This window comes from Actinoplanes subglobosus (genome assembly GCF_042650585.1).
Lineage (GTDB): Bacteria > Actinomycetota > Actinomycetes > Mycobacteriales > Micromonosporaceae > Actinoplanes > Actinoplanes subglobosus.
In genome coordinates this window covers 164,322-257,188 of record NZ_JBHSBL010000007.1, presented here as the reverse complement: position 1 = coordinate 257,188, position 92,867 = coordinate 164,322, and the positions used below count along the sequence as shown (strand labels likewise).

The window sequence follows — 92,867 nt, the reverse complement described above, 5'->3', positions numbered from 1 at the left end:
CGTGCCGGCAGCGCGGAGGGCGACGTGCCGGCAGCGCGGAGGGCGACGTGCCGGCGTAGCGGAAGCGGCGGAGGCGGCGGAGGCGGCGGCGCGGAGGGCGACGTGCCGGCGGCGCGGACGTATTGGAAGCGGCGGAAGCGGCGGAGGCGGCGGAGGCGGCGGCGGCGGCGGCGGCGGACGTTACGAAAAGGTCGGGCGTCACGGAAGGGGTCGTACGTGGCGAAAGGGCGAAAGGTCAGAAAGGGCGGAACGGGCGACGCGTCAGACTACGGAGAAGGGGGTGGGGAGTGGGGCGCGGCCCGTCAGGGCGCGGATCGCCGGCAGGCCCTGGCCGAGGGCGGCGGCGGTGCGGGCGGCGAGGGCCGCTGTCGAGGCGACCGTCTCCAGGTCGAAGTCGATCGGGAGGCCGGCCGCCACGGCGGCGTCGGAACCGTGCACGACCAGTTCGAACGTTCGGGTGGGCAGCCAGTCCTGCACCCGCATCCCGCCGGCCGGGGTGGCGACCACGTCGTCGTCGGACGCCCCGGCGAGGGCCGCGGTGGCCTGGCCGATGTAGCCGCTGACGACACCGGCCGGGTCGCCGCCGAGGGCGGCCCCGGTGGCGCGGGCGTCGTCGGTCGATGCCGCCCGGGCGGCCGCTACCAGGTCGGCGGGGGCGACGCGGGCGAGCGCGAAGTAGGCCTCGGGCGCCGGGACGAGCAGGGTGGGCGCGGGCTCGGCGAGGACCGCGGGCACCTGGCGCAGCGCCGAGCTGACGGTGTGCCCGAGCAGGTCGCGCAGGGTCCATTCGCCGAGGCCGGGGCCGTCGAGGGCGTCCGACGGGATGCGGGCGACGAGGTCGGCGAAGGCGATGGCGGCCGAGCGGTAGGTGCGGCGGTAGTCCATCTCACCAAACTGCCACGCCACCGGTGTCCCCGTGGGGGCGGGCCGTAACCTCGCGGGGTGCTGCTACCTCTGCCGGACGGCGAGTTCAAGGCGTATCTGTTCGACTGCGACGGGACCATCACCGACTCGATGCCGGCCCATCACCGGGCCTGGCTGGCGGCGCTCGGCGAGTGGGGTGGCGACTTCCCGCGGGATCTCTTCTACGCGTGGGGCGGGCGGACCGTCGTCGACGTGATCACCGATCTGAACGCGTTGCAGGGCCTGACGATGCCGGTGGCCGAGGTCGCGGCGAGGCGTGAGGAGCTGTTCCAGGCGATGCTCCCGGAGATCGGGGCGGTGCCCGGTGTGCTCGAACACATCGATGCGGCGTACCGGAGGATTCCCTTCGCTGTCGTCTCGGGCAGCACCCGGGAGTCGGTCACGGCGTCGCTGTCCGCTCTTGATCTGCTGGACCGGTTCGAGGCGCTGGTCTGTGCGGAGGATTACGCCCGGCCGAAACCGGATCCGGAGGGCTACCTGCTGGCCGCCCGGCTGCTCGGCGCAGACCCCGCCGATTGTCTGGTCTTCGAGGACACCGAGCTGGGTGTGGCGGCGGCCGAGGCGGCCGGCATGAGATATGTGCGTGTGCCCCCGCCCTGGGAGCGATAAGAATCCATCCATGATTCATCAGCGGGCGTTGGAGTATCTTCTCGGGCTGGAGGGCGCCGCGCTGCTGCGCTCGTTCGTGGAGGAGTCGGGGCCGGAGTTCGGGGCGGCGCGGGTGGCCGAGATGCGGCGCCTGTTGTCGATGGCCGAGTGGGATGTGCCACCGGTGGCGGCGGAGCGGGTGCCGGCCACCGACGGCTACCGGGTGTGGTCGCGGACCTATGACGAGCCGGGCAACGGGCTGTTCCCGCCGGAGGAGGAGGCGGTCCACGGCATCCTGGCCGGGGTCGCGGCCGGGGTGGTGGTGGACGCGGCTTGCGGCACGGGCCGGCACAGCGAGTGGCTGGCCGGGCGGGGGCACCGGGTGATCGGGGTGGACGGTTCGCCGGAGATGCTGGCCCGGGCCCGTGTGCGGGTGCCGTCGGCCGAGTTCCGGGAGGGCCGGCTGGAGGCGCTGCCGGTGCCGGACGGGCACGCCGACGCGGTGGTGTGCGCGCTCGCCCTGACTCATGTGGCCGATCTGAAACCGGTGTTCGCCGAGTTCGCTCGGGTGCTGCGACCGGGCGGCCACCTGGTGGTCTCGGATGTCCATCAGGAGTGGATCGCGATGGGTTCGGTGCCGCGGGTGCGGCTCGACGACGGGCGGCCGGCGCTGATGGCGGGGCACCGGCACCGGACCTCCGACTATCTGGGTGCGGCGCTGCCGGCCGGTTTCCGGGTGGAGTCGTGTGCCGAGCCCCGGGCGGTCCCGGCCGTGCCGCTGGACGCCGGCCCTGATCTGCCCGGCGGGGAGGCCGGCCCGTGGGACGCGTGGCCGTGGTCGCTGGCCGGCCTGCTCCCGCACGTGTGGCAGGCGGTCACCGGTGGCCTCCCGACGATGATCATCTGGCACTTCCGGCGGGATCCAGCGGATCGATGACCCGGTTGCGGTGGTGCTGGTAGATGACCGAGCTGCGGAAACCGACGATCTCCCGGCGGCCGGAGAAGCGGTCCATCAGGAAGGTGTGCAGGCCTTCGACGCTGGGCACGGCGACGTGCACGAGGAAGTCGTCGCCGCCGGCGAGCACGAACACCGACAGCACCTCGGGCAGCCCGGACGCGTACGACTTGAAGCCCTCGATGACCTCCCGGTTGAGCGGGCGGACCTGGACGTGCAGCAGCGCCTGCACCTCGCGCCCGAGCGCGGTGAGGCTGACATCCGCGTGATACCCGGTGATCACCCCCCGGTCACGCAGCAGACGCACCCGCTCCAGGCAGGTCGACGGCGCGACGCCGACGGCCCGGGCCAGCTCGCGGTTGGTCTGCCGGGCGTTCGCCTGCAATTCCCGCACGATCGCCGAATCAATGTCATCCACGACCATCATTCTGAACTATTTGCCGAACGTTGTTCGGCACGATCACTCCCGGCCGGTCGCGCCTCCTAGTTTCAAGACGACAAACCCTTCAGATGTACGGGAGACGCGCATGCTGATCCACCAGCGGGTCGTGGTCGAACGCGGCACCCGGTCCGGCTTCCCGATCGTCGTCGCGGTGCACTCCACCGCACTCGGGCAGGCGATCGGCGGGTGCCGCCTGGCCGTCTACCACGACTGGCGCGCCGGACTCGACGACGCGTTACGCCTGTCCGCGGCGATGACCGCGAAGACCGCGCTGGCCGGGCTGCCGAACGGCGGCGGCAAGACCGTGGTGGTGCTGCCCGGCGGCCCGGCCGTGGACCGGCAGGCGGTCCTGTACGACGTCGCCGACGTGATCGGGACGCTCGGCGGGATCTACGTGACCGGCCCCGACATGGGCACCGGACCGGACGACATGAGGATCATCAGCGAGCGTACGAGCCACGTGCTCGGCCTCGACGGCGGCGCTTCCCCGGCCACCGCCGCGGGCGTGCTCGCCGCGATCCAGGCAGTCCTCGCTGACCGTTTCGGATCACCGTCGCTGTCGGGCCGGACCTTCGCCGTCCTCGGAGTCGGCCGGGTCGGTGCCGCCGTGGTGGACCTGCTGGCGGCGGGCGGTGCGACCGTGCTCGCCTCGGATGTGGACGGCTCACGGCGTACCGTCGCTGAATCTCTGGGAGCGACCTGGACCGATCCGCGAAGCTGTCTCACCGCGGAGGTGGACGTGCTCGTGCCGGCCGCCCGCGGCGGCCTTCTCACCGCCGCCACCGTGCCCACGCTGCGCTGCGCGGCGATCGCCGGACCGGCGAACAATCAGCTCGACGAACCGGCGACCGCCGACCTGCTGCACGCGCGCGGCATCCTGTGGGCACCCGACGTGGTCGTCAGCTCGGGCGGGATCATCCACTCGGTCGCCACCGACCTGCACCGGGAACCGCCCGCGCAGGTCGCGACCCGGATCGCCGCCATCGGCGACACGCTCACCGGCATCCTCGACGCCGCCCGCGAGACGTCGTCGACCCCGGCGGCCGCCGCGTCCCGGCTGGCCGGCTTCCTGATCGGCGAACCCACCGTCTCGACCCTGGCGGCCTGCTGACGGCCGGCGGGGTTCTGCTCCCTACACGGTGACCGTCGCGTAGAGGAACAGGGCGTAGGCGGGCAGGGCCAGCAAGGCGATACGCTGCGCGGCCACCGGTGCCCCGAGGGCCGCGGTGGCCGCGGCCACTCCGAGGAGCAGCCAGGTCAGTGAGTGGCCCCAGCGCAACGCGTACCACAGGAGGCCGGTCGCCTGCCCGGACGGCCAGACGAAGACCCACACGACGGAGAGCACCAGGCAGAGGCCGGCCCAGACGAACGCCGGAACCCCGAGCAGCTTGACCACACCGGCAGGGTAGTGAGCCACCGCCAGCCGGTCAGAAGGCGTAGGTGCGGGGGTCCTGGCGGGCGCTCACCCACTGGACCTCGGTGAACTCCTCGGCCGCGAACCCGATGCCGAAACGGCCGGCGCCGCTGTCCTTGACGCCGCCGAACGGCATCTGGGGCTCGTCGTTGACCGGCTGGTCGTTGACGTGGACGATGCCGGCGCGGAGGCGGCGGGCCAGGTCGAGGCCGCGATAGGGGTCCCCGGTGATGATGCCCGCGGTGAGCCCGAAGTCGGTGCCGTTGGCCCGCCGCAACGCGTCCTCGGCGCCGTCGGCCGCCTCCAGCAGCACGACCGGCCCGAACGTCTCGTCGAAGGCGAGCTCCGACGCCGCGGGCACGTCGGCGAGCACTGTCGGCGGGAAGCACCGTCCCACCGGGACCCCACCGGTGAGCAGCCGTGCCCCGAGGCCGACGGCTTCCCGGACCCGGCGTTCGAGCAGCGAGAGCGCCCACTCGTTGATCACCGGGCCGATGACGGTCGCCGGATCCGAGGGGTCGCCGACGGGCAGTGCCGCGGCCCGGGCCACGAACCTGACCGCGAAGTCGTCGTAGAGCGAGGAGTCGACGATGATCCGGCGCGCGCACATGCAGGTCTGCCCGCTGTGCACGAACGCCCCGTACACGGCGGCGTCGACGGCCTGATCGAGCGGCGCGTCGGCCAGCACGAGCAGCGGGTTGTGGCCGCCGAGCTGGAGGACGGCCCGTTTGAGGTGCCGTCCGGCGGTCTCGGCGATGCGCCTCCCGGTGACGGTGGACCCGGTGAAGCTGATCCGCCGGACCCGCGGGTCGGCGATGAGGGTCTCCGCGACGGCCCCCGCCTCACCGGGGGCGTGCGTGACGACGTTGATCACCCCGGCGGGCAGCCCGGCCTCGGTGAGCAGTGACGCCCAGAACGCCCCACCGGTGAAGGGAGCCTCCTCGGAGGGTTTGAGGACCACGGTGTTGCCGGTGGCGATGGGCGCGACGACGGCACGGCCGGCGAGCACGAGCGACGCGTTCCACGGGGCGATCGCGGCGACCACGCCGACCGGGCGGCGCATGGCCAGCGCCCGGGTGCCGGCCAGGTCCGACGGGAGGATCTGGCCGGACGGGGCGTACGCGAGAGCGGCCGCCTGCCGGAGCAGGTTCACGCAGAAGTCCAGCTGGACGCCGGCGAAGTGGACGCCGCAGCCGGTCTCGGCGGCGAGCAGCCCGCGGACCTCGTCGCGCCCCCGGTCGAGGTCGTCGGCGGCGCGCAGCAGGATCCGCTGCCGGTCGATCGGCGGGGACGCCGCCCAGCCTCCGAAGGCGGCGTCGGCCGCGGCGACCGCGGCGAGCGCGTCGTCCGCGTCGCCGGCGGCCACCTCGGCGAACGTCTCGCCGGTCCACGGGTTGTTCTTCGGATACGTACGCCCGCTCGCGGACTCCACCCAGCCGCCGCCGATGTGGTGCCGCACGTCAATCGCCTGGTCCATCGCGTCGCAGATGGTATCCGACGGGGAGCAGCCGCACCTGGACAAGACTCCACAGTCCCCGCGGCAGGAACAGGGCGAACGCTCCGGCGGTGAGTCCGAGACCGATCAGGTACCAGGCGTCGTAGTCGGCGAAGAAGTACTGCACCCCGAAGAAGAGCAGCGCACCGAGCAGCGGTCCCTCGAAGGTGCCGAGCCCGCCGACCAGGACCATGAACAGCATGTACGCCGTCCACTGCACCCCGAAGATCGAGCGCGGTTCGATGAACAGGGTGTTGGCCAGGATCAGCGCCCCGGCCGCCCCGCCGCCGAACCCGGCGAGCACGTAGAGCCCGGCCTTCATCCGCCACACCCGCACGCCGAGGGAGGCGGCGGCCTCCTCGTCGTCCCGGATCGCCTGCAGTCCGGCCCCGGTCCGGCTCCGGAGCAGCACGAACACGGCGGCGAGCAGCAGTACGAGGAACGCCAGCGCCAGCCAGTAGGTGTAGGCGCGCCGCTCGTCGGGGGTGAACACGTTCAGCCCTCGCAGCGAGATGCCGGTGCCGCCGCCGAGGCTGTGGTCGAGGACCACGAGCAGGGCGAGGGTCTCGGCGACGACCCAGGTGCCGACCGCGAACTGCCCACCGCGCAGCCGCAGCACCAGCGGCGCGAGGACCGCGGCGAGCACGGCCGAGGCGACGGCGGCGAGCAGCACCGCGAGGTAGGGCGGCACGTCGCGCTGGGCCAGGAACACCGTCCCGTAGGCGCCGAACCCGATGAACGCCTGCTGCCCGACCGAGACCAGCCCGCCGTACCCGGCGAGGGCGTTCCACATGACCGCCAGGATCACGAAGATGAACAGGCTGGTCAGCTGCTGCACGACGGTCGCGACGAAGAACTGCGGCACGGTCGCGAGGATCAGCCCCAGCACGATGAGTACGGCCGACCCGATCCGTGACGACCGGTCGGATCTGACGACCCTCATGTGGTCACCGTCCTTCTGAGGAGCACCGCCAGGAACACCAGGTGGCCGGCGAGGATCGAGTACTGCGGGTCGATCTGCGCGCCGATGGTCTGCGCCATCCCGAGGACGAGGCCGCCGATCAGGGTGCCCCGCAGCGATCCGAGCCCGCCGATGACGACCGCCTCGAACGCGAAGATCAGCTGGGTGGGCCCGCTGGCCGGGTCGATCGTGGAGTGGATCGCCAGGAACGTACCGGCCAGGGTGGCGGTGGCTACGGCGATCGCGGTGGCCCGGGCGTAGACGGCCCCGGCCGGTATCCCGACGAGTGCCGCGGTGTCCGGGTCCTGGGCGGCGGCCCGCATCTCCCGGCCGAATCCGGTCCGTTCCAGCATCAGCTGGAGGCCGCCGAGGACACCGATCGCGACGGTCAGGATCAGCAGGCCGAGGTACGGCACGGTCAGCCCGAGCAGCGAGAAGCCGCCGGTGGTGAGGGACCCGGTGACCGAGCCGAGCGACCGTACGTCCGGGGAGAAGACCAGCAGCAGCGCGTTCTGGATGACGATGGCCAGCCCGAACGTGGTGAGCAGCGGTGTCAGCTCACCCGATCGCAGGCTGCGGGTCAGCACCACCTTCTGCAGCACGTAGCCCAGGCCGAGCGCCACCGGCAGGGCGGCGGCGAGCGCGAGCCACGGTGACACGCCGGCCTCGGTCGCGATCCACCAGACCACGAAGGCGCCGAGGACGGCCAGGTCGCCGTGGGCCAGGTTGATGATCCGCATGACGCCGAACATCAGCGACAGCCCGCAGGCGAACAGCGCGTAGAGCCCGCCCAGGAACACGCCCTGGAGGACGGCGTTGGCCCAGCTCATGCGCCCGCCTTCGGGGAGCGCAAGCCGAAGTAGGCCTCGGTGACCTGCTCGCGGGTGACGTCCGCGGTTCCGGCGGCGAGCACGATCCGGCCCTCCAGCAGGCAGATCACCCGGCCGGCGACGGTCAGGGCCCGGTTCAGGTCCTGTTCGACCAGCACCAGCGTCGGCCTGCTCGCCAGACCGGTGAGGGTGTCGTAGACGGTGTCGACGGCGGCCGGTGACAGCCCGAGCGACACCTCGTCGATGAGCAGCAGGCGCGGATTGGTGAGCAGTGCCCGGGCGATCGCGGTGAGCTGCTGCTGCCCGCCGGACAGTGCCGACGCGCGCCGGTCACGGAGTGGTCCCAGCGCCGGGAACGCGTCGTAGACGCTGCTCAGCGTCCACTCCCCGGGGCGGGCGCGGCGGGCGGCGACGGCCAGGTTCTCCGCGACGGTCATCGCGGGGAACAGCCGCCGGCCCTCCGGGACCAGCGCGAGGCCGAGCCCGACCCGCTGGTGGGCGGGCCCGCCGGTGATGTCCGTTCCGGCGAACGCGATGCGGCCTCCGGCCGGTGGGTGGGCGCCGGCGATCGTACGCAGAAGGGTTGATTTTCCGGCGCCGTTGGCCCCGACGAGGGCGAGCGTCTCGCCTTCGGCAACTTCAAGATCAATATTTTGTACGGCTGTCAGCAGGCCGTGACGAGCGGACAACGACTCGAGCCGGAGGAGGGACATCAGCGTCCCTTCCCCAGGTAGGCGTCGACGACCACCGCGTCGCGCAGCACCGCCGTGGGTTCCCCGTCGGCGATGACCTTCCCGGCGTCCATGCAGATCAGCCGGTCCACGACCTGGAGCAGGACGTGCACGATGTGCTCGATCCAGACCACCGTGATCCCGGCGGCGACCAGGTCGCGGATGGTGGTGACCAGTTCGGCGGCCTCGGCGTCGGTGAGCCCGGCGCCGATCTCGTCGAGGAGCAGCACGCGCGGTCCGGTGGCGACCGCGCGGGCCATCTCCAGTCGTTTGCGGTGCAGCAGCCCGAGGGTCTCGGCCCGCCGGTCGGCCAGGTCGAGCAGCTCGCACCGGCGCAGCACCTCGATACCGTGCCGGTGTGCCGCCCGGCCACGCAGGCCGGCACCGTAGGTGGCGCCGACCAGCACGTTCTCCAGGACGGTCATACCGCCGAAGGGACGCGGGATCTGATGTGCCCGCCCGATCCCCCTACGGCAGCGGATCTGCGGCCCGGACCGGGTGACGTCGTCGCCGCCGAGCCGGACCGTGCCCGAGTCCGGGGTGACCGACCCGGCGAGCACGTTGAGCAGGGTGGTCTTGCCGGCCCCGTTCGGCCCGACGATGCCGATCGCCTCGCCGGCGGCCGCGGTGAAACCGACGTCGTCGAGCACGTGCAGGTTGCCGTACCGCTTGTGCAGACCGGTCCCCGTCAGGACCGTCACGTGAGCGTCCCGTACTGCTTGAGCTGCCCGGCGACCGGGACGTTGGGGTCGGAGGAGTTCTCGCAGAGCACGAAATCCAGCGGGTAGGCGCCGGTGCCGGGCACCCACTGGCCGCCGAGGATCGGGGTGGCGACCACGTTCCTGTTCGGCCCACTCCCCCACTTCAGCTTGCCGACCGGTGTCTCGACCTCACACGCGCCGATCGCCGCGGCCACCGCGTTGCGGTCCTTCGGGTTCGCCGCCGCGGTCAGGGCCGCCGCCGCCACGTCGAAGAGCGCCAGGCTGGGCCCGAGCTGCTGGCTCCACTGCTTGCCGGCGGCCTGCTGGTAGCCGTCGCCGAGAGCCTGCGAGCCGATCCCGGTCAGCGACGAGGTGTAGCCGTAGGTCGGCGTCCAGTAGGCGGCACTGGCCACCCCGACACCGATGTCACCGAGTGCCTCCACCTGCGACGGGAACAGCCCGGTCTTGGCGGCCTGCGCGATCTTCGGCCGGAAGCCCTGCTGGGCGGCCTGCCGCCAGAACGTCGCGAAGTCCGACGGGATCGGGAACGTCGAGAAGATCTCGCAGCCCTCGGCCTTGAACCTGGCGATCTGCGCCGAGTAGTCGTTGCTGCCGTTGGTGTAGGCGCCCGGGTCGACGATCGTGTAGCCGGACTTCTCCAGCATCGGGCCGAGCGACGCACGGATGGCGTTGCCGTCGCTGTCGTTCGGCCACATCACGGCGACCTTCCTGTTGGTCTCCACCTGCGGCCACAGATGCGTGTAGGCGCTGTGGAACTGCTCGACACCGAAACAGAAGTGGAACGTGTACTTGTAGGCGTCGGTCTGGCCGGGTTTCGCGCCGCGGCCGAAGTACCACGCCTGCCAGGGGACGACGGTGGAGACGCAGGGGACGCCGGCCGCCTCGCACGCGTCGGAGACCGGGTTGACGGTCTCCGGTGTGGAGGTGGTGAGCATCAGGTCGACGCCCTCGCTGTTGATCAGGTCGTTGGCGACCTGGGCGGAGCGCTGCGGGTTGGACTGGCTGTCCTTGTCGACGACCACGACCTGGTACTTCGTGCCGCCGATGGTGAGTCCCTCGGCCAGTTTCTTGCGGGCGAGTTCGAGGACGTACGAGTCGGGCTCGCCGAAACCGGCGGCCGGCCCGGTGCGCGGGCTGACGAAACCGATCTTCAAAGTGTCCGTGCCGCCGCTGGTCTCGGCTCCCTTGCAGGCACCGAGCGCGAGGCTGACAGCCCCGAGCCCGGCACCCTGGAGCAGCCGGCGGCGAGAAAAATGAGCGAAAGATGACGGGGGCGTTTCCATGTTGACCTCCCGCGGAGAGTGGTGGCGAGAAACTAAGGCGGACCGTCCCGCCGGTCAACACAGCGTTTCAACAGTTCGAACGAGGGGTTAGGCTGCGCCATGCCTGTCGACGAAGAAGCCGGTAGCGGCACCGCGTTCTCCCAGTCCCTGGAACGGGGGCTGATGATCCTGTCGTCGTTCAGCGAGACCCACCCGGTGCTCGGCATCGCCGACATCTCCCGCGCGGTGGCGCTGAACAAGAGCACCACCCACCGGTACGTGTCGACCCTGGCCCGGCTCGGCTACCTGCAACAGGATCCGGAGACGAAGAAGTACTCGCTCGGGCCGAAGGTGGTCGACCTGGGCTTCGCCGCGCTCAACTCGCTCGAGATCAACCGGGTGGCGGCGCCCTGCCTGCAGAGCCTGGCCGACGAGACCGGGTACACGGTGAGCATGGCGGTGCTCGACGGTGCCGACATCGTCTACGTGGAACGGCGCCGCAGCGGGCGGGCCACCAGCGCGTACGCCATGGGCCTGAACCTGCACGTGGGTTCCCGGCTGCCGGCGTACTGCACGTCGATGGGGAAGGTGCTGCTCGCCCACCAGGAGCCCGCCGTGCTGCGCCAGCTGCTGGACCGGACCGATTTCGCCCGCCGCGGGCCGAAGACGCTGACCAACCGGGAGCAGCTGATGGCGGCGCTCGCGAAGATCCGGCAGACCGGGGTGTCGGTGAACGACGAGGAGCTCGCGTCGGGGCTGCGGTCGGTGGCGGCGCCGGTGCGCGACCGGACCGGCCGGGTGGTCGCGGCGGTCAACATCGCGGTGCACCTGACGGTGTGGTCGACCAGCGCGGACGCCGTGGTGGCCCGCCTGGAACGCCCGCTGCGCCAGTGCACCGCCGAGATCAGCACCCGCCTCGGCTACCGCTGACCCCCGGTCGCCAGCCGTCGCCCAGACACCCCCAACCCGCCCCCGAAGCCGCCTGAACGACGCCCGCGCCCCCGGCCGTCGCCCAGACACCCCGAACCCACCCCCCAAAGCGGTCTGGGCTACGGCTGGCGGTGGTGTTCCGGTTTTGGGGATGGCGTTCGAGTGGGTGGAACGGGTCGTTGATCTGCTGGAAACACGGGCATAGCGTCGGCGCACCCCTGCGCTTGGAGGCGACCCGATGCTTCTCGACGACAAACTCTGGACCGGCAACATCTTTCTCGGCGGCGAGTGGCGGCCGGGGCGGGGCGGCACGTATGACGTGACCGAACCCGCCACCGGCGCCGTGCTCGGCCGGATCGGGCGGGCCACGCCCGAGGACGTGACCGAGGCCGCCCGGATCGCGGCCGAGGCCCAGCGCGCCTGGGCGGACACCCCGCACCCGCGGCGGGCGGCGATCCTGCGCCGCGCCGCGCAACTGTGGACCGAGCATGCCGACGAGATCTCCGGCTGGAACGTGCGGGAGGTCGGCGCGATCCCGCCGATGGCCGGGTTCGCCCTGCACGTGGCCGAGCAGGAGTGCTACGAGGCGGCCGGGCTGCCCGCCCGCCCCTACGGCGAGCTGCTGCCCAGCGAGGAGCCGCGGCTGTCGATGGCCCGCCGGGTGCCGGCCGGTGTGGTGGCGGTGATCGCGCCGTTCAACGTCCCGATCATCCTGGCGATCCGCTCGGTGGCACCGGCCCTGGCCCTGGGCAACGCGGTCCTGCTCAAGCCGGACCCGCGCACCGCGGTCACCGGCGGCGTCACCCTGGCCCGGATCTTCGAGGAGGCCGGGCTGCCGCCGGGCGTGCTGCAGATGCTGCCGGGCGCGGCCGACGTCGGCGAGGCCCTGGTCACCGACCCGCATGTGCGGGTCATCTCGTTCACCGGCTCGACCGCGGCCGGCCGCCGGGTGGGCGCGCTCGCCGGCGAGCACCTGAAGCGGGCCCACCTGGAACTGGGCGGCAACTCGGCACTCGTGGTCCTGGCGGACGCCGACGTCGAGGGCGCGGTCGCGGCGGCTTCGTTCGGGTCCTGGTTCCACCAGGGGCAGATCTGCATGACCACCGGCCGGCACCTGGTGCACGCGAGCGTCTACGACCGGTTCGTCGAGGCCCTCGCGGCGAAGGCGGCGAACCTTCCGGTCGGCGACCCGTCCCGGGAGCAGGTGGTGCTCGGCCCGATCATCGACGCCGGCCAGCGCGACAAGATCCACTCGGTGGTGACCCGGTCGGCGGACTCCGGCGCTCGGATCGCGGCCGGCGGCACGTTCCGGGACCTGTTCTACTCCCCCACCGTGCTGGCCGACGTCTCCGGCGACACGCCCGCATTCCGGGAAGAGATCTTCGGTCCGGTGGCACCGGTCATCCGGTTCGGCGACGACGACGAGGCGGTACGGCTGGCCACCGCGAGTGAGTACGGCCTGTCGCTCGGCATCATCACCCGGGACGTGATGCGCGGCCTCGCACTGGCCGACCGGATCCCCACCGGCATCGTGCACATCAACGACCAGACCGTAGGGGACGAGGCGAACAGCCCGTTCGGTGGTGTCGCGGCGTCCGGGACCGGCTCCCGGTTCGGTGGCGCGGCGGCCAACGTGGAGGCGTTCACCGAGACACGCTGGGTCACTCTGCGTGACAAGCCGCCCGCGTACCCGTTCTGACGAAAGTTGTTTCCGTGCCGTTACAGGCACTCCGGGAGGCTTGCGCGAAATGCACGTTCATCAATAATGAGCGCCATGAATCGAGCCGAGGCGATACCGGTTGACGGGTCCCGGAGCACGACCGAGCCCCCCAGCGGCCACGAGCCGGCGGCACCCCCGCCGGCTCCCGGCCGAGCTCATCCACAGGTCACCACGCCGGCCCGGCCGGCAGGTGGCGGCAACACCGTCGCGGTCCGCCCGCCGGCCCCCGCGATCTCCCCCTATCGAGGCCACCGCCGCGCGGACGGCATGCCGGACAGGCTCCCGGTCCGGCACGCCGAGACACCCGCACCGGAGCCGTGGACCGGCCCACCGGCCGACACCCGAGCCGCGAGCAAGGCGGTGACCCGTCGGATCGCCCGGCGGGGCGCCGTCGCCGCCCGCCGCGTGGTCGGCCTGTGAACGCCACGACACGGCCGGCGGCACGACCGGCCGGCCGGCCACGACGACGCGAGCGGGGACGCTCCGAGCCCGCGGACAATCACCCACGTGCGGTGACGGGGGAAGACGGATCCTGCCGGCCACGACGCGGCCGGCGCGGACCGCTACGGACGAGTGAACGACTGCTGACCGCCATGGCCCACGGCGTCCGGCGGCCACCGGGCGGCGCGACGTCCCCGGAGGCCTACCGGCCACCAGGCAGCACGAACCCGCCTGGTGCCTCGCGGCCACCAGGCGGCGGGACGACAGCGATCACCCACGGCCCGCCGCCGGACCGCGGGGCGGCAGGGAGACGGGCACGACTGGAGCCTGCCGCCGGGCCTACGAGAGCGGCCGGGAGGACACCTGCCGGGCCGGGAACGCGTGGCCGTATCGGAGAAGGTTCTTCCGGGGAATCGCGGACCGTGACCAATCTCGCAAACCGGGCGCCGATCGGACCCGGTGGTGACGCTGCGCCACCACCGGTGGCCCATCCGGGCCGGCCACCACCAAGCGCCGGAACCGTCCGGCTTTTAACCGCAATGTCACAGCTTGTCACGAGATTCTCACCGAAGTCGGGTGATCCCGTGCCCGCCTGGTGGGCAGCGGCGTCGTGATGGTTGGGCCGACCCCTTCTTCGGGGTACAAGTGAGGCACATCGCTCGCCTCGCCGGTCACCGTCGGCGAGCCGGGCGGCCGCACCCGCTGAAGAGGGAGAGCAGTCTCCATGGGCGACACGCCTGTCATCACGCTCAACAACGGCGTCACGATTCCGCAGATCGGATTCGGCGTCTTCCAGATTCCCGAGGCGCAGACCGCGGCCGCGGTCACCACCGCGCTGGAAGCGGGTTACCGCAGCATCGACACCGCGGCCATCTACCACAACGAGGCGGGTGTCGGCGCCGCCCTGAAGGCGGCCGGGGTGCCGCGCGACGAGCTGTTCATCACGACCAAGGTCTGGAACACCGATCAGGGGTACGACGAGACGCTGCGCGCGTTCGACGCCAGCACCGCACGCCTCGGACTGGATCGGCTCGACCTCTACCTGATCCACTGGCCCACGCCGAAACGGGCGAAGTACCTGGACACCTGGCGGGCGCTGGAGAAGCTCCTGGCCGACGGCCGGGTCCGGGCCATCGGTGTCTCCAACTTCCTGCCCGAGCAGCTGCACGCCGTCGCCGACCTCGGCGGCACCGTGCCCGCGGTCAACCAGATCGAGGTGCACCCGGCCCTCCAGCAGCGTGACGCCCAGGAGGCGAACGCCGAACTGGGCGTCATCACCGAGGCGTGGAGCCCGCTCGCCCAGGCCGGCGTGCTCGGCGACCCGGCCGTGCTGCGGATCGCCACCGCCCACGACCGCACCCCGGCCCAGGTCGTGCTCCGCTGGCACGTGCAGCAGGGCCGGATCGTGATCCCCAAGTCGGTCACCCCGTCCCGGATCGCCGAGAACCTGCGGATCTTCGACTTCGAGCTGACCGCGGACGAGCTGGCCGCGATCGACGCGCTGGAGTCCGACGGCCGGACCGGGCCGCATCCGGACCACTTCAACTGATCCTCGCGAATGTGACGGTCACGTCATGACGTGACCGTCACAGAGATCGTTAAGCGGCTTCACAGGAACCCGCCGCACACTGGGGTCACGTCCCCCTCACAGGAGGTTCCGATGGGTCTTCTCGGCCTGATCAGCTTCGCGTTGCTGCTGGTCCAGCTGGTGCTGCTGGTTCGTGTCGCGCTCGACTGGAGCGTCATGCTGGCCGGTCCCGCCATGCCCGGGTCGGCCCGGGCCAAGGCCCTCGACGTCGCCTACCGTCTCACCGAGCCGATCCTGGCGCCGGTCCGCAAGGTGCTGCCCCCGCTACGGGCCGGCGGCATCTCGATCGACCTGGCGTTCATCGTCGTCTTCATCGTGATCGGCATCATCCGCGCGCTTCTCTGACCGGCTCTCTGACCGGCTGCTCCCTGACCGACTCCCTGTCCGGCTGCTCCCTGACCGACTCCCTGTCCCGGCCGCTCCCTGACCGACTCCCTGTCCCGGCTGCTCCCTGACCGACTCCCTGTCCCGGCCGCTCTCTGACCGGCTGCTCTCTGACCGGCTGCTATCTGACCGGCGCGAGCGGTGCTCCGGCTGCCGGCGCGGGGCCGTCGGGCAGTGGGCCGGGGGCGGGCGGCGTCAGCGGGTTGGGGGCGCCGCCGGACCGGGCGGCCAGCATGATCGCGGCCGGCAGCAGGATCAGCGTGGCGCCCGGCAGTACCGAGACGCCGTCGGCCGGATAGCCGGTGCCGTCGACCACGAAGAGCAGGTTGGCGGCGAACGACAGCGGCATGATCGCGGCGAGGAAGAGGGCCAGGGCGCCCGGCAGCCCGGCAACGGCCAGCAGCGTCCAGATCGCCGCGGTCCGGCCCCGCCGCCGCGCCCGGTGCCGGCGGAGCACGGCTGCCACCGTCACGGCGAACGGCAGTGACAGGAACACCCCGAAGATCGATACCTGATCGCCGGCGCCGTTACCCAGGAAGACCCCGAAACCCGCGGTCACTGCCGGTGGCACCGTGACGAGCAGGGCCGTCACCGCCGGGCGCAGGCGGTGCACGCTGGTCGCGGCGGCCGTCACCACGCCGAGCAGCACCGTCCCGGCGGCCACCAGGATCGTGGTGAGCGGCAGGCCCAGCGGCATGAACGGGTGGTTCTCCGCCGGTGTGCCCTGCGCCAGCAGCAGTGGTCCGAGCCCGGCCGCGGCGATCGCCGCCGTCATCGTGCGGGTGCGGATGCGGGCGGCCGCGGTGGTTCCGGTGATGTCGGCGGCCGCACCGGCCCCGGCGGCGGTCCCGCCGTGCCCGGCCGCACCGAACCCGGCGGCGGTCCCGGCATGCCCGGCCGCACCGAACCCGGCGGCGGTCCCGGCATGCCCGGCCGCACCGAACCCGGCGGCGGTCCCGGCATGCCCGGCCGCACCGAACCCGGCGGCGGTTCCGGCACGGCCCGCCGCACCGGACCCGGCTGGAGTCTCGACGATCCGGCCGGCCAGGGTCCAGGCCAGGGTGATCGTCGCGGCGGCGGCCAGCAGTGCGATCCGCAGGCCGGGCAGGCCGGTGACCTCGTTGATCAGCAGGGCCGACTCGGTGGCGAGCAGACCGGCGGCGAGCGCGGCGGCGGCCCGGGATGCGTGCCGGCGGTTGGCCGTGGCGACCAGCAGACCCAGAGCGGCGAACAGGATCGCGGCCCACCGTAACTCGGCCACCCACAGGTAGAGTTCGCCGTCTCCGCCGGGCATCGGGGCGGCCGCCGACATCACCGGCATCGCCGCGGTCAGGTAGGTCACCGTGTAGGCCCACGAGAGCACCCCGGCAAGCGTCGCGACCACCCCGGCGACCAGGACGACGGGCGGGAATGCCGGGGGCGCAGTGGCGGCCGAGTCGGTGGTGGCGGTTCCGGACGCGGCGCTGGACGCCGGGGGCGCGGCGCTGGACGCCGGGGGCGCGGCGCTGGACGCCGGGGGCGCGGCGGTGTGTGGGATCAGCGTGGCGGCGGCCCGGTCGGTCAGGCGGGCCGGGCGTTCGGGGGCCGTCGCCGCCCGGCGGCCGTAGAGGACCGCCAGCCAGCCGTAGGCGAGGAACGTGCCGGCCAGGGCTCCGGTGTGCACGATCAGGCCTGATTCGTCCGGTTTCAGGATCCCGGTGTCGAAGGACAGCAGCAACGAGGCCGCGGCGGCGTCCGGTCCCTGGGTGATCAGCACGGGGACGGTGGCCAGCGCGGTCGCCAGCGCCGCCACCGCGGGGACCCCGGCCAGCACCCACCTGGTCGCGCCCTCGCGGGTGGACCGGGCGGCGGCCGCACCGGCCAGCGCGGTCAGCACCGTCCACGCGACGATCCCGATCACGGTGGTCGGGTGCGGGACGAGCGGGCCCTCGCCGACCTCGCCGATCAGCAGGGCCGGCAGCACGGCCAGGGGCGCGAGCACCGCCGGGCCCGCCGCGCCCAGCCGGCCGTCACGGGACATCGGCAGGCGACGGCCCAGCCACCAGGCGACCGGCACGCACCACAGGGTGAGGACCACCGCGCCGGTGACGACCCAGCCCTCGAAGTGGAGCCACATCGGCGACTCCACGCCGGCGGCGTCGAAGGCCAGCTGCACCAGCGACCGGACCGTCTGGACCACGCCGATGCCGAGGACCGCGGCCAGCATCAGCGCGGCGGCCGGGCTCATCCCGGAGCGGGCCTCGGCCCAGCCGCGCGGGACACCGGTGGCGTCCCGCGCGGGCGGGGAGGTGAGCAGGCTGACCGCGAAGCCGAGGCGCTCGGCGACCCGGCCCGGCTGCCGCTCGAGGTGGGCGAGTTCGGCGAGCCACTCCCGGTGCAGGTCCTCGCGCAGGTCGGCGGGCCAGCGCCGGGCCGCCGTGCGCAGCGCCCACCGGGTGAGCCGGGTCAGGATCATGCCGGACACCGTAACCCACCCTTTGCTGTTTCTCTACATAGGGGTTCAGCTCAAGCGATCGTCGACGAACTCCAGGGCCGTGGTGTCGAAGAAGCTGCGGCCCCCGGCGTGGTCGTCCCACGGGTAGACCTCGATCTCCTTCTGTGCCTCGATCGCGTTGTAGGCCGCGAACACTCCGGACGGCGGGCACACGTCGTCCATCAGCGCCGCCGACAGGATCGCCGGCGCGGTGATCCGCCGGGCGAAGTGGACCGCGTCCACGTGGTCGAGGGTGTCCAGGGTCCGCTGGGCTGCCTGCGGGTTGGCGCGGAGGAAGCGGACCACCTCGGCGTACGGGAAACTGTCGGTGATCGTGATCGCCCGCTGGATGTCGCAGAGGAACGGCACCCCGGCGACCACCGCCGACACCAGGTCCGGGACGAGTCCGGCCGAGGCCAGCGCGAGCGCGCCGCCCTGGCTCTTGCCGGTGACCACGAGCCGGGAGGCGTCGATGCCCGGCAGCTCGGTGGCGGTCTCCACGGCACGGGCCGCGTCGGTGATCAGCCGGCGGTAGTAGAACGTCTCCGGGGCGAGCACCCCGCGGGTCAGGAAGCCGGGGGTGGACGGGCCGGCCCCGTGGTCGTCCGGGTCGGGGGTGTCGCCGCCACGCCAGCCGCCGCCCTGGCCCCGGGTGTCCATGACCAGGTGGGCGTACCCGGCACTGGTCCAGGTCAGCCAGTCGATCGGCAGGCCGCGGCCACCGCCGTACCCGATGAACTCGACGGCGACCGGCAGCGGGCCGTCAGCGGTGGACGGACGGTTGAGCCAGGCCCGGACGGGCTGGCCGGCGTAGCCGGTGAAGGTGACGTCGTAGGTGGTGACGCCCTTGAGCGGGGTCGCGACCTCGGCCAGTCTCGGTGGCAGGGCCGCCCGGCGCGCCGAGGCGAGCGTGCCGGACCAGAAGTCGTCGAAGCCGGCCGGCTCCGGGCGGGAGAGATGGTACGTGCGCAATTCGTGGAGTGGGAAGTCAAACAGCGCCATGGTGATCACGCTAGGCGCTGGGCTTGGCTGACGACAGCCCCTGCGGGCACGATGGGCGCGTGCCACCGGAAGCCGCCACCCGACCCCCGCACGTCCTCGAGGCCGTCCTGGAGCGGCTGACCTATGTGAACGAGGAGACCGGCTACACGGTGGCCCGGGTCGCGCACAAGAGCAGCACCGATCTGCTGACCGTGGTCGGGGCGCTGCTCGGCGCGCAGCCCGGGGAGAGTCTGCGGCTGAGCGGGTGGTGGTCGTCGCACCCGCAGTACGGCCGTCAGTTCGAGGTCGTCTCCTACACCACCGTGCTGCCGGCCACCATCCAGGGGATCCGCCGCTATCTGGGATCGGGGCTGGTCAAGGGTATCGGGCCGGTGTTCGCCGAGCGGATCGTGGACCACTTCGGACTCGACACCCTGGAGATCATCGAGACCGCGCCGGAGCGGCTGATCGAGGTGGCCGGGCTGGGGCCGAAACGCACGAAGAAGATCACCGCGGCGTGGGCCGAGCAGAAGGCGATCAAGGAGGTGATGGTCTTCCTCCAGGGCGTCGGGGTGTCCACGTCGATCGCGGTGCGGATCTACAAGAAGTACGGGGACTCGTCCATCTCGGTCGTCAAGAACTCGCCGTACAAGCTCGCGGCCGACGTCTGGGGCATCGGGTTCAAGACCGCGGACACGATCGCCCAGGCGGTCGGGATCCCGCACGACAGTCCCGAACGGGTGAAGGCGGGCCTGCAGTACACGCTGTCGCAGGCCACCGACAACGGTCACTGTTTCCTGCCGGCGGACAGTCTCGTGGCGGACGCCGCCAAGATCCTCGACGTACCGGACGCGCTGGTCCCGGTCTGCCTCGACGAACTCGTCGCGGAGGAGGGTGTGGTGCGGGAGCAGGACGAGATCTACCTGGTCCCGTTCCATCGCGCGGAGATGTCGCTGTCATCATCGCTGATCTCCCTGCTGCGCGACAAAGCGGACAGGATGCCGCACTTCCGGGACGTGGACTGGGGCAAGGCTCTCGCCTGGCTGCACCAGCGCACCGGCTCGACCCTCGCCACCGAGCAGGAGCAGGCCGTCAAGCTGGCGCTCACGTCGAAAGTGGCCGTCCTCACCGGCGGGCCCGGGTGCGGGAAGAGCTTCACCGTACGCTCGATCGTCGAACTCGCCGCCGCGAAGAAGGCGAAGATCCAGCTCGTCGCACCGACCGGCCGGGCCGCGAAGCGGCTCGCCGAGCTGACCGGCCACCCGGCCGCCACCGTGCACCGCCTGCTCAAACTGCAGCCCGGCGGGGACGCCACCTTCGACCGCGACAACCCGCTCGACGCCGACCTGATCGTCGTCGACGAGGCCTCGATGCTCGACCTGATCCTGGCGAACAAGCTGGTCAAGGCGATCCCGCCGGGTGCGCACCTGCTGCTGGTCGGTGACGTCGACCAGCTGCCGTCGGTCGGTGCCGGCGAGGTGCTGCGCGATCTGCTGGCCGCGGACGTGATCCCCCGGGTACGGCTCACCCAGATCTTCCGGCAGGCGGCGGAGAGCGGCGTGGTCACCAACGCGCACCGGGTCAACCAGGGCCGGCCGCCGCGTTTCGAGGGCCTGACCGACTTCTTCCTGTTCCCGTGCGACGACACCGAGGCCACCGCGGCGCTCACCGTCGACGTCGCGTGCCGCCGGATCCCGAGGAAGTTCGGGCTGGACCCGCGCCGCGACATCCAGATCCTCACCCCGATGCACCGCGGTCCGGCCGGCGCCGGCGCCCTCAACGTCCTGCTCCAGCAGGAGCTCACCCCGCACCGTGAGGGCCTGCCGGAGCGGCGGCTGGGCGGGCGGGTGTTCCGGGTCGGCGACAAGGTCACCCAGATCCGGAACAACTACGAGAAGGGCGCGGCCGGCGTCTTCAACGGCACCGTCGGCGTGGTCACCGGGCTGTCGCCCGAGGAGCAGACCTTGACGGTACGGACGGACGAGGACGAACAGATCGAGTACGACTTCGACGAGCTGGACGAGCTGGCACACGCCTACGCCATCACGATCCACCGGTCGCAGGGCTCGGAGTACCCGGCCGTGGTCATCCCGCTGACCACCAGCGCCTGGATGATGCTGCAGCGCAATCTGCTCTACACGGCGATCACCCGGGCGAAGAGGCTGGTCGTGTTGGTCGGCTCCCGCCGGGCGCTGGCCGCCGCGGTCCGCACGGTCGGCGCGGGCCGCCGGCACACCGCGCTGACCCGGCGCCTGGGCTAGCCGCTAGCACAGTCCGGCGGGCCGTGGGCCGCGAACGCGGAAATCCGGGCGGAATGGCCGTGTTGTCCGGACGCGGGTACGGCTGTTCCACGCACCGCTCCCGACAGTTCCCGATCTGACTAGTGTGAGGTTGGTAAACAATTCTTCAGTCCTTTTCCGGGCCATTTCTCGCTGCCCGGAAAAGGAATCCGAAAACGACGGGGGAATTCTCATGTTGCGTTCGACGACGGTCAGCACGGCGCTTCTCGGTGTCCTCGCGATGGCCGCCGCACCGGCCCAGGCACAGCCGCAGCCGCCCAAGCCCGACAAGATGATGGTGATCGACGTGGTCTCGGCGAACGGGTCGGGCTGCCCGGCCGGCACCGCGGACATCCAGGTCTCACCCGACAACACCGCCTTCACGGTCACGTACTCGCAGTACACCGCTTCGGTCGGGCCGCAGGCGACGCCGCTGGACTTCCGGAAGAACTGCCAGCTGGCACTGAACGTGAAGGTGCCGTCCGGATTCACGTTCGCCATCGCGAGCGCCGACTACCGCGGATACGCCAGCCTGCGGGCCGGGGCGTATGCCCTGCAATCGGCCGGCTACTACTTCCAGGGCCACTCACAGACGGCGCGCAGCCAGCACAATTTCAAGGGCCCGATGGAGGACAACTGGCAGCGCACCGACCAGGTGGCGATCGCGTCGTACAGCTACCTGCCCTGTGGTGAGCAGCGCTACCTGAACATCAACACCGAACTGCGGGTCAACCGCGGATCGTCGGACACGAAGAAGTTCACCAACTTCATCTCGATGGACTCGACCGACGCCGCGATCAACACCCTTTACCGGATCGCCTGGAAGAAGTGCGGCAAGTAATCCCGGCCGTCACCGGTCACGGTCGACGAACGCCGCCCACGGATCCCCGGCCGGTCGATGCTCCGCCGATGGCGGGGCCACCACCGGCCGGGCCCGGCGGGCGGCCAGCAGCGCCGCCAGCGCGGTGGTGATCGGCACCGCGGCGACCAGGCCGATCGTGCCGACCGCGCTGCGCACCAGCTCCTGCGCGATCATCTGCGAGGTGAGGACCTCGTCGAGCGGGGTGTCGCCGGCCGCGAACAGCAGCATCAGCGGCAGCGACGCCCCCGCGTAGGCCAGCACGATCGTGTTGATCACCGAGGCGATGTGGGCCCGCCCGATCCGGGTGGCCGCGCCGTAGAGGCGCCGGAACCCGTAGGACGGGTTGGCCACCGCCAGCTCGGCGACGGTGGCCGACTGGGTGACCGTGACGTCGTCGAGCACGCCGAGCGAGCCGATCACGATGCCGGCCAGCAGCAGGCCCCGCATGTTCACGTCGCCCTGGGTGATGGTCAGGAAGTTCGACGTCTCGTCGGCGACACCGGTCAGGTGCACCCCGGCGGTGGCGACGGCGGCCAGGATCGCGGTGATCGCCAGGCTGGCCAGGGTGCCGGCGACCGCGACCGTCGTGGTCAGCGACAGCCCGTGCGTCAGGTAGAGCACGATGAGCATGATCGCGGCGGCGCCGACCACCGCGACCAGCACCGGCGACCGGCCGTCCAGGATCGCCGGCACGATGAACCAGAGCAGGATCCCGAAGGTGACCGCTAGACCGGCCAGCGCCGTCACCCCGCGCCACCGGCCGAAGGCGATCACCGCGAGCGCGAACGCCGCACCCAGCATCCACAGCTCGCCGCCCCGCTTGTGGTCGGAGATCGAGTAGCTCATGCCGGTGGGTGCGGCCTCGTCGTTGAGGGCGAGCAGCGTGATGTCGTCGCCGGCCGCCACCTCGGGCGCGCCCGGCCCGTTCGGGACGTCGGTGGTGATCACCGCCCCGTCGTCGAGACGCACCTGGACGGTGCCGCAGTCCTCCTCCGGGGCGTCGCCCTCGGGCACCGGCGGGCACTCGGCGGGGGTCACCGCCACCACCTCGCCGGTCACCACGGCCGGGCCCGCCGCCCCCTCGGCCCGCGGGGTGTCGTGCGGCCACAGCAGCAGCATGCCGACCAGGGTGATCAGCACCGCCGGCACCAGGAGCAGCAGGGTGATCCGCCGGGCCTGCGGAAACTCCGGCAGCTCCCCGTGGGCATGGTGATGGTGGTCGGCGCTCATCGTGCTCCTCGTCGCGGCCGTCGGTGGTACCCGCGAACCGTACCCGGCCGGTCCGGGTCGGCCGGAGCTCACGCCGAGCGGGTCTTCGCCCGTTCCTCGGCGGACCGGCCGAACGTCAGCCAGAAGTCGGTGATGGCCAGGCTCAGCACCGGGCGGCGACCGGCCAGGTAGCCCAGCGGGCCGTCCGGCTCGGGACGCCACGCGGTCGCCGCGGTCCGCAGACCGGCCCGGCCCCGCACCGGCGTACGCCGGACCTGCTCGCCGAGTTGCTGGGCGACGGTGAACCCGAGCGGGAACCGGCCCGGGAGCCGCCGTTTGAGGCGGACCAGCGCGGCCCCGATCGGCGCGCCACCGTCCGGAGCGGTGATCGTGGCGTCGACCAGCGGCTCGGTCTCGGCGTCCAGCGTGAAGTCGGCCAGCTCCTTGGGGATGCCCCAGAGCCGGCGCCCGCCCTCGCGGGAGGCGACGCTGTCCACCCAGATGTCGGTGATGCTGACCCGCGGGCGGCCGCGCTCGTGCACCAGGACGGCGCTGAGCAGCTCCTTGTAGTGCAGGACGCCGCCCGGCTCGTACGACACCCAGGCGGCGCCGACCGCGACGCGGCCGCCGACGGTGACCGGGCGGACCGCGGCGTCCAGCGCCGGGGGCAGGGCCGGGACGTCCCGGCGGGGGATCAGGAACACCGACAGATACATCTGTCCGCGCAGGTGCCAGGGCTCGGGCGGGTACATGCCTCCACCCTGGCACCCCCGGGGCGTACGTTCAACGTCCTCGATGCCGTCAGTATCGGAACCGGGACACGACCGCCTGGAGCTGGGCCGCGGTCTGACCGAGGTCCTCGGCCGCGTGCCGGGTCTCGCCGACCGTGTCGGTGGTCCGGCGGGTGGCCTCGGAGACCGTGCCGATCGTCATCGCGATGTCGCCGGCACCGTTGGCCGCCTCGCTGAGCGTGCGGTTCATCTCGGCGGTCGTCGCGGTCTGCTCCTCGACGGCCGACGCGATGGTCAGCTGGATGCCGTTGATCCGCTCGATGATCTCGGTGATCTCGCCGATCGCGGTGACCGCGCCGCTGGTGTCGGCCTGGATCGCCTGCACCCGCTGGGAGATGTCCTCGGTGGCCTTGGCGGTCTCCTGGGCCAGGTCCTTGACCTCACCGGCGACGACCGCGAAGCCCTTGCCCACCTCACCGGCCCGGGCCGCCTCGATGGTCGCGTTCAGGGCCAGCAGGTTGGTCTGCTCGGCGATGCTGGTGATCACCTTGACGACGGTGAAGATCTCCTCGGACGAGGCACCGAGCCGTCCGACGATCGCGTTGGTCTCGGCGGCGACCCGCACGGCCTGGGCGGCCACCTCGGTCGCCTCCGAGGTGGAGACGCTGATGTCGCGGATCGCCGAGCCCATCTCCTGCGAGCCGGCCGACACCACCTGCAGGTTGTGCGAGACCGTGTCGGCGGCAGTGGCGACCGTGCCGGCCTGCACGGAGGCCTCGCTGGCGGCCGCGTCCACGCCGCCGGCGACCGAGCTGAGCCGGCCGGCCGCGTCCTGGAGGGTGCCGACGCTGCCGCCGAGCTGGATCATGTCCTCGCGGAGGCGGGCGACGCCCTGGTCGAGGGCGGTGGCCATCCGGCCGATCTCGTCGCGGCTGCGGACCTCGGAGCTTCGCGTCAGGTCACCCTCGGCCAGGCCCTCGGCGATCCGGGAGACCTCCCGCACGGTACGCCGCACCCGGCTCGCCACCTGGAATCCGATGAGCAGGCTCAGCACCATGCCGGCGACCAGCACGATCGCCACGGTCCAGGCCGCGCTCGATCCGGACGACTCGGCGTCGGTGATGCTCTTCTCGGCCAGTTCGACAGCGCGTTCCCGCAGGGCGCTCTGGTCCTCGGCGAGGGCCGCCCGCAGCGCGTCGTACTTCTTGAGCGCCTCGGCGAAATCGGCCTGGCTGCCGCCGGTGGCCGGGGGCGCGTTGATGAAGCCGAGGTAGGCCTCCCAGTCGGTCTTGGCCTTGGCCACCGTCTCGTCGCCGGGCAGGTGCTGGTCGAAGACTCCGAAGGCGTCGGCGATGGAGGCCTGGTTCGCCGCCATGCCCTCCTTGATCCGGTCGCCGATCGCCGGGTAGAGCTGGAGCGCGGACACACTGCCGCTGAACGCCTCGACGCTCGTGGTGAAGGTGCCGACGGCCGACTCGATCGCCAGGGACTGCCGGTGCGCGGCCGCGCCGTCCCGGTTGAGCTCGTGGATCGTGGTCACCGCCAGCGCACCGACGATCAGGCCGCTGACCGTCGCGGTCATCGCCGCGGCGCCGATCTTCGTACGCAGCGACCGGTCGTCGAACAGGCTGCTCAGCCCCATCGGTATCCCCTCATCATGGCGTCCGTCGACCGTAGGATCGGCACGCCTGGAACGCGCTTGAGAGAGCCGCACGAGGGAACCGCCCGGCCTCAGTGTCCAGCGCCGGGCAGTCCTCGCGGGCCGACTCGTCCAGATTGACGGATGGGGCGGATGGGGCGTCAGGGCGCGGTGACGTCGGCCAGGGCCTGGAAGATCAGCCATGTCGAGGTGGCGCCCGGGTCCTGATGGCCGGCGCTGCGTTCGCCCAGGTAGGAGGCCCGGCCCTTGCGTGCGGTCAGCGGGATCGTGGCCCGGGCCCCGTCACCCGCGGCCCGCGCCGCACCGGCCGCCGCCTCGGGCAGGGCCGCGCCGCCCGCCACCGCCTCCTCGAACGCGGCGAGCGCCGGCTCGTACGCGTCCACGATGGTCTTGTCGCCGGGGGCCGCGCCACCGAGGGCCCGGACCGCCTCCAGCCCCGCGCGCAGGCCGCCGGCCAGGTCGGGCAGGGTGGCCGACGGGCCCGGCGGCAGCGCTTTGCCGAGGGCACGGAAGACGCTGCCGTACAGCGGGCCGGAGGCACCGCCCACCTTGGAGATCAGGGTGCCGCCGGAGCGGACGAAGACGTCGCCGACGCCGGTGAATCCGGTGCCGTCGAGCAGCGCCGTGACGGCGGTGAAGCCGCGCCGCAGGTTGACGCCGTGGTCGCCGTCGCCGATGGCCGAGTCGAGTCTCGTGAGCTCGTCGGCCTCGGCGGCGACGGAGTCCGCGACGGCGCGCAGCCAGGCGGTGGCCAGGGTGACATCCACGTCAGGCGCCCCACCGCAGGCCGGGTGTGCGCACCGGCGCGTCGAACAGCCGCAGCGTCTCGTCCGTCACCCGGGTCACGGTGATCGACAGCCCGGCCATGTCCAGGCTGGTCACGTAGTTGCCGACCAGCCGCCGGCTGATCTCCACACCGCGCTCGGCGAGCACCGTGGCCACCTCGCCGTACACCAGGTACAGCTCGATCAGCGGAGTGCCACCCAGGCCGTTGACCAGCACGATCACCCGGTCGCCGCGGTCGACGGGCTTCGCCTCCAGGATCGCGTCGAGCGCGGAGCGGACCAGGTCCCGGGCGGGGCGCAGCTTCTCCCGGCGACGGCCCGGCTCGCCGTGGATGCCGACACCGACCTCGATCTCGTCCTCCGGCAGGTCGAACCCGGGGCGGCCGGCCGCGGGGGTGGTGCCGGCCGTCAGCGCGTACGCGAAAGAGGCCGACGCCGTGTTGACCTCGCGCCCGATCGCGGCGACCTCGGCCAGTTTGCCGCCCTCCTCGGCGAGCGCCCCGGCGATCTTCTCCACCAGCAGGGTCGCGCCGGTGCCGCGCCGCCCGGCCGTCCACGTCGAGTTCTCCACCGCGACGTCGTCGTCGACGAGCACCGTCTCCACCGTGACGCCCTCGTCGGCGGCCAGTTCCGCGGCCATCCGGAAGTTCATCACGTCACCGGTGTAGTTCTTCACGACGTGCACCACACCGGCACCGCCGTCGACGGCTTTCGTCGCGGCCAGGATCTGGTCCGGCACCGGGGACGTGAAGACCTCCCCGGGACAGGCCGCGTCGAGCATGCCGGGGCCGACGAACCCGCCGTGCAACGGCTCGTGCCCGGAACCTCCACCGGACACCAGCGCCACCTTGCCCGGGCGCGGGGCGTCCGCCCTGGCCAAATACTGTTCGGCGGTGTCGACGCGCAGCTCGGGGTGGGCGGCGGCGAGCCCCGCGAGCGCCTCGGCCACCACGTCGGACGGATCGTTGATGAATTTCTTCACGGCCGGCTCCTTTGCCTCGGTCTCCTCAGCATGGTCGCGCTGAGCGATTCGGCCAAGGCTTTGCGTGACTACCATCGGGATCCATGGCGTACGTGGGAATCGTGCTCGTGTCACACAGCGCAACACTGGCCGCCGGTGTGCGGGAACTGCTCGCGCAGGTCGCCGGCCCGGATGTCCGGGTCGAGCCGGCCGGCGGCACCGGCGACGGCGGGCTGGGCACCAGCGCCGGGAGGATCGAGGCCGCGATCCGGGCGGCTGACGCCGGCGCCGGGGTGCTGGTCCTGGCCGATCTGGGCAGCGCGGTGCTGACCACCCGCACGGTGCTGGCCGATCTGCCGGCCGGCCCGGTGCTGGTGGACGCGCCGTTCGTCGAGGGCGCGGTGGCCGCCGCGGTGCTCGCGTCGACCGGCGCCGATCTGGCGACCGTGGCCGCCGCGGCCGGGGAGGCCCGCGATGTCCCCAAGTTCTGAGATCGAGGTCGTGCTGCCCGCGGCGCTGCACGCGCGCCCGGCGGCCGAGGCGGTCCGGACCGCCTCGGCCTACACCTCCGACGTCGAGGTACGCCTCGGTGAGCGTTCGGCGAGTGCCGGCAGTGCCCTGCGCCTGATGTCGCTGGGTGCGCCGGCCGGGGCCACGGTGATCGTCCGTGCCACCGGAGACGACGCCCACCTCGCCGCGCTCGCGGTGGCCGAGGTGCTTCGTTCCGCCGAGTAGTTCCGTAACTTTCGGAGCTCTCGCACAGATTGGGCGCGCTCCCATCCTCATCATTAGCGGGGAGAAAGGACAATTCAGCCTTGGTGGATCACGGACGGAATCATTAAAGTTTCGGCCGTCCAGAGCCATCCGTCGATACCCCGAATCGACTGGACCGAAGGCAGATCCCCATGAGCCGTCCCCGTACCGTTCTCGGCGCGCTGGCCACCGCCCTTCTGGCGGCCGGCACGTTCGTCGCCCTGTCCCCATCGGCCGACGCCGCGGCGTCCACACTCGGCGCGGCCGCCGCCGAGAAGGGCCGCTACTTCGGCACCGCGGTCTCGCTCAACAAGCTGAGCGACTCGACCTACTCGACCATCCTCAACCGCGAGTTCAACATGCTCACGGCCGAGAACGAGATGAAGATCGACGCTCTCGAGCCGAACCAGAACCAGTTCAACTTCACCACCGCCGACCGGCTGATCACCCGCGCCAACGAGATCGGCGCCAAGGTCCGCGGCCACACGCTGGCCTGGCACTCGCAGCAGCCCGGCTGGATGCAGAGCCTGAGCGGCACCGCGCTGCGCAGCGCCATGAAGAACCACATCACCCAGGTCATGACCCACTACAAGGGCAAGATCCACTCCTGGGACGTGGTGAACGAGGCCTTCGACGACAGCACCGGCGGCCGCCGCGACTCCAACCTGCAGCGCACCGGCAACGACTGGATCGAGGACGCGTTCGTCACCGCGCGCGCCGCCGACCCGGCCGCCAAGCTCTGCTACAACGACTACAACACCGACAACTGGAGCTGGGCCAAGACCCAGGGCGTCTACAACCTGGTCAAGGACTTCAAGGCGCGGGGTGTGCCGATCGACTGCGTCGGCTTCCAGTCGCACTTCAACAGCGGTTCGCCCTACCCGAGCAACTACCGCACCACGCTGCAGAACTTCGCCGCCCTCGGCGTCGACGTGCAGATCACCGAGCTCGACATCGAGGGCTCCGGCAGCACCCAGGCCACCACGTACGGCAATGTGACGAACGACTGCCTCGCCGTCGCCCGCTGCAACGGCATCACCGTCTGGGGCATCCGGGACACCGACTCGTGGCGGGCCAGCGGCACCCCGCTGCTCTTCGACGGGAGCGGCAACCCGAAGCAGGCGTACACCGCCGTGCTCACCGCCCTCGGCGGCGGCACCACCTCGCCGTCACCGAGCAACTCCGGTTCGGCCTCGCCGTCCCCGTCGGCCAGCCAGTCGCAGGGCACCGGCGCCTGCACGGCGACCGTGTCGATCAACGCCTGGACCGGCGGGTTCGTCGCCACCGTCACGGTCAAGGCCGGATCGGCCGCGCTGTCCGGGTGGACCGCCGGCCTCACCCTGCCGACCGGTGCCGCGGTGACCAACACGTGGAGCGCCACGGCGAGCGGCAGCACCGGCGCGGTGTCCTTCACCAACGTCGGCTACAACGGCACGGTCGCCGCCGGAGCGAGCACCCAGTTCGGCTTCCAGGGCACCGGCAACGCCCCGTCCACCACCGCCACCTGCAGCGCCCGCTGAAAGACGCCGGTTCCGGGGCGCCCGTCCGCGCCCCGGAACCGGTCAGCGCTCCAGGATGGCCACCACGCCCTGTCCGCCGGCGGCGCAGATGGAGATCAGGCCACGGCCCGAGCCCCTCTGCGCAAGCAGCTTGGCCAGCGTCGCGACGATCCGGCCGCCGGTCGCCGCGAACGGGTGACCGGCCGCCAGCGACGAGCCGTTGACGTTGAGCTTCGCCCGGTCGATCGAGCCGAGCGGCGCGTCCAGGCCCAGCTTCTCCTTGCAGAACGACGGCGACTCCCAGGCGGCCAGTGTGGACAGCACCTGCGACGCGAACGCCTCGTGGATCTCGTAGTAGTCGAAGTCCTGCAGGGTGAGCCCGTTGCGGGCGAGCATCCGCGGCACCGCGTAGGCGGGCGCCATCAGCAGACCCTCGTCACCGTGCACGTAGTCGACGGCGGCGGTCTCCGCATCGGCGAAGTACGCGAGCACCGGCAGCGACCGGGCCGCCGCCCACTCCTCCGACGCCAGCAGCACGGCCGACGCGCCGTCGGTGAGCGGCGTCGAGTTGCCCGCCGTCATGGTGGGGTTCTCCTTGCCGTACACCGGCTTGAGCCTGGAGAGCTTTTCCAGACTGCTGTCGGCGCGCAGATTCTGGTCACGGGTCAGCCCCAGATAGGGCGTCAGAAGATCGTCGAAGAAGCCGCTGTCGTACGCCGCCGCGAGCCGCTGATGCGAGGTGAGGGCCAGCTCGTCCTGGGCCGCACGCTCGACGTTCCAGGTGAGGGCCGTGATCGCGGCGTGCTCCCCCATCGACAGGCCGGTCCGCGGTTCGGCGTTGCGCGGCAGCTCCGGCTTGAGCGCGTGCTGCGGGCGCAGTTTCGCGACCGCCTTGAGCCGCGCCCCGAGCGTCCGGGCCCGGTTGAGCTCCAGCAGCGCGCGGCGCATGTCCTCGTTGAGCTGGAGCGGGGCGTCCGAGGTGGTGTCCACGCCACCGGCCACGCCGGAGTCGATCCGGCCGAGCGCGATCTTGTCGGCGACCAGGATCGCCGCCTCCAGACCGGTGCCGCACGCCTGCTGGATGTCGTAGGCCGGGGTCCGCGGGTCCAGCCGGGAGCCGAGCACCACCTCGCGGGTCAGGTTGAAGTCACGCGAGTGCTTGAGCACGGCGCCGGCGACCACCTCGCCGAGCTGCTCGCCGGCCAGCCCGAACCGGGCGACCAGCCCGTCCAGCGCCGCGGTCAGCATGTCCTGGTTCGACGCCTCGGCATAGCGGCTGTTGGACCGGGCGAACGGAATCCGGTTCCCGCCCAGCACGGCCACACGGCGCACGTTCGGCACGGCTATCCTCCACATCGACAGGGGGACGTGTTCATAGGGTTACTCACCGGTAGGCTACTCGTATGGCTGACAGGTACGCGAACTTCGCCAACTCCGGTCTCGGCCGGACCGTGGTCAAGCGCCTCGGGCTGCCTGATCCGCCCCGGCTGCGCCGCCATCAGGCCGGCGATCCCCTGGTCACCGGGCCGGTCCTGCTCGGCGCGGCCCCCGGCGGGCGACTCTCCGAGCCTATCCGCAAACAGCTGGAGACGGCCGGTGCCACGGTCACCGACAAGACCGACGAGGGGGTACGGGTCGGTGCGCTCGTCTTCGACGCGACAGGCATCGTCGACACCCCCCAGCTTCGTGAGCTCTACGACTTCTTCCACCCGTACGCCCGCGCCCTGGAGACCTCGGGCCGGGTTATCGTGCTCGGCTCGCCTCCGGAGACCACCGCATCGCCGAAGGAGGCGATCGCGCAGCGGAGCCTGGAGGGGCTGACCCGCAGCATCGGCAAGGAGTTCGGCCGCGGGACCACCGCGCAGCTCGTCTACGTCGCGCCCGGTGGCGAGGCCGGTGCCGAGTCGACGCTGAGGTTCCTGCTGAGCGGCCGCTCGGCGTATGTGTCCGGTCAGGTGATCCGGGTCGGTGCCGCGCCGGCGCCGGCCCCGGCCGACTGGGAGCGCCCGCTCGACGGCAGGCTCGCCCTGGTCACCGGCGCCGCCCGCGGTATCGGTGCGGCGATCGCCCGGGTGCTGGCCCGGGACGGGGCCGAGGTCATCGCGCTGGACGTGCCGGCCGCCGGTGACGCGCTCGCCGACGTGGCCAACGAGACCCGTGGCCGCGCCCTGCAGCTCGACCTGACCGCCGACGACGCGCCCGCCCGCCTCGCCGGCTATCTCGCCGCCGGGCCGCACGCCGGGATCGACATCCTGGTGCACAACGCCGGCATCACCCGGGACAAGACGATCGCGCGGATGTCCGAGGACCGGTGGGACTCGGTGATCGGCGTCAACCTGACCGCGCCCGAGCGGGTCAACGACCTGCTGCTGGAACGCGATCTGATCCCGTCCGGCGGGCGGATCATCGGTGTCGCGTCGATCGCCGGCATCGCCGGCAACCGGGGGCAGACCAACTACGCGACCAGCAAGGCCGGTGTCATCGGGCAGGTCCAGGCCTATGCGCCGCTGCTGGCCGCGCGGGGCATCACGATCAACGCGGTCGCGCCGGGCTTCATCGAGACGGCGATGACGGCGAAGATGCCGCTCGGGCTGCGCGAGGCGGGACGCCGGCTCAACAGCATGTCGCAGGGCGGGCTGCCGGCCGACGTGGCGGAGGCGATCGCGTGGTTCGCGTCGCCGGGTTCGGCCGCGGTCACCGGCAACGTGGTGCGGGTCTGCGGCCAGAGCCTGCTGGGCGCGTGACGGTGGTCTTGTCACGGGATCCGCGGTCCGGCACGGGCGCGGTCGTCTCACGGGGTCCGGGGGTCTGACATGGTCGCGGTGGTCGAACTCAGCGCCGGGCCGGGGACCACGGCGGCGTACGCCCGGGCCGCTCTCGGCATGGTCCCCGGCTTCGGCCGGTCCGGCGACACCCTGCCGGACGTGGAGGTCCGCCGCCGGGGAGTCACCGTCGACCGCGCGCACCTGGCCGCGTACGACCGGGTCTGCGGGTTCCGGCTCACCGACACGCTGCCCGCCACCTATCCGCATGTGCTCGCGTTCCCGCTGGCCATGCGCCTGATGACGGCACCGGACTTCCCGCTCCCGCTGATCGGGCTGGTGCACGTCACCAACCGCATCACCGTCCACCGGCCGATCCCGTCCGGCGCCGCCCTCGACCTGTCGGTCCGGGCCGCCGATCTCCGTGCCCACCCGCGTGGCCGGCAGTTCGACATCGTGGCCACCGCGACCCTGGACGGCGCCGAGGTGTGGCGGGGCCTCTCCACCTACCTCCGCCTCGGCCCACCCCGTGCCGACGATCCGGCCCCGCCGGCACGGCCCGCGGCGGACGACGGCGCTGAGGCGGACGACGGCACGGGAGCCGGTGGTGTGTGGCGGGTTCTGGCCCGGGTGGGCGCCGACTACGCGGCCGTCTCCGGGGATCGCAATCCGATCCACACGTCGTGGCTGGGCGCGCGGCTGTTCGGTTTCCCGCGCCCGATCGCCCACGGCATGTGGTCCAAGGCGCACGCCCTGGCCGCTCTGGAGGGCCGCCTGCCCGACGCCTACACCGTCGACGTGGCTTTCCGGAAACCCCTGCTCCTCCCGGCCCGCGCGACCTTCACCACGACGGCCACGGCCACCGGATGGTCGTTCGCCCTGGTGTCCCGGGGCCCCCACCTGACCGGAACGATCACCTGACAACCCGCGCGAAACCTGCGAGGTTTTTAATTCCATCGATGATGGTTGTCATGGCGGGACGGCGCTCGTAAAGTTACCGGCGAGTTAACCTGCTGGCGGGAGGCTGTCCGTGGAGTTCTGGCTCGACCTCAATGAAGAACAGCGTGAGCTGCGCGAGTGGGTGCACGGGTTCGCCGAGTCGGTGATCCGGCCGGCCGCCTCCGAGTGGGACGAGCGGGAGGAGACGCCCTGGCCCGTTCTGCAGGAGGCGGCGAAGATCGGGCTCTACGGGTTCGAGTTCCTCGCCAACACCTGGTCGGACATCAGCGGCCTGAGCCTGCCGATCGCCAACGAGGAGCTGTTCTGGGGCGACGGCGGCATCGGGATGGCGATCTCCGGGACGTCGCTGGCGGTCGCCGCGATCTTCGGGTCGGGTACGCCGGACCAGCTGATCGAGTGGGTGCCGCAGTGTTTCGGGGACGCCGCCGATCCGAAGGTGGCCGCGTTCTGCAGCACCGAGCCGGAGGCCGGGTCGGACGTGGCGTCGATGCGGACCCGGGCGGTCTACCACGAGGCCACCGACGAGTGGGTGCTCAGCGGCCAGAAGGCGTACGCGACGAACGGTGGCATCGCCGCGATCCACGTGGTGACGGCCAGTGTGGACCCGTCGCTCGGGTCGCGGGGGCAGGCCGCGTTCATCGTGCCGCCCGGCACCGCGGGCCTGGCCGGGACGAAGAAGCTGAAGAAGCTGGGCCTGCGAGCCTCGCACACCGCCGACGTGTTCCTCGACGACGTGCGGATCCCCGGCAGCTGCCTGCTCGGTGGCAAGGAGGCCCTGGACAAGCGGCTGGCCCGGGCCCGGGAGGCGCAGGCGACACCGGCCGCTGGGCGGCAGCGCGGCGGGCAGGCGGCGATGCGGACGTTCGAGCTGTCCCGGCCGGCGGTCGGCGCACAGGCGCTGGGCATCGCGCGGGCGGCGTACGAGTACGCGCTGGAGTACGCGAAGACCCGGGTCCAGTTCGGCCGGCCGATCATCGAGAACCAGGCGGTGGCGTTCGCGCTCGCCGACATGCGTACCGAGATCGACGCGGCGCGGCTGCTGGTGTGGCGGGCCGCGTGGATGGGCCGGAACGAGAAGCCGTTCGGTGCGGGCGAGGGCTCGATGTCGAAGCTCAAGGCCGGTGAGGTGGCGGTCGCCGTCACCGAGAAGGCGGTGCAGATCCTCGGCGGCGCCGGCTATCTGCGGGAGCACCCGGTCGAGCGGATGTACCGGGACGCCAAGATCTACACGATCTTCGAGGGCACCTCGGAGATCCAGCGGCTGGTCATCGCCCGGGCCATCTCCGGCGTGCAGATCCGCTGATGGACGCCCTGTTCATCGCCTCGACGATGGCACGGCGCGGGTTGCTCACCCCGGGCGACCCGGTGCGGGTGGCACGGCAGTTCGCGGCGCTGGGCCGATGGGGTTTCGGCCTGGCCGGGGAGGTGCGGCAGGCGGCGGCCCGCAGCCCGCACCGGATCGCGGTGCTCGACGACGAACGGCAGGTGACGTACGCCGAACTGCTGGACCGCTCGTCCCGGCTGGCCGCCGCACTGCCGGTGCGGGCCGGTGACCGGGTGGGGCTGCTGTGCCGCAACTCGGCCCGCATGCTGGAGGCACTGATCGGTGTCGCCACCCGGGGCGCCGACGCGGTGCTGATCAACACCGGGTTGTCGGCACACCAGCTCGACGCGGTCGTGCGGGCGCAGGGCCTGGCCGCGGTGATCCACGACGACGAGTTCGCCGGCCGGATCGCGGGCCTGCCGAACCGGATCGGCGAGAAGGACGTCGACGAGCTGATCGGTTCCACCCCGGCCGGCGCGACGGCCCCACCGGAGCGGCCCGGCCGGACGATCGTGCTGACGTCCGGGACGACCGGGGTGCCGAAGGGTGCACGGCGGCCGACGCCGGGCGGGTTCGGCCCGCTCTGCTCGGTCATCGACCGGATCCCGCTGCGCGCCGGCGAACGGATCATGATCGCGGCGCCGCTGTTCCACACGTGGGGCTACGCCGGCATGCAGATCGCGCTGGCACTGCGCGCGACGATCGTGCTGCGCCGCCGTTTCGACCCGGCCGACGTGGTGGCGACACTCGCCGCCCATCAGGTCACGGCGCTGGTGGCCGTACCGGTGATGCTCCAGAATCTGCTGGACGTCCCCACCGGATATCGCGGGCTGCGGGTGGCGGCGGTGAGCGGATCGGCGCTGCCGGGTGGCCTGGCCACCCGGTTCATGGACCGCTACGGCGACGTGCTCTACAACCTGTACGGCTCGACCGAGGCCTCCTGGGTCTCCATCGCCACCCCCGCCGACCTGCGGGAGGCTCCGACGACGGCGGGCCTGCCACCGCACGGCACGCGGGTCACGATCGTCGACGGCCAGATCCATGTCAGCAACGGCATGCTCTTCGAGGGCTACACCGGACAGGACGCGGCCAGCCGTGACGTCGTCGGCACCGGCGATCTGGGTCACCTCGACGAGAAGGGCCGGCTCTACGTCGACGGCCGCGCCGACGACATGATCGTCTCCGGTGGCGAGAACATCTTCCCCGGCGAGGTCGAGGACCTGCTGGCCGCGTTGCCGCAGGTCCGCGAGGTGGCCGTGGTCGGTGTCGCGGACGACGACTGGGGGCAGCGGCTGGCCGCCCATGTGGTGCTCCACCCGGACGGACGGCTCGACGCCGACGCGATCCGCGCGCACGTGCGCGCCAACCTGGCCCGGTTCAGCGTGCCCCGTGACGTGGTCTTCCTCGACGAGCTGCCGCGCAACGCCACCGGCAAGGTCCTCAAGCGGGAGCTGCGCCGCAACAGCTGAACGCGAGTTTTCCTCCCACCTGCACCAACGCGACCTCCGAGTGGACCACCGGCGTCCACAGTGGCCAGGGTGGAACGCATGCTGCTGCTGCGGGGCGACGCTTTCCAGGGCATGTTCCGGTCCTTCGAACGGACCGCCTTCCATCTGGAGGTGCGGGACGTCTACCGCACCCCCGAGGAGGCGGCGCCGTTCCAGCGGTTCCTGGACGGTGAGCCGGACGACTTCGCCTGGCAACGGCCATGGCTGGAGCTGATGCGCGAGGTCACCGAGTCGGGCCGCAGCGTCCGGCGGCTCCGGGTGGTGCCGGTGCCGCACGTGGACTACACGCGGTGGCTGCTGAGCATCTCCGGGTTCAACGTGGAGGCCGGGGAGGAGATCCGGTGGCTGCCCCGGGCCGCGGTGCGGGGGCTGCCGGTCGCCGACGACGACTTCTGGCTCCTCGACGACCGGAGGGTGGTGTTCACGCTGTTCGAGGCGGACGGGTCGGGCGCCGGCGGCGCCGTCACCGAGGACCCGGCGATCGTCCGGCACTGCGTCCGGGTCCGGGCCGCGCTGTGGGCGGCCGGGACCCCGCACGACGACTACGTCAAAGGTTGACCTCGATCCGCATCGCGGCGCCCGCCTCCGTGCGCCGCGGCAGCGTCGCCGGGTCCGGCAGGTCGAGCAGGTCGTTCTCCGGAGCCGCGATCAGCCCGTTGCGGTGCGCTATCAACCGGCCGGCCGACACCAGCTCGTCGAGCATCGCGGCGAGCCGGGCCGTACCGGTCCGGCTGCCGCTCCACCCGAACAACCGGCCGGCCGCGGCGAGCAGGTCCTCCCCCTCGACCAGGCCCGCGTCCAGCACCAGGTACTCCAGGGCCAGCTGCAGCTCGGCGTCGGCGACCTGATCGGGTTTGCGGTTCACCCCGTCGGCGGGCACCCGGACCGCGGGGATCGGTGCGTCCGGCGCGGTCACGAAGACGCCGTCGAACCCGGCCCGGGACTGCGTGACCGCCGCCTCGATGGCCGCCTTGAGCTGCTGGGTGAGCCGGTTGAGGCCCCACGCCTCACGGATCCGGCGGGTCAGGACGGCGATGTGCACCGGGCCTTCGACCTCGGCGATGTGCTCGACCGTCCGTACCAGCAGGCGGCGGGCCGCGTCGTCGTCGAGCCGGGTCGCGGCCGGCAGCGGTGCCACCTCGGCCCGCTCGTAGGGCAGCGCCCACTCGGGCCGCTGCGCCGGCCGGCTGGTCAGCGTCTCCTCCGGCAGGTCGGCGAAGACGTCCGGGGTGGCGAGGGCGTTCTCGACGGCGACCCGCAGCCGGGCCTCCTCGGTCTCCCGGTCGGTGTGCCAGGCGACGCTCCACACCCGGTGCAGGTGCCAGCCGAGGCCGGTCAGGATCTGGTCCTGGAGGCGGTCCCGGTCGCGGGCCGACGGTGCGGCGCCGTCGCAGCGGACTCCGAGGACGTACGAGTCGCCGAGGCGGACACCGAGACCGATCGCCACCGGGTCGCACGGGTGCCCCCAGCTCTCCAGGACGTCACGGATCGACTCCTCGATCGGGCTGAGCTCCCGCGGCCCGGCCGAGGGGCCACCGCGTTCGGCGTAGTCGAGGTAGGCGGCGAGCCGGCGTTCGCCCTCACCACCGGGCTCGTCGCGGTCGGCGGCGCTGATCGCGGAGACCACCTCGACCCGCTGCCGGGCCCGGGTGATCGCCACGTCGAGACGCCGGGCACCGGTCGGCCCGCCGGCCGCACCCAGGTCGGCGCCGGTGGACAGGATGATCACGTCCCGTTCGTCGCCCTGCGCCGCATCGGCCCCCTCGACCACGAAGTCACCGAGGAAACCCTCCAGATCGGGACGGCCGGCCAGGGCCGCCTCGACCGCGTCGGCGATGCCGTCGGCGTGCGCCGCGGTCAACGTGATCACGCCCAGCGACAGCGACGGCCGGGTGGTCAGGTGGTGCAGCACCCGGTCGGCGACCGCGGCGGCCTCGGTCTCCGGATCCGCCGGGAACAACCGCACGCCCAGGTCCGGCCCGGTCGCGTGCGCCGACGGGTAGGTGACCAGCCGGTCCTGGTAGAAGGCCTGGTTGGCGAAGGCGATCAGGCTCTCGTGCCGGCTGCGGTAGTGACTGGTCAGCCCGAGCCGGGTGAACGCGCCGCAGTCGTTCGCCACCACCAGCACCGACGGCTGGTCACCGGCCGGCGGCAACTGCGCGTCGTCGCCGACGATCACCAGCGACGTACCGCGGTAGGCGCAGGCGGCCGCGGCGGCCGGGGTCATCCGGGACGCCTCGTCGATCACCACGACATCGAACGCGGCCTGCGGCGGCAGCAGCCGGCTCACCGCCGACGGCGGCATCACCAGGCACGGCTTCAGGGCGGCGACGGTGTCCCAGGCGGCGGCCAGCTGGTCACGGACCGGGAGGTGGCCGTCCGGCTTCTCCCCCTCGGCCCGGATCAGGGCCGGGCCGCCCGGGCCGGTGACGGACGGGCGGCGGGAGTTCAGCGCCTCGACGACGGTGCCGGCCGCGTCCTGCACCAGCTCGGCGTCGAGACGGCGGAACTCGGCGGTCAGCTCGTCCCGGCCGGCCGACGTGAGCGGCTGCAGACGTTCGTCCTCCGCGATGATCCCGTCGATCCACGCCCGGTAGGCGGCCCGCTCGATCACATCACCGAGCCGGCCCACGTCCACCCCGTGGTCGGCGCAGTAGTCTACGACGGTGTCCAGCCCGTACTCGGCCAGCGTGCCGCGGGCGGCCAGATACTCGAACCACTCCGCCTGGCCGGTGTCGTCGTCGAGCAGATCACGCAGCAGGTCACGGGCCGTCTCGTAACGGTCGAGCGCGGTACCGAGGCGGACCTGCCGGGCCGGGCCGAAAGCGTCGATGATCCGCTGACGGGCGACCTGCCAGGCCTCCAGGAGCCGGGTCAGGTCGGGTGCCGGCCGGCCCGCGGTCATCGCCTGGGCCTGCTCGTTGTTGAGCGCCGCGTCGGTGCCGGTACGCAGCGTACGGGCGTGCACCGTCCACTCCAGCGCGTCCTCCAGCTGCCGCAGGTCGGTCTGCTTGCCGCGGAACACCGGCCCGAGGGTGGTCTCGTAGCCGTGGGTGGCACCGGCGAACGCCCGCTCGGCGTCGATCACGCCCTGCCGTACCTCGATGACGCCCGTCGCCTCGGCGACCGTCAGGTCCCGGCCGATCGCGTCGCCCAGCTGCCGCAGAATGGCGGCGGTGTCGCGCAGCGGCCCGACCTGGGCGCGCATCCAGGCGATGGCGTGCTGGACCGGGCCGTGGCCCAGCTCCGGCCGGCCCGCCGGGTCGGGTTCCGGGCGCAGGGTGGCACGCCAGTGGCGGAACACGTCGCGGGCCTCGGTGACCGCCCGGTGCAACTCGTCGCCGGTGGTGTGCGGGGCGCAGACATGGTCGACGACCTGGCCCAGCGCCTCCGGCGGAGTCACCCGCAGCACCTCGGCGACGGTCTGCAAGGCCCGGCCGATCGCCGGGAAGTCGGTGTCGAGCCGCTTCCAGTAGCGCCCGAGCATGCCGGCGAGCTGCCGTTCCGCGGCGATCAGGCCCTCCTGGGCGCGACGCCACGCGACGGCGAGACCGAGTTCCGCGACCGCCTCGTCGATACCGACGCCGGGCTGGGTGAACCCGGCGACGGCCTCCTTGTCGCGCCGGTGCGGGGCGAGCAGCTTGCGGGCGCCGCGGTGCACGGTCGCGAAACGTTCGGCGAGATCCTCGACCGGCTCGGTGAGCACGGCATCGGTGAAGATCTCGTGGGCCGCGGCCCGGGCCGCGGCGACCGCGTCGACGTGCAGGCGCAGCGTGCCGGCCGCGGTGTGCACCGCCGACTGGGAGCCGGGCGAGAACCAGTTGCGTTCCGGCTTGTCGGGCCGGGCGCCGAGGTCGGCGATCAGATGGACCAGCTCGACGTCGGAGAAGGTGATCACGTCCGGCAGGCCGAGCCGGGTGGTCGCCCGCTCCAGGTTGCGATGCTGGTGCTCCAGTTCGTCGGCGTCGGCGGTGAACCGGCCGGCCAGCGCCTTGACGTCGGCGGCGGTGAGCGGTTCGGTACGCACGGCCGGCGGTTCGAGCCGCGGCGGTTCGGGGACGGCGTCGAGATCCATCGGGGCGGCGAGCACCTCCCAGCCGACCCCGGCCCGATGCCGGACCGCTTCGGCGGCACGGCGGCTGACCTCCAGCCGCTGCGCGAGTTCCTCGGCGGCCAGCCGGACCGGACGCAGGCTGGTCGCGGTCAGCCACTGGTCGGCGACACCGGGCGGGCGCTGCGCGGCGTGCTCGGCGATCTCCCCGAGGGTGGCCGCGTCGGTCGGCAGCCGCAGGTGGAAGGCCGCGGTCAGGGCCGCGTTCTCGCCGGCGGCAGCGGCCAGCCCCTCCAGCGCGACCAGCGCCTCCTGGAGCGCCTCGGCGAGCGGCTCCCGCTCCACCACCTCACGCCACCGGAAACCGCCGCGCTCGTTGGCCGGCCGCCACGCCCGGGTGAGGCGCCCGGCGGCGGCACGGACACGGTCCAGGGCCTCGTCGGTCAGGGCGCCGGCGTGCAGGGCCGGCGCCGGCGCCTCCGGCACCTCGGCGAGACGCGCGAAACGGCCGATCATCTCGTGCAGGCTGCGGGTCAGCGGTGGGCGCGGTTCGTGCACGGCGCGGGCGTACGCGTTGAGCTGCTCCCGCCGTTCCCGGAGCAGTTCCCGCGCGTCGGCGTCCATGCCGGGCCCCGGAAGGGCGGCGGCGTCCAGCGCGGCCGCCAGCGCCGCCGCGACCTGCTTGCGGGAGGCACGCGCGCCGTGCAGATCGAGCAGATAGTTGCCGAGCCCCGCGGCGGCCAGCCGATGCTGGACGGTGTCCAGGGCCGACGCCTTCTCGGAGACGAACAGCACCCGCTTCCCGGCGTACGCGAGCGCGCCGATCATGTTCGCGATGGTCTGCGACTTACCGGTGCCGGGCGGTCCGTCGACGACGAAGCTGTGCCCCTCACAGGCGGCCGCCACACAGGCGCGCTGGGCGGCATCCGCATCCAGGACCAGCGGCACGTCGTCGGGCGGAGCCAGGACATCGATCTCGCCGGCGGCGACCGGCTCGAACGCGAACGCGCCCGGCGTGACGTCGGCCGCGGCCAGCGCCCGTACCACCGGGTGTGCCAGGACGCGGTCCTCGTTCTCCAGCAGGTCCCGGTGGATCGCCTCGGCGGCCGGGTCGAAGCGGGCCAGCACCACCATGGCGGCGGTCCGCCACCCGGAGCGGCGGCTGACCGCGGCGCTGATCGCGGCGGTCAGCGCCTCGACGTCGAAATCGGCCAGGTCGGCACCGTCGAGCAGGTCGTCGACCTCGGGCAGGGTGACACCGAGGCGGGACAGCCGGGCGGCCAGCGCCGGGTTGACGATCGGGTCACCGGCGCCGGCCCGCAGCCGCGGTATCTCACCGGGGCCGAGGGTGACCAGGTCGGCGGGGATCAGCAGCAGCGGGCTGGCGTGCGCGGCACCGTCGGTGTCCTGCCAGTGCAGCAGGCCGACGGCCAGGTGCAGCACGTCGACGCCACGGTCGGCCTGCTCCAGCTGGGCGTGCCGGCGCAGGCGGCGCAGCAGCGGTTTGAGCACCCCGTCCGGCAGGTCGGTCCGCAGGGCGCCGGTGGTCTTCCGCGCACCGGCGCCGGTCAGCGGACAGTCGCGGCCGTGGCGGAGGGCCGCCACCACCCCCGCCGGGTCGGGGGCGACGATCTCGACGAGATCGGCGCCGCCGCGCGGCAGGTCGATGAGGCGGTTGGCGCCACCGGGGTCGACGAGCCCGTCACGCCAGGCCGCGAGCGCAGCCCGGACGTCGTCGCCCGGGCCGGCAGGTCCTTCAGCATCATCCGGCCGCATGTGCCCATTCCAGCAAGGCCATCGGGGCCACGTTGCCGATTTGCCCGCAAATGGCAGGCATATTAGCCGGACATATCGCCCGCGAGGCGCGGCCCGGCGAGGTAAACCACCCCGTCAACCCGCCGAAGCCCCGCCCCCCGAAACCTCTCTGTGCTCCGGCTAGCCGGTACCTGTCCGGCGTCCAACCGGCCGGCCTCGGCCGGACCTCAGCAGGTAACGGGTTGCCGGATAACCGGCCTGACGTCCGGCTAGCCGGACGTCAGGCCGGAGGGCGGACTGGAGGTCAGGCCGGGTGGCGCTGGGCTACCAGGACCGCGTCCCGGATGGTGATCGCGCGGCCCTCCGGGTCGGTCGCCGGGCGGGGGCGGGCCTCCGCGGTGACGATCTTCCAGCTGTCGGACGGCAGGAGCGCGGCGATCTCCTCGGCGGTGAACAGCATGTCCGGGAAGTGCATCCGGCCGACGAACGTCGCCAGGTCCGACGGGTGGTGACCGACGACGAGCAGGGTGCCGCCCGGAGCGACGGCCCCGGCCAGGCGGGTGTACAACTCCCGGCGCGGCTCCGGCGGAAGGTGCATGAACTGGGCGCTCACCAGGTCGTACCCCTGATCGGGGTGGTCCTGCTGAAGGTCGGCGTGCCGGAAGGTGATCCGCTCGCCGACTCCCGCCGCTTCGGCGTGCCCGGCCGCCCGGCCGAGGGCGACCGTGGAGATGTCGACCGCGGTGACCTCCCAGTCCCGCTGGGCGAGCCATACCGCGTCGGCGCCCTCACCGCAGCCCACGTCCAGGGCGCGGCCCGCGGGCAGCCCGCTGACCTCGGTGACCAGGACCGGGTTGGGCTTGCCGCTCCAGATGGCGTCCCGGCCGCGGTAGCGGTCCTCCCAGGCGTCCTCGGTGAACATCGTCGCGATCCGGTCGCGGTAGGCGGTGACCGCGTTCCTGGTGTCTTCGGCGATCAGGTCCATGTTGATCGCCGCGCCCGCGGTCTGCCCGCCGGCGATCGCGACCGCGACGGTGGCGCCGAGGTTCGTCACATTGCCGGCCACCCACACGCCCGGCACGGTGGTGGCGCCGCTCTCGTCGGCGGAGATCCGCCGGCCGAGCACGTGCCCGTGCATCTCGAAACCGGCTGCTTCCAGGCCCAGCGACTCCAGTACCCCGGAACGGGCGGTGAACCGGGGGCCGGCCACCACCGCGTCGACGGCCACCACGTCACCGCCGGCGAGGCGGACCCCGGCGAGCCGGCCACCGGACACCTGGAGGCCCTCGATCGCTCCGGGCACGACCGGGATGCCGCGGGCCGCGAGTTCCTCGGACGGCCCGGCGGCGAACGCCTCACCGCCGTTGAGCAGGATGAGCACGTGTGGGCTGATCTGCCGCCACATCTGCGCCTGGATCACGCTGAGCGGCCCGTTCGCGATCACGCCGATCCGCTGGTCGCGCAGTTCCCAGCCGTGGCAGTACGGGCAGTGCGCCACGTCCCGGCCCCAGCGTTCGGCCAGGCCCGGGATGTCGGGGAGTTCGTCGACGAGGCCGGTCGCGACGAGCAGGCGACGGCCGTACACCTCGCGGTCGTCGTCGAGGATCACCCGGAATCCGTCGCCGTCCCGGGCCGCTGACGTGGCCCGCCCGTCGGTCACCTCGGCGCCGTAGCCGGTGAGTTCGGCCCGGCCGGCGGCCAGCAGGTCCCCGGGCGGTGTGCCGTCGCGGCCGAGCAGGTTGTGCATGTGTGCGGCCGGCGCGTTGCGTGGCTCGCCGCTGTCGACGACGAGCACCGACCGTCGTGACCGGGCCAGCGCCAGCGCACCGCTCAGGCCGGCCGCGCCGCCACCGATCACCACGACGTCGTAGGTGTGCTTCTCCACCGGTGTACTCCTTCTCTCGCCCGTCCTCTGCCCTCACCGTGCCCGCGCTCCCGCCGAGTGGCAACTATCGTTGCCGTTATGGCAAAAGCGCTCACCGCTGTCGGGCCCCGCCTGCGCGAGCTGCGACAACGACGTGACCTGACGCTCACCCGGCTGGCCGAGACCACCGGCATCTCGGTGAGCACCCTGTCGCGTCTCGAATCGGGCACCCGCAAACCGACCCTCGAACTGCTCCTGCCGCTCGCCGAGGCATATCAGGTCACCCTCGACGAGCTGGTCGACGCGCCGGAGACCGGCGACCCGCGGATCCGGGCCCGTCCGGTGCAGCGCGACGGGCACACGTTCATCCCGCTCAGCCGGCGGCCGGGCGGGCCGCAGGCCTTCAAGCAGATCCTGCCGCCCGGGCCTCCGCCGTGCGGGCAGGAACAGCAGACCCATGAGGGGTACGAGTGGCTCTACGTCCTGTCCGGCCGGGTCCGGCTGTTGCTCGGTGAGCATGACCTGCTCCTGGAGCCGGGTGAGGCCGCCGAGTTCGACACGCGGTTGCCGCACTCGGTGGCGAACGCCGGCCCGGAGCCCGCTGAACTGATCAACATCTTCGGTCCGCAGGGCGAGCGCCTGCACGTCCGGGCCCGGCCCCGCTGACCCGGACCACCCACGACGCCGCACCTCAAGATCCGGTCTTTGCGGGGTGTGGTACGGGTGGCAGGCTGTGGGCCATGAAGGTTCTGCTGCCCGGTTCGATCGCGCTCGACCCGGAGCTGCCCGCCGGGGTCCGGGCTGTCGTCTACGACGTGCGGGCGCCTGTTCCGGAGGAGCACCTCGACGCCGAGGTCTACGTGGTCTGGGGCAATTCGGCGGGCAACCTCGCCGACGCGGCCCGGCGGCTGGAGGCGGTCCGGTGGGTGCAGACGCTCGCGGCGGGGCCGGACGCGGTGCTCCAGGCCGGGTTCGCCGCCGACGTGGTCGTCACCGCCGGGCTCGGGCTGCACGACCGGACCGTCGCCGAGCACACCCTGGGTCTGGTGCTGGCCGCGGCCCGGCGGCTGAACCTGCTGGTCCGGGCACAGCTCGGGCGGCGCTGGGCGGGTGAGCTCGGTGGACTGCAGCCGGTCCGGGAGGTCGGCTCCTTCCGGACCCTCGGTGACGCCCGGGTGGTGATCTGGGGTTTCGGTGGTATCGCGGCCCGGCTCGCGCCGCTGCTCGCCGCTCTCGGGGCGAAGGTGACCGGGGTGGCGCGGCATGCCGGTGAGCGGCACGGGTTCCCGGTCGTCACCGAGGCCGATCTGCCCGGCCTGCTCCCGTCGGCCGATCTGCTGATCAACATCCTGCCGGCCACGCCGGAGACCGAGCGGATCCTCGGTACGGCGGTGCTCGACCGGCTGCCCGCGCACGCCTGGGTGGTGAACGTCGGCCGCGGTGCCACTCTCGACGAGTCCGCCCTTCTCGCCGCGATCCGGGCGGGCCGGCTGGCCGGTGCGGCGCTCGACGTCTTCGAGACCGAGCCTCTGCCCGTGACGTCCGGCCTCTGGGACGAGCCGAACGTGATCATCACCCCGCACGCGGCGGGTGGTCGTCCGGAGGGCGCATCCGCTCTGATCAGCGAGAACGTCGCCGCCTACCGGGAGGGCCGCCCGCTCCGCAACGTCGTCGCCCGCTGATCGCGGGGCCGGGCGGATCAGTTCCTCTCGTAGAGGGCTACCGTCGCGCTCTTGGCCTGCCAGAAGCCGACCCGGTGGTAGCCGGCCGTGATGTAGGGCCGCAGGTCGGTCCGGGCGGTGAGTGGATCGTCGCGCCGGTCCGCCGTGGCGAGCCAGATCCGCGGGGCCCCGGCGACCCGGGAGACGGCGTCCTGGTACTCGGTGGCGATGAGCCACCCGGTCTGCGCCGACGGCACCTCGACCAGTACGTCCGCGGGCGCGGCGGGTTGGCGTCGCAGGTAGTAGCCGGTCCCGGCGCGGATGGCCCGGTTGCGGGCGGGGTAGACGACGATGTCGCCGGGCCGGGTGTCCGACCCGATGATCTGCGCGATGGTCCGGTAGTCGGGTCCGTTCTTGGCGGTGGGCCGGCGGACCGCGCGCTCGCCGGGGACCGCGGCGAACCCGATCAGCAGGAGCACGGCGACGACCCGGGCGATGGTGTACCGGGGTCGTTCGTCGCGGCCACCGAGCAGGGACACCGCCGCGAGCAGGGCCAGCGGCGCGAGGACGACCAGCAGGTAGCGGGCCACCCACATGGGCGAGACCAGCGCGGACACGACGGCCACGGCACCGAGCGGGACGACGGCGTAGACGACGATCGGGAGCAGGCGCCGGCCCGGCCGCCAGACCGCGAGGACAGCGAGGCCGATCAGCAGCCAGGCGACCTCGGGGGAACCGGTGATGTCGCCGGGCATGTCCCGGATGCGGGCGAGGGTGATCGGTTTGACCCAGTGGAGCTGGGTGTCCTCCTGGGTGGCGCCGAGGTAGGCGAACGGCAGCACCGGCAGGACCGCCACCCCGGCGGTCAGCGCCCATCGCCGTAGGTGGCGTCGCCCGTTCACGGCCAGGTAGGCGGCGTGCGCGGCGAGGGTGGTGAGGGCGATCAGGTGGGCGAGGCCGAGGAACAGGACGCTCACCCCGTACCAGATCCAGGGCAGTCGCCCGCCCTTCTGGACCGCCCGGACCAGCAGGAGCAGGGCGAGCGCCGCGAAGAGGCAGGCGAAGGCGTAGGGGCGGGCCTCGGCCGCGTATCGCGAGGTGTTCGGCACGAGGCAGAGGAGCAGCCCGGCGACGAGACCGGTGGCCGGGGTGAACAGCCGCCGCCCGAGCTCGGCGGCGAGCGCGACCGCGCCGGCCATCGCGAGGATCGACGGCAGGCGCAGGGCGACCTCGGAGGTGCCGGCGATCGCCGTCCAGAAGTGCAGGAACAGGTAGTAGGGGCCGAAGACGGCGTCCAGGTTGGGGATCAGGTCGAGGATCTGCGGCACCGACCGGGAGGCGACCTCGGCCGAGGTGACCTCGTCCCAGCTGAGGACCGGCCGCCCGGCGCCGACCAGGGCGACGACGAGCATGAGCAGGCCGGGGACGAGCGGGATGAACCGGCGGCCGTCCGGCAGCGACGTCCGGGCGCGGGGTGCGGGCGCGACCGGTGGGGTGGCCGACGACGGGCTGTCCATCGGTCTCCTGGGAGCTGGTGCAGTCCCCGACCTCGTCGTGGTCCGCGTCTCGCTCAACCCCGTCACCCCCGCGGTGTTCGGCACCTGCTCAGCAGCCCTGACCGGTGAGGAACACGGCGGCCAGGGGCGGCGCGGTTCACTTGAGGCCCCCGCCTTCCCCACCCTGGCCCGCGCAAACCACCCGGCCGGGCACCTCACGGCCTCATTGGCACGAAACAGCGAGTCCTAAGGTACGACCGGAGCACCAGCCCATGCCACGAGAAGCCGGTCACGTTCCGCGACGGTGCCGATGGCCGGCCGCCGCTCGGGCCGGTGGGCGTACTCGTGGATCACCCGGGCCAGGAAGAGCGCGTCGACCCCGTGTGCCGTCAGGATGTAGCGGCGGGGCCGCCAGCCCCGATTGCGGATCAGGCGCTCGTCGGAGCAGGTCAGCACCACCTGGTCCCGGCCGAGGGAGACCGCCGGGTAGTCGACGCCGGCGAACGCCTCCCACGGGATGAACATGGTGCCGAACGCCTGCACGTCCTCGATCCCGGTGGGTAGCAGGCGCACCCGGCCCGGCCGGAGCAGCTGGCCCCAGGCGAGCAGGATCAGCACCGCCCAGAAGACGCCGTAGGCCAGGCCGACGCCCATCGTCGTGTCACCGCCGGACACCTCGGACGGGAGCCGTACGAGCGATGTCGTGGAGAGGAACGTGGCGCCGGCCATGAGCAGGACGAGGAAGGCGTTGTTGGTGGCGCTGAAGGCGGGTGGTTCGGCGCCGGTCTCCAGGGCGACCGGGTGGAACCACAGGTGGGCGGCGATGGCCAGCCCGAACACCACGGCCACGATCAGGCCGGTGACACCCCCGGCGGCGTCGAGCAGGCCGACCGCCACGGCGAGCGCCAGAGCGACCGCGAGAGAGACGGCCGGATGACGCCCCACCTGCGTGAACACCTTGTTGGCCACGGCGTCATGGTAGGCGGGGCGGGCGTGGAGCGGCCATGGTTCGTTCAACCCACGGCCGCTCCCCCGGTCGTCAGCTGCCGATCGGGCCGCCGTCCTTGCGCCAGGTCACGACGACGCCGGGCTTGGCGAAGTCGCCGTCGGGCCAGACCGAGGCCGGCTTGTCGACCGACGCGCCGGTGATCTCGCCGGGGTGCTGGACCGCGACGAAGACCGACTTGTCGTCGGCGGTGATGAACGGGCCGCAGGTCTCGGCGCCCTTGGGCACGGTCAGGAACTGGCGCAGGTGGCCGCGCTCCTTACCCTCGATCGGCGTGGCGAACAGGCCGTCGTTGCTGCCCAGCGCGTTGCCGTCGGTGGAGATCCACAGGTTGCCGGCGCTGTCGAAGGCGACGTTGTCCGGGCAGGAGATCGGGGAGACCGCGGTCTTGTCGTAGCCGCCGAAGTAGGTGTCGGCCGCGGCCGGGTCACCGCACACGATCGGCAGCTGCCAGGTGAAGGTGAGACCGGTGTGGTCGCCACGGTCCTCGGTGATCTCGAAGATGTGGCCGTGCTTGTTGGCGTTGCGCGGGTTGGCCTCGTCCGGCTTGGCGTTCGTGCCGACACCACGGTTGGTGTTGTTGGTCATCGCCGCGTAGATCTTGCCGGTGCGCAGGCTCGGCTGGACGTCCTCGGGCCGGTCCATCTTGGTGGCGCCGACGGCGTCACCGGCGAGCCGGGTGAAGGTGAGCACGTCGACGGCGGTCATGCCGGGTACGAACGAGGTGTTGCCGGAGACCAGCTTGATCCACTGGCCCTTGCCGTCGAACTTCCCGTCGGCGGGCAGTTTGCCGGTGCCGTCGATCTCGGCCGGGTCGCTGTCGCCGGTGACCTTGGCGACGTAGAGCGTGCCCGACTCCAGCAGGGTGAGGTTGTGCTTGCGGGCCCACGGCGCGTCGCTGTCGATGTACTTCTTGTCCGACACGAACTTGTACAGGTAGTCGAAGCGCTCGTCGTCACCCATGTACGCGACGACCTTGCCGTTCTTCGCGACGATGACGTTGGCGCCCTCGTGCTTGAAACGGCCCATGGCGGTGTGCTTGCGCGGGCGGCCCTCGGGGTCGAACGGGTCGACCTCGACGATCCAGCCGAACCGGTTGGCCTCGTTGGGGTGCAGGGCCAGGTCGAAGCGCTCCTGCGCCCGCTCCCACTTGCGGTTGCCGCTCGGGTAACGGGCTGTGGTGGAGATGCCGTAGCGGGCCAGCTTCGGCTTGGCGTCGGCCGGAGCCGCGTCGCCGCCGACGAAGTACTGGTTGAAGTTCTCCTCGCCGGAGAGCACGGTGCCCCACGGGGTGACGCCGCCGGCGCAGTTGTTGAGCGTGCCGATGACGATCCGGCCGGACGGGTCGGCCGCGGTCTGGACGACCGGCGAGCCGGCGACCGGGCCGGTCAGCTTGAACTCGGTCGCCAGCGCCGTGATCCGGCGGTTGAACCGGCGGTCGCGGCCCTTGTAGACCTGCCATTTGCCGCCGCGGCCGGGGCGGGTGATCTGCACGACGGAGAGGCCGTGCGCCGCCATCGCGACCTTCAGCTGCTCGACGCTGAGGTTGTCCAGGCTGGTGAAGCCACGGAACATCAGGTCCTCGTTGGTGTACTCGTGGTTGACCACGAGCAGCGCGCACTCCTTGTCACCCGGGATCGGGATGACGCCGACGAAGTCGTTGTTGTAACCGAACTGCTTCGACTGGGCAGCCGCGGTCTGGTTGTCCACGTCGAAGACGGGCGCGCCGGGCACCACGGCGTCACCCCAGCGGATCACCACGGACGACTCGTAGCCGGCCGGGATGGTGACCTGGTCCAGGGTGTTCGGGGCGACGGTCTCGAAGGTGAGCCGGCCGGCCTTGTGGTGGTGGCGGCCGTGGCCGAGGGCACCGCCGAGCGGGGCCGTCTCGACGGGAGCGGCCATCGCGGGCGAGGCGGCGGCGAGCGCGGAGCCGCCGAAGCCGAGCACCATGGCGCCGACGGCGCCGGCGCGGACCACGCCGCGGCGGGTCATCTCGGCGTTGACAACATCGCCCAGGTACGGGTTGTCCGACTCGTTCGGGGCGGGGTGGTCACAGGCGTTGCCACAGCGGTACAGACAGGTCATCGCGTCACGGCTACCGCCGCTGTGTCCCAGCAGCGGCAGCAGTCGGCGACTGAAGTCTGGCATCGGTTCGTTCTCCTCGGTCTCTCGTCACCATGCGATGACGGGCTGAGCGGACGCTAAAAGTCCAGGTGTACGGCGACCTCCCCGCCCGGGTGGATCGAAGGTGAACGAGGCATGAACCTCCGTCACGTTCATCCGGGATCGGTGGGGTGCGGGCCCGGGGCACGGGCGCTGACCGAGAAAGCGCGCTACCACGACGCGGAACGCCTGCGCGCGGTTCTTGCTGGTTAACGCTAACAAATTGAGCGTCCTGGCCTTTCAGCGCTGCAAACATCGAGCCGAGCCTCTTGACAGGGGTGTCGATGTTTGCGTACACATTGCTGAGCTAGTCCACCGGAAACACTTCTGAAACCGTTGCGATCCGCACCGGAGGACCCCTCATGCGCAGAATCCCCTACCGCCTCGCGGGCGCGGCCGCCGTTCTGGTCTCGCTCCCGCTCGCGGTCTCGCCGCCGGTCGCCGCGCACGCGGTCGAGCCGGACTACACCATCACGGTCGACCCGTCGTCGACCGGCGCGACCATCCCCAAGTCCATGTACGGCGTCTTCTTCGAGGACATCAACTACGCGGCCGACGGCGGCCTCTACGCCGAACTGGTCCGCAACCGCTCGTTCGAGTTCAACTCCACCGACGCGTCCGGCTACAACGGACTGACCGGGTGGACGGTCACCGGGCCGGCCTCGGTGGTGAACGATGACCAGCGGCTCAACGAGCGCAACCGCAACTACCTCTCGGTCACCGGTGCGGCGGCGCTGACCAACTCGGGTTACAACACCGGACTCGCGCTCCGCGCGTCTGACAAATACGATTTCTCCGTCTGGGCTCGGGGCTCGACGTCTGTCCAGGTCGCCCTCACCACTGCGGACGGCACCGCTCTCTCGGCCCCGGTCACGATCACGGTCGCCGGTGACACCTGGAAGAAGTACACCGGGGTGCTGCGGGCCACCGCGACCAGCGACGTCGCCCGGCTCTCGGTGAAGACCTCCGGCGATGTGAAGCTGGACGAGGTCTCGCTGTTCCCGCGCGACACCTACAAGGGACGCGCCAACGGCCTGCGTAAGGACCTCGCCGAGAAGGTGGAGGACCTGAAGCCCGGCTTCGTCCGCTTCCCCGGCGGCTGCCTGGTCAACACCGGCAGCATGTACTCCTACGACGCCGCGAACAACTTCCCGCGCGCCCGGTCCTACCAGTGGAAGGACACCGTCGGCCCGGTCGAGACGCGCGCCACCAACAAGAACTTCTGGGGCTACAACCAGACCTACGGCCTCGGTTACTACGAGTACTTCCAGTTCTCCGAGGACATCGGCGCCATGCCGCTGCCGGTCCTGCCGGCCCTGGTGACCGGTTGTGGTCAGAACCGGGCGACGGTGGACGAGGCGCTGCTGCAGCGGCACATCCAGGACGCGCTCGACCTCATCGAGTACGCCAACGGCCCGGCCACCAGCACCTGGGGCAAGGTCCGCGCCGCCGCCGGGCACCCGAAGCCGTTCGGCCTGACCACCGTCGCGGTCGGCAACGAGGAGAACCTGCCCGACGAGTACTGGGCGAACTTCCTGAGGTTCGAGTCGGCGATCAAGGCCAAGTACCCGGACATCACCGTGGTCAGCAACTCCGGCCCGGACGACCAGGGCAGCACCTTCGAGAACCTGTGGGCGAAGAACAGGGCGCACGGCTCGGACATGGTCGACGAGCACTACTACAACAGCCCGGCCTGGTTCCTGCAGAACAACAAGCGTTATGACTCGTACGACCGGAACGGGCCCAAGGTCTTCCTCGGCGAGTACGCGTCGCTGGACAACAAGCTGTACAACTCGCTGGCCGAGGCCGCGTACATGACCGGCCTGGAGCGCAACGCCGACGTGGTGAAGATGGCGTCCTACGCGCCGCTGCTCGCCAACATCGACAACGTGCAGTGGAAACCCGACATGATCTGGTTCGACAACGACGAGTCGTGGGGCTCCACCAGCTACCAGGTGCAGAAGCTGTTCATGAACAACGTCGGCGACAAGGTCCTCCCGTCGACGGCCACCGGCAACGTGCTCCAGCCCCAGCCGATCGTCGGCGGGATCGGGCTCTCCACCTGGCGTACCGCGGCGGTCTACGACGACGTCAAGGTCACCAGGCCGGACGGCACCGTGCTGTTCGCCGACGACTTCAACGACGGCGACGCCGCGGGCTGGACCCCGGTGACCAACCGTGGCCACTGGGCGGTGACCAACGGCGCCTACACCCAGACGACCACGGACACCGAGGACACCATGGTCAAGGCCGCCACGATCAGCGAGACCGACTACGACTACACGCTGAAGGCCACCAAGACGGCCGGCGCCGAGGGCTTCCTGGTCGCGTTCGGCATCAAGGAGACCGGGCAGTTCTACTGGTGGAACCTGGGTGGCTGGAACAACACCCAGGGCGCCGTCGAGAAAGGGATCACGTCCGCCAAGGAGCAGATCCTCACCAAGCCCAACAGCGTCACGACCGGCAGGACCTACGACCTCAAGATTCAGGTACGGGGCACCAAGGTCACCCTGATCCTCGACGGCGTCGAGTGGGGCTCATTCGACGACAACGCGGTCACCGAGCCGTTCGCGCAGGTCGTGACCGAGGACACCGAGCGCGGCGAGATCATCGTCAAGGTCGTCAACGCGCAGGACACGCCGGCGGTCACGCGGATCGACCTGGGTGGGCGCAAGGTGGCGCGTACCGCGAAGCAGACCGTGATCACCGGTGACCCGGGCGAGCTGAACACCCGCTCGGCGGAGCCGATCCAGCCGGTCACCTCGACCGTCAGCGGCATCGCCTCCACCTTCACGCGGGAGTTCGCCGCGAACTCGGTCACCTTCCTGCGCATCCGGACCCGTTGAGGAGCCCGCTCATGAACCGACGAACCCTGTTGACGGGCGGCGCCGTGGGTGCCCTGGCCGTCGTCCTGCCCGCGGGCGCCGACGGGGCCCCGCAGGCCCCGGCCCTGCCCAGCGATGCTGAGATCTACGGTGTGCCGACCGTCGACCCGCTGATCAGCCAGCGCGCGGACCCCTGGATCACCAAGCCGGTGAACGGGACCTACTACTTCACCGGCTCGGTCCCGGAGTACGACCGCCTGGTCGTCCGGGGCGCCTCGACCATCGAGGGCCTGGCCACCGCCGAGGAGACCGTCATCTGGCGCCGCCCTGCCAGCGGGAAGATGGGCGGGCACATCTGGGCGCCGGAGCTGCACCGGATCGGCGGGAAGTGGTACATCTACTTCGCCGCCGGTGACGCCGGTGAGGTCTTCCGGATCCGTACCTACGTGATGGAGTCGGCGCTCGACGACCCGCGCGACCCGGCCGGCTGGGTGCTGAAGGGCCAGCTCGCCACCGAGTGGGACGGCTTCACGCTCGACGCCACCAGCTTCACCCACCGCGGGCGGCAGTACCTGGTGTGGGCGCAGAGCGAGCCGGAGATCGCGGTCAACACCAGCCTCTACATCGCCGAGATGGCGAACCCGTGGACGCTGAAGAGCAAGCCCACCCGGATCGCCACACCCACCCTGAGCTGGGAGATCATCGGCTACCGGGTGAACGAGGGCCCGGCCGTGCTGATCCGCAACGGGAAGGTCTTCATCGCCTTCTCGGCCAGCGCGACCGACTCGAACTACTGCATGGGCCTGCTCACCGCGTCGGCCTCCTCGGATCTGCTTTCGCGCGCCAGCTGGGAGAAGAGCCCGGACCCGGTCTTCGTCACCAACGACGCGACCAAGCGGTACGGGCCGGGGCACAACTCGTTCACGGTCACCCCGGACGGCACGGACGTGCTGGTCTACCACGCCCGTGACTACAAGCAGATCACCGGCGACCCGCTGTACGACCCCAACCGGCACACCCGCGTGCAGAAGCTCTACTGGCACGAGGACGGGACGCCGCTGTTCGGCATCCCGGTCGGGTCGGGCGGGCCGATCGTGCGGCTGTCGCCGTCGGACCGGCCGCGTTCGTTCGTCAAGCACGAGGGCGACGCGTTCCAGGTGGCGCACGCGCCACGGGAGCTGGAGCTGACCCAGTTCCGGTTCGTGGCGGCGGCCGACGGCACCGAGACGGTCCAGTCGGTCGACCAGCCGGCGAAGTTCCTGACCGTCAGCGGCACGGCGGTGACCCTGAGCGCCACGGGCACGCCGGTGACCCGGATCGCGGTCAAGGGCGGCGTGACCGTCCGGGTCGCGCCGGGGCAGTTCCTCCAGCACCGCAACGGCTCTCTCACGGTGTCCTCCAAGGCCACCGTGTTCAAGCTGAGCTAGTCCCCGTCACGGGGAGGGCGCCCGTCGCCCTCCCCGTGATCTGGGGCTCAAAAGATGACTTTAAGATTCCTCTTTTAGTAGGGTCGACCCGTGCGACTGAATCGCTCCACCGACATCGGCCTGCGCGTGCTGATGCTCGCCGCGGCCCGCCCCGAGGACCTGCTCACCATCGAGGGGCTGGCCTCCGCCGTGGCGGTGCCCCGCAGCCACCTAGCCAAGGTGGTCCAGCGGCTGCAGCACCGCGGCCTGCTGGAGACCGTCCGCGGCCGCAACGGCGGTGTCCGGCTCGCGACCGGCGCCGACCGGGCGTCGGTCGGCGGGCTGGTCCGCGACCTCGAGGGCGACACCGAGGTGGTGGAGTGCGGCGGGGACACCCCCTGCCCGCTCAACGCCGGCTGCCGGCTCCGCGGGGCGCTGCGTGTCGCACAGGAGGCGTTCTACGCCTCGCTCGACCCCATCACGATCGGCGACCTGGCCGCTCCACCGGTCCGGCAGGTGCTGCTCACCCTCTCGTAGAGGAGTCCTCTCCCATGCTGTCCGCATCCAGCGCCCCGGTCATCGAGGCCACCCTGCCCGTCGTCGGCGAGCACCTCGCGGAGATCTCCGACGTCTTCTACCGGACGATGATCGGGGCGAACCCGGAGCTCCTCGACCTGTTCAGCCGCAGCGCGCAGGCCACCGGCGAGCAGCGGAGCTCGCTGTCCGGGGCGGTCGCGGCCTACGCCACGCACCTGATCGGCGCGGGCCCGTCCGGGCACGCGTTCGAGCACATCGTCGACCGGATCGCGCACCGGCACTGTGCCCTCGGCATCCGCCCCGAGCAGTACACGATGGTCGGCCGCTACCTGCTCGGCGCGGTCGGCACGGTGCTCGGCGACGCGGTCACCCCGCCGGTCGCCGCCGCCTGGGACGAGGTGTACTGGCTGTTCGCCGCCCGGCTGATCGGCCGCGAGGCCCGGCTCTACGCCGAGGCCGGGGTGGACGGCACCGACCCGTGGCGGGAGTTCACCGTCGCGCAGCGGATCGCCGAGGCCCACGACACCGTCTCGTTCGTGCTGGTCCCCGCCGGCGGCGGGGCGGCACCGGCCTTCCACCCCGGGCAGTATGTGACGGTCGCCGCCGACCTGCCCGGCGCCGGACGGCAGCTGCGGCAGTACTCGCTGTCCCAGGCCGCCACCGGCGGGACGCTGCGGATCACGGTGCGGCGGGTGCGCGGCACCGGCGGGGCCCCGGACGGGGTGGTCTCCGGATACCTGCACGACGACGTCGCGGCCGGTGACGTGCTGCGGATCAGCCGGCCGTACGGCGATCTCACCCTGCGGCCGGGCGACTCCCCGTTGCTGCTGGTCAGTGCCGGGGTGGGGGTCACCCCGATGGCGTCGATCCTGGAGCACGTGGCGCGTACCCAGCCGACCCGGGAGGTGACCGCGGTGCATGCCGACCGCAGCCCCGACCGGCACCCGCTGCGCGCCGACATGAACGCCAACGGCGCCCGGCTGCGCACCTTCCGCAGCCTGTACTGGTACGAGCAGCCGTCCGGCGAGCCGGACACGTACCCCGGCCTGATCGACACCGATCTCATCCCGGTCCACCCGGACGCCGAGGTCTACCTGTGCGGCCCGGCGCCGTTCATGCAGACCGTCCGGGCCGGCCTGCATCTGCGCGGCATTCCCGACGAGCGGATCCGGTACGAGGTGTTCGGCTCCGAGCAGTGGCGGCCCGCACCGGCGCCGGCCGCCGTCTGAGGTCCGGACGTCTCTCAAGTCGGTCGCCGCGGGGACGATAGAGCGGGGCGTGTTCACCGTCGAAGCCCCTCAGATCACCGCCCCGCCGGCGGCCGGCCTCCGGGACCGTGCCGTGGACGCCTCGGCCCTGGCCTTCCTCCAGATCGACCGGGCCGGCGTGATCCGCGATTGGAACCCGTCCGCCGAGAGACTCTTCGGCTGGACCCGCGAGGAGATCATCGGCCGGCGACTGACCGACACGATCATCCCGCCGGCACTGCGGTCCGCCCACAGCGCCGGGTTCGCCCGTCGCCTGGTCGGCGGCGACAGCGGCGGTCTCGGCCACCCGATCGAGGTGCCGGCCGTCCACCGGGACGGCTCCGAACTGCGCGTCTCGATGACCGTCGACGCGCTCGACGACGACGGCTTCTTCGCGTTCGTCACCGACCAGACCGACGGGCACCGCGCCCAGCAGGAGCTCCAGCGCAGCAACACGCTGATCGCCGCGATCCTCCAGCACACCACGGCGATGATCTCGGCGAAGGACCTGGACGGCCGTTACCTGTTCGTCAACGGCGAGTTCGAGCGGATCTTCCAGGTGACCGCCGCCGACCTGGTCGGACGGGCCGAGGCCGACCTGCTGTCCGCCTCGGTCGCCGCCGTCGGCCGCAGCAACGACGAGGACGTCATCGCGTCCGGCACCGCCACGACGGTCGCGGAGGAGGTCCCGTTCGGTGACGAGATCCGCCAGTACGTGGTCACCCGCGTCCCGCTGACCGACCCGGACGGCTCCGTCTACGGGGTGTGCACGATCGCCATCGACGACACCCAGCGACGGCGCAGCCAGGACGCCATCGCGGCCGGCGAGCAGCGTTTCTGGAACACCGTGAACAACGCGCCCGGCATGCTCTACCAGTTCCGGGCCGAACCGTCCGGCGAGTCGTCGTTCGCCTTCGTCTCGGAGGGCTGCCGCGACATCTTCCGGCTCGAACCCGACGAGATCGTCTCGTCGGCGGGGAGGATCCTCGACATGATCGCCGAGGAGGACCGCGCCGTGTTCGCCGCCAGCGTCGCCGAGTCGGCGCAGACCCTGGAACCGTGGGACTGGCGCGGCAGCGTGGTGCTCAGGGACGGCACCCGGCGCTGGCTCTACGGCGCCGCCCGTCCGCACCGCCAGCCCGACGGCTCCGTGGTCTGGGACGGCATGCTGCTCGACCGCACCCGGGAACGCCACACCGAACTCGACCTGGAAGCCGTCCGCACCGACCTCGCCGACCTGGTCGACCGTCTCGCCGTCCTGTCCGTCACGGTGCCCGCCGGGCCCGAGCCGGTCAGCGACCTCGCCCACCTGGTGACCGAGAAGGATCAGGAGGCGCTGTTCGACCTGTGGCGCTCCGCGCTGGGCGGACACCACGCCGACGGCCTGCTCACCGGGCACGAGTCCCGGCTGCTGGTCCGGCTGCGCCCGCGTGGCCGTGGTGGCATCGCCGTCTCCTGCTTCCGCGTCGGCGGGCCCGCGTGACGGCGCCCACCGGGCCGCGGATGCCCCGCAAACTCGGCGAGATCGGCATCCCGACGGCCCCGCTGCCGGCCGCCACCCCGATCGGTGAGATCCGGGCCGCCCTCGCCGCCGACCGCATCGCCCCCGGCGTCATCATCAGCACCGGCACCGGATATCAGCTGCTCAGTCGCGCCATGATCGGCCGTGTTCGCGGCTCCTCCCGTACCGCCGGGGAAGTCGCCACCGGAGGCCTGGAGCTTCCCGCCGACACCGACATCGACGTGGCCGCCGAGGCGGCCCTGGCCCGCCCGTCCGCCGGGCGTGACGAGCCGGTCCTGGTGTCGTGGCCGGACGGCCGCTACGGCATCGCGCCGATCGTCGACCTGCTCGCCGCCATGGCCGGCCGGTTCGCGAAACTGTCCCGCACCGACCCGCTGACCGGGCTGCCCAACCGGGCCACCATCCAGGCCGAGGGCCAGCGGCGCCTCGACGCGGGCAACCTCGTCGCCGTCGTCCACCTGGGTCTCGACCGCTTCCAGGACGCCAACGACGTGCTCGGCCACCACGGCGCCGACACCCTGCTGCACCTCGTCGCGACCGCGCTCGGCGCCGCCCGAGGCGCCGGCAACATGGCCGCCCGTCTCGACGGCGACCAGTTCGTGGTGATGCTCTCCGAGCTACCGGCCGGGCAGTCCGCGCAGGCCGTCGGCCGTCGCCTGGCCGCCGGCATCCGCGGCCCGCACCCCGTCGACGGCCTGCCGATCAGCGTCGAGGCCAGCATCGGCATCAGCCACGCCGACCACCACGACGTCACCGTGCTGATGCGCCGGGCCGCCGCGGCCATGCGCCGCGCCAAACACGAGCGCACCGGCGTCGTCGAGTGGGCTCCGAAACTCGACAGCAACCAGCGCGTCGACCTGCGGCAGCTCACCGAGTTGCGTACCGGGCTGCGCTCCGGTCACCTGCGGCTGCACTACCAGCCGCTGCACGACTCCGGCAGCCGCGTCATCCACGGCGCGGAGGCGCTGGTCCGCTGGCAGCACCCGCAGCGCGGCCTGCTGCCGCCCGGCGTCTTCCTGCCCGACGCGGAACGCTCCGACGTCATCCTCGAACTCACCGACTGGGTGCTGGCCGAGGCGCTGCGGCAGGCCGCCGTCTGGCACGCCCAGGGCCACCACCTGCCGGTGTCGGTCAACCTGCCGCCCGCCTACCTGGCACAGGACCGCGCCGTCGGCACCATCCTCACCCTGCTCGACCTCGAACAGGTCCCGGCCACCATGCTCACCGTCGAGATCACCGAGACCGCCGTGCTCACCAACCAGGAGCAGGTCGCCGCCCAGCTGGCCCAGCTCCGCGCCCGCGGCATCCGGGTCGCCATCGACGACTTCGGCACCGGATACACGTCGCTGGGCCTGCTCCCCCGCCTGCCCATCGACGAGCTGAAGATCGACCGCAGTTTCGTCATCCGCATGCACGACTCCCCCGCCCACGCCACGATCATCGACTCGGTGATCGCCATCGCGAAGGCCCTCGGCCTGACCGTCGTCGCCGAAGGGGTCGAGGACGAGCCCACCGCCCGCGACCTGGCCACCGCCGGCGTCGACCTGCTGCAGGGCTTCGGCCTCAACCGCCCCCAGCCGCCCGACGTCGTCCCCACCCTGCCCGGCCTGCCGGCGGCCCCGCTCGCCGCCGCCTGAGCGGCCCTCTCCCGGTCAGGCCGGCTTGACCGGGGAGGCCTGATCGGCGATGCGCCGGAGCTCCGCCAGGTGAGCGGCCAGCTCGTCCCGGCCGAGCGGGGTCAGCTCCACCCAGGTCGTCCGCGGCCCCTGCGCCGGCTTGCGCACGGTGACGTAGCCGGCGTCCTGCAGCACCTTGATGTGCTTGCTCAGCACCGAGTCGCTGACATCGAGCAGCTCACGGAGAGTGGAGAACTCGGCGGCCTCGACACCGGCGAGCACGGCACAGATCTGCAGCCGGTTAGGCGCGTGGATCAGCTCGTTGAACCGGCCCACCGTCACGCCGCCCCGGCGTCGCGGCGCAGCGCCCGATCGATCGCCGGGCTGACCACCGCGGTCATCAGGCCGATCAGGACGCCCGCGACGACCAGCGACCAGCGGACCGCGAAGCCCCACTCCAGGATCATCGCCGAGACGCTGAACACCGCCAGGCCGGCGAGCCAGACCAGCGACAGCCGCCGGGTGCCGGGCGTCGCGGTCCAGCGGTCGAAGGAGAGCCCGGTCGTCGACCGGACCGCCTGGAGCTGGACGAACGCCGCCACCATGGCCAGCGGGAACCCGGTCGAGCCGACGATCCCGCGGAAGCTCATCGACGCGAACGCGACGGTGAACGCGACCGCCAGCCCCGCATGCAGCCACCAGGGAGCGACCGCATGCTCGGCCGCACGGGCCCGGACATCCGCGACGAGCCGCAGCGCGGCGTGGGCCTCAGCGGAATCGACGGCGGGCGAGGAGTTACTTTCCATGACGGAAAGTATGCCATGAGCTTTCCACAATGGAAAGTTGAACCGCCCCGGGTTCGGTGCTGTGTACCGATGTGGACAGCACCGGCGGCACACACCCACGGGGAGGGGACATGCCACAGAACCCGGACGACCTGCTCGCCGACTGGAACCGGCGGGTCCGGCAGCAGACCGAGACCACCCTGGAACTGAGCCGGCGGATGGAACAGGTCGACGCCTCCGCACAGTCCGCCGACCGCGACGTCACGGTGACCGTCGACCACTCCGGTGGCCTCACCGCGCTGGCCTTGACCCACGAGGCCCCCTGAATCTCCACTCGATGGGCAAGATCGCCGACAGCATGTGCCTGCTCACCTACGGCTTGGGCGCCCTGGTGGGCGTGGTTCGCAATCAGTGAGGCGGGAAAGGCCATCGGTACGATGAAATTCCTCCTCACCCGGATCGGAAGGGCCAACGACGACGTCCTGCGCCTGGTCGCCCATCGCAGCGCGGCGGCCGAATCCATGCGGGAAGGCTGGTTCGGTCCGGCCAAAGGCCTCGGGAATCTCTTCCTCGGCGATTTCCGGGTCTGTTGACTCCTGTGACCGGCGCGGTCCGGTGACCAACCGGGGTTTCGGCTACCGGGAGCGCTGCACGGTCACCATCCGCTGGGACGACGGGACGGACACCGAAGTGATCGACGACGGCACCTTCGCCCCGGCGGACATCGGCCGCGACGTCCGCGTCGGTTACCTGGGCACCTACAAGTACACGCTGAAGCTGGCTCGTGAGGACACCCCGTACCGGCCCTGGTTCACCTGGATCGGCGTCCTCGTCGGCCTGACGGCAGCGGTACCGGGCATCCTCGCCATCATGATGCTGCACGCCTTCGTGCGCGCTGCCCTCCGCGGCCGGCGGCGGTCAGTGGGGTAGGAAGTCGGAGCGGTTCAGGGTGGTGGTTCGGCGGCGGTACTCGGTGGCCTTGCCGGGCCAGTTGGTGACGATGCGGCCGGTGGCGGTTCGGTACCAGGACTGGCAGCTCGTCCACACACTGGTCGCCAGGCGGGACTGGATCTCGCTGTCGTAGGTGGTCGCGACCTCCGGGCGTACCTCCAGATCGTCTCCCGCGGCGACCGACCGCACCGCCTGCGCGATCCATCGGGCCTGGGCCTCGTGGAAGTAGATGACCGAGGTGTTGCCGGTGTTGGTGTTGGGGCCGTAGACCAGGAACATGTTGGGGAATCCGGGGACGGCCAGGCCCAGGTAGGCGTGGGCGCCCTCGGTCCACTCGTCGGACAGCAGGCGGCCGTCGCGGCCGGTGACACGGATCGGGACGAGGAACTCGGTGGCGGCGAAGCCGGTGCCGTAGACGATGACGTCGCACGGGTGGTCGGTGCCGTCGGCGGTGCGTACGCCGGACGGGGTTACCGTGACGATCTTCTCGGTGATCAGGTCGACGTCGGGGCGGGACAGGGTGGGCAGCCAGGCGTTGGTGAAGAGCAGCCGTTTGCAGCCGATCGGCTCATCGGGGGTGACCTTGGCGAGCAGTGCGGGGTCGCGGACCTGCCAGCGGCGCTGGATCCAGGCGTAACCGCGGACGCCGGCGTTGACCACCCGGTTGCCGTGCAGTGCCGCGCCGGGGACGAGGGTGAGCAGCCACGTCGCGCCGCGGGACAGCCGCATCAGGGCGGGCACCCGGCGGGACAGGGTGCGGCGGATCCGGCCGTAGCGGCGGTCGGGTTTCGGCACCGTCCAGGGGGCGGTCCGCTGGAAGACGGTGATGTGGGCGGCTTTCCCGGCGATCGCGGGGACCAGCTGGATGGCGCTGGCGCCGGTGCCGACCACGGCGATCCGGCGGCCGTCGATCGGGACGTCCGGGGACCAGTGGGCGGTGTGCACGGCGACGCCCTCGAACGTGCCGGCGCCGGGCAGGGCCGGGATCGCGGGACGCGACAGCTGGCCGACCGCGGGGATCAGCACGTCGGCGTCGACGGTGTCGCCGCCGATCAGGGTGAGCCGCCAGCGGGTGCCGTCCCAGTCGGCGGAGGCTACCTCGGCACCGAATCGGACGAGCGGCGTCACGCCCTTCTCGTCGGCGCATCGTTGCAGGTAGGCGAGGATCTCGTGGTGCGGCGGGTAGCGCCGGGACCAGTCCGGGTTGAGAGCGAACGAGAACGAGTAGAGCGGCGCCGGCACGTCGCAGGCGCAACCGGGGTACGTGTTGTCGCGCCACACCCCGCCGACCCGGTCCGCCTTCTCCAGGATCACGATGTCGCCGAACCCGGCAGCGAGCAGTTCGACGGCGGCCGCCACCCCGCCGAACCCGGCGCCGATGATCGCGATCCTGGTCATGGCCGCCTTCCGATGGTGAGTCGCAGCGCGCCGGGCGCCGTGGCCGGGACGACCGGGTTCCGGGGTGCCACCGGCGCGACAGGCAGGTAACCGGAGGCCGGCCGGGGGTCGGGGTCGCCCGCGTTGGGCCACAGGGCGACCGCCCGCTCGGCCAGGGCGGTGATGGTGAGCGACGGGTTGACGCCGAGGTTCGCGGCGACCGTCGAACCGTCGATGACGTGCAGCCCGGGATGGCCGAAGAGCCGGTGGTACGGGTCGACGACACCGGTCTCGGCGGTGTCACCGATCGCGCAGCCGCCGATGAAGTGCCCGGTGACCGGCCGGTTGACGATCTCGGTGAACGCGCCGGTCGGCACCCCGTCGATCTCGGCGGCGACCCGGCGGGCCACGTCGTGGGCGGCCGGGACCCACACCGGGTTGGGTTCGCCGATGCCGGGGCGGCTGGACAGGCGCCGCCCGAACAGGCCGCGCCGGGTGTGCACGGTGATCGAGTTGTCCAGCGGCTGCATGGCCAGCAGCACGATGGTCTCCTTCGACCACTTCCGCGGGGACACGTAGAGCCGCAGGTCACGGCCTGCCCGGGCGAGTGTCTTGAGGGCCTGCCACCAGCGGGGGCGGCCCTCGTCGACGAGCACGGTGGCGAGCAGGGCCAGCAGGTTGCTGCCGGGGCCGTACCGGACGGGCTCGACGTGGGTGACCGGGTCAGGGTGGATCGACGAGGTGATCGCGACGCCGTGCGTGTAGTCGCGGTCCGCGCGGCGCGTGCGGGCTCCGAGGATCGATTCGGAGTTGGTACGGCTGAGCTCGCCCAGCCGCGGCGACACGTGCGGCAGGAGTCCCCGGTCGCGCATCCGGTGCAGCAGCCGCTGGGTGCCGAGCGCCCCACCGGCGAGGACGACCTGCTCGGCGGTGAACCGCCGCCGGCCGGTGTCGACCGCGTAGCCGCCGTCGGGCAGCGGGCGCACGGACTTGACGGTGGTCCGTTCGTGGACCTCGGCGCCGGCCTTCTCCGCCAGGTACAGATAGTTCTTGACCAGGGTGTTCTTGGCGTTGCCGCGGCATCCGGTCATGCACGAGCCGCACAGGGTGCAGGTGCGGCGGTCCGGGCCGGCCCCGCCGAAGAACGGGTCGGCCACGTCGGCGCCGGGAGAGGAGCCGAACAGCACGCCGACCGGGGTGGGCCGGAACGTGTGTCCCACGCCCATCTCCTCGGCGACCGCCTTCAGCGCGCCGTCGGAGGCTGTCAGGACCGGGTTGACGGTCACGCCTAGCATGCGTCTGGCCTGGTCGTAGTAGGGGGCCAGCTCGGTCTTCCAGTCGGTGACGTGTGACCACTGCGGGTCGGCGAAGAACGCGTCCGGCGGCTCGTAGAGGGTGCACGCGTAGCCGAGCGACCCGCCGCCGACACCCACGCCGGACATGATCATCACGTCTTTCAGCAGGGTGAGGCGCAGAATGCCGTAGCAGCCGAGCGCGGGCGCCCAGATGTAGTCACGCAGGCGCCAGGACGTCTTGGCGAACTGGTCGTCGGTGAACCGGCGGCCGGCCTCGAGGACGCCGACGCGATAGCCCTTCTCGGTCAGGCGCAGCGCGGTCACGCTGCCCCCGAACCCGGAGCCGATGACGAGGACGTCGTAGTCGTACGACATCGCCGTACCATCACACCCTTATTGGCAACATGTCAACAACGCGTTTCCGGGTCTTGCGCGAAGCGCGAATCAGTCTCATAAATGACGGATGACCGAGCTGGCGTACGACCGTCGTGGATCCGGCCCGCCGCTGGTGCTGATCCACGGGCTGGGCAGCCACCGTCAGGTGTGGACACCGATCCTGGACGAGGCCGCGAAGACCCATGACGTGATCGCCCTCGACCTGCCCGGTTTCGGCGAGTCACCGCTCTGGGAGCCGGCCCCGCACGCCGGGTCGGTCGCCCACCTCGCCGATCAGGTCGGGTCCTTCCTGGACCGGCTCGGCATCACGGATCCACAGGTCGCGGGCAGTTCCCTGGGCGGTGGCATCGCCCTCGAACTGGGGCGCCGCGGCCGCGCCCGCACGGTCACCGCCTTCGCGCCGATCGGGTTCTGGACCGGTGCGGGCCGCCGCTGGTGCCAGAGCGTCGTCACCGCCGCGCGGGTCGTCGCCGGTCGCCTCGACACCCGCCTTCCCGCGATCATGGCGTCACCGGCCGGCCGGGCCGCGTTCTGCTCGCTCTTCTACGCCCGCCCGGGCCGCCTCGACCCGGCCGGCGCGGTGTCCGCGGCCCGCGCCCTGGCGGCCGCACCCGGCTTCACCGCGGCCCGCGACGCCTTCGGCGATCTCACCCCTTGGGGGTACGAACGGACGACCCACCCGGTGACGATCGCCTGGGGCACCCGTGACGCCGTACTCCCGTTCCCGCAGTCGCGGCGGGCCCGCACGCTGCTCCCGGACGCCCGCCACGTCACCCTGACGGGTTGCGGTCACCTGCCGTTCGCCGACGACCCGGCAGCGTGTCTGGTGGTGATCAACGAGCGATCCAGATGATCAGCATGGCCAGCAGGAAGACCCCGGCGGCCACCACCGTCACCGTCCGGACCAGGGTGCTCATGCTGGTCTCGGAGAACGCCGGCTTCTCCCCCGGCGCCGTCCAGTCGCCGACGACGGTCAGCAGGCGATCACCCGCGTGACGCAGGCGTCGGCGGGCGTTGTCCCGGTTGGGCGACGGCAACAGAACCTCCATACTCGACCGGTCAACGAACCACCGGCGGAATGGACTCTGGGACACTCTTTCGTGCTGGTGGATGCGGTTCGTGCGGGTGGATACGGCTGGGGGTCGAGGATGGTTGACGTGCGCGAGGCGGCGAAGGCTCTGGCCGGGGCACGGCGGGTGGTGGTGTTCACCGGTGCGGGCATCTCGGCGGAGAGCGGCGTGCCCACCTTCCGGGACGCGCTGACCGGTCTCTGGGAGCGCTACGACGCGCAGGCACTGGCCACCCCGCAGGCGTTCGAGGACGACCCGGACCTGGTCTGGGGGTGGTACGAGTGGCGCCGCTGCCTGATCGAGCGGGTCCACCCGAACGCCGGCCACCGGGCCGTCGCCACCATCGAAGCCCGCGCCCCACACACCGTCGTCGTCACGCAGAACGTCGACGACCTCCACGAACGCGCCGGCTCGAAGGCACCGGTCCACCTGCACGGCAGCCTGTTCGCGCCGCGCTGCGCCGCCTGTTCCCGGCCGGCCACGACCGGTCCGGGCGACGAGCCGGAGGAGGGCCGCCGCCTGGCCCCGCCGCGCTGTGGATGCGGCGGGGCGATCCGCCCGGGTGTCGTCTGGTTCGGTGAGGCACTGCCCGAGGAGTCGCTGGAGGAGGCGGTGCAGGCGGCCACCGACTGCGACGTGCTGCTGACCGTCGGGACGTCCGGCCTGGTCTACCCGGCGGCGGAGATCCCGAAGGTGGCGGCCATGTTCGGCGGCACGGTGATCCAGGTGAACCCGCAGCCGACCCCGCTCGACGCGGTCGCCACGATCAACCTGCACGGTACCGCGGCGACCGTGCTGCCCGAGCTGGTCAGCGCGGCGTGGCCGGACCGGGCAGCGGCAGGTTCCTGAGCGGTCCCTTGCGGACCTTGTTGGAGCCGGTGCGCGGCAGGTCCTCGACGACGTCGACGTAGACCGGGATCTTGTACCTGGCGAGACGGCCGGACAGGAACTCGGGCACGTCGGCGGGCGAGAGCGACGCGCCCGGCACCGGGACGACGAAGGCCCGGCCGACCTCGCCCCACCGGTCGTCCGGCACGCCGACGACCGCCGCCTCGGCCACCGCCGGATGCTCGAAGATGGCCGCCTCCACCTCGGCCGGATACACGTTCTCGCCACCGGAGATGTACATGTCCTTGGTGCGGTCGACGATGCGGAGGTGACCCGCCTCGTCGACGACCGCCAGGTCACCGGAACGGAACCAGCCGTCGGTGAGGGCGGCCGCCGTCGCCGCCGGATCGTTCCAGTACCCCGGAGTCACGTTCGGGCCGCGGACCAGCACCTCACCGGGTTCGCCGGGATCGGCCGGCGTGAGATCGGGGCGGGTCACCCGTACCTCCGCGAAGAAGACCGGAAGGCCCGCCGAACCGATATGCGCCCGGCTCTCCCTGGCCTCCAGGAACGTCGCGCCCGGTGCCGTCTCGGTCATGCCGTAACCCTGGCAGAACGCCAGCCCGCGCTCCTGGTAGGCACGGATCAGGGCCTCCGGGACGGGTGCGCCGCCGGTCATCAGACTGCGCACCGAGGTCAGGTCGGCCGTCGGCCAGCGCGGTGACCGGGCCAGGCCGGCGAACATCTGGGACACGCCGAACATCCAGGTGATCCGGTGCTCGGCGATGGCGTCGAAGCAGCCGTCGACGTCCCAGCCCGGCATGATCACCGACGTGCCACCCTTGAGGAACGTGGGCAGCAGGCACTGGTTGAGCGCCGCGACGTGGAAGAGCGGGGCGCTGACCAGGGTGACCTCGTCGCTCGCGACGTCCACGCAGACGAGCAGGTTGTAGCAGTTCCACACCAGGTTGCCGTGGGTGAGCATCGCGCCCTTGGGATGCCCGGTGGTCCCCGAGGTGTAGAGGATGAGCGCCACGTCGTCGAGTCCGGTCTCCGGCTCGTCGACCCTTCCCTCCTCACCGGCGAAGGCCTCCAGATCGTCGATCAGGACGTGGATCGTCACGGAGATCTCCACCGGCGCCGCCGAGATCAGCGCCACCGCCCCACTGTGCCGCAACTGGTAGTCGATCTCCGGCGGGGTGAGCCGGAAGTTCAGCGGCACGAAGACCGCACCGAGCATCCAGGTCGCGAACATCGTCTCGGCGAACGACGGATGGTTCGGGCCGAGGTAGGCGACCCGGTCACCGGGGCGGACCCCGGCGGTGCGCAGGGCCGCGGCCAGGCGCGAGGTGCGTTCGAACAGTTCGGCGTACGTCGTACGCCGCCCCTGGAAGATCAAGGCGGTCGCGCCGGGAGACATGGCCGCCCGGCGCGCCGGCCACGACCCCAGCCCCGCGTTACGCATCGTCGGCTTCCTCAGGCGTAATGGCGGTAGACCGGGCGGGCCACGCAGGCCGGCTTGGCCGAGCCCTCCACCTCGACGGTGAAGTCGAAGGTGCTCTGCACGCCGTTGCCGGCCACGTCCTCGACGCTGACCACCGACGCGGTCAGCCGGATCCGCGCGCCGACCTTCACCGGGCTGGGGAACCGCACCCTCTCCAGCCCGTAGTTGACGCCCATCGTGATGCCCTCCACCTGCAGCAACTGGGTGAAGAGCGGGATGACCAGCGACAACGTGAGATAACCATGGGCGATCGGTGCCCCGAACGGCCCGGCCTGGGCGCGTGCCACGTCGACGTGGATCCACTGGTGGTCACCGGTGGCGTCGGCGAACGTGTTCACCCGCTCCTGGGTGATCTCCAGCCAGTCGCTGGCGCCGAGGTCCTTGCCGGCGAGGCTCTTGAGTCCGTCGAGGCCGTTCACGGTGGTGGTCATTTCGTCTCCCGGAAAAGTAGGCGTGCGGCGTTCTCTTTGAGGATCTTGGGGCGGACCGTGTCCTTGACCTCGAGTTTCTCGAAGTCGGCGAGCCAGCGGTCCGGAGTGATCACCGGATAGTCCGAACCGAACAGCACCTTGTCCTGGAGCAGGCTGTTCGCGTACCGGACCAGCTGGGGCGGGAAGTACTTCGGCGACCAGCCGGACAGGTCGATGTACACGTGCTCCTTGTGGGTGGCGACGGCCAGCGCCTCGTCCTGCCACGGGAACGACGGGTGGGCCAGGATGATCCGCAGGTCCGGGAAGTCCACCGCCACGTCGTCGATCAGCATCGGGTTCGAGTACTTGAGGCGGATCCCGCCGCCACCCCGGACCCGGGCGCCGATCCCGGTCTGGCCGGTGTGGAACAGGGCGACCGCGCCGAGCTCCTCGATCGCCTCGTAGAGCGGGTACGCGAGCCGGTCGTCCGGGGCGAACCCCTGGATGCTGGGGTGGAACTTGAAGCCGCGCACGCCGTGGCTCTCGACCAGCCGGCGGGCCTCGCGGACACCGGCCCTCCCCTTGTGCGGGTCGATGCTGGCGAACGGGATCAGCGTGTCCGGGTGCTTCGCGCAGTCCTCGGCGATCTCCTCGTTCGCGATCCGCGGGTGGCCGGTGGCGTGCTCGGCGTCGACGGTGAAGACGACGGCGGCCGTCCTCCGCTCCCGGTAGTAGGCGGCCATCTCGTCGATGGTCGGCTGACGGTGGCCGTGCGCCTTGAAGTAGTCGGCGGAGGCGCCGAGCAGCTCGGGGCTCAGTGAGCTGCGGCCGTCGCGGCTGACCTCGGCGTGCGTGTGCACGTCGATGGCGACCAGTTCGTCGAGGTTCATCGGCGCGGCGCCGGGATGCCGTAGGTCTCCTGCTCGAAGTCCCACGCCGCCTCGATGGCGTCGGCGCTCCAGCCGCCCTCGGTATAGGCGACGGCCTTCTCCGCCGGATGCGACCACAGGGCCAGCTTGTCGCCACCGACACCGATGGCTTGTCCGGTGATGCCCTTCGAGGCGTCCGAGGCGAGGAACGTGATCAGCCCGGTCACGTCCTCCACGGTGCCGAGGCCCTCGTCGTGGCGCAGCCAGGCCGGATAGGGCGTGCCGGTGCGCTCGGCCTCCTCGATGACCGGCCCGAACGCCGGGATCGTCTTGGTCATCTCGGTGGCGGCGATCGGGACCACGGCGTTCACGGTGATCTCGTTGCGGGCCAGTTCGAGCGCCCAGGTGCGGGCCATCGCGGCGATGCCGGCCTTGGCGGCGGCGTAGTTGGTCTGCCCGAAGTTGCCACGCTGACCCGCCGGCGAGCCGATCAGGATGAGCCGGCCGCCGTCGGCCTGCTCACGCATCCGGATCGCGGCGGCCCGGGCGCAGGTGAACGTGCCGCGCAGATGCACCCGGACGACCGCGTCGAAGTCGTCGTCGGTCATCTTCCACAGCACCCGGTCGCGGAGGATGCCGGCGTTGGTGACCAGCACGTCCAGCCGGCCGAACGCCTCGACCGCGGCGCCGACCAGGCGTTCCGCGCTCTCGGTGTCGCCGACGGCGGCCGCGACACCGATCACCCTGCCCTTGATTCCGGCGACCGCCTCGTCGACCACGGCCTGGTCGACGTCGTTGACGACGACGGAGGCGCCGGCCGCGGCAAGCGCCTCGGCGTAGGCCAGACCGAGCCCGCGACCGCTGCCGGTCACGATGGCAACCTTGCCGCTCAGATCCATGCTCATCAACCTCTCACGGAATTTTCAGTTCCTCAATCAACAGGAATCCTGTTGATTCCGATCCTGGCCGATGATCAGGTTTCCTGTCAATGGTGTAGCCTGCCGTCCATGCCATCACTGCTCTACCTGGTAAAACAGCTCGAACTCGCGGTGCGCGCCCGTCTCGACGAGGTGGTCCGCGGCCATGGCATCACCGCGTTGCAGTACACGGCGCTCACCGTCCTGGAACGCCACGACGGCCTGTCCGCGGCTCAGCTGGCCCGCGACTCGTTCGTCACCGCCCAGTCCACCGCCGACCTGGTCCGAGCCTTGGAGACACGCGGCCTGATCCGCCGCGAACGCAACCCGGCCAACCGCCGCGAACTGCTCATCCACCTCACCCCCGACGGGCGCGCACTGCTCACCGCGGTCGACGCCCCGGTCCGCGACCTGGAATCCCGCATGATCACCAAGCTGACCGAGGACCAGGCGGCAACCTTCCGCCAGTCCTTGATCACGTCCTGGCAGTCGCTGGCCTGAACCGGTCAGGACGGGCGGATCGGGGTGAGTGCCGGGAACGCGGCCTCGATGTCGCGCGCCGCCGCCAGAGCGATGTGATCGCGATGCAGCCCCGCGATCACCTGCACGCCGAGCGGCCGCCGTCCGGAAGCCCCGGTCGGTACCGCGACCGCGGGCAGGCCCAGGAAGTTGGCGGTCACCAGGAGGCGGTGGGCCCTCCACAGTGCGGTGGCGGCGGCCGGACCGCTCAGGTCGTAGCCGATCACCGGCATGGGCTGTGTCGTCACCGGTCCGAGCACCACCGGGTACCGCGCGTGGAACGCCCGCCACGCCGCCGCGTGCACGAACCGTTCCGCCCATGCGCCCTGGTAGGCCGCCGACGAGTCGAGCAGTTCCACCTCGGCGATGTTGTCGCGGAAGTAGGTGACCGTTCCCTCGGACAGCGGCCCGGGCAGGAGGCCGGGGGTGAGCAGCATCGGCGCGTTCTCGGTCGACGACAGCTGCCGCCAGAGCGTGGCGCACCGGTCGACGGCGGGCGGTTCGGCCTCCTCGACCTCCCACCCGGCGGCGGCCAGGGCACCGGCCGCGGACCGGACGGCGGCGGTCACCCCGGGGTCGACGTCGCCCCAGCCGGCCGGGTCGGCGGTGACGGCGACGCGGCGGGGGCCGTCGTACCCGGACGGATGTGCGACGGTGACCGACAGCGGGTCGAAGTCGTCGGCGCCGTTCATCAGCCCGAAGAGCAGGTCCAGGTCGGCGACGGATCGGGCGAGCGGACCGTTCACCGCCATGAGCTGGAGGGACAGCGGCAGGGGTTCGGCGCCACGGCCGGGCGCGGCGACCCGTCCGGCGGAGGGACGTAACGCGGTGATCCCGGCAGCGTGTGCGGGCAGTCGCAGCGAGCCGCCGTAGTCGTTGCCGAGCCCGGCCGCGGCCATCCCGGTGGCGACCGCGACCGCGTCCCCGCCGCTGGATCCACCGGGCACCCGGGTCCGGTCCCACGGGTTGATCGTGCGCCCGAACAGGTCGTTGTCGGTGTCCCAGCGCAGGCCGAAGTCGGGCATGTTCCCCCGCCCGACCGGGATCGCCCCGGCCGCGAGCAGCCGGTCGACGAAGGTCGCGCCGGCCGCCGGTACGTGGTTCGCCGCGAACGGCAGGCCGGAGGTGGTCGCCGACCAGGTGAGGTCGATGTTCTCCTTCACGGTGATCGGCACCCCGGCCAGTGGTCCCGGGTCCTGCCCGTCGGCGATCCGGGCGTCGAGGGCCGCTGCCGCCTCCCGCGCCCGGTCACCGAGGATCACGGTGATCGCGTTGACCTGCGGGTTCACTTCGGTGATGCGGGTCAGGTGGGCGTCGACGACGGCGGCCGCCGTCAGCCGGCCGTCCCGTACGCCCGCGGCGATCTCGGTGGCGGTGAGTTCAGTGACATCCATCGGGTCGATCCTTTCGGGGTGCGACATCCACGTCGGCCGGCATCACAGGACGGTGCAGGTCAGACGAGTGCGGGCGAGGTACACGCACTGCCGGTTGGGGATGGTCTTCGCGGCGGTCCAGCGGTGCTCGCCGGTGCCGGGAGCGGGCACGAACTCGGGCGCGTCCGAACTGGCCAGCATCAGCCGCAGCGCATGGCCGGCCGGCAACCGATAGCCGGTATGACCGAGATCGATCGTTACGGCGAAGGCGTCGCCGGGGTTCAGGATGGTCTGCTGGCCACGGGCGATCAGCCGGGCGGTGCCGTCGGGAGCGACATCGGCGAGCCGGACGAAGAGGTCCATCTCCGGCCCGTCGGAGCCGATCACGGCGTCGAGACGGATCGGCCCGGCCAGGTCGAGCGGCACGGTCACCGGGGCCGCGGTGAAGACGAGCACGTCGGGCCGGTCGGCGAGATGCCGCTCGTCCGGGAATTCGCGCAGGAAGCCGAAGGGGTCGGCGACCGGAGAAGGCACCGGATCGGCCGCGTCGTGAACCCACACCGCGACGTCCCCGGCCGGGCCGGCAACCCCGGCGGCGGAGACCGGAGCGAGGGTGGCGGCCGACGGATCGGTCGCGGTGGGCTGCCACTCCATCTCGTACGCCGCACCCGGCGGCCACACAGCCGAGGAGCGGAACGACGGATCCCCGGTGTTGGCCAGCTGCCACCGCACCCGGGGGATCACGGTGTCGAACCCGCGCAGGAACACGTCGAAGAACTCGACAGCCGGGTCGAGGTACCGCGCCGCCATCGTCTCCACCGACATCGCCTCACCGGGGGCGAAGTGGCTGGTGTTCTCGTGGTCGATGGCCTCCAGCAGCAGGTATTCGTTGCGGGCCCAGGCCGGCCGCCGCTGCAGCTCCCGGTGGTCGGACCACTGCCAGGGCGCGCAGTTGTCCCACCACCCGATGGTCATGAGCACCGGCACGGCGGGCGCGTCGAACGGGCTCCCGGCCGGGAAACGCCGCAGGCTGACCGGGTGCGGGAACCACAGATCGTACGACGCGGACCGGCTGCCGACGGCGGTGAAGAACTCCTCGACCTGGGCCGCGAGGGGCCGCCGGGTCCAGTCGATCGCCCAGTCGAGGATGTCCCGGTCGTGGAACATCGACAGCGGGTAGAACCGGTGCACCGACATCTCGACGTCGTGGGTGCGCTGCCCGGGGATCGGGACCGGGAGTTCGCCGAGCCGGGTGCCGGTGACCCGGGGGACCATCGCCTTGAGGGCCGGGTGCCCGGTCGACGCGGCCGCCCACTGGGTGTAGCCGTAGTAGGAGTCGCCCCACATGCCGACGATCCCGTCCGACCACTGCTGGTTGACCACCCAGTCGAGGGTGTCGTACCCGTCGTAGGCCTCGTTGACGAACAGCAGCGTCTCACCCTCGGACCGGAACTTGCCGCGCACGTCCTGCACGACCATCCGGTAGCCGCGGGCGGTGAAGTACGCGGCGATCCTCGGCATGAACGTGTACTCACCGCACTTGTCGTACGGCAGCCGGGTGAGGACGGTCGGCCCGGGGGTGACGTCGCCGGGTGGCAGGTAGACGTCGGTGGCGAGGTGCACGCCGTCCCGCATCCGCACCATGTACTGGGTGGCTTCGGGGGAGAGCGGCCCCGGCCCGGTCCGCTGCACGGAGATCATCAGAGCACCTCGAAGAAGCGGATGCAGACCTGCCCGTTCTCGCCTCGGGCCAGGCCGACGAAGACGGATTCGGCCAGCCAGCGGTGGGCCGGTGCGCCGGTGCGGAACACCGGGCTGGTCCGGTAGTAGTACTCGGTCTCGGGCAGGTCCTCCCCCGCCTCGACCCGCGCGTCGATCTCCGGCGTGGCCCGCCAGAACCCGCGGTTGCGGATGTCGATGACCGACCCGTCGTCGGCCTGGAGCAGGTAGTGGGCGTCGAGTTCGGTGACCCCGTCGTGGGTGGTGGACCGGTCACCGCCGCCGGCCAGTACCGTCCCGGACAGGCGGGGGCCGTGGACCGTACCGCCGGTGATCGGGGTGAAGTCGAGCCCGCGGCCGATGTGCACGGTCTCGGCGACGTCGACGCGCGCCTCGAAGGCGAAGACCAGGCGGGGGTCGGGCAGCTCGGACATCAACATCCTCGTTTCTTTTCCATAATGACAATCAATTAGGCTGTACGGCGGGCACACTGACCCGGGAGGGGAGGCGACGTGGGACGTCCCAGCATGGCCACCGAGCGGACCGAGCAGATCATGCAGGCGACGGCTCGCTGCCTGCAGAAACACGGCCTGGCCGGCACCACCCTGGAGCGGGTCTCGGAGGAGTCCGGGCTGAGCCGCAGCCACGTCCGGCACTACGTCGGCAACCGTGACGACCTGCTGCGCGCGTTCGCGAACTGGCTCTACACCGGTTACGAGGCCGAGTTCACCGGCAGGATCGCCGCCGCGCCCGACCGGGAGAAGCTGCCGATCGCCATGGACTACCTGTTCAGCAGTGGGTTCCTGCCGATCGGCGACGACGACACGGTGATCCGCGAGCTGATCACGGCCGGGATCACCGACGACAGCATCCGCGCCACCCTGCAGGAGCGCTACCTGCAGGCGGTGCAGGCGGTGGAGCAGGCGCTCACCGCGGAGTACCCGGCGGCCTCGCCGGGGGCGCGACGGTCGGTGGCGTACGGGCTGTGGTGTCTCGCCCTGGGCAACTCGACGATGGCCGAGCTGCAGCTGCCGGTGGCCTCCGGCGGCCTGATCCGGACCGCGGCCGAGCAGCTGCTGGAACGACTCAGTCACGACTGACCACCCGCCGCGGGACCCAGCCGGGCCGGGGCACCGAGTCGACGAGCCGGCGGGTGTAATCGTGCTCCGGCTCGTGCAGCACCTTCTCCACCGGCCCGGACTCGACGACCCGCCCGCGCGACATGACCACGACGTCCTCGCAGACGTGCCGCACCACCGACAGGTCATGGGTGATGAACAGGTAGGCCACCCCCGTGGCGGCCCGGGCGTCCACCAGCAGGTTGAGGATCTGGGCCTGGATCGACACGTCGAGCGCGGCGACCGCCTCGTCGAGGACCAGCAGCCGCGGCTCGGCGGCCAGCGCGCGGGCGATCGCGACCCGCTGCCGCTGCCCGCCGGACAGGTGCCGGGGCAGCGCGTCGCCGAGCCGCTGGTCGAGACCGACCAGGTCGAGCAGCTCACCGATCCGGGACCGGTCCTTGCGATGGTGGGCCAGGACCTCGGCGAGACAGGCGCGGACCGTCTGGCGACGATCGAGGCTCTGGTACGGGTCCTGGAACACCATCTGGACCGTGCCGTGCAGGGTGACCGTCCCCGACGTGGCCTTCTCCAGCCCGGTGACGATCCGCGCGCAGGTGGTCTTGCCGGAGCCGGACTCGCCGACCACGGCCAGCGACCCGCCGGCGCCGACGCTGAAGCTGACCCCGTCGAGAGCGGTCCCACCGCGGTAGTCCTTGCGCAGGTCACGCACGTCGAGCATCACAGCGCCCCCAGCAGGTGACAGGCCGCCGACCCGGTGAAGACGGGTCGCTCGTCGCGGCAGCGGGGCTCGGCGTGCGGGCAGCGGTCGGCGAAGACGCAGCCGGCCGGGGCGGTGTACGCGGACTGCGGGACGCCGGGCACGGTCCGCAGGCGCTCGCCGGGTGGCACCGCACCGGGCCGGGCATCGAGCAGCGCCCGGGTGTACGGGTGCCGCGCGCCGGAGTGCAGCCGGGCGGCGGGCAGGATCTCGACGATCTCGCCGGCGTACATGACGGCGATCCGGTCGCAGACGGCCGCGGCCAGTTCCAGGTCGTGGGTGATGAACATGAGGGCGGCCCCGCGGAGCCGGCGCTGCTCGTTGAGGATCGCCACCACCTCCTCCTGCGTGGTCACGTCGAGGGCGGTGGTCGGCTCGTCGGCCAGGATCAGGCGCGGTTCGGTCAGCAGCGCGGCGGCGATCACCACTCGCTGGAGCAGGCCGCCGCTCAGCTCGTACGGCCGCTGCCGGAGGCGTCGTGCCGCATCGCCGACGCCGACCTCGGACAGTGCGGCGGCAGCCCGTCGCGTCGCCTCCGCCCGGCTGACACCCTGGTCGCGCAGCACCTCGGTGAGGAAGTCGCCGACCGTGCGCACCGGGTTGACGACGGCGCGCGGATCCTGGAAGACCATGGCGACGTCCCGGGAGCGCATCCGGCGCAGCGCCGCCGCGTCCAGAGCGTGGACGTCGGCGCCGTCGAAGCGGACCGTTCCGCCGACCGTGGCGCCGGTGGGCAGCAGGCGCACCACCGACTTGACGGTCATCGACTTGCCGGAGCCGGACTCGCCGACGAGCCCAACGGCCTCACCGGCGCGGACGTCGAGAGTCACCTGTCTGAGGACCGGCCGGCCGGACACGGCGACGGTTACCCGGTCGAGTTGGAGCAGGGTCATCGGGCATCGCCTCCGAAACGCGTGGCCAGCCGTTCCGCTACGGCGGTGAAGGCGACCACGGTGACCACCACCGCGACGGCGGCGGCGACGGACTGCTGCGGGAAGCCCGCGAGGACGGACGGCTGACCGTTCGCGATCATCAGGCCCCAGTCGGCGGCCGGCGGCTGGAGTCCCAGGCCGAGGAAGGAGATCGACGCCAGGTCGATCATCGCGTACCCGAAGCCGATCGCGGCCTGGACCATCAGCAGCGGCGCCAGGTTGGGCACCAGGTGGCGCAGGCAGATGTGCCAGGCGCCGAAACCCTGCACACGTAGCGCCTCGATGTAGGGCAGGTTGCGTTCGCGCAGCGCCGCGGCCCGCATCACCCGGGCCATGACCGGCACGAACGCCAGCGACAGCGCCACCACGGGGGTGACGAAACCGCTGCCGAACAGGGCCGCCACGGTGATCGCCAGGACCAGGCCGGGGAAGGCGAACAGCACGTCCAGCGCCCGGGAGATCAGGGCGTCGAACCAGCCGCCGCACCAGGCCGCGACGATCGCGACGGTGGCACCGGCCGTGCCGGCGGCGAGGACCACGATCAACGGCCCGGCCAGGCTGGTCCGCGAGCCGTGGATGAGACGGGACAGCAGGTCACGGCCGAGGTCGTCGGTGCCGAGCGGGTGCGCTGCGGAGAACGGCGCGTAGGCGTTGAGCGGGTCCAGCGCGTTGGGGTCGTAGGGCGCTATCAGCGGGGCGAGCAGTGCGAGGAGCACCACGAGCACACAGATCGCCGGTGCCAGCCACCTCTTCACGCGGCGCCTTCTCTCGCCAGGCCCGGGTCGAGGGCCGCGTTCAGCAGGTCGACCAGCATGTTCACCACCACGAAGACCGTCACCAGCAGCAGTGACAGCGCCTGCACGACGATCAGGTCCTGGCGGGCGGCGCTCTGCACCAGCAGCGAGCCCAGTCCGGCGACGCCGAACGCCTGCTCGGCCACCGCGGTCGCGGCGAACAGGCCGGCCACCGTGACGCCGGAGACCGCGACGATCGGCGGGGCCGCGTTGCGCAGCACGTGGCGGCGCAGCACGGTCCGGCGCGGCAGCCCGCGTACCCGGGCGGCGGCGACGTGGTCGGAGGCGAGTTCGGCGCGGACCTCGGTGCGGGTGATCCGGCTGACGTAGGCCAGATATCCGCCGGTCAGGGCCAGTGCCGGCAGTGTCAGGTGGTGGAGCCGATCGATGAAGCCGGTGCCCGACCCGTAGACCGGGAACCATGACAGCGTGGTCGCGAACAGCCAGATCAGCAGGATCGCGGCGACGAACGCGGGCGCCGCCATCAGCACCGTCGTGGTCACCGTGAGCGCCTGGTCGACCCGCTTGCCACCGACGGCCGCGAGGACCCCGAAGGCCACCCCCAAGGTCAGGATCAGCACCGAGGCGTACGCCACCAGCAGCACCGTGGTGCCGAGGCGAGCCCCGATCAGTGCCGTGACCGGCTCCTTCAGCACCATCGAGGTGCCCGGGTCACCGCTGAGCAGCCCGGACAGCCAATGCCGGTACTGCGCGAGGAACGGCTCGTCGAGGTGGTAGCGCTCGCGGATCTCGGCCAGGGCCGCCGGGCTGGCCTGGTTGCCCCCGGCCAGCAGGCTGGCCGGGTCCCCGGGCGCCAGGTACAGCGCGCCGAAGATGACCAGGCTGGCCACCGTCACGGTCGCCACCACCCCGGCGAGTTTGCGCAGGACGAACCCGGTCACGGGGCGCCGACCAGTGCGGCCCACGCGGAGCTGATGTAGGAGAAGGAGGCCGGAGCACCGGTGATGCGCTTGTTGAGGAACAGGCGGTTGTGCGATCCGGCCAGGGTGATCTGGAGTTTCGCCGGGCCGAAGACGGCCTGCGCGGCGACGAACCTCTCCGCCGACTGCGCCGGGTCGGTCTCGGAGACGGCGCCGGCGATGTCCCGGGTGACGCCCGCGTCCTCGTAGTTCGTCCAGTTGAACGGCGCGCCCGGGAGGACGAAACCGGGGGCGTAGTAGAGGGCGCCCGGTACCTCCAGGTAGCCGGTGGTCGCGATGAAGTCGATGCCCTTGCGCAGCCCCGGGTCGTAGAAGAGCCCCGCGAACTCGGCCGGCTGCAGCTGCTTCACGGTCATCGTCAGGCCGATCTGCTGGGCGGCGGCCTGGGCGATGGTGGCGGTCTGCAGCAGCGACTGGTCGCCGGCCGGGGTCGCGATCACCAGGTCGGTGCGGCTCGGGGCGGCCTCGGTGACCAGCTTCTGCGCGGTCGCCAGGTCGGCCTTCGAGGTGTCGGGGAGGGCGGCGTACCCCGCGTCGTAGACCGCCTTGGCCGGGCTGCCCTGCCAGGACAGCGGCGGGGTGAAGGTCTTGAGCGGCTCGCCGGCGCCCTTGAGCACGCTGGTCACGAAGGCGGACTTGTCGATCGCCAGGTCGAGGGCCTGCCGGATCCTCGGGTCGGCGGCCGGGCCGTCGGCGGCGACCGCGCCGAGGCTGAACGTCTCGGTGCTCGGGCCGAAATACAGCTCGCCGGTCTCCGAACGCTGCAGCGCGGCGATGCTGCCGACCGGGGCGCCGTAGACACCGTCGACCTCGCCGGCGAGCAGGGCGCTGGTCAGGGTGCTGCTGTCGGTCAGGAACACGAAGTCGAACGTCTTCGCCTTCGCCGTACGGGTGGCGTCCCAGTAGGTGTCGTTGCGCTCCAGGGTGATCTTCTGGCCGTTCTGCCAGCCGGCGAGCCTGAACGGGCCGGTGCACATCAGGCCGCCGGTGGCCGTACCGAAGGAGGGTCCGGCCTTTGACGTGAAGGCCTTCTGCATGATCGCGCCGGGGACACCGGCCAGGTCCGGGACGAACTGCATGTCGGGGGTCTTGAACCGGACGGTGACCTCGAGGTCGCCGGTGGCGTCGATCGAGGCGACGTTGGCGTAGACGTGCGCCGCGTAGGAGGCGAGGGCCGGGTCCATGTTGCGGCTGAGGCTGTAGGCGACGTCGTCGGCGGTGAGCGGGCTGCCGTCCCAGAAGGTGACGCCGTCGCGCAGGGTGATCACCACGGTGACCGGGTCCTTCTGGACGACGGCGCTGGCCAGGCCCGGGCTGGTGGAGTAGTCGGTCTCCAGGCGCAGCAGGCTCTCGCAGAGGTTGGTGCCGACGGTGTTCGCCGAGTAGTCGCCGGTGCGGGCCGGGTCGAGCGACGCCGGCTCGCCGGCGGGCAGTGCCCAGGTCACCTTGTCCACGTCGCCGGTCGCGGCCGGGGTGGTCTCGACGAGGTCGATCGCCGCGGCGGTGGCGGGACCGGCGCCCCGGCCGCCCGTGCAGGCGGTCAGGGTGAGGCCGAGCAGTAGCGCCGTCGCCGTTGTGGATATGAGCTTCACGGTTCCCCCTGAGCGGGCGGTGTGGTGTCCGCCTCAGGTTTCCGCGCCGAACCGTAGATTGTCAATCCTGGAAATCAACTATTAATTGCGCATGTGAACGGGGTATCGTGCTGACGAAGAACCCTGGTTACCCTCGTGTCGGCCCCCTGGCGGCCGATGGGGGCAGCATGCGTATGAGCGCGGTCCTCCGCCATCTGTGGTGGATCTACCTGGTGCTCGCCTCCACGGCTGCGACGGCCTACGTGCTGACCCCGTTCAACGCCGCCTCACGATGGGTGTACGTGCTGGTCAACTGCACGGCGCCGATCGCCACCTGGATCGGGCTGCAGCGCAACGCCCCGCAGCGCCGGGGCGGCTGGCAGGTCATCGTGCTCGGGCTGGCGCTCTCCGGCGCCGGTGACGTCATCTTCGCCGTCTACTCGCTGGACGGCACGAACCCGCCGTTCCCGTCGGTCGCCGACGCCCTCTACCTCGTCGCCCACCTGGCCATCGCGGCCGGCGCGGCGATGCTGGCCGCCCGCTCCGGCCGGACCGCCTTCCTCGACTCGGCCGTCATCCTCGCCCCGTTCACCAGCATCGCCTGGCTGCTCGTGGTGAACCCGCTGGTCACCGAGGGCGGCACCACGCTCGCCCGGTTCGTCGCCGTCTCCGCACCGTTCAGCACCCTGGTCGTGCTCTACTGCGCGCTCGCCCTGGCGCTCGGCGTCGAACTGCGCGCCCCCGGGGTCCGCTGGCTGGCCGGCGGCCTGATCGCCTGGTTCGTCTCCGACGCCCTCTACACCCATCAGGTGCTGACCGGCACGTACGTCGAGGGCAAGCTGATCGACCTGGGCTGGATGGCCATGCCGATCCTGATCGCCACGGCCGGCCTGCACCCGTCGATGGTCTACACCAAGCCCCGCCGCTCGACCGTCAGCACCCTCACCGTGACCCGGGCACTCACCCTCTTCGGCGCCGCCCTCGTGCTGCCCAGCCTGCACCTGTTCTGGGAACCCGGCTCCGACACGCCGCTGGTCGTCGGCACCTGGATGTCGGTCGCCCTGGTCGCCCTGCGCCTGCTCGCCCCGATCCACGACCTGGCCCGCCGGGTCGGCCACGACGCGCTGACCGGCCTGGCCAACCGGGCCCTGCTGATGGACCGGATGGCTCTCGCCCTGGCCTCGCTGCCACCGGACGGCTCGGCCCGGGTCGGCCTGCTCTTCTGCGACCTCGACCACTTCAAGAACGTCAACGACAGCCTCGGCCACGACGCCGGCGACCAGCTGCTCGTGGCCATCGCCGACCGGCTGCGCGGCGCGGTCCGGCCCACCGACGTGCCCTGCCGGCTCGGCGGCGACGAGTTCGTCATCCTGATGCCGTCGGTCGGCGAGGAGGAGGCCGCGGCCGTCGCCGACCGGGTCGCCGCCGCCCTGGGCCGGCCGATGCACCTCGCCGACGGCAGTGAGTTCTTCGCGTCGCTCTCCATCGGGCTGCGCACCACCGACGAGCTCAACGCCGACCCGGAGACCCTGCTCCAGGACGCCGACACCGCGATGTACCAGGCCAAGGCCGCCGGGCGGGGCCGGATGGTCCGGTTCGACGTGCAGAGCCGCACCGACGCCACCCGGCGTCTGCGGCGCGACGCCGACTTCCGCCGCGCGCTCACCCACCCGGGCGAGCTGTTCTGCGTCTACCAGCCGGTCTTCCGGGTCGACGACGGCAGCCTCAGCTCGGTGGAGGCGCTGGCCCGCTGGGAACACCCGACCGAGGGCATCCTGCTACCGGCTGTGTTCGTCGGTGTCGCCGAGGCCACCGGCACCGTCGGCCAGCTGTTCGCGGTGGTCCTCGAGGAGTCCCTGCACGAGCAGCGGGCCTGGTACAACCGGACCGGCCGCTGGGTGCCGATCGCGGTCAACCTGTCCCCGCGCCAGCTCGAGGCGGGCACCGCCGACGTGGTGCTGGCCGCCCTCGATCGCACCGGCACCCCGCCGGCCGCGCTCACCCTGGAGCTCACCGAGATGGGCCTGGCCCTGCCGGAGACCGTCGAGGCGGCCCTCGGCCCGCTGCGCCGCGCCGGCGTGCAGATCGCCGTCGACGACTTCGGCACCGGTTACTCGTCGATGGCCCGGGTCGCCGACCACGGCTGGGACACCGTCAAGATCGACCACACGTTCGTGAACGGCATCGCCCGCGACCCGGCCCGCCGCGCTCTGGCCGACGCCATGATCGGGATGGCGCACGCGCTCGGCATGGCCTCCCTTGCCGAGGGCGTCGACGACAGTGCCGACCTGGCCGTGCTCGCCGAGCTCGGCTGCGAGTACGCGCAGGGCTATCTGCTGGCCCACCCGGTCGACGCCACCGGCATCATGGAGATGCTGACCGCACCGGCAACCGCCGGCACCGCCGACGCCGCCGGGCCCGCCGGCCCCGCCGGGCCCGCCGGGCCCGTCGACACTGTCAGTGCCTGAAGCCTCCGACGATCGCGGACAGCTCCGACGCCAGCCGGGTCAGCTCGTCCGCCGCCTGCTGCGTCGTGCGGGCAGCCGCGGCCGTCGTGGCCTGCCCGGCCTGGATCGTCCCGAGAGCGCCGAGCGCGTCGCTCACCTCGTCGAACGCCGGGTCGAAGAACTCCCTCCCGGCCCGGGCCGCCTGTTCGGTACGCAACTGACGGCTCGGCGGCAGCACGTGCTCGTCGACCGCGATCACGTGCCGCAGGATCGACGCGCGGACCTCGTTGGCGATGCCGTCGACCGCCGCCAGCCGCACCGAGGGGATCATGTTCCGCTCGTAGATGCCGCCGCCGGCATCGTCGACCTCGCCCAGCTTGACGATGCCGACCCCGACGGCCACGGCCGCGGCGAACGCAGCCACCAACACCGTGCACAGCACCTTGACCAGCACCGGCAGATCCGCCCAGCCGTTTCTCCGGGCCATCGGACACCTCCTGGTGTCCAGCTAATACCGATTTCTTTGGCTCAATCTACGGATTTCAGGCTCCAGCCTCGTCGAGCCGGGCGAGTTGCCCCGCGTCGAGCTTGATGCCGAGGGCCGGCACCAGATTCTCGAACTGCTCCGGGGTACGGGGCCCGATCAACGGCAGCACCGGAGGTTCCTGCTGGTGCAGCAGCCACGCCAGAACCAGCTGGTTCGGCGTCACCCCGAGTTCGGCGGCCAGCCCGGTGACCGCGTCCAGGCGGGCGTCGGCGTCCGGTCCGGCGTACGACTGCATCATCCAGTGCTCGGCCCGCCGCGCCGGATCGTCGTAGATCCCCTTCACGATCGGCGAATAGGCGACCAGCGTCAGATCGCGGTGCTCGGTCAGGTAGTCCATCTGCTCGTCGTCGACGATCGACGCGTTCTCCAGGCCGGCCCGCCGCCGCAGATACGAATGCTGCTGCTGAACCGCCACCGGAGCCGGCCAGCCGTGCCGGTCGCACAGCTGCCGGATCCGCTCCAGCCGCCAGGTCCGCACGTTGGACCAGCCAAGATGACGCACCTTGCCGGCCGCGACCAGCCCGGCCAGCGCCTCCAGGGTCTCCTCCAGCGGGGTGGCCCGGTCGTCGACGTGCACGTAGTAGAGGTCCACGTGGTCCACGCCGAGCCGCCGCAGGCTGCCGTCCAGCGCGTGCCGCAGCGTGTCCGCGCCGGCACCGGCGAACGTCCGCCGGGCCAGCTCCCAGTCCGGGGTGCCGTCGGCCGCCCACAGGTCCGGCGAGTACTCCGGCAACGCCGTGCCCTTCGTCGCCAGGAAGATCTCGTCGCGGTTGCCGCGGTCGCGCATCCAGCGGCCCAGCAACTCCTCGCTCTCCCCGCCCCGGCTGCCCGGCCGCGACCACCACTCGTAGCAGTCCGCGGTGTCGACGAAGGCGCCGCCCAGCTCCCGGTAGCGGTCCAGGATCCGCACCGCCTCCGGCTCCGCGGTGGCGCTGCCCATCTGCATCGCACCGAGCGCCAGGGCGCTGACCTGCTCGCCGGTCCGTCCCAGTTCGATGGTTCCGATACGCGTTGTGCTCATGCCGACGACGCTAGGACCTGGAGCGCGCTCCAGGTCAAACCCGGCCCCCGGCTTCCACGGCCGCCGCGCTGCCCGCAACCGCCGCGCCGCCTGCCCCCGCCGCGCCGCCTGCCTTCGCCGCGCCGCCTGCCTTCGCCGCGCCGCCTGCCTTCGCCGCGCCGCCTGCCTTCGCCGCGCCGCCTGCCTTCGCCGCGCCGCCTGCCTTCGCCGCGCCGCTGCCGGCGCTGCCTCTGGTGAGCTCGAGCAACCGCTGCGCCAGCACGGCGGCACCGCTCAACAGGGCCGCGCCCAGCCAGCCCGCACACAGGCCGGCCAGCGGACGACCGGCGAACGCGACACCGCCCAGATAGCCGAGCAGCACCGCCTGGCCGGTCCACAGCAGACCGCCGAGGAGCGTGAACGTGATGAAACGTCGGATCGGGAACCCGACCATGCCCGCGGTGTAGGCGGTCGCCGACCGTACCCCCGGGAGATGGCGGCCGAAGACCAGCAGAAGCGGACCGTGCCGCCGCATCACCGCGACCACCCATTCGTGCAGTGCGGCGCCGCGGCGACCTCGCCGCAGGCGGCGGGTCACCGCGGGCCCACTGCGACCCCCGAGGTGGTACGCGAGAAGGTCGCCCCCGAGCACTCCAGCGGTGGCGGCCGCCAGCACCGCGAGCACCGTCACCGGCCCCCGCCCGTGCTCCGCGATCGCCACACCACTGGCCACGACGGCGGTCTCACCAGGCATGAACGGCAGCAGCGCATCGAGCACCACCAGCGTGAACACGGCCACCAGCACCCAGCCGCCCAGACCAGGCAGATCGACGTACGCCATCGGCACCTCCCCCGCCCGCCGACGGTCGCACCCCCGGACGGCGCCGGAATGACATCCACGAATACGCCACACGTCACCCCCGTGATCGGCTGGTCGGGGCTGTCGGTGGTGGACGGCGGCGGTGCGGGACAGGGACGCGGCGGTCAGAGGGCTATCGGTGGTGGACGGGGGCGAGGCGGGACAGGGACGCGGCGGTCAGGGCGAGCACCGCGACCGCCCCGGCCACCGGCGCGAACAGGAAGGCGTACCGGATGCTCTCGGCGACGAGAGGCCCGGTGACGGCCGCACCCGCCGCGCTGCCCACAGTGAACGCGGTGATGATCCAGGCGAAGGCCTCGACCGCCGTCCCGGGCGGCGTCAGCCGGTCGACGGTGAGGAAGACGGCGGTGAGCAGCGGCGGCAACGACAGTCCGCTGATCGCGAGCAGCACCGCCATCGGCACCGGCCCGGGGACCAGCAGCAACGGCAGGTATCCGGCGGCGAACGCGGCCGCGGTGAGCGGCAGCCGCCCCGGCCCGCCGGGCTTGACGCGGGTGTAGAGAAGCCCACCGGCCAGCGCCCCGGCGGCCTGAGCGGCGAGAAGCCACCCGCTGAGCGACCGGTTCCCGGCGGCCTCGGCGTAACCGGTGACGACGACGGGCAGGCTGCCGACGGCTGCACCGGCGCAGATCACCCCGGCGACGATCACCACGAACCGGCGGACCCGCAGCGGCCCGGCCCAGTGCCGTTCGCCGGCCTCACCCCGCCAGGTCCGCACGACCGGGGTGAACGCGAACCCGGCGACCCCGGCGAGCTGGAGCGCCGCCATGACGAGCAGCCCGGCGGACGGCCCGGCGACCCCGATGGCGGCGAGGGTGACCAGCGGCCCGGTCACGTAGATGACCTCCTGCACGGCGAGGTCCAGCGAATACGCGGCGGCCACGCTGTCGGCCGGGACGAGGGCCGGCCAGAGGGCGCGCAGGCACGCCTCCAGCGGTGGCGTCCCGAACCCGGCGACGACCGCCCCGGCGATCATGACAGGGATGCGGTGGCCGCTGGCGGCGACGGCCGCGAACCCGGCCGCCGACAGCAGCGCCGACCCCCACAGCACCGGCGGCTGACGCCAGCGGTCGACGACCCGGGCGAGCACCGGCGCGCTGACCGCCATGCCGGCGGTGTACGCGGCGACGACCAGCCCGGCCAGGGTGAGGCCGTGGACCTCGCGGGCGTGGAGGAGCAGGGCGAGCGGGGCGGCGGCCATCGGCAGGCGCCCGGTCTGGCTGAAGACGAGGAGGCCGCGCACGTGTTTCGCGCGCAGCACGGTGCTGAGTGACGGCATGACGGATCGCTCCGGGGGTTGCGGGACCGACGGACGGCGGTGGGGACGGCGCCGCGGGTCAGGGAGCGAAGTCGGACCGGTCGTGGTCGTTGCCGTAGAGCGGCAGGTCAGGCGTCACCCACACCGCGAAGGCGGCGGCGATGGCCTGGACCGGGTTCATTCCCGAACCCTAAGCCATTCGCGGACTGCGCGGGTCGCCCGTACGTCGTCCTCGTTGTAGTCGAGCAGCCGCCGGGCGGCGACCGGATCGCCCTCCCGGGCCGCCGCATGCCATTGCTGTGACTGCAGCCCGCCGGGGTCCGGATCGCGCCAGGCGAACCCGGGACCGTGCCGGGCGATCGCCTTGAGGCCGTGCCCGGCACGGGAGTCGACGGCGGCGCGCACCAGCGGCAGCATGTCGATCCACCGGTCCGGGTGGGCGGGGCCGTCCGGCAGAGGCGGGAACCGGCGGGCGTGCCGCGGCTCCGGCGACGCGTAGTGGAAGACGAGCAGGCTGCGCCCGCGGGCGGCGGCGTCGGCCGCGACCGAGGCGAGGTGGTCCAGGCAGGCGCGCGCCAGACGTTCCTCGTCGGTCACCGCAAGATCGACAAAGGTGGTGTACGAGGAGACGCCGCCCTCGCTGACCAGAAGCCCCCACAGGTAGACGACGTCGTCGCTGCCCCACTCGATGTCGATGTCGACCTCGACGTCGGCGGACGGCACGTCGTGGCCCTCCCGCCGGCGGATCACCCGGCCGTCCCGGGCCAGCTGGGCAGCGGTCACCGCCCGGCGCAGCCGGAACGCGCGGGTGCGCAGGTGACCGACCTCGCCACCGTAGAGCCCGGCGAGCAGCACGGCAGGATCGGCGCCGGCCAGATCGGTGACGGTGCGTACCCCGGCGGCCCGGAGAGCGAGGTATTCGCGGACACCCAGCGCACCCCGCAACTCGGCACTGAGGTCCCCGGCGGGCAGCGTGTCCACACAGGCCGGCGCCCAGCGGCAGCCCGCACACTCGTCCTGGCCGACCGGTTCGACGAGCGGCGCGGGATCGCCGGGTTCGCCGCGCCGCTGGCGGGCCACCCCGGCGACCCTCCGGCGGAACCCGTGCTCGTGGTCGTACCGTTCCAGGGCGCTGCGCGTGGCCACCCCGGAAGTGCGGGAGAAGGTGCGGAAGGCGGGGGCGCTCAGGTCGTACCAGATCAGAATCGGACTGCCGGGCCGATCGGTGCCGCAGATCGCACCGCGGGGCCGTTCGGCCGCGTGGCCGCACGCCTCCAGCATCCGCCAGTAGTGGGCGAGCTGGAGCAGGTCCTCCTCGCGGTGCCGGGCACCGCCGTCCGGCAGGGGCACGGCGTCGCGCCAGGCCGGCGCCGCGAGGGTGCTGGCCGGCGCGGCGTCGTGCTTACGGTCCAGGACGTGGTGCGCCTTGATGTCGGCCGGGTGGTACCCGTGGTCGCCGTCCCGCAGCAGGATGTCCGGCTTGCCGGTGCGGCCTCCGTCGAGGTCGTCGGGCAGCCGGCCCCCGACGACGACCGCCGCACCGGCGCGCATCGCACCGATCGTCGCGCCGATGTGGACACGCTTGTCGCCGTCGAGGTCACGCAGGTCGACGTATCCGGGCAGGCGCAGGGCGGCCCACGCGTCCAGGACCTCGGCCTCGAAACCGACGCCGGTGTCGAAGAGCGCCTGCAACTCCGGCGACACCGTCACCTCGGGCCGGGGGATCGTCGGGTCGTAGGCGTTGTGGACGGCCCGCGCACAGGACTTGGCGGCGTAGCCACTGAGCAGAATCGGTCGCAACTCAGCGCTTACTCGAGGCTTGGCCCATCACGGGCGTGACCCTACCGCCACCTCCCCGGCGGCCTGCCCGCGCGTGCCCCGGGCGTCGGGCTCCGGGCCGTGATCTTCGGATTCCGGGGCGCGAGCGTCGGCCTTCGGGCCTTGAGCGTTGATTTCCGGACCTTGAGCATCGGCTTTCAGGCCTTGATCCTCCGGCTTCGGGCCTTGAGCAGCGGGTTTCAGGCCTTGATCCTCCGGCTTCAGGCCTTGATCCTCCGGCTTCAGGCCTTGATCCTCCGGCTTCGGGCCTTGATCCTCCGGCTTCGGGCCTTGATCCTCGGATTTCGGGCCTTGATCCTCGGGTTTCGGGCCGGCGGACGCCCGTGATCGCTGGGTCAGCACCACGAACGCGACCACGACGACCGCCGCGCCGATCGCGGTGACGCCGACCTGCTCACCGAGCAGCAGCGCCGACCACAGCAACGTGAGGACCGGCTGGACGAGCTGGATCTGCCCGACCCGCGCGATGCCGCCGCGCGCGAGCCCCGCATACCAGGCGAAGAACCCCAGGAACATCGAGACGACGGTGAGATAGCCGAACGCCGCCCAGCCCGCCGGGCCGGCGTGCGGCATCCGCGACAGCGCGGAGGCCACCGTCAACGGCACGGTCACCGGCAGAGCCACGATCAGAGCCCAGCAGATGGTACGGGCCCCGCCGAGCTCCCGGGCCAGGACGCCACCCTCGGCGTAGCCCAGCCCGCACAGACCGACCGCCGTGAGCAGATAGAGGTCGGTGACCGCCAGCCCACCCCGCACGGTCCCGCTGACCAGCAGGAACGTCAACACCGCGATCAGTCCGCTCCCGCTGGCGATCCAGAACAGCCGGGGCGGCCGTTCCCCCGCGCGGATCACGGCGAGCACCGCTGTCGTCGCCGGGAGCAGGGCGATCACCACCGCACCGTGGGCCGAGGTCTGGCTGGTCAGGGCCAGCGAGGTGAACAGCGGGAACCCGGCGACCACGCCGACCGCCACGATCGCCAGGCGGCGCCACTGCCCACGGGTGGGCCGGGGCGCTCCGCTGAGCCACAGGTAGGCCGCGGCCAGTGCGGCGGCGCCGACGGCCCGGCCGAACGCGACGAACCAGGGATCGAGCTCCCGCACCGCGAGCCGGGTCATGGGCAGCGACATGCTGAAGGCGAGCACACCGAGCGCTCCGAGCGCGATCGCCCCGACCGTTATCGTCGTGGGCGCAGTAGCGCTACTCTTGTCTCTCATGTTCAACAGTAACGCGGCCGACCGGGTCGTCCAAGAGCTCCGGGGCCTGACGGGCGCCGCGCCGGCCGGGACGCGGCTGCCGTCGGTGCGCGAGCTGACCGTCCGGCATCAGGCGTCCCCCGTCACCGTCGCCGCGGCGATCCGCCAGCTGGTCGCGGAAGGGCTGGTGGAGACCAGGTCCGGTCGCGGGACGTTCGTCGCCACCCGCGCCGCGCCGGCCCCGTCGTCGCCGCCGGACATGTCGTGGCAGACGGTCGCGCTCGGGCCCCGCCGGTACGGCGAGGAGGAGATGCAGGCGTTACTGGCGTTACCGCCTGCCGGTGCCATTCCGCTGACCGGTGGCTACCTCGACGCCGATCTTCAGCCGGCGGCCGCACTCGGTGCGGCCCTGGCACGCGCGGCCCGCCAGCCGGCGGCTTGGCAGAGGGGCCCGGTCGCGGGCCGGGAAGACCTGCGAGCCTGGTTCGCCCGCGAGACCACCCGCCCTTACCCGCCGCCTACCCCGCCGACAGCATCCGGCAGCGGCCTGCCGGCATCGTCCGGCGGCGACCTCCCAGCGACGGCCAGCACCGGCCTCCCCGCGGCGCACAATGGCGGCCTACCGGCGTCGCACGATGGCGGCCTACCGGCGTCGCACGATGGCGGCCTACCGGCGTCGCACGATGGCGGCCTGCCGGCGTCGCACGATGGCGGCCTGCCGGCGTCGCACGATGGCGGCCTGCCGGCGTCGCACGATGGCGGGCTTCGGGCCGAGGACATCGTGATCTGCTCCGGTGGGCAGGCCGCGTTGTCGTCGACACTGCGGGCCCTCACCGAGCCCGGCGACACCCTGCTCGTCGAGTCGCCGACCTACCTCGGGGCGCTGGCCACCGCGCATGCCGCCGGTCTGCGGGTGGTCCCGGTTCCCGCCGACCGTGACGGCGTCCTCCCTGATCAGCTGGCGGCGGCGTTCGCCCGTACCGGCGCCAGGCTCTTCTACTGCCAGCCCCTCCACGCGAACCCGACGGGCGCCACCCTCGCCCCGGCCCGGCGCCCGCCGGTGCTGGCCGCCGTCCGCGACGCCGGGGCGTTCCTCATCGAGGACGACTACGCCCGCGACCTGACGATCGACGGCGCCGCCCCGCCACCGCTGGCCTCCACCGACCCCGACGGCCACGTCATCTACCTGCGCTCACTGACCAAGTCGGCAGCGCCCGGCCTGCGGGTGGCCGCACTGGGTGCCCGCGGCCCGGCCGGCGCCCGCCTCCGCGCCGCCCGCCTGCTGGACGACTTCTACGTGGCGGGCCCGTTGCAGCAGGCGACCATCGAGTTCGTCACGAGCCCCGCCTGGTCCCGTCACCGCCGCCGGCTCCGCACCGAACTCCGCACCCGCCGAGAAGCCCTGCTCACAGCCCTGAACCGCCACCTGCCCGACCTACTCCCACCCACGGTCCCGTCCGGCGGCCTGCACCTGTGGACCCCGCTCCCCCCGGGCACCGACGACGTGGCCGTAGCCGCGGCGGCCGCCACCGCGGGAGTAGTGGTCTTCCCCGGCCGCCCGTGGCACGCCGCCGAACCCCCGGCCCCCTTCCTGCGCCTCACCTACGCCGCCGCGCCCCCATCCGCCATGGCCGAGGCGGTCCGCCGCCTGGCCACCGTCCTCTGACCCCGCCTCGCCCTCTCGGATCGGCCAGGACGACGGCCACAGCCAACCGGACCCCACAACCCGCCACCCACCGCCACCCCGAACCGGCCGGGACGACGGCCGCGACCAGCCGGACCCCACAACTCGGCACCCACCGCCACCCCGAACCGGCCGGGACGACGGCCGCGACCAGCCGGGCGTTTTGTCGTAGGGGTGGGGCAGGATGGCGGGCATGAAGGCTGAGGATGCGCCGTTCCCGGCGTCGTGGTGGGGCACCGGTCTGGCGTCGGTGGGTGTGGAGGCGCGGCCCGACGTGGGGACGTATGGGCGTTACGCGTTCACCGATCTGCCACCGTTGCCGTTCCCGTTGAGCGGTGACTTCGCGTGGCTGCGCGGGCAGCAGCCGCACGAGCGGTGGGCGATCACCTCGGACGGCACGGCGGAGCGTGACCTTCCGCTGCTACGGGCGGCCTGCGAGCCGGGCGGGCCGGTGCTTCCGGAGTCCTTCGTGCGATTCATGGCCGACCCCGAGCTGCACCAGCGCGTCCGGTCGTCGACCGCGTGCTACCTGGATCTGGACGTCGGCCCGGTGCCGTCACCGACGGGCAAGGGCATGCTCGTCCGGTTCCTGGCCGACCAGCAGGGCTGTCTCTTCTGGTATCTGTATGTGACCGCCGACGGCACACAGCACGCCGTGGTCTGCACCGACGATCGCTACGCCTACGACACCGAGCCGCTCACGGGTTCCGGTGTGATCGAGTTCTGTGCGGAGTCGTTCGAGGCGTTCATCTGCCGCTACTGGCTGGAGAACGAGATCTTCTTCGCCGAGGACGACGAGGACGAGATGCCATCGGTGGCCGCGGAGTACATCGAGCGCTACCGCCGCTGAACGGACCGCCTCACCCCGGCGGTCGCGCTGCGGCCGTGAGGCCGCCGGGGCGTCGCGTGGTAGCCACGGTGCCCAGCGTGGCCGTACGAGATAGGTCTATGTCCCACAGAAGGTCTTGTAGTTGCCGAAGTCCGGCGGAGCCGGTTCCGCGAAGCGGTCGAGGCCCGGACGGGCGGTGAAGGGTGAGGTGATCGCGTCGAGGAGCCGGTGGAGGGGTTCGAGGTCACCGTCCGTGCCCGCGGCGAGGGCCTCCTCGACGAGATGGTTGCGGGGGATGTAAAGGGGGTTGACATGGTTCATGGCGTCGATGTCGGGGTCGAGTGCACGCCACCGCTTGACCCAGTCACCGAAGGCGTCGCCGACGTCCGTGCCGTCGGCCAGGCGCCGGAAGAAGGAGGTGAAGTCGGTCCGCTCCGCCTTGAGGAGTGCCAGCAGATCCTCGGACAGCGACGTGAGACCGACCTCGTCGATCTCACTTCCGGTGAGCCCGAGCTTGGCGCGGAAGCCGTCGAGCGTGGCCGCCGCATATTTCCCCCGGAACTCGGAGAGTGCTTCGGTGGCCACCGCGATCGCCCGCTCCTGATCGTCGTCGAAGAGCGGGAGCAGCGCCTCCGCGAGCCGGGCGAGGTTCCACTGGGCGATGTTCGGCTGGTTGCCGTAGGCGTAACGCCCGCCCTCGTCGATGGAGCTGAAGACGGTGGCCGGGTCGAACACCTCCATGAACGCACACGGTCCGTAATCGATGGTCTCGCCGGAGATCGTCATGTTGTCGGTGTTCATGACACCGTGGACGAAGCCGGTGAGCATCCACCGCGCGATGAGCCCCGCCTGGGCCGCGACCACCGCCCGGTAGAGCCCGGCCGCGTCCGCCGCCGACGGGTGATGCCGCGTGATCGCGTGCTCGGTGAGCCGCCTGAGCAGCCCGTCGTCGCCGGTGGCGCGGGCGAACTGGAAACTGCCGACCCGCAGGTGACTGGCGGCGACCCGGACGAGGATCGCCCCGGGCGCGAGGTTCTCCCGGACGATGCTCTTCCCCGTCCCGATGACGGCGAGCGACCGTGTGGTGGGGATCCCGAGGGCGTGCATGGCCTCGCTGATCACATACTCCCGCAGCATCGGCCCGACCGCGGCGAGCCCGTCGCCGCCGCGGGCGAACGGCGTACGCCCGGAGCCCTTGAGATGCAGATCCCGCCCGCCGATCTCGCCGAGCAGCAGCGCGCGCCCGTCGCCGAGCCGCGGCGAATACCCACCGAACTGGTGTCCCGCATAGGCTTGCGCGACCGGTTTGGCCTGGTCGGGAAGCTCGTTCCCGGTGAGGAACCGGAGACCCGCGTCGCTGCGCAGCCACTCCGGGTCGAGCCCGAGCTCGGCGGCGAGCGGTTCGTTGAGCACGAGCAGCCGTGGCTCGGCCACGGGGGCGGACTTCCAGGACACCGCCATCTCGGGCAGTTCGTCGGCGAAACGGGTACCGAGAACAGGCACGTCATTCACCGGATCAAGACTACGTCGCGAGCCCGCGGACCAGTTCGGCGAGCCCCGGCCGCCGCCGCGGTTCGGGATCGAGCGCGGCCGCGAGCACGCCGTCGAGCCGCGCCCACGCCGGCCGCAGCCGTTCCACGGGCAGCGGGTCCGCGCCGGGCGTCTCCCCGGTCACCAGGTGATAGACGACCGCCGCGAGCTGGTAGACATCGATCGCCGCAAGCCGGTGGACGTCGGTGGCCGCGAGCCGGTGGACGTCGGTGGCCGCGAGCCGGTGGACGTCGGTGGCCGCGAGCCGGTGGACGTCGGTGGC

Annotated in this window: 82 protein-coding genes and 1 pseudogene; 36 read left to right on the top strand and 47 right to left on the bottom strand. The window is 72.1% G+C overall.

Annotated features, from left to right (window positions below; translation table 11 throughout):
• Positions 1-261: 261 nt before the first annotated feature.
• The gene (locus ACFO0C_RS10115) at positions 262-885 is read right to left on the bottom strand and encodes a maleylpyruvate isomerase N-terminal domain-containing protein (protein WP_378066319.1); all 624 of its coding nucleotides are present in this window, start codon (positions 883-885) and stop codon (positions 262-264) included.
• 57 nt (positions 886-942) lie between these two features.
• On the opposite strand from ACFO0C_RS10115, the gene ACFO0C_RS10110 reads away from it, so the two are divergent.
• Both ACFO0C_RS10110 and ACFO0C_RS10105 read left to right on the top strand, forming a co-directional pair.
• On the top strand, positions 943-1,533 hold the full coding sequence (locus ACFO0C_RS10110; RefSeq protein ID WP_378066318.1) for an HAD family hydrolase: 591 nt from the start codon (positions 943-945) through the stop codon (positions 1,531-1,533).
• A gap of 10 nt (positions 1,534-1,543) precedes the next feature.
• Complete coding sequence (locus ACFO0C_RS10105; RefSeq protein WP_378066317.1) at positions 1,544-2,449, top strand: class I SAM-dependent methyltransferase; 906 nt, start codon at positions 1,544-1,546, stop codon at positions 2,447-2,449.
• Here ACFO0C_RS10105 and ACFO0C_RS10100 read toward each other — a convergent pair.
• The gene (locus tag ACFO0C_RS10100; RefSeq protein WP_378066316.1) at positions 2,412-2,891 is read right to left on the bottom strand and encodes an Lrp/AsnC family transcriptional regulator; all 480 of its coding nucleotides are present in this window, start codon (positions 2,889-2,891) and stop codon (positions 2,412-2,414) included. The two genes, ACFO0C_RS10105 and ACFO0C_RS10100, sit on opposite strands and share 38 nt — an antisense overlap.
• A 103-nt stretch (positions 2,892-2,994) precedes the next feature.
• Here ACFO0C_RS10100 and ACFO0C_RS10095 point away from each other — a divergent pair, with 103 nt between their 5' ends.
• Complete coding sequence (locus ACFO0C_RS10095; protein ID WP_378066315.1) at positions 2,995-4,020, top strand: Glu/Leu/Phe/Val dehydrogenase dimerization domain-containing protein; 1,026 nt, start codon at positions 2,995-2,997, stop codon at positions 4,018-4,020.
• A 21-nt stretch (positions 4,021-4,041) separates the two neighbouring features.
• On the opposite strand, the gene ACFO0C_RS10090 is transcribed toward ACFO0C_RS10095, so the two are convergent.
• From ACFO0C_RS10090 to ACFO0C_RS10060, 7 genes are read right to left on the bottom strand one after another with little or no spacing between them, the layout of a single operon-like run.
• The gene (locus ACFO0C_RS10090; RefSeq protein WP_378066314.1) at positions 4,042-4,305 is read right to left on the bottom strand and encodes a hypothetical protein; all 264 of its coding nucleotides are present in this window, start codon (positions 4,303-4,305) and stop codon (positions 4,042-4,044) included.
• Positions 4,306-4,336: 31 nt separating this feature from the next.
• Entirely contained in the window at positions 4,337-5,800 is a 1,464-nt protein-coding gene (locus tag ACFO0C_RS10085) for an aldehyde dehydrogenase family protein (RefSeq protein WP_378066313.1), read from the bottom strand.
• On the bottom strand, positions 5,784-6,761 hold the full coding sequence (locus ACFO0C_RS10080) for a branched-chain amino acid ABC transporter permease (protein WP_378066312.1): 978 nt from the start codon (positions 6,759-6,761) through the stop codon (positions 5,784-5,786). Before ACFO0C_RS10080 ends, ACFO0C_RS10085 begins: the two co-directional genes overlap by 17 nt.
• Positions 6,758-7,609, bottom strand: a complete 852-nt coding sequence (locus tag ACFO0C_RS10075) for a branched-chain amino acid ABC transporter permease (RefSeq protein ID WP_378066311.1) — start codon at positions 7,607-7,609, stop codon at positions 6,758-6,760. Before ACFO0C_RS10075 ends, ACFO0C_RS10080 begins: the two co-directional genes overlap by 4 nt.
• A complete protein-coding gene (locus ACFO0C_RS10070) occupies positions 7,606-8,322 on the bottom strand; it encodes an ABC transporter ATP-binding protein (protein ID WP_378066310.1) in 717 nt (238 codons plus the stop codon). Before ACFO0C_RS10070 ends, ACFO0C_RS10075 begins: the two co-directional genes overlap by 4 nt.
• On the bottom strand, positions 8,322-9,041 hold the full coding sequence (locus tag ACFO0C_RS10065) for an ABC transporter ATP-binding protein (RefSeq protein WP_378066309.1): 720 nt from the start codon (positions 9,039-9,041) through the stop codon (positions 8,322-8,324). The genes ACFO0C_RS10070 and ACFO0C_RS10065 overlap by 1 nt, the downstream gene beginning before the upstream one ends.
• Positions 9,038-10,345: an ABC transporter substrate-binding protein gene (locus ACFO0C_RS10060; protein WP_378066308.1), complete on the bottom strand. Its 1,308-nt coding sequence runs from the start codon at positions 10,343-10,345 to the stop codon at positions 9,038-9,040. The genes ACFO0C_RS10065 and ACFO0C_RS10060 overlap by 4 nt, the downstream gene beginning before the upstream one ends.
• A gap of 99 nt (positions 10,346-10,444) precedes the next feature.
• Here ACFO0C_RS10060 and ACFO0C_RS10055 point away from each other — a divergent pair, with 99 nt between their 5' ends.
• From ACFO0C_RS10055 to ACFO0C_RS10035, 5 genes are all read left to right on the top strand, one after another.
• Positions 10,445-11,254, top strand: coding sequence for an IclR family transcriptional regulator (locus tag ACFO0C_RS10055; RefSeq protein WP_378066307.1), 810 nt, complete (start codon positions 10,445-10,447; stop codon positions 11,252-11,254).
• A gap of 238 nt (positions 11,255-11,492) precedes the next feature.
• Entirely contained in the window at positions 11,493-12,953 is a 1,461-nt protein-coding gene (locus ACFO0C_RS10050; protein ID WP_378066306.1) for a benzaldehyde dehydrogenase, read from the top strand.
• Between the two features lie 75 nt (positions 12,954-13,028).
• Positions 13,029-13,394, top strand: a complete 366-nt coding sequence (locus tag ACFO0C_RS10045; RefSeq protein ID WP_378066305.1) for a hypothetical protein — start codon at positions 13,029-13,031, stop codon at positions 13,392-13,394.
• 745 nt (positions 13,395-14,139) lie between these two features.
• Positions 14,140-14,964, top strand: coding sequence for an aldo/keto reductase (locus ACFO0C_RS10040; protein ID WP_378066304.1), 825 nt, complete (start codon positions 14,140-14,142; stop codon positions 14,962-14,964).
• 111 nt (positions 14,965-15,075) lie between these two features.
• The gene (locus tag ACFO0C_RS10035; protein ID WP_378066303.1) at positions 15,076-15,348 is read left to right on the top strand and encodes a YggT family protein; all 273 of its coding nucleotides are present in this window, start codon (positions 15,076-15,078) and stop codon (positions 15,346-15,348) included.
• A gap of 160 nt (positions 15,349-15,508) precedes the next feature.
• On the opposite strand, the gene ACFO0C_RS10030 is transcribed toward ACFO0C_RS10035, so the two are convergent.
• Positions 15,509-17,842 (bottom strand): hypothetical protein, encoded by a 2,334-nt coding sequence (locus ACFO0C_RS10030; RefSeq protein ID WP_378066302.1) that lies wholly within the window; start codon positions 17,840-17,842, stop codon positions 15,509-15,511.
• 45 nt (positions 17,843-17,887) lie between these two features.
• A complete protein-coding gene (locus ACFO0C_RS10025) occupies positions 17,888-18,862 on the bottom strand; it encodes an acetylxylan esterase (protein WP_378066301.1) in 975 nt (324 codons plus the stop codon).
• Between the two features lie 59 nt (positions 18,863-18,921).
• Between ACFO0C_RS10025 and recD2 the strand changes: the two genes are divergently transcribed.
• Entirely contained in the window at positions 18,922-21,102 is a 2,181-nt protein-coding gene (recD2, locus tag ACFO0C_RS10020; protein WP_378066300.1) for an SF1B family DNA helicase RecD2, read from the top strand.
• A 211-nt stretch (positions 21,103-21,313) separates the two neighbouring features.
• Positions 21,314-21,961 carry a DUF4360 domain-containing protein gene (locus ACFO0C_RS10015; RefSeq protein WP_378066299.1) on the top strand — a complete coding sequence of 216 codons (648 nt, stop codon included), beginning with the start codon at positions 21,314-21,316 and terminating at the stop codon, positions 21,959-21,961.
• Between the two features lie 9 nt (positions 21,962-21,970).
• Here the strand turns inward: ACFO0C_RS10015 and ACFO0C_RS10010 are convergent, their stop codons facing one another.
• The 5 genes from ACFO0C_RS10010 to dhaK form a co-directional block, all read right to left on the bottom strand.
• On the bottom strand, positions 21,971-23,212 hold the full coding sequence (locus tag ACFO0C_RS10010; protein WP_378066298.1) for a YibE/F family protein: 1,242 nt from the start codon (positions 23,210-23,212) through the stop codon (positions 21,971-21,973).
• A gap of 68 nt (positions 23,213-23,280) precedes the next feature.
• Positions 23,281-23,943: an acetoacetate decarboxylase family protein gene (locus ACFO0C_RS10005; RefSeq protein ID WP_378066297.1), complete on the bottom strand. Its 663-nt coding sequence runs from the start codon at positions 23,941-23,943 to the stop codon at positions 23,281-23,283.
• Positions 23,944-23,992: 49 nt separating this feature from the next.
• Positions 23,993-25,564, bottom strand: a complete 1,572-nt coding sequence (locus ACFO0C_RS10000) for a methyl-accepting chemotaxis protein (protein WP_378066296.1) — start codon at positions 25,562-25,564, stop codon at positions 23,993-23,995.
• Positions 25,565-25,722: 158 nt separating this feature from the next.
• Positions 25,723-26,349, bottom strand: coding sequence for a dihydroxyacetone kinase subunit DhaL (gene dhaL / locus ACFO0C_RS09995; protein WP_378066295.1), 627 nt, complete (start codon positions 26,347-26,349; stop codon positions 25,723-25,725).
• A 1-nt stretch (position 26,350) separates the two neighbouring features.
• Positions 26,351-27,349, bottom strand: a complete 999-nt coding sequence (gene dhaK / locus ACFO0C_RS09990; protein WP_378066294.1) for a dihydroxyacetone kinase subunit DhaK — start codon at positions 27,347-27,349, stop codon at positions 26,351-26,353.
• A gap of 83 nt (positions 27,350-27,432) precedes the next feature.
• Here dhaK and dhaM point away from each other — a divergent pair, with 83 nt between their 5' ends.
• The 3 genes from dhaM (at position 27,433) to ACFO0C_RS09975 (ending at position 29,601) form a co-directional block, all read left to right on the top strand.
• Positions 27,433-27,819 (top strand): dihydroxyacetone kinase phosphoryl donor subunit DhaM, encoded by a 387-nt coding sequence (gene dhaM / locus ACFO0C_RS09985; protein WP_378066293.1) that lies wholly within the window; start codon positions 27,433-27,435, stop codon positions 27,817-27,819.
• Positions 27,803-28,063, top strand: coding sequence for an HPr family phosphocarrier protein (locus tag ACFO0C_RS09980; protein WP_378066292.1), 261 nt, complete (start codon positions 27,803-27,805; stop codon positions 28,061-28,063). The genes dhaM and ACFO0C_RS09980 overlap by 17 nt, the downstream gene beginning before the upstream one ends.
• 170 nt (positions 28,064-28,233) lie before the next feature.
• Positions 28,234-29,601, top strand: a complete 1,368-nt coding sequence (locus ACFO0C_RS09975) for an endo-1,4-beta-xylanase (RefSeq protein ID WP_378066291.1) — start codon at positions 28,234-28,236, stop codon at positions 29,599-29,601.
• 42 nt (positions 29,602-29,643) lie between these two features.
• On the opposite strand, the gene ACFO0C_RS09970 is transcribed toward ACFO0C_RS09975, so the two are convergent.
• Positions 29,644-30,921: an acetyl-CoA C-acetyltransferase gene (locus ACFO0C_RS09970; protein WP_378066290.1), complete on the bottom strand. Its 1,278-nt coding sequence runs from the start codon at positions 30,919-30,921 to the stop codon at positions 29,644-29,646.
• A gap of 62 nt (positions 30,922-30,983) precedes the next feature.
• On the opposite strand from ACFO0C_RS09970, the gene ACFO0C_RS09965 reads away from it, so the two are divergent.
• From ACFO0C_RS09965 to ACFO0C_RS09945, 5 genes are all read left to right on the top strand, one after another.
• The gene (locus tag ACFO0C_RS09965; RefSeq protein WP_378066289.1) at positions 30,984-32,324 is read left to right on the top strand and encodes a 3-oxoacyl-ACP reductase; all 1,341 of its coding nucleotides are present in this window, start codon (positions 30,984-30,986) and stop codon (positions 32,322-32,324) included.
• A gap of 69 nt (positions 32,325-32,393) precedes the next feature.
• Positions 32,394-33,263: a MaoC/PaaZ C-terminal domain-containing protein gene (locus tag ACFO0C_RS09960; RefSeq protein WP_378066288.1), complete on the top strand. Its 870-nt coding sequence runs from the start codon at positions 32,394-32,396 to the stop codon at positions 33,261-33,263.
• 109 nt (positions 33,264-33,372) lie between these two features.
• A complete protein-coding gene (locus ACFO0C_RS09955; protein WP_378066287.1) occupies positions 33,373-34,605 on the top strand; it encodes an acyl-CoA dehydrogenase family protein in 1,233 nt (410 codons plus the stop codon).
• A complete protein-coding gene (locus ACFO0C_RS09950; protein WP_378066286.1) occupies positions 34,605-36,095 on the top strand; it encodes an AMP-binding protein in 1,491 nt (496 codons plus the stop codon). The genes ACFO0C_RS09955 and ACFO0C_RS09950 overlap by 1 nt, the downstream gene beginning before the upstream one ends.
• Positions 36,096-36,173: 78 nt before the next feature.
• Positions 36,174-36,692: a DUF6879 family protein gene (locus tag ACFO0C_RS09945; protein ID WP_378066322.1), complete on the top strand. Its 519-nt coding sequence runs from the start codon at positions 36,174-36,176 to the stop codon at positions 36,690-36,692.
• On the opposite strand, the gene ACFO0C_RS09940 is transcribed toward ACFO0C_RS09945, so the two are convergent.
• Both ACFO0C_RS09940 and ACFO0C_RS09935 read right to left on the bottom strand, forming a co-directional pair.
• On the bottom strand, positions 36,682-41,961 hold the full coding sequence (locus ACFO0C_RS09940; RefSeq protein ID WP_378066285.1) for a DUF3320 domain-containing protein: 5,280 nt from the start codon (positions 41,959-41,961) through the stop codon (positions 36,682-36,684). The two genes, ACFO0C_RS09945 and ACFO0C_RS09940, sit on opposite strands and share 11 nt — an antisense overlap.
• 283 nt (positions 41,962-42,244) lie before the next feature.
• Complete coding sequence (locus ACFO0C_RS09935) at positions 42,245-43,825, bottom strand: FAD-dependent oxidoreductase (protein ID WP_378066284.1); 1,581 nt, start codon at positions 43,823-43,825, stop codon at positions 42,245-42,247.
• A 78-nt stretch (positions 43,826-43,903) separates the two neighbouring features.
• Here ACFO0C_RS09935 and ACFO0C_RS09930 point away from each other — a divergent pair, with 78 nt between their 5' ends.
• A complete protein-coding gene (locus tag ACFO0C_RS09930) occupies positions 43,904-44,470 on the top strand; it encodes a helix-turn-helix domain-containing protein (RefSeq protein WP_378066283.1) in 567 nt (188 codons plus the stop codon).
• A 74-nt stretch (positions 44,471-44,544) separates the two neighbouring features.
• Entirely contained in the window at positions 44,545-45,486 is a 942-nt protein-coding gene (locus tag ACFO0C_RS09925) for a phosphoglycerate dehydrogenase (protein ID WP_378066282.1), read from the top strand.
• A gap of 17 nt (positions 45,487-45,503) precedes the next feature.
• Here the strand turns inward: ACFO0C_RS09925 and ACFO0C_RS09920 are convergent, their stop codons facing one another.
• From ACFO0C_RS09920 to ACFO0C_RS09910, 3 genes are all read right to left on the bottom strand, one after another.
• A complete protein-coding gene (locus tag ACFO0C_RS09920; RefSeq protein WP_378066281.1) occupies positions 45,504-46,982 on the bottom strand; it encodes a glycosyltransferase family 39 protein in 1,479 nt (492 codons plus the stop codon).
• A 225-nt stretch (positions 46,983-47,207) separates the two neighbouring features.
• Positions 47,208-47,930, bottom strand: a complete 723-nt coding sequence (locus ACFO0C_RS09915; protein ID WP_378066280.1) for a hypothetical protein — start codon at positions 47,928-47,930, stop codon at positions 47,208-47,210.
• 70 nt (positions 47,931-48,000) lie between these two features.
• Positions 48,001-50,118, bottom strand: coding sequence for a PhoX family protein (locus ACFO0C_RS09910; protein ID WP_378066279.1), 2,118 nt, complete (start codon positions 50,116-50,118; stop codon positions 48,001-48,003).
• A 377-nt stretch (positions 50,119-50,495) separates the two neighbouring features.
• On the opposite strand from ACFO0C_RS09910, the gene ACFO0C_RS09905 reads away from it, so the two are divergent.
• The 6 genes from ACFO0C_RS09905 (at position 50,496) to ACFO0C_RS09880 (ending at position 59,307) form a co-directional block, all read left to right on the top strand.
• Positions 50,496-52,979, top strand: coding sequence for an alpha-L-arabinofuranosidase C-terminal domain-containing protein (locus ACFO0C_RS09905; protein ID WP_378066278.1), 2,484 nt, complete (start codon positions 50,496-50,498; stop codon positions 52,977-52,979).
• 11 nt (positions 52,980-52,990) lie between these two features.
• A complete protein-coding gene (locus tag ACFO0C_RS09900) occupies positions 52,991-54,385 on the top strand; it encodes a family 43 glycosylhydrolase (RefSeq protein WP_378066277.1) in 1,395 nt (464 codons plus the stop codon).
• Positions 54,386-54,475: 90 nt separating this feature from the next.
• Positions 54,476-54,901 carry an RrF2 family transcriptional regulator gene (locus tag ACFO0C_RS09895; protein ID WP_378066276.1) on the top strand — a complete coding sequence of 142 codons (426 nt, stop codon included), beginning with the start codon at positions 54,476-54,478 and terminating at the stop codon, positions 54,899-54,901.
• Positions 54,902-54,915: 14 nt separating this feature from the next.
• Positions 54,916-56,130, top strand: a complete 1,215-nt coding sequence (locus tag ACFO0C_RS09890; protein ID WP_378066275.1) for a globin domain-containing protein — start codon at positions 54,916-54,918, stop codon at positions 56,128-56,130.
• Positions 56,131-56,179: 49 nt separating this feature from the next.
• Positions 56,180-57,631 (top strand): PAS domain-containing protein, encoded by a 1,452-nt coding sequence (locus tag ACFO0C_RS09885; protein WP_378066274.1) that lies wholly within the window; start codon positions 56,180-56,182, stop codon positions 57,629-57,631.
• Entirely contained in the window at positions 57,628-59,307 is a 1,680-nt protein-coding gene (locus ACFO0C_RS09880; protein WP_378066273.1) for a putative bifunctional diguanylate cyclase/phosphodiesterase, read from the top strand. Before ACFO0C_RS09885 ends, ACFO0C_RS09880 begins: the two co-directional genes overlap by 4 nt.
• Before the next feature lie 15 nt (positions 59,308-59,322).
• On the opposite strand, the gene ACFO0C_RS09875 is transcribed toward ACFO0C_RS09880, so the two are convergent.
• Both ACFO0C_RS09875 and ACFO0C_RS09870 read right to left on the bottom strand, forming a co-directional pair.
• A complete protein-coding gene (locus ACFO0C_RS09875; protein WP_378066272.1) occupies positions 59,323-59,628 on the bottom strand; it encodes a transcriptional regulator in 306 nt (101 codons plus the stop codon).
• Entirely contained in the window at positions 59,625-60,092 is a 468-nt protein-coding gene (locus ACFO0C_RS09870; protein WP_378066271.1) for a hypothetical protein, read from the bottom strand. The genes ACFO0C_RS09875 and ACFO0C_RS09870 overlap by 4 nt, the downstream gene beginning before the upstream one ends.
• A gap of 110 nt (positions 60,093-60,202) precedes the next feature.
• Between ACFO0C_RS09870 and ACFO0C_RS09865 the strand changes: the two genes are divergently transcribed.
• The 3 genes from ACFO0C_RS09865 to ACFO0C_RS09855 all read left to right on the top strand — a co-directional run bounded on the left by ACFO0C_RS09865 (position 60,203) and on the right by ACFO0C_RS09855 (position 61,001).
• Positions 60,203-60,397 carry a hypothetical protein gene (locus tag ACFO0C_RS09865; protein WP_378066270.1) on the top strand — a complete coding sequence of 65 codons (195 nt, stop codon included), beginning with the start codon at positions 60,203-60,205 and terminating at the stop codon, positions 60,395-60,397.
• A 111-nt stretch (positions 60,398-60,508) separates the two neighbouring features.
• Positions 60,509-60,664 carry a hypothetical protein gene (locus ACFO0C_RS09860; RefSeq protein ID WP_378066269.1) on the top strand — a complete coding sequence of 52 codons (156 nt, stop codon included), beginning with the start codon at positions 60,509-60,511 and terminating at the stop codon, positions 60,662-60,664.
• Positions 60,665-60,686: 22 nt separating this feature from the next.
• Positions 60,687-61,001 carry a DUF6346 domain-containing protein gene (locus ACFO0C_RS09855; protein WP_378066268.1) on the top strand — a complete coding sequence of 105 codons (315 nt, stop codon included), beginning with the start codon at positions 60,687-60,689 and terminating at the stop codon, positions 60,999-61,001.
• Here the strand turns inward: ACFO0C_RS09855 and ACFO0C_RS09850 are convergent.
• Positions 60,990-62,420, bottom strand: a complete 1,431-nt coding sequence (locus tag ACFO0C_RS09850; RefSeq protein ID WP_378066267.1) for a flavin-containing monooxygenase — start codon at positions 62,418-62,420, stop codon at positions 60,990-60,992. The two genes, ACFO0C_RS09855 and ACFO0C_RS09850, sit on opposite strands and share 12 nt — an antisense overlap.
• The gene (locus ACFO0C_RS09845) at positions 62,417-64,069 is read right to left on the bottom strand and encodes an FAD-dependent oxidoreductase (RefSeq protein WP_378066266.1); all 1,653 of its coding nucleotides are present in this window, start codon (positions 64,067-64,069) and stop codon (positions 62,417-62,419) included. The genes ACFO0C_RS09850 and ACFO0C_RS09845 overlap by 4 nt, the downstream gene beginning before the upstream one ends.
• Before the next feature lie 88 nt (positions 64,070-64,157).
• On the opposite strand from ACFO0C_RS09845, the gene ACFO0C_RS09840 reads away from it, so the two are divergent.
• Positions 64,158-64,943, top strand: a complete 786-nt coding sequence (locus tag ACFO0C_RS09840; RefSeq protein WP_378066265.1) for an alpha/beta fold hydrolase — start codon at positions 64,158-64,160, stop codon at positions 64,941-64,943.
• Here the strand turns inward: ACFO0C_RS09840 and ACFO0C_RS09835 are convergent.
• Complete coding sequence (locus ACFO0C_RS09835) at positions 64,924-65,127, bottom strand: hypothetical protein (protein ID WP_378066264.1); 204 nt, start codon at positions 65,125-65,127, stop codon at positions 64,924-64,926. The two genes, ACFO0C_RS09840 and ACFO0C_RS09835, sit on opposite strands and share 20 nt — an antisense overlap.
• Positions 65,128-65,238: 111 nt before the next feature.
• On the opposite strand from ACFO0C_RS09835, the gene ACFO0C_RS09830 reads away from it, so the two are divergent.
• Positions 65,239-66,009 carry an SIR2 family NAD-dependent protein deacylase gene (locus tag ACFO0C_RS09830; protein WP_378066263.1) on the top strand — a complete coding sequence of 257 codons (771 nt, stop codon included), beginning with the start codon at positions 65,239-65,241 and terminating at the stop codon, positions 66,007-66,009.
• On the opposite strand, the gene ACFO0C_RS09825 is transcribed toward ACFO0C_RS09830, so the two are convergent.
• Genes ACFO0C_RS09825 through ACFO0C_RS09810 form a run of 4 tightly spaced genes read right to left on the bottom strand, consistent with a single transcriptional unit; the run spans position 65,969 to position 69,676 of the window.
• Positions 65,969-67,453 (bottom strand): acyl-CoA synthetase, encoded by a 1,485-nt coding sequence (locus ACFO0C_RS09825; protein ID WP_378066262.1) that lies wholly within the window; start codon positions 67,451-67,453, stop codon positions 65,969-65,971. The two genes, ACFO0C_RS09830 and ACFO0C_RS09825, sit on opposite strands and share 41 nt — an antisense overlap.
• A gap of 11 nt (positions 67,454-67,464) precedes the next feature.
• The gene (locus tag ACFO0C_RS09820) at positions 67,465-67,923 is read right to left on the bottom strand and encodes a MaoC family dehydratase (RefSeq protein ID WP_378066261.1); all 459 of its coding nucleotides are present in this window, start codon (positions 67,921-67,923) and stop codon (positions 67,465-67,467) included.
• Complete coding sequence (locus tag ACFO0C_RS09815; RefSeq protein WP_449190917.1) at positions 67,920-68,837, bottom strand: amidohydrolase family protein; 918 nt, start codon at positions 68,835-68,837, stop codon at positions 67,920-67,922. Before ACFO0C_RS09815 ends, ACFO0C_RS09820 begins: the two co-directional genes overlap by 4 nt.
• Positions 68,789-69,676, bottom strand: a complete 888-nt coding sequence (locus tag ACFO0C_RS09810) for an SDR family oxidoreductase (RefSeq protein WP_449190916.1) — start codon at positions 69,674-69,676, stop codon at positions 68,789-68,791. The genes ACFO0C_RS09815 and ACFO0C_RS09810 overlap by 49 nt, the downstream gene beginning before the upstream one ends.
• A 102-nt stretch (positions 69,677-69,778) precedes the next feature.
• Here ACFO0C_RS09810 and ACFO0C_RS09805 point away from each other — a divergent pair, with 102 nt between their 5' ends.
• On the top strand, positions 69,779-70,189 hold the full coding sequence (locus ACFO0C_RS09805; protein ID WP_378066260.1) for a MarR family winged helix-turn-helix transcriptional regulator: 411 nt from the start codon (positions 69,779-69,781) through the stop codon (positions 70,187-70,189).
• A 5-nt stretch (positions 70,190-70,194) separates the two neighbouring features.
• Here ACFO0C_RS09805 and ACFO0C_RS09800 read toward each other — a convergent pair whose 3' ends face one another.
• The 3 genes from ACFO0C_RS09800 to ACFO0C_RS09790 are packed head-to-tail and all read right to left on the bottom strand — an operon-like array spanning position 70,195 to position 73,733.
• Entirely contained in the window at positions 70,195-71,601 is a 1,407-nt protein-coding gene (locus ACFO0C_RS09800) for an amidase family protein (protein WP_378066259.1), read from the bottom strand.
• A gap of 42 nt (positions 71,602-71,643) precedes the next feature.
• Positions 71,644-73,281 carry a CocE/NonD family hydrolase gene (locus ACFO0C_RS09795; RefSeq protein WP_378066258.1) on the bottom strand — a complete coding sequence of 546 codons (1,638 nt, stop codon included), beginning with the start codon at positions 73,279-73,281 and terminating at the stop codon, positions 71,644-71,646.
• A complete protein-coding gene (locus ACFO0C_RS09790; protein ID WP_378066257.1) occupies positions 73,281-73,733 on the bottom strand; it encodes a DUF3237 domain-containing protein in 453 nt (150 codons plus the stop codon). Before ACFO0C_RS09790 ends, ACFO0C_RS09795 begins: the two co-directional genes overlap by 1 nt.
• A 78-nt stretch (positions 73,734-73,811) precedes the next feature.
• On the opposite strand from ACFO0C_RS09790, the gene ACFO0C_RS09785 reads away from it, so the two are divergent.
• A complete protein-coding gene (locus ACFO0C_RS09785; RefSeq protein ID WP_378066256.1) occupies positions 73,812-74,399 on the top strand; it encodes a TetR/AcrR family transcriptional regulator in 588 nt (195 codons plus the stop codon).
• Here the strand turns inward: ACFO0C_RS09785 and ACFO0C_RS09780 are convergent.
• From ACFO0C_RS09780 to ACFO0C_RS09760, 5 genes are read right to left on the bottom strand one after another with little or no spacing between them, the layout of a single operon-like run.
• Positions 74,386-75,099, bottom strand: coding sequence for an ABC transporter ATP-binding protein (locus ACFO0C_RS09780; RefSeq protein ID WP_378066255.1), 714 nt, complete (start codon positions 75,097-75,099; stop codon positions 74,386-74,388). The two genes, ACFO0C_RS09785 and ACFO0C_RS09780, sit on opposite strands and share 14 nt — an antisense overlap.
• Positions 75,099-76,031, bottom strand: a complete 933-nt coding sequence (locus ACFO0C_RS09775; RefSeq protein WP_378066254.1) for an ABC transporter ATP-binding protein — start codon at positions 76,029-76,031, stop codon at positions 75,099-75,101. Before ACFO0C_RS09775 ends, ACFO0C_RS09780 begins: the two co-directional genes overlap by 1 nt.
• Complete coding sequence (locus ACFO0C_RS09770; protein ID WP_378066253.1) at positions 76,028-76,825, bottom strand: ABC transporter permease; 798 nt, start codon at positions 76,823-76,825, stop codon at positions 76,028-76,030. Before ACFO0C_RS09770 ends, ACFO0C_RS09775 begins: the two co-directional genes overlap by 4 nt.
• The gene (locus ACFO0C_RS09765; RefSeq protein ID WP_378066252.1) at positions 76,822-77,766 is read right to left on the bottom strand and encodes an ABC transporter permease; all 945 of its coding nucleotides are present in this window, start codon (positions 77,764-77,766) and stop codon (positions 76,822-76,824) included. The genes ACFO0C_RS09770 and ACFO0C_RS09765 overlap by 4 nt, the downstream gene beginning before the upstream one ends.
• A complete protein-coding gene (locus ACFO0C_RS09760; protein WP_378066251.1) occupies positions 77,763-79,397 on the bottom strand; it encodes an ABC transporter substrate-binding protein in 1,635 nt (544 codons plus the stop codon). Before ACFO0C_RS09760 ends, ACFO0C_RS09765 begins: the two co-directional genes overlap by 4 nt.
• Before the next feature lie 173 nt (positions 79,398-79,570).
• On the opposite strand from ACFO0C_RS09760, the gene ACFO0C_RS09755 reads away from it, so the two are divergent.
• Positions 79,571-81,844: a putative bifunctional diguanylate cyclase/phosphodiesterase gene (locus tag ACFO0C_RS09755; RefSeq protein WP_378066250.1), complete on the top strand. Its 2,274-nt coding sequence runs from the start codon at positions 79,571-79,573 to the stop codon at positions 81,842-81,844.
• Here the strand turns inward: ACFO0C_RS09755 and ACFO0C_RS09750 are convergent.
• The 6 genes from ACFO0C_RS09750 to ACFO0C_RS09725 all read right to left on the bottom strand — a co-directional run bounded on the left by ACFO0C_RS09750 (position 81,834) and on the right by ACFO0C_RS09725 (position 88,562).
• The gene (locus tag ACFO0C_RS09750) at positions 81,834-82,310 is read right to left on the bottom strand and encodes a hypothetical protein (protein ID WP_378066249.1); all 477 of its coding nucleotides are present in this window, start codon (positions 82,308-82,310) and stop codon (positions 81,834-81,836) included. The genes ACFO0C_RS09755 and ACFO0C_RS09750 overlap by 11 nt on opposite strands.
• A gap of 55 nt (positions 82,311-82,365) precedes the next feature.
• The gene (locus ACFO0C_RS09745; RefSeq protein ID WP_378066248.1) at positions 82,366-83,391 is read right to left on the bottom strand and encodes an aldo/keto reductase; all 1,026 of its coding nucleotides are present in this window, start codon (positions 83,389-83,391) and stop codon (positions 82,366-82,368) included.
• A gap of 34 nt (positions 83,392-83,425) precedes the next feature.
• Positions 83,426-84,211 (bottom strand): DedA family protein, encoded by a 786-nt coding sequence (locus ACFO0C_RS09740; protein WP_378066247.1) that lies wholly within the window; start codon positions 84,209-84,211, stop codon positions 83,426-83,428.
• Positions 84,212-84,362: 151 nt separating this feature from the next.
• Positions 84,363-85,529, bottom strand: a complete 1,167-nt coding sequence (locus ACFO0C_RS09735) for an MFS transporter (protein ID WP_378066246.1) — start codon at positions 85,527-85,529, stop codon at positions 84,363-84,365.
• A gap of 156 nt (positions 85,530-85,685) precedes the next feature.
• Positions 85,686-87,308 (bottom strand): TM0106 family RecB-like putative nuclease, encoded by a 1,623-nt coding sequence (locus ACFO0C_RS09730; protein WP_378066245.1) that lies wholly within the window; start codon positions 87,306-87,308, stop codon positions 85,686-85,688.
• A 27-nt stretch (positions 87,309-87,335) separates the two neighbouring features.
• A complete protein-coding gene (locus ACFO0C_RS09725; RefSeq protein ID WP_378066244.1) occupies positions 87,336-88,562 on the bottom strand; it encodes a DMT family transporter in 1,227 nt (408 codons plus the stop codon).
• Between ACFO0C_RS09725 and ACFO0C_RS09720 the strand changes: the two genes are divergently transcribed.
• Both ACFO0C_RS09720 and ACFO0C_RS09715 read left to right on the top strand, forming a co-directional pair.
• Entirely contained in the window at positions 88,561-90,207 is a 1,647-nt protein-coding gene (locus ACFO0C_RS09720; protein ID WP_378066243.1) for an aminotransferase-like domain-containing protein, read from the top strand. The genes ACFO0C_RS09725 and ACFO0C_RS09720 overlap by 2 nt on opposite strands.
• A gap of 211 nt (positions 90,208-90,418) precedes the next feature.
• Positions 90,419-91,075 (top strand): hypothetical protein, encoded by a 657-nt coding sequence (locus ACFO0C_RS09715; RefSeq protein ID WP_378066242.1) that lies wholly within the window; start codon positions 90,419-90,421, stop codon positions 91,073-91,075.
• Positions 91,076-91,171: 96 nt separating this feature from the next.
• Here ACFO0C_RS09715 and ACFO0C_RS09710 read toward each other — a convergent pair whose 3' ends face one another.
• Together ACFO0C_RS09710 and ACFO0C_RS09705 are read right to left on the bottom strand one after the other, a co-directional pair.
• Complete coding sequence (locus tag ACFO0C_RS09710) at positions 91,172-92,566, bottom strand: protein adenylyltransferase SelO (RefSeq protein ID WP_378066241.1); 1,395 nt, start codon at positions 92,564-92,566, stop codon at positions 91,172-91,174.
• A 10-nt stretch (positions 92,567-92,576) separates the two neighbouring features.
• A pseudogene (locus tag ACFO0C_RS09705) lies at positions 92,577-92,867 on the bottom strand (hypothetical protein); the annotation flags it as partial.

Bases quoted from the DNA above. Each gene is read 5' to 3' on its own strand.
- ACFO0C_RS10015 (WP_378066299.1), top strand. From the start codon at position 21,314: ATGTTGCGTTCGACGACGGTCAGCACGGCGCTTCTCGGTGTCCTCGCG.
- ACFO0C_RS09820 (WP_378066261.1), bottom strand. From the start codon at position 67,923: ATGACCACCACCGTGAACGGCCTCGACGGACTCAAGAGCCTCGCCGGC.
- ACFO0C_RS10055 (WP_378066307.1), top strand. From the start codon at position 10,445: ATGCCTGTCGACGAAGAAGCCGGTAGCGGCACCGCGTTCTCCCAGTCC.
- ACFO0C_RS10070 (WP_378066310.1), bottom strand. From the start codon at position 8,322: ATGTCCCTCCTCCGGCTCGAGTCGTTGTCCGCTCGTCACGGCCTGCTG.
- ACFO0C_RS10040 (WP_378066304.1), top strand. From the start codon at position 14,140: ATGGGCGACACGCCTGTCATCACGCTCAACAACGGCGTCACGATTCCG.
- ACFO0C_RS10045 (WP_378066305.1), top strand. From the start codon at position 13,029: ATGAATCGAGCCGAGGCGATACCGGTTGACGGGTCCCGGAGCACGACC.
- ACFO0C_RS09940 (WP_378066285.1), bottom strand. From the start codon at position 41,961: ATGCGGCCGGATGATGCTGAAGGACCTGCCGGCCCGGGCGACGACGTC.
- ACFO0C_RS09905 (WP_378066278.1), top strand. From the start codon at position 50,496: ATGCGCAGAATCCCCTACCGCCTCGCGGGCGCGGCCGCCGTTCTGGTC.
- ACFO0C_RS09980 (WP_378066292.1), top strand. From the start codon at position 27,803: ATGTCCCCAAGTTCTGAGATCGAGGTCGTGCTGCCCGCGGCGCTGCAC.
- ACFO0C_RS09965 (WP_378066289.1), top strand. From the start codon at position 30,984: ATGGCTGACAGGTACGCGAACTTCGCCAACTCCGGTCTCGGCCGGACC.
- ACFO0C_RS09755 (WP_378066250.1), top strand. From the start codon at position 79,571: ATGAGCGCGGTCCTCCGCCATCTGTGGTGGATCTACCTGGTGCTCGCC.
- ACFO0C_RS09900 (WP_378066277.1), top strand. From the start codon at position 52,991: ATGAACCGACGAACCCTGTTGACGGGCGGCGCCGTGGGTGCCCTGGCC.
- ACFO0C_RS09825 (WP_378066262.1), bottom strand. From the start codon at position 67,453: ATGCGTAACGCGGGGCTGGGGTCGTGGCCGGCGCGCCGGGCGGCCATG.
- ACFO0C_RS09735 (WP_378066246.1), bottom strand. From the start codon at position 85,529: ATGCCGTCACTCAGCACCGTGCTGCGCGCGAAACACGTGCGCGGCCTC.
- ACFO0C_RS09960 (WP_378066288.1), top strand. From the start codon at position 32,394: ATGGTCGCGGTGGTCGAACTCAGCGCCGGGCCGGGGACCACGGCGGCG.
- ACFO0C_RS09740 (WP_378066247.1), bottom strand. From the start codon at position 84,211: ATGGCGTACGTCGATCTGCCTGGTCTGGGCGGCTGGGTGCTGGTGGCC.
- ACFO0C_RS09795 (WP_378066258.1), bottom strand. From the start codon at position 73,281: ATGATCTCCGTGCAGCGGACCGGGCCGGGGCCGCTCTCCCCCGAAGCC.
- ACFO0C_RS10100 (WP_378066316.1), bottom strand. From the start codon at position 2,891: ATGGTCGTGGATGACATTGATTCGGCGATCGTGCGGGAATTGCAGGCG.
- ACFO0C_RS10030 (WP_378066302.1), bottom strand. From the start codon at position 17,842: ATGATCCTGACCCGGCTCACCCGGTGGGCGCTGCGCACGGCGGCCCGG.
- ACFO0C_RS09945 (WP_378066322.1), top strand. From the start codon at position 36,174: ATGCTGCTGCTGCGGGGCGACGCTTTCCAGGGCATGTTCCGGTCCTTC.
- ACFO0C_RS09725 (WP_378066244.1), bottom strand. From the start codon at position 88,562: ATGAGAGACAAGAGTAGCGCTACTGCGCCCACGACGATAACGGTCGGG.
- ACFO0C_RS09800 (WP_378066259.1), bottom strand. From the start codon at position 71,601: ATGGATGTCACTGAACTCACCGCCACCGAGATCGCCGCGGGCGTACGG.
- ACFO0C_RS09870 (WP_378066271.1), bottom strand. From the start codon at position 60,092: ATGGAAAGTAACTCCTCGCCCGCCGTCGATTCCGCTGAGGCCCACGCC.
- ACFO0C_RS09790 (WP_378066257.1), bottom strand. From the start codon at position 73,733: ATGTCCGAGCTGCCCGACCCCCGCCTGGTCTTCGCCTTCGAGGCGCGC.
- dhaM (WP_378066293.1), top strand. From the start codon at position 27,433: ATGGCGTACGTGGGAATCGTGCTCGTGTCACACAGCGCAACACTGGCC.
- ACFO0C_RS09810 (WP_449190916.1), bottom strand. From the start codon at position 69,676: ATGAGCATGGATCTGAGCGGCAAGGTTGCCATCGTGACCGGCAGCGGT.
- ACFO0C_RS09860 (WP_378066269.1), top strand. From the start codon at position 60,509: ATGAAATTCCTCCTCACCCGGATCGGAAGGGCCAACGACGACGTCCTG.
- ACFO0C_RS10105 (WP_378066317.1), top strand. From the start codon at position 1,544: ATGATTCATCAGCGGGCGTTGGAGTATCTTCTCGGGCTGGAGGGCGCC.
- ACFO0C_RS10035 (WP_378066303.1), top strand. From the start codon at position 15,076: ATGGGTCTTCTCGGCCTGATCAGCTTCGCGTTGCTGCTGGTCCAGCTG.
- ACFO0C_RS09830 (WP_378066263.1), top strand. From the start codon at position 65,239: ATGGTTGACGTGCGCGAGGCGGCGAAGGCTCTGGCCGGGGCACGGCGG.
- ACFO0C_RS10050 (WP_378066306.1), top strand. From the start codon at position 11,493: ATGCTTCTCGACGACAAACTCTGGACCGGCAACATCTTTCTCGGCGGC.
- ACFO0C_RS10095 (WP_378066315.1), top strand. From the start codon at position 2,995: ATGCTGATCCACCAGCGGGTCGTGGTCGAACGCGGCACCCGGTCCGGC.
- ACFO0C_RS09975 (WP_378066291.1), top strand. From the start codon at position 28,234: ATGAGCCGTCCCCGTACCGTTCTCGGCGCGCTGGCCACCGCCCTTCTG.
- ACFO0C_RS10010 (WP_378066298.1), bottom strand. From the start codon at position 23,212: ATGAGCGCCGACCACCATCACCATGCCCACGGGGAGCTGCCGGAGTTT.
- ACFO0C_RS09925 (WP_378066282.1), top strand. From the start codon at position 44,545: ATGAAGGTTCTGCTGCCCGGTTCGATCGCGCTCGACCCGGAGCTGCCC.
- ACFO0C_RS09750 (WP_378066249.1), bottom strand. From the start codon at position 82,310: ATGGCCCGGAGAAACGGCTGGGCGGATCTGCCGGTGCTGGTCAAGGTG.
- ACFO0C_RS10060 (WP_378066308.1), bottom strand. From the start codon at position 10,345: ATGGAAACGCCCCCGTCATCTTTCGCTCATTTTTCTCGCCGCCGGCTG.
- ACFO0C_RS09805 (WP_378066260.1), top strand. From the start codon at position 69,779: ATGCCATCACTGCTCTACCTGGTAAAACAGCTCGAACTCGCGGTGCGC.
- ACFO0C_RS09720 (WP_378066243.1), top strand. From the start codon at position 88,561: ATGTTCAACAGTAACGCGGCCGACCGGGTCGTCCAAGAGCTCCGGGGC.
- ACFO0C_RS09865 (WP_378066270.1), top strand. From the start codon at position 60,203: ATGCCACAGAACCCGGACGACCTGCTCGCCGACTGGAACCGGCGGGTC.
- ACFO0C_RS10000 (WP_378066296.1), bottom strand. From the start codon at position 25,564: ATGGGGCTGAGCAGCCTGTTCGACGACCGGTCGCTGCGTACGAAGATC.
- ACFO0C_RS10005 (WP_378066297.1), bottom strand. From the start codon at position 23,943: ATGTACCCGCCCGAGCCCTGGCACCTGCGCGGACAGATGTATCTGTCG.
- ACFO0C_RS09775 (WP_378066254.1), bottom strand. From the start codon at position 76,031: ATGACCCTGCTCCAACTCGACCGGGTAACCGTCGCCGTGTCCGGCCGG.
- ACFO0C_RS10115 (WP_378066319.1), bottom strand. From the start codon at position 885: ATGGACTACCGCCGCACCTACCGCTCGGCCGCCATCGCCTTCGCCGAC.
- ACFO0C_RS09920 (WP_378066281.1), bottom strand. From the start codon at position 46,982: ATGGACAGCCCGTCGTCGGCCACCCCACCGGTCGCGCCCGCACCCCGC.
- ACFO0C_RS09745 (WP_378066248.1), bottom strand. From the start codon at position 83,391: ATGAGCACAACGCGTATCGGAACCATCGAACTGGGACGGACCGGCGAG.
- ACFO0C_RS09715 (WP_378066242.1), top strand. From the start codon at position 90,419: ATGAAGGCTGAGGATGCGCCGTTCCCGGCGTCGTGGTGGGGCACCGGT.
- ACFO0C_RS09950 (WP_378066286.1), top strand. From the start codon at position 34,605: ATGGACGCCCTGTTCATCGCCTCGACGATGGCACGGCGCGGGTTGCTC.
- ACFO0C_RS10080 (WP_378066312.1), bottom strand. From the start codon at position 6,761: ATGAGGGTCGTCAGATCCGACCGGTCGTCACGGATCGGGTCGGCCGTA.
- ACFO0C_RS09780 (WP_378066255.1), bottom strand. From the start codon at position 75,099: ATGCTCGACGTGCGTGACCTGCGCAAGGACTACCGCGGTGGGACCGCT.
- ACFO0C_RS09840 (WP_378066265.1), top strand. From the start codon at position 64,158: ATGACCGAGCTGGCGTACGACCGTCGTGGATCCGGCCCGCCGCTGGTG.
- ACFO0C_RS09845 (WP_378066266.1), bottom strand. From the start codon at position 64,069: ATGTCGTACGACTACGACGTCCTCGTCATCGGCTCCGGGTTCGGGGGC.
- ACFO0C_RS10085 (WP_378066313.1), bottom strand. From the start codon at position 5,800: ATGGACCAGGCGATTGACGTGCGGCACCACATCGGCGGCGGCTGGGTG.
- ACFO0C_RS09910 (WP_378066279.1), bottom strand. From the start codon at position 50,118: ATGCCAGACTTCAGTCGCCGACTGCTGCCGCTGCTGGGACACAGCGGC.
- ACFO0C_RS09930 (WP_378066283.1), top strand. From the start codon at position 43,904: ATGGCAAAAGCGCTCACCGCTGTCGGGCCCCGCCTGCGCGAGCTGCGA.
- ACFO0C_RS09850 (WP_378066267.1), bottom strand. From the start codon at position 62,420: ATGACCAGGATCGCGATCATCGGCGCCGGGTTCGGCGGGGTGGCGGCC.
- ACFO0C_RS10075 (WP_378066311.1), bottom strand. From the start codon at position 7,609: ATGAGCTGGGCCAACGCCGTCCTCCAGGGCGTGTTCCTGGGCGGGCTC.
- ACFO0C_RS10025 (WP_378066301.1), bottom strand. From the start codon at position 18,862: ATGGCGCTGTTTGACTTCCCACTCCACGAATTGCGCACGTACCATCTC.
- ACFO0C_RS09890 (WP_378066275.1), top strand. From the start codon at position 54,916: ATGCTGTCCGCATCCAGCGCCCCGGTCATCGAGGCCACCCTGCCCGTC.